Below are 115,343 nucleotides of genomic sequence, written 5' to 3' on the forward strand. Positions count from 1 at the left end.
CATCGTGTTGATTTTGGAACTTATGTTTTTTATGGGAGTATCAATACACAATTGGCCGAAAAAACCGGTTTCACCAATGGAGATGCAGAAAAAATTAAACAAGCCCTTGTAACGTTGTTCGAAAATGATGGCTCATCTGCCCGACCAGATGGAAGTATGGAAGTGCACAATGTGTACTGGTGGGAACATCGATCAAAGCTCGGACAGTATTCTTCAGCTAAAGTTCATCGCTCATTGGATATTAAACCAAAAGTGGAAGATCCAAAAAGCTTTGAAGATTATTCAGTAGAACTACACGAACTCGACAATTTAAAAGTCGAGGTTCTCGATGGACAATGAAATAGACTATCTGATGTTGTCAGGTATTCAGCATTTTCAATTTTGTAAACGCCAATGGGCACTTATCCACATTGAACAACAATGGGAAGAAAATGTAAAAACGATTGAAGGGCAACACCTTCATCAAAAAGCAGATGAACCATTTATACGTGAAAAAAGAGGAAACAAACTCATCGTACGTGCGATGCCAGTGAAATCAGAAGATCTTAAGATTAACGGAGTATGTGATGTCGTTGAATTTGTTCAAGATCCTAGTGGTGTGGAAATTGCCGGGGAACAGGGTATGTACAAGTCTTACCCTGTTGAATATAAAAGAGGCAAACCAAAAAAAGATTACGAGGATATATTGCAGTTAGCTGCTCAGGCCATGTGTCTGGAAGAAATGCTACTCTGTGATATTCACCAAGGGTATCTTTTTTACAATGAAATCAAGCATAGAGTAGAGGTTCCTTTAACATCAGAAATTAAAGACGAGGTACGGTCAATCGTTGAAGAAATGCACCATTATTATAGGAAAAAGCATACCCCGAAAGTGAAGACAGGCTCGTTCTGCAAGAGTTGTTCGCTTCAAAATGTTTGCTTACCAAGGTTAATGAATAAACGTTCTGTGAAAAGTTACATCGAAGGGAAAATAAAAGAATGAAAAAATTACTAAATACATTATTTGTGACACAACCAGACGTTTATTTATCATTGGATGGAGATAATATAGTATTACTTAAAGAGCAAGAAAAATTAGGAAGAATACCTCTTCATAATTTGGAGTCTGTCGTTAGTTTTGGTTATACTGGTGCAAGTCCGGCGTTAATGGGATATTGTGCTGATCGAAATATATCAATAGTGTTTTTGACCATGACCGGTAGGTTTCTGGCAAGGGTAGTAGGAAAGAGCAGAGGGAATGTGATTCTGCGGAAGAGGCAATATCAGATAGCTGAAGATGAACATTCAGCAGCTAAAATCGCAAGAAATTTTATCACTGGCAAGGTCTATAACAATAAGTGGACCATTGAAAGAATGACAAGAGATTACTCTCTTAGGTTGGATGTTAATAAGTTTAAAGAAGTCTCTAATCAACTCTCTACTGTCATTGATGAAGCAAGGGCATGTGAGGACTTAGATAGTTTGAGAGGTTGGGAAGGTCAGGCAGCGGTTAATTATAACAAAGTATTTAATCAAATGATTTTACAGCAAAAAGACGATTTTTACTTTCATTCCCGATCGCGCCGACCGCCGCTCGATAATGTGAATGCTATGCTTTCTCTTGCCTACACATTATTAGCTAATGATGTTGCGTCTGCATTAGAGTCTGTTGGGCTTGATGCTTATGTTGGATTCTTGCATCGAGAAAGACCCGGAAGGGCATCGTTGGCTTTGGATGTCATGGAAGAATTACGTGGTGTATATGCGGACAAATTTGTCTTAACAATGATCAACCGAAAAATTGTCAACAAAGACGATTTTTTAAGAAAAGAGAACGGAGCAGTCATCATGACAGACGAAGCCAGAAAAAAGTTTTTATCAGCTTGGCAAGATAGAAAGCAAGATAAAATTACACATCCATATCTAGGGGAAAAAATCTCGTGGGGCTTAGTACCATATGCTCAGGCATTATTACTGGCACGTTTTTTACGGAATGATTTAGACGAATATCCCCCGTTTTTATGGAAGTAGGTGAATTATCGCATGCTCGTTTTAATTACCTATGATGTCAGCACATCAAGTATCGGAGGAACAAAAAGGCTACGAAAAGTTTCAAAAGCATGCCAAAACTATGGACAACGAGTACAAAATTCCGTTTTTGAATGTGTTGTAGACTCCACTCAATTTGCGGCTTTAAAAATAGAATTGACAAAAATCATTGATGAAGAAGTGGACAGCCTTCGTTTTTATCAACTGGGAAACAATTATAGAAATAAAGTTGACCATATTGGTGTGAAAGAAGCGATGAATATGGAGGACCCCTTAATTTTCTAGTGCGAATGTGAAGTGCACATAAAATTACGGGAGGGTTCGCACCTATTATTTACTATCTACGAAGGTTATTTTTGATAATTATGCAAATGTAGGTTCGATTATTAAACAAAACAAAGCGATTTTCATAATAAATACTTATTAATTTAACAGATTTTAGTTGAAAATTGCCGTCGCACCCTTCATGGGTGCGTGGATTGAAATCGTCCCCGGAATCGAGAACGTGATATGATTAATCGTCGCACCCTTCATGGGTGCGTGGATTGAAATACATGTCTGACTTCAGATTCAAAATGTCCGTAAAGTCGCACCCTTCATGGGTGCGTGGATTGAAATTTTGAGTCCCATCCACAACATCTCCTTTCATGCGGTCGCACCCTTCATGGGTGCGTGGATTGAAATTTCATCTTCCAGATTGGTGTCCGTCCGGAAGGCGTCGCACCCTTCATGGGTGCGTGGATTGAAATAGAGGGTGTAATTACGGCTGTTTCCTCCGGATCAACGTCGCACCCTTCATGGGTGCGTGGATTGAAATATGACCATGTGCAAAGGCTCCAATTTGTTTTGGTCGCACCCTTCATGGGTGCGTGGATTGAAATCTCTGGTTCATATTGAGCATTTGCTTCAAAACCCGTCGCACCCTTCATGGGTGCGTGGATTGAAATAGCGATAGAATTGCCCTTGACCCTGATAGTTATAGTCGCACCCTTCATGGGTGCGTGGATTGAAATCCAAATGTGGGAGGGCATCAAAAACATCTTTTTGTCGCACCCTTCATGGGTGCGTGGATTGAAATGTTTCCGGGGAAATGACAGCGAAGGCCAGATTAAGTCGCACCCTTCATGGGTGCGTGGATTGAAATAACAAGGTTCATACCATCAACGGTGAGTTTCGAGTCGCACCCTTCATGGGTGCGTGGATTGAAATATGAGTTGGAAGAATCAAAGCGCAACACATTGGAGTCGCACCCTTCATGGGTGCGTGGATTGAAATATCAGTATGATCAACTGAAGGAAGTCTTCCGAAAGTCGCACCCTTCATGGGTGCGTGGATTGAAATAGGTAACGGGAATGTCTACGGTATCCATATTGAAGTCGCACCCTTCATGGGTGCGTGGATTGAAATTCTATGCTCATTGGCACACTCCCCCAGCTCCACCTGTCGCACCCTTCATGGGTGCGTGGATTGAAATCACCATACGAAGAACTTGAAGCAGAGAATGTCAAGTCGCACCCTTCATGGGTAGCTCTGAGGAGTAAATTTGATCATATGCCTTTCATCGGAGAAAGATACCTGATATATTCACAGAAATTCGCAAATGAATGATTAATCCCCTGATCATAGGGCATACAGCTGAAATGAATGTTCATCTAATAAATGAAAAAAGAATCCGTTTCTGTTAGAGTTAAATCAAGGAAAAAATAACCACAGAAAGGATTCTTCTGATGACTACTTTAACGCAAATAACCCTGGATTTCAATCGCAAAATGAAGCTGTCGAATGATGGAGGTGCTCTTTCCTCTGATACAGGTGAGATCTTATTTCGAGAGTTCGAGGAAAAACTTGGTTTCTTTCGCACCTTGGATAAACATCTGGATCTGAAAGACGAAAGACTGTATCATTTTCATTCGAATGAGCAAATGCTTCGACAAAAAATTTATCAGATGATTGCCGGCTATGCTGAAGATGATGCGGCGGATAAATTAACAAATGATCCTGTGTTTAAGCACATCATTGAAACGGATGCGTTAGCCTCTCAACCCACTTTATCTCGCTTTTTCCCGCGATTTAATGAGGAATCGACCGACCAACTCAATCAGGCCAATCAGGAGCTTTTAGATAAAGTCCACCAAGTGAGGGGCTCAAAGAGTCTTATCTTTGATTTGGACTCCACACATGCCGATACATACGGCGAGCAAGAATCTACAGCTTTCAATGCCCATTACGGAACCGTCGGCTTTCACCCGATGGTCGCTTTCGATGGCCTGACCGGTGATTTTATGAAGGCTCAACTCCGACCGGGCAACGTCTATACCTCTAATGGGGTTGTGGATTTTGTGAAGCCCCTGATCACCCATTACAATGAAACGTTTCCGGAAACGATCCCGTTTCTGCGCGGGGACAGTGGCTTTGCGGTTCCAGAGCTGTACAAGTTATGTGAAGACGAATCCGTCTATTACGTGATTCGTTTGAAGTCCAACCCAAACCTGCAACGACTGGCAGAGGAACTTCGTCCTTCAACGATGCCATCTGACGTTACACAATCCGAATACTATTATGAGGAAACCGAGTACCAAGCGAAATCATGGGCCAAGCCCCGAAAAGTCATCATTCAATCGGTTCGTCCGGCTGGCGAATTGTTTTTCACACATGCATTCTTTGCCACAAACCTATTCGATGCCTTCTCTCCCAAGGAGGTCGTCCGCTCTTACCAAAAACGTGGAACGATGGAGAATTATATTAAGGAAGCCAAAAATGGTTTTGACTTGGATCGAATGAGTAGCCATTCGTTTCAAGCCAACGAAGCAAGGATGATGTTCAGCTTGTTAGCGTACAATTTAACCAACTGGCTGCGCACGCTCTGTTTTCCGGAAGAACAAAAAAGCATGCAAATCCAAACCATACGATCGAAGGTCATTAAAGTGGCAAGCAAATTGGTGAAATCAGGGCGTTCGCTTTATTTCAAATTATCTTCAAGCTTTGTCTACGAAACCTTTTTCTGGAATGTGCTCAATCGTATTCAAAGGCTAAAATTAGAGTGACATGCAATTTTTTTAAAAGCCATTTCAAGACCAAGGGAGACGTATGTCCAAAAAAGGGCATTTTTCAGCGGTTGTCATTGTACCTCTTTACAATTTCAATTATTACGCCTCATTTTTGTGAACAAAACCGAATAATGGTGGGATTTGATGTTTCATTCCGCTTTCACTTGGAAGTATGAATAATTCAGGAGATAGTTTATTTTTAAGTAAAAATTTTCCATGTAGTTTCCCGGGTATTTCGACAAAAAAGACAAGCCGAATTTTCGGATGGGATTTTTTAAAAATTTTCGTTCAGTCTTTTATTGGCATCACATCCTTGCTATACTAAACCCATCAGGTAAGCCTTACCTGTATAGGTTTTTTAAGGTGCGAGATATCCTCATCTGTTAGCAACCGTGTGCGAATGGCTTCTAACAAGTTTGAGGATATTTCTTTTTTGCTTTTTCTGATCCTTTTAAGCACGTCCAACCCTTTTTCATACAGTTGCATGAGGATATCCGTGATTTGCGTAAGCAAGTAATGGTTCTTCATCGCTTGATAATCATGACTATTTGCATGTCCAATATGATAGCGATGATTTTTTTGATCCCACATTTCGCGCCCATTTGAGCACGTTTTTTAATTTTTGGCAGGAATTTGCCCTGCATATATCAAAGATTAGGGAAACACCAACTTTGAGGTGATTCCTTTGACTCTATCACCAAAAGATCTTCCTGACATTCAACCCGTTCGTATCGGATCAACGCCAGTGATCCGCCAGCTGATTGATAAAATGGGACTGATTGAGGCCATCGACAAGCTTTCTTCTGTCAAAGAGAAAGACTGTAACGTCTCCGTAGGGACACGAGTGGCTGCTATGATCATCAATCAATTATCCCACCGTAAAGCCCTTTATCGCGTCCAAGAATTTTATCAAGAGCAAGATGTCGAGTTGCTCTTTGGCGCCGGAACGAAAGCGAGCGATTTCAATGACGATGCGCTCGGCCGGGCGTTGGACGCCCTTCATGACGCGGGGATCGAAAACGTTTGCAAGGCCGCCGTTCAGGCCGTCCAAGCCCCGATCGACCTCACGTGGAAAGGGCTTCATTTTGATACCACGTCTTTTGTGTACACGGGACAGCCCAAGGACGAAGAAGACGTGTTGAAAATCGTGCGCGGCTATTCCAAAGATCACCGGCCTGACCTACCTCAATTCAAACTTGGCATGGGAACGACGCCGGAAGGCATTCCGGTGTATGCCGATATTTTAAACGGCAATCAAGACGATAAAACGTGGAACAAGCATGTCTTGAATGCGTTAACCGATTGGTATGACCCAGAGAAGCTGGAACAAGCCATTTTTATTTCCGATAGTGCCCTGGTGACCCAAGCCAATTTAGAGGCCACCAAAGGCCAAGAGAATCAGCCTGATTTTCAGTTTTTGTCCCGCCTGCCGGAAAATTTTAAGCTCGCTAAAACCTTGAAGGCAGAGGCTTTAGAGCAGGATCAGGATCAGTGGGAGGAGATTGGTGCCCTCGTGAAGCGTAAAGGCGCTGCTTCTTACCGCATCTACCCTGCCAAAGCTAAACTTAACGGGAAAACCTACCGGTTTCTAGTGGTCCAATCCGACCATATGGAGGCTCAAAAAGAAAAAACCATCCAAAACAACCTGGAAAAGGAACAGCGAAGCTGGCACAAGGATCAAGCCGAGCTGGAAAGCCAAGACTTCGCCTGCGAAGCCGACGCGGAAGAAGCGCTTACCACGTTTCTCAAAAATCACCGCAAAGGCTACCATACGTTTGAAGGAACGGTGGTTCGTGACGAGATCCCGGGCAAACGACAAAAGCGAGGACGGCCCAAGAAAGGGGAGGCACCACCGCCGCCCGTAACCGTTTACCGCGTCCGATTAACGCTTCATCCGCCATCGGATAAACAGCTCGAGGCGCTCCGGCAACAAGGCGCCATCTTTATTCTCGTGACCAATGTGGCCAAAGATGATCAGCCGAATGTGGAACTGTTAAAAGCTTATAAAGGGCAACAGACGGTGGAAAATCGCTTTCGATTTCTCAAAAACCCCTTTTTTGTCGGCCGAGTTTTCCTGTCCAAGCCCCGACGCGTCGAAGCTTTTGCTTCTGTGATGATGATCAGCACGATGGTCTACAGCCTCTTCGAATACCTGATTCGCAAAAATATGGAAGGGGCCTCCGAACCCCTGAATCAGCTCGGCGGTGGGGGTCGCAGAAGTTTTCACCCCACGGGTGAGTCTGTTTTGGAACTTTTGGATACCGTCGACATCCTTCATATGGAGATCGACGGCCAACGTCGGCGGTTCTTCCCCAAGCATTATGAGCCGCAATTGCCCCGTATCCTCGATTTGTTAGAAATGGATGCGAGCATTTTTACGGAACCAAGAAGCTCAAAGGGTGTCGAAAACCGTCACCAGTAACCTTGATCCGCCCCTTCGTTTGCCTTGATCATGTCGAATGATTGGGGATAGGCTCATATTTTATTACATGGGTTGAGAATCAATGGCTATAGGACAGGGATCACGCTTTAGGTATCAAAAATGATTGCCGTGCCTGATCAGTGGCGCGAAATCTGGGTTTGATGATTGAATCCTTGGTTTTCAATGTGCCATCGATTGCGTCCCGCACTGACCAGCGCCTTGGCATTACGATCGTTCACCCTGATGTTGGTCAGAAATAAAAACTGTTTTTGCTTTTCCTGTTCCTCGACCGTTCCCTCTAACATGTTCACCGTTCGGGCTTGGTAGGCTAAATCATTTGCCCAAAAGACATTTTTCATCGTGGATTGTTCCAGCTTTTTTTGGGCTTGAAATTCGTCTCCTAAACTTTGGATTCGGCCTTCTTTAAAACGGAGAATATATTTCCAACGATACTGTTCACATAGATGGAAAACGCCTTCGCAGGCATAAAGGCTATCGCCGAGAATACAAATCGGTAACCGTTTGAATGTCTCTTTAAGCTTTTCTGCTAATCGATAAAAAGCCTTGAGTTCGCAATCTTGTTTGGATACATCCTTCGATTCATTTTCAATGAACTCGGAGCCGATGCTCAATACCATATCGCCGACCACCAATTTGGCTTCGAGCACATGGTGCATGTACACGGTTTGTTTATCTCCGGCTTCTTCGTCGGTATAAACCCGCCTCAAACAGTGGTCACAATGCTCTTCATTAAAACTGAAAAGGCCTGTCCCATCAACGATCACACCCCAATAACCGCCTTTGATTCGGTATCTCTCCAAACTTCTCTTCTTTAATAATTCTTGGATGATGTAGGTTCGGATGTGTTCCAGTTCTTCGGGCGATACTTTCATTAAAAAGTCATTGATCGTGTCGTAGTTCGGGAGTTCGTCCAGGCTTTCCAGACGCAATACCTTTTTGATGTTTTCGATACATTCGTCTCGGTTTAATCGATGGCTCATCTCTCTCATGCTTTTACAATTCGATGCATTTTTGACAATGATCATTAGAAGAAGGAGATCGGTCCCATACGTCACATAGCTTTGATGTCTGGGATCTTTCACACGTTTTAACTTTCGATCGAGATTCTTACAGAAATGTTCCTTGATTTTTACGAACTCGAAAAAATAGTTCGTGTCCTTTTCAAACTCCCTTTTTTCCTTCCTTGTCACCATTTCACATTCCCCCTAGAATACGCCTTATAGAAGTGTTTGGTATACTTCATTATACCATTTTTGGCATATTCTAGAGGTCTATTTGATAGAATTTAGCACGAAAAATATTTAATCCTCAGAGCTGCTTCATGGGTGCGTGGATTGAAATCATTTCCATCAACCTGATATTTCACCGAGCGAAGGTCGCACCCTTCATGGGTGCGTGGATTGAAATTTTCAGATGGCGCAAGCGTAGCTATTGACGGTCTGTCGCACCCTTCATGGGTGCGTGGATTGAAATACACGTAAGAATCACCCACGGGCATGACAATAACGGTCGCACCCTTCATGGGTGCGTGGATTGAAATTAAGATGCCATCGTCGTTTTCTTGATAATCAACAGTCGCACCCTTCATGGGTGCGTGGATTGAAATAGTGGTCAGGATTAAGGTCATCCGGAGAGAATGAGTCGCACCCTTCATGGGTGCGTGGATTGAAATTCGAATACGAAACTTGCGAAGAATGGGGCGATGTAGTCGCACCCTTCATGGGTGCGTGGATTGAAATAACGACCCTACCAGCATTGACGATTTTCAAGGGTCGCACCCTTCATGGGTGCGTGGATTGAAATACAAAGCGGTTAGAAAGTCAGACAGCATTACCCGTCGTATTATGAGACGATGACGAAAAGATTCATCGCGAAACTAAGGTTTTAGCACTCTGCAGTTTTAGGTAGAGATTAAATTAACATAAACTGTGCATAAGGGGCTTCCTTGCCCCTTTCCGCTACATCATGCCTTCGATAATATTCTCTAGATGCGGCACATGCCCTTTCAATACCCGTACTTCATAGATATCATTTTCCTCATAATAAACAAACCTGCCGTTATTAAAATCCGTTTGAATATGTTTATAAAACACGCCTTCGTGGGTGGCGGTGGTGTCGTTATGGAAGGCGAGGTTGTATGTCCCGTCTTCATTTTCATGCAAATAGGCGTTTACTCCATGTTCGTAGTCCTTTTCCCCACCTTCATGATGATGGGGGTGCGGCACAACTCTCACATCTGCATAAGGGAGATCCTTTAACAAACCATCAAGTGTTGTGTTTCCCAGGAAGCGCCGCCAAAGACTTTCGACCATTTGACCAATGATGATCTGGGTAGCGCCAATGGTTTTCGCTTTGTCTGCGATCACTTTGTTGACTTTAAAAGAGTCGCTGTTTTCCATAATTAAATTTGCTCCGTAATGGTTGGAAATTTTTTTGAATAACGGCATGCCGACAATTTTGTCATGCTCATCGTCTTCAGGTAAGGAGCCAAAAACTAAAATGGTCAGGGGAGATTCTAGCTTCAAAGCGAGTTTAAGGCCGCGGCGGATAAGTCGGATTCCCGACTCGCCGTGATTCACGCAAACCAAAATATGTTCATCGTGATGACTGTAATCCATGAAATTTCACTTCCTTCGCGCATCGTTAGAATTTGTATTCTATTATGCCCAACCATGGTTTGAGGTATACTGAAGGAAGCCATTCATCGTGTTATTTATAATTCTATTTATTCAGATATTTACTTTTGCTAAAGAGGCCGAACACTAACACAGCTCGACCTCCATCTTGTGCAAAAAGCCCTCCGTTCATCATCAACAATTTCAGAAACGATATCTTCTTTTACCCGGACCTTATAGACCCTATTTTCGAAGCTTAGGGCGAAGATCCGTTGTTGAAATCTGTGTTTAAATGTTTGAAAAAAATGTTTCATAATCCGCGTTCTTTTTGTTGTCGAAAATTAATTTGTGCGTGCCGCCGGATTGTTGCTTCAGATAACCTGATATGTCTCGTTCGGTGTTCCGGTTCTCTGATTGATCGGCGCGTGATTTCGGCACAACGTGCAGGTCGGCATCAGGGACATCTGCCAGGAGGACATCGACAATGGATCCGTCGATCAAGGTCGTCCAGAGGCTTTGTGTTTGTCCGATGATGATTTGAGTGGCACCAACATCTTTTGCTGTTTTTGTAATCACTTTGGTGATGTTATGCGGATGGCTTTTTTCTCTCATGAACTTTGCGTCATTACCCTGAGCAAGTTCTTGGAAAATGGACATGTCCACTTTTACGATATCTCCAAGTGAGAAACATGTTTTTTTAGGAAGCGGACTGCGCGCTTTTAGGATGGTCTGGAACTTTATGAAACCGCTTCTGAGCGGCATGTCTGGCTCTTCTATACGCTCTCCAACCTTCTACGACAGCCAAAAAAGCTGCAAAGGCAACGGGTGTCTCAATTAATGCGACCAGAAAGGCATTGAATGTCCTCGCTTCAAGAACACAGCTTTACGCAGATCAGTAGAAAATTTGTAATGTAAAATATTGGAATTATGACCTGCTGCGCGTTTTACGAGATTAGGCGTATCATGGATCATCCGAAACCCATCAGGTTTCGGATGATCCTAAAAATATTTTCTTGGCATCTTCCCTCAATTTGTACTTTTGGATTTTGCCCGACGCGGTCATCGGATAGCTATCGACGAAAGTGATGTGTCTTGGAATTTTATGATGGGAAATGGAACCGTGGCAAAAGTCTTTAATATCTTCAACGGTTGCTTGTTGGTCTTCTTTTAATCGTACATAAGCTCCGATTTCTTCGCCGTATTTTTCATCGGCGACGCCTACGATTTGCACGTCTAAGACCGCGGGGTGGCGATATAAAAACTCTTCGATTTCGCGCGGATAAATATTTTCCCCTCCGCGGATGATCATATCTTTCATTCGGCCGGTAACCGTGCAATAGCCGTGTTCATCCATCACAGCTAGATCGCCGGTATGAAGCCATCCATCGGCGGTTAACACTTCAGCGGTCGCTTCCGGATCATTATAATAGCCTTTCATGACGTGGTATCCGCGTGTACAGAGCTCGCCTTGTGTCCCGGCGGGCACTTCTTTGTCCGTCCCGGGAGCGACGATTTTGACTTCCACATTCGGGAGCGCCCGGCCGACGGTTTCTGTTTTTCGTTCCAGTGAATCGTCGGTTCGCGTTTGCGTAATGACGGGTGACGATTCCGTTTGTCCGTAAGCAATGGTTACTTCCTGGGCACCCATTTGGTCCATCACGGCTTTCATGACCTCAACCGGGCAGTTTGATCCTGCCATAATCCCGGTGCGCAGCGCGGAAAAATCGTATTGATCAAACTCGGGATGATTGAGCTCGGCGATGAACATTGTCGGCACCCCGTGAAGGCCGGTACATTTTTCTTGATGCACCGCTTCCATGACCAGTTTAGGATCAAATTCCTCGACGATAACCATCGTTGTTCCTTTGTTTACGCAAGCGAGTATTCCGAGGACGCAACCAAAACAATGAAAAAATGGGACGGGAATACAGAGGCGGTCCTCATTGGTGAGTTTCATGCATTCGGCAATGTTCAAACCGTTGTTTACAATATTGGAATGGGTTAACATGACGCCTTTCGGAAATCCGGTCGTTCCGGACGTGTACTGCATATTGATGACGTCATCCTTATCGAGAATCGCCATGCGTTTATCCAGCGCGTATTCGGGCACGGTATCCCCTGCTTCCAGAAGAGAATCCCATGAATAGATCCCGGGGTAGTCTTCTTCGACCCCATCCACGATGATTACGCGTTTCAAACGCGGGAAGCGTTCCGACTGTAATTTTCCCGGTTCTGATGTTTTTAGCTCGGGAACGAGCCTGTACAAAATGTCAATGTAAGACGTCGTCTTGAATTGCGGTTGTAAAATTAAAGTCGACGATTCCGATTGCGAGAGCAGGTAGGCGAGCTCTTCTTCTTGATAACTGGTGTTAACGGTAACGAGCACTGCCCCTGCTTTCCCGGTTGCGAATTGTGACACGAGCCACTCCGGTTTATTCGCCGTCCACACCGCGACATGATCCCCTTTTTCGATGCCGAGCGCCATCATTCCCCGCGCGGTTTGTCGGCATAAATCGTTAAACGTTCGATAGGAGAGTCGCAAGTCGCGATCAGGATAAACAACCGCTTCTCGCTCCCCCTCGCGTTCGGCGATATTTTCCAACAGTCGTCCGGTTGTTACTTCTAGCAAATTCGCCATCATTTATCCCTCCTTAGTACATGAACACCTACCTTTTTCATTCGTGATGAAACGTCAAATTTCCTGCTAGCGAAAAGCCGCTTTTAAATAAAAATGACGCGTGATTAAATAATAGAGATATTGCAAAATGGCGTAGATAGAGATGACCATAATAGCGCTCCAGAATAGATTGACACCCAGGATGCTTGCGAGCATGGCATAGGCAAAACTGGCGTGCAGTGCACCGACAGCCAAAGGGACAAAGAAAAGGAATTTAATTTTATGCCCGAGAATTTTTCCTGCTTCTTTACGGGTGATGCCAATACGGTTTAACGATAGCAGCTGTTTTTTCGTATCTTCCAGTTCCGTGAACAATTTCAAATACAACATGCTTCCTTGTACAATGAAAAAGAGGACACTGACGAACAGTCCGATAAATAATGTTAAGGAAAATGCTTGTTGTAGTGCTTGAAATGGCGGGGCCATCGTTTGGAATAGGGAGGGATCCCCGACTTCTTCATCCAACGCATTTGAGACTTCTATTTCATTTTCCCAATCGACGAAGTGATAACCTAATGAGCGAATTTTTTCCTCATCGCTGTATTGAGAGGCGTAGTGGAGAAAACGCACATCATTCATGACCACTTGAATTTGTCCTTGATTGGTTGCCCCGACGATTGCATCTTCCGCTGTGCCGGCGATGTCCATGGTGGTTTGTTCCCCGTTCATATCCATGTCTAACTGTTCCATTTCTTCAAGCTCTTCCCATGGACCAAACCCGAGCATGGGGGACGTGACAAAAATTTCGTCTTCTTCCATTTCCAATGGATCCAAGCCCCGATATGTGGCAATTTCGTTGTACTCGGTTTCCGGAAAGACAGCAACAACGCCTTCTTCACCGGCAATGGAGACATCCGCGGGGAGCATTTCTATGTTGAATGTGTATTCAACATCCGTATCATATTCTGCAATAATTTCTTCCGCCCGTTCCGGCTCAAGAATGGCATTTTCAGCTGCGCTTTCTTCCGTCCAAGTGACGGAAGCCGGTGTTTGCTCCATGACCATGTCTACCATATATTCATTCGCAAGATATACCGTGCCGGCAGCGGTGAGCACGACGGCGGTGATCGTCGATGTGAGGAAAAGCATGCGCGCGTAATCTTTTAAACGAAAAAGAATATTCGTGCGCGTCACTAATTGCGGTCCTCTTAGCAATGATTTTCTTTTATATAAACGCTTGTAGGCGGCTACGGTACCTTGCGTGAATAAAAAGTAAGACCCGATCAGAACGAAGAAGAGAATCGGAAAAATTAACAAAAATGATAGTTCAATGCTCGCCGTGGCGGCGATAAAGTAACCAAAACCGAGAAATAAAAGCGCGATCACCGTTACCGTCATCGAAGAACGCGGCATTACTTTCGGCTTGCGTGCATCTTGTAAAAAATCTTGAACGGTCTGCCCACGCATTTTCCAAAAAGACAGCAGCGTTAACGCTTGAAACAGAACGATGAAACCGATCGCCGTGATAACGTAAGCCATTGGCACAAATTCGAAAGCGATGGGGGCTTCCGTGTTAAGCATCGCGCTCATGAGCATGAGAAACAATTTCGAAAACAGTGTTCCGATGCCAAGGCCAAACACAATCGCGAGTAAAGATGTAATTGTTTGCTCGAGATAAATCAGTTTTCGTAATTGCCGCTTGCTCATCCCAAACAGGGTTAATAAACCAAATTCTTGTGAGCGGGTTTGCAGGAAAGTGTTGTTCGAATACGCAATGAAAAAGACCGAGAAAATCACAATAATCACTTGTGCCGAAATCATACCGCTGCGAACGGCATCGCCACCTTGGATCTCACCGCTCATAACCTCCGGATGCAAAATGAATTGCGTATAAATGAAGAAAATACTTACCGCAAACACGCAACTGAGAAAATAAGCGGCATACTGCTGGGCATTCCCGGTTAAATTCCTACGCGCGAGGCGACGAATGTTCATGGAAGTCACCTCCGAGGACAGAGAGCGTATCAAGAATGTTTTGGTAGAATGCCTGTTGGCGATCCCCTTTGCGAATTTCCGAGAAAAAACGACCGTCTTTGATAAACACGATGCGATCGCAATAGCTCGCGACCGTCGGGTCATGGGTGACGGTAAGAATGGTTGCGCCTTGGTCGTCGTTTATCGTCGTGAGGGTATCCATCACTTGCCGGGCTGATTTGGAATCAAGGTTCCCCGTCGGCTCATCGGCAAGAATCATCGTCGGATCGTGAATAATGGCGCGGGCACAAGCGGTACGTTGTTGCTGCCCACCGGAAATTTCGGTGATGCGTTTTTCAAGGATATCCGTAATGCCCAGTTGGTCAGCAATTTCGTCCAGACGTGTGTTCATTTTCTTGTGTGAATACTTATCGAGCGCGAGTGGCAACAAGATATTCTCCCGAACGGTTAACGTATCGAGCAAATTGAAATCTTGAAAGACAAAACCGAGTTGCCGCCGTCTGAAAATCGCCAGTTGATTGTTATTTAATGTCGTGGGGTCGGTGCCGTTGATGACCATTTTTCCCGATGTTGGCGCGTCGATCGTCGCGAGCATATTGAGTAACGTCGTCTTCCCGCTTCCCGACGGTCCCATCACCCCGATGAATTCCCCTTTGTCTACTTGCAGATGAAAGTTTGTCAACGCTTTGTACGAGAGCCCTTCTTTTTTCGGATAGTACGTTTTGCCGAGGGCATCGACTTCGAGTATCGCCATGTCGATCACTCCTTTTCCTGATATCTGTCCTTATTTTAAAAAAAGAAGGCCTCCGGCTCCCATCGATTTAACTTTCAAATCACCGGCGGAATCTTACAATCTTGTCATCTGTCATGTAAGGTTCGTGAAGAAAAGCGCACGGTCATTGTCGTGCCTTCGCCGACCCGTGAATGGGCATACAGGGAGTGCCCGAGGTGGTCAGCGATCATGCGGCTTAAATACAGTCCCATTCCGGTTGATTCCGTTTTTTCCCGGCCATTATCTCCGGTGAAAAACGGGGAGAAAATGTTCGGCAAGTCATGCGCGGGAATGCCGATGCCACGGTCCTGAATCTCTACAAGGGTGGCGTCCCCCTCTTTAAAGATGGCAATGGTGACGCGATCGCCCTTTCCTTGCCGGGAATAACGAAGCGCATTCAGCAAAAGTTGGTGGAAAACGACGCGCAACCATTTTTGATCACTGTATACGAGCAGGTTTTCGTTGTCGACCAAGATTTCCGGAAAGAGGTTTCGCCGAATAAACTGACGTTTTTCTTCGTTAACGAGTTCACGCAGTAACGCGACGACATCGACTTCATCGGCAACAAAATCAACGGCGAAATGGTCGAGCCGCGCCAAATGAAGCATGAGTTCAAGGCCGTGGCGAAAACGGTCGTTTTCGTCGTTGATTTCATCGAGAAACGTTTTCGATCTCCGGTCTTCAAGCTGTTGTTTTCCCTGCTGCGTTAATAGCGAGATGACCGATACCGGTGTTTTCATGTGGTGCACCCACTGAGTGACGAAAACTTGATGTTGCTCTTGCATCGACTTGTAATGATCCAATTCTTCGCGGTAGCGCTCCTGATAGCGGCGAAGCATACCGATGAACAAGGATGCTTCGCGTGATGGTACTCTCATCGCTTCCAATTCATGGGCGGTTTCGAGTGGCAATGGGTTTCTTTTTGCCATGTCGGTTATTTTCTTCAACAACGGACGTTTTCTTGCGTAATCAATGGCCAGTCCAACGAGCAAAAAAAACAGGCTAAGGAGTCCCATATAAGCGAATGCGTTCCATGGCTGTTCCAAACCGGCGAACAGGAGAGACAGATAGGCGACGAGCGCGATTGCAACGGTGTTGACCCCGTAAAAAAGAATAAAAAGCGCACGGTCTGCTAGGTAGTGTCGAATCATCGTCCATCCCCCAGAGGTATTTGATGCATGATAAACATATCATATTGCGGTATGGAAATCATTGATAGCGAGCAGAATGCAGATGGCACCGAACGGCGAAGAGGCGACGTCGCTCGTTGAGAAGGGGTTAGCGAGGGGGGAGGGGAATCTGGCGATTTTCGTGTTTGATCTGGCATTTTCCATTATCCGTCTCCCCAATTAACATCTAATCGGTATCCTTGCCCGCGAACCGTTTGAATCGCATCGTGGATGCCTAATTCTTGGAGCCGTCTCCGCAATCGGTTCACGTTCACGGACAACGTGTTATCGTCCACGAAATCAACTTCATCCCAAAGCGCTTCGAGAAGATCATCCCGGCTGACGATACGGTCATGGGCTTCGCTTAATTTCCGAAACAAAGTGAACTCTTTTTTTGAAAGTTCGATGCGCGCGGAACTGTACGCCAATTCATTTTTTTCCGGATGAATAAATAGACCGGCCAATTCCGCTGTTTGGCTATGGGCATTGTTCAGGGCATACGCCCCGTATGCTCTGCGTAAAACGCTTTTGATTTTCGCTGTGACGAGATCGAGATGAAACGGCTTGGTAATGTAATCATCACCGCCGTTTTCAATCGCCATCACCTGATTCATGTCATCGGTTCGTGCCGATATAAAAATAACCGGTACATTGGAGATACTCCTAATTTGCCGGCACCAATAAAAGCCATCGAAGTAAGGCAGATTGATGTCGAGCAAGACAAGGTCAGGATCTATTTTTACAAATTGTGCTTTAATGGCATGTAACTGCTCCGCTGTGCTTACGGAATACCCATAGCGCTGCAAGTGATCACTGAGAATCCCGGCAATTTTATCATCGTCTTCCACGATAAGGATGGAATACATTTTTTACACCTCGATTATCGCTAACATATCTTTTTTATATAATAAGCACCGTATCACTCAGAAAGCATTCCCTAACGCGTTCCCGAGTTATGTCGCCAAACCCGATGTTGGCGACATAATGACTGCCGCGCTCCCGAGTTAGGTGGTCAAAACCCGATGTTGGTGACCTAATTGACTTTCGCAGTCTCGCGTTAGGTCGTCAAAAACCAAAAAAACCATGGAAAGATGAAAAGGACATTGAGCATATCGTGTTAGGTTGCATTTGCGGACTCATTTAGCGCTAGGCAAACATTATGAGTCCGCTAAACCAATTCTGGGGACTCATATGGGTCCCGTGTAACGTTTTGAGTCCGCAAAACCAGATCCTGAGGACTCGTATGGGTCACAAGCAGCGCTTTGAGTCCGCAAAACCCGGTTAGAGGGCTAATCAGATACTGAGTGTTGGTATTTGGTGGGAGTTTATTTTCGACTTGCTCTTCTCCTTTGCAAGGCAAGGCTTATTTCCCTCGCTTCCAATAATAAATCGCGAGCTGGGTCCGATCCCGCAATTCAAGTTTATCCAGCACGACCGAGAGGGTGTTGCGTACGGTGCCGACGCTTAAAAACAGCTGTTCAGAGATTTCTTTATTGGATAAACCCTGGGCGATGGCCGCGGCTATGTCGTTTTCACGTTCGGTGAGCTCGCTGATACTATCGTGAACTTCCGGTTCCATGATTTGTTTTAAAACATCCGCATCGAGGACGGAGCCGCCTGCCATTAAGGCGCGTATTTGTTGCGCCATGTTTTCAACCGCGGTTGATTTCAGCAAATACCCTTCCGCGCCTGCTTGAAGGGCGAGGCGGATGTTCTGTTCATCTTTAAACGTTGTCAGCATCATGATGTGAAGTTCCGGCCATTTCGCCTTCAACTGCTTTGTGCTATCAATTCCGTCCACGTTCGGCATGCGGATGTCCATAAGCACGACGTCCGGCAGTCTTGTTTCACATTGATCAATGGCTTCCTGGCCGTCTGCGGCAAGGCCGCTAACCTCAATGTCTGACTCTTTTTCAAGCAATAGTTTGAGGCTTTGGCGTACGAGCGGATCATCATCGACAATCAGGATCTTCATCGGTTTTCCTCCTCTTTTCCGAGCGGCAAAACACAGACAACGAGATGGCCGGAAGCTGCATCGACGGAAAGGCTGCCTCCGACGGCTCGGGCGCGAAGCTTCAGATTTCTAAGTCCCGTGCCTTCGTTTAAGCCGGAAGCATTCATGCCATTATCCTGGACGCTCAGGCGAATGATCGTAGCGGTGACGTCAAGCTGAATTTCAACATTTGTCGCGTCACTGTGGCGTGCCACGTTCGTCAGAGCTTCTTTCAAACAAGGCTCTAGCAAGCTCCAGTAATGCGCGGGAACTTGGCTCATATCCCCCGACTTTTGGAAGTTGGTAGCAGTATGTTGAAATTCATCAGCGATATGTTCAAGCACATCCGCGTCCATTCTCGCCACCGGGGTCATATCATGAACGGTATCGCGAAGTCTCGCTGCGCTTCTTGCGATCCTAAGCTTGATTTCTTGAATCATATTCTCGGCGTCTTTTCCTTCAAGGTGTTCAAACGTATCCATCGCCAGGCTTGCTCCGGTCAGATCATGGCCAACATGATCATGGAGATCACGGGCAATACGGTTTCGTTCCGATAGTTCGGCAAGCTGTGCGGTCTGACGATTGGCTTTGAGCAGTTCATTTTTCATATTTTCCAATTCATGGCGGCTATGCCGCTCAAGGTCAGCCTCCGAAATGTACAAATCGCGCTGTTTTTTCCATTGACGGACGAGCACGCCTACAAACCCCGCTTGAAAAAGAAACCAAAAAAGGAGAACGGAGTACATCTCCCCGATCGGAATCAAGATGACAATCGGTAGGATGTATGCATAGTTTCCCCTTGTAATACTTTCAAATAACGGAAGTGCGAAACCAAAGACACTGGCGCTCCAGACGGGGATAAACAGCGCGCATATAACGATGTCAATAAGGACTGTCCAGGCGGGCAGGTGAAAACGCCACCGTAGGCAAACGAGGATGGCGAGTGAGACGATGAGTAAAAAGCTGATAATGCTTTCGGATTGTATGGTCCATAAACTGAGAAGAAAAAGGATATTCATGAAACGCCATATGGTTACGAAGCTTTCCCTCATCTCTCGTTCCCTCCTGCTGTTTCTTTTTACTATAAACCGACAAAGCCTCCGGCTCAAGTGCCGGAGGAAATGGTTTAGTCGATTCTTCTGATACTGCCGATGATGAGGAACAGCAATGTATAGAGCAATAAAACACCATTGATGAGCAAGAAATCTGCTATATCCTCTCCCATTACAATCCAATCCAGGCCTTCGGCAAGCCAATAAGTTGGAAAAATGACGGCGATCTGTTCGAGGATATCCGGCAGCATTTCGATGGGCATCATGATGCCTCCGAGCATTGCCATGATAATGATGACGCACATGAATACGAGAAAGGATGTCTCTTTGTTGCGATACAGTGAGTTCCAGGCAAGGCTGATAGCGATGGCTGTGAAACTGAATACGATAAATAACATCAGAAGCAGCCAAGATTCATATAGTTCATGTCCGTAAATGACGCCCCCTGCGATCATGAACATACATTGGGCGGTGAGGATCACAGCAAAGGCTAGAAGATTTTGCCATAGATATTGAAAGTGGGTGACCGGTGCTGCTGCCAAACGTTTCACAACACCTTTTTGGCGGTCTTCGACCAAAATTCCGGTGAGTCTAATGCCGACAAAAAGAATCAAGACACCGAAATAATGATAGCCGTATGGCAACAATGGCCAATCGTCCGGTTCAGGCAGGAAAATGGCTGCCACGGGAAACATCGTGAGAAAGATGAGATTCGTTTTGTCTTTAAAAATACGTTTAAGGGCAAATGTAAAAATTGTCATGGCATCCGTCTCCGTCCAATGAGTAGCATGGTGATAAAAGTAATAACGATCAACCCGCCGAGAAGTCCCGCGTTCATCCAAGCGTCTCCGAGATTTGTATTTCTGTAGGCATCAATCGCGTCATAAGACAGTGTTATCGGGTTGAGATAATCATTCACCCAGTTAATCACAGCGTGATCAGGCATTGGGAAAATTAAACCGGCGAGTAAAATGGCGCCAATCCCGTAAACTTCACTCAGTCGTTCCGCAATATTAAATTTTTTCACGGAAAAAGTGAATATCAGGCAGACAATGCTTGACAGTGTCGCCATGAGGGCGATGATAAAAATTGACCAAGCGATATTTCCCCAATCGACGTCCCACAGGAGCGCCGTGTAACTAGCCAAAATGGCACCTAAAATAATCGAATACAGGGTGCCGACAAGCATGATGGTGAAACCGTAAACGCTCGTATTTAGCGGCAGCAATTGAATACGGTAGCGGCGTTTGGTGAAGAAGTCATCGTTAATGTAATTCATAACGACCGAGCCGCCAAACAATTGAAATGCGAGAACCATCATCACATTGATTTCATCTCTAAGCATCGTTCCGGCTTCTTCGACATCCCCCAGTATGATGGAGAAGATCGTGACAAGCACGAGCGGCACGCCAAACAGGATAAGCAATACAATCCAAGCGCGCATGAGCCGCAGGGCGGTAAAGCGCATTGTGTAAAGTTCTTTCATTCCTCCCCCTCCCCGTCACGAAGTTGTTTTCCAGTGAGGGTGAGGAAGACATCTTCCAGATTCGGTTTTTCTGCTTGAATACCGACGACTCCGCTCGTTTCTTTGATGAGCGAAAGCAAACGGTCGAGATTTCCCGAGCCGACGGTAGATATGATTTGCACGGTGCTGCCGTCAACGTGAACATTTTTCACACCTTCCAAACCTTTGAGACGCTCTACCGGAACATCACCGGGTGCACTCACGTCAATGTTTACTTTTTCTTCATGTTGGATATTCGCGATCAGTTCGTTTACCGTGCCTTCCGTGATGATTTGGCCTTGATCGACGATGACGACCCGGGAAGCAATTGTTTGCACTTCTTCCATATAATGTGTCGTATAAAGAATCGTCGTGCCCTGCTCCCGTAGCTTTTTGACAGTTTCCATAATATGGTTTCTCGATTGCGGATCGATGCCAACGGTCGGCTCATCCATGATGAGTAGCTTCGGGTGATGCGTGAGTGCACAAGCAATGTTAAGTCGCCGTTTCATTCCTCCGGAGAATGTTGCCGGCGTTTTACCGGACTTTGAAGATAAACCGACAAATGCCAACGCTTCTTCGACTCTCTTTTTCCGCTCTTCCCCTTTGAGACCGTAGACCCCCGCGAAGAATTCCAGGTTTTCTTTAGCCGTTAAATCTTCAAATACCGTCAACTCTTGCGTCACTAAGCCCAGTTTTTGCTTGTTTTCATGACTGAACACGTTATCTGTTCGGCCGAATAACTGGATGTTGCCTTTATCGAACGGAATCATGCCCAGAAGCGTGTGAATCAGCGTCGTTTTCCCGGCGCCGTTTGGTCCGAGCAAGCCGACAATCTCCCCTTCTTGGATGGAGAGGTCAACGTAATCTAACGCAAGTTCATTGCCGTATCGTTTTACAATTCCTTGCATTGCTGCAATCGTCATAGGTCAGAACCTCTTTTCGTTAAGTGATTACTTGTAGTATGACGTGACACGAAATTCTTTTGTAGTGACATTTGTCATTGGCTTGATGTTATGGTTCATTGACTGGAAAATGATTGTAGTATAAAATTAGCATACTAATTAATTGAAAAGGTAAGTGATGGGATGATTGATGGTGATATTCGCGATCTCTTAAGCAAGATTTGTGGACAAACACGCAGAAATTACTCGGCATCTTTGCGTGAGCACGGTATTCATGTTGGCCAGGATCAAGCGTTGTGCCAGCTTTGGATGGAAGACGGAATTACCCAGTTGGAATTGAGTGAACGCCTGGGCTGTGAACCCCCGACGGTCACAAATATGATTAAAAAGCTTGAGCAATATGAGCTCGTTTATCGCAAAAGGGGCGAAGATGATCGGAGAACAAGCAGAGTTTATTTGAGTGAAAAAGGGAAAGCGATGCAACAGCCGGTCGAGCAAATATGGCGTGAACAACAGGCAAAACTTCTTGACGGGATCTCCCCGGAAGAGCGTATGCTTATGCGTAGGTTAATGAAACAAATGCTCGAAAATATTACGTGATTTTATTAGTATGCTAAGGAAAGGTGTGCTTTAAATGGACAATCATAAGTTAAAATTATCGATTCTGGATTTGGCAACGATATACAATCATGAGTCTGCATCCGAGACGTTACATAACTCTGTGAAGCTCGCCCAGCACGCCGATCGTCTGGGTTACACACGTTATTGGTTCGCGGAACATCATAATGCGGAATTTCAAATGAGCACTTCTCCGGATGTGCTCGGTGCCCATGTGGCAGCCGTCACAGAGAACATTCGCATCGGTTCCGGTGGCATTATGCTGCCGAATCATAGTCCGCTAAAAGTGGCAGAGAATTTCTCACTACTGGAAGCGCTTAACCCGAAGCGCATAGATTTAGGCATCGGGCGCGCGCCGGGAACGGATGGATTGACGGCCTTGGCGCTTCGCCGTTCGCGTGAGTCGGTCACCGGTTATGATTTTCCGGAGCAACTTGATGAACTGCTTTCTTATTTTAGCGGCAATTTTTCACCTGAACACCCTTTTAAAAACATACGTGCTTCTGCCGAGCAGTTGATTCCGGATATTTATATGCTAGGATCCAGTGACGGAGGCATGCGTTTTGCTTCGGAAAATGGGCTCGGGTTCGTATTTGCCGCCCACATTGCACCCCACTTGGCGATGCAAATGTTGAAGGCTTATCGGGACAATTTTAAACCGTCGTATTTTTTACAAAAGCCCAAGAGTGCGCTTGCCATTATCGTCATTGCAGCCGAAACCGATGAAGAAGCAGCGTATCTTGCCGCTCCGGCAGAATTGCAGTGGGTGAGATGGGGTACCGGACAATTTACGCTTGCGCCCCCAACCCTTGAAGAAGCAGATAATTACGTATATACGCCTCAGGAAGAACAAGTCCGCCAGGAAAACCGCGGTCGCTTCGTTATCGGCAGCGTAGAGAACGTCGAAAAGAAATTGAGGGCACTCGCAGAACAGGCGAAAGTGGATGAAATCATGATCCTGAACATGTTAACGGAAGAAAAGACAAGGCATCGGTCCTTTGAATTATTGGCAGATGCGTTTGAATTAAAAACATAACGACGATCGATGGCGTTTAAATTGGGAGGGGACCCTTTTTCTTTTTACGCAATTATATGGACTATACCGATCTGAGGACTGATCGGGGAGAGAAATTGCGATTTGAGTCCACAGTTGCCTGATCTGAGGACTGATCGGGGAAAAAAATAGCGATTTGAGTCCACAGTTGTCTGATCTGAGGACTGATCGGGGAAAAAATTGCGATTTGAGTCCACAGTTGCCCGATCTGAGGACTGACCGGGGCTAAAAATTGCAGATTGAGTCCTCAGTTACCCGCTCTGAGGACTGATCGGGGTCAAAAATTGCAGATTGAGTCCACAGTTGCCTGATCTGAGGACTGATCGGGGTGAAAAATTGCGATTTGAGTCCACAGTTGCCCGATCTGAGGACTGACCGGGGAAAAAAATAGGTATAGTCCATATAATTGTGTAAAAAGAAAAAGGGTCAAGTCGACTCCCGTGTTACAATGTTTTCAGCGAAAAAAACAAACAGGAGGAATCGACAATGACCCAGTTCCATCTTACCCTAAACGCGGATCAATTAAAAGAAGAGCTCATGAATTCAGACATGAGTGCCGTCGCGAAATCCTCGATGGTCCTCGTCCTGAATCAAATCATGGAGCAGGAGCGCGATGATTACTTACAAGCAGCAGCCTATGAACGCAATGGCGCGCGTGTGGACTATCGAAACGGCTATTACGAACGTGATTACACGATGTCTTTTGGGAAAGTCACACTGACCGTTCCACGCACGCGCAACGGCGAATTCTCTCCCTCTGTGTTTGAGAAATATGCACGTTCCGAACAAGCCTTTCTCTTAGCGATGTTGGAGATGGTCGTTAACGGCGTATCCACGCGGAAAGTCACGAAGGCTGTGGAAGAGCTTTGCGGCGAGCGTGTGTCCAAATCTTTCGTGTCCTCGCTCACCGAAAAATTAGACCCGGTCGTCAACGAATGGGCCCAGCGCCCTTTGAACGTGAATGCCTACAGGTATGTCTACGCCGATGCCATGTATATTAAAGTCCGTGAGGATCAAAAGGTCGTCTCCAAAGCCGTTTATATCGCGCTCGGGGTCAATGACCAAAACAAACGGGAAATCATTGGTCTTCAAGTGAATCATGCCGAATCCAAAGAGGGATGGTTTCAATTCTTTCAATCGCTTCAAGCCAGGGGTCTGGCATCGCCACAATTGGTGATTTCCGATGCGCACGAAGGCCTGAAACAGGCCATTCAACAAGCGTTTGTTGGAACCTCGTGGCAACGGTGCACGGTTCATTTTAAGCGAAACTTGTTTGAACACATCCCCAAAAAAGGTTCAGAAGGCTTTCGTTCGCTCGTTAAGGAGCTCTTAAACGGGAGTTCTCCTGCAAGAGCCCGCCAGTTACGCACCGAGATCTTTGATCAATACGAGGGCGTCAAAGGTTATGAAAAAGCGTTAGAGAAACTCGATGAAGGATTTGAAGATGCGATTCAATTTATGAATGAACCCATCGCTTATCATGACCAATTGCGCACGACAAACAATCTCGAAGGGATAAATTCCGAGGTTCGCCGCCGCGAGCAAGTCATTCGGATTTTTCCAAATACCCAATCCGCCTTTCGATTAATTGGAGCGTTGCTCAAGGAACATGAAGAAAGCCTTGATCGTGGTAACCGAACGTTTTTAAAAGGAAAACCAACCGATTTGTAAGCAAATGAAAAGGCAAGAAAGCAAGGGTGATTCAGCAAAATTTTCCTTCTAGGGCGCCCGCGGGCGCCCTAGAAGGAAACACCCCAAGTTCAAAACCTATCTCCCACTCGCTGATTCATTGTGATACTTTTACACATAATTAAGGACTTGACTAAAAAATAGCGATTTGAGTCCACAGTTGCCTGATCCGAGGACTGATCGGGGCCAAAAATTGCAGATTGAGTCCTCAGTTGTCTGATCTGAGGACTGATCGGGGCTAAACACTGCATTACGAGTCCTCAGTTACCGTGGTTGATCATCGCTTGGCTGGATTTTTGTGTAGGAAAGCTTTTTTTAAACGTTGCACTAGCTCGTATTATCACCATAACTATTCACTGATATCAACGATAGATTTTAGTGAAGAGCCGCAAAAGAAACTCGGGAAATTTTACGGTGATGATATTAAAAATAATGATGATTACGGACGTATTATTAATGAAAAACATTTTGACCGTTTGAAAGGGATTCTCGATGCGGATTATGACGCGTTGGTGTACGGCGGGGACACACGACTGAGCGGATCGTTTTATCGATCCTACGATTCTCGAGATTTTTCAAGCGAGGCGGCTTCGATGCAAGAAAAGGTGTTCGGGCCGAATGCGGGTAGTAAAGACATGAAAAATAATGGCGTCGTATTAGTCTGCAGGGATCTCTGGGATATTTTCCAATATGTCGTTTATACAAAAGGAAACACACTGGAGTCGTTCTGATTGAATGTTATCGTCCTCGGTGTACACATTAGGGAGAGGATAATGATCGTTTTCAAGAATGTATTGTTCAAGCGCCTCATTTGCGGGGTCGACGATCCAGAATTCAGGAACCTTGTAAGTGACATAGGAACGCATTTTGCTTTCCCGGTCTCTTTTGACGGAATAAGGAGACAAAATTTCCACAACGAGATCCGGGGTTCCGACAAGGCCTCTCTTTTTCACAATTTCAGAAAAACGGTCTCGGTGAACAAGGACTAGATCCGGTTGACGCACAACTTTTTCCGCAAAAATCACATCAATGGGAGCAACAAAAGTGATATAATCCTGCTCACAATCATCCTTAATGCGCTGTTGAATTTCGCTACTAATCATTTGATGTGTTGGACTGGGTGCCGGGCTCATCAATTCCAATACGCCGTCTACTAATTCGTAACGGTTTCCATCATCAGGCATATTTGCGTAATCTTCGTATGTCATCGGTCGTTCACGGACGAGGTCATCTTTCTTTTTATCGTTCACTGCATCTCCCTCCAATACCACCATTATACCATAAGTATATATGTAGCCGTAGCTGTTACGATGAGTGGAAATGGCCAGAAAACGACGTTCAGTTCAGTAATCTGTCATGTGATTCCCCCCCTTTTTAACTATTTCACCATATAGGCGGATTCATTTATCAGCCGAACCCCGACGTTTATCAGCCAAACACAGCAATATATCAGCCAAAAAACCGATTTTATCAGCCGTAATGAGGCATATATCAGCCAAATCACCATTCAGCCCGCTTCCGTTTCAATTTCCTCCCATTTTTTCTTAGCTTTCACAATGCCGAATACAATCAAAGCGAGCGGAGCGAAAATCGTCGTGAATAAAACCCAAATTAGCACCCACTCCGTGCTGTTAATAAAACGCATGCCCGCGATGCTGGCCGCCATCACCATCAGCCCGATGGCAATATAACGATTCGCCACTTTTTTGACTTCTGCGGGCTGCTCCTCTTCCCATAGATTCACGGGCGGATTGAAGATAACGAGCACTCGGGCCATGTAGAGTAATATCAGAACGACGAATCCAATCGTAAGCAGTGAAAATATCGGATAGGGCAAAATATCAAGATTAAAAAGTATGATCCCTACGTGAAGTGTGGCCACGGCAACAATGATCGCCGATTTGATCCGAATAAGGATTGCTTTGCTAGTGTTCGCCGCTTCGATTTGTTGCACTGATGGCGCTCCATCATCAAAGAGGGGGCGGATCGGCGGCATAAATTTGCTCGCGTTGCAAATGAGCAGGAGAATCGCCATCAGTCCCATCGATCCCCAAATGCCAAAACTTTTGTGCACGATCGAGCTCGCCTCGGATGTCGCCGGATTGAATTGAATCGCAACCGAATCCGGCAATAACGGATAGACGAACGCTGTGCCGACAACCATTAAGAGAAGAAAAGGAATGAGAAAACGGTCACTGCGATCAAAAAAGGTGATCATTGGCATCTTACTGCCCTCCTTGTTTTTTCAAATAGTTCCAATGTTGCCCGCCCCGGCGCACGCCATAGAACAACCCCGCGATCGGAAAGAACCCCGCCCGGTTTTTCAGAATCATACAGGGTATTAAGCGCCGAGTAGGTAGCTGCCAGTTTCATCGCGTTCATAAAGAGTAGTCCGGCCGGAATAAGGAATAATAAAGCCCAGGCGCCGAAGCTTTTGGACACTTCATTCCCAAGTTCACCCGTTATACTCAAATGGATGGCAAACACTTCGGGCAAATAAGGATATATGTACGCGGTTGCGATAATAGAAAGCATCCATGCAATCGCCAACCAAAGATCGCTTTTACTTAGAAAACTTGGCTTTTCGCCAAGCTTTTATGTCGAAAGCCTTAGTTGCATTTATGTGGGTAAGAAAGTTGATTTATACTTTCTTACCTACCAAAAAAAGAACCGTCGCCCACGCTTCACCATTCCTTTCATTGCTCCGCCCCGTGTTTTTGATACGCACATGGAAACATGATACATTGGATATCCGTAATAATAACATAAGATGGAACGCTTTCAGGATGAAAGGAGAACCTCCGGTGAGCCAGGAACATATCGATTGGGAAACAGAGAACGAGCGGTTGCAAGCCGTCATTTCCCGTGTGAAAAAGAAAAAAGAAGCGCTTAAAGGGGAAAGCGATGAACTCAAAGATGATGTCATCGAGCTTCGGCGTACGTTTTGGGATGATGTGACTGTCAACCTTGATGAGCCGGATGATGTCATTGAAACGCAGGCCAGCCTGAAGCAACGCGCCGAGTTGTTGAGTGAACGTGAGCGCAGTCACGGGCTACTTCATCAACAAAAAAAGACATTGAATAAATTAGAAGACAATCCGTATTTTGGGCGCATCGATTTCACGGAAGACGGGGAGAACGAAACGGAACCGATTTATATCGGCATCGCTTCGTTAATGGATAAAAACGATGAAGAGTTTCTCGTGTACGATTGGCGCGCGCCCATCTCCGGTATGTATTACGACTTTGCGCCCGGGCGTGCCCATTACCCGACGTTAGACGGCGATGTAGAGGGTGACATTACGCTGAAGCGGCAATACATTGTAAGGGGCGGACGCCTTGAAGGAATGTTTGATACAGGGCTTACGATCGGCGATGAACTTTTACAGTCATTGCTCGGCCAGCAATCGTCCCCGCAAATGAAAAGCATCGTCGCCTCGATCCAACGGGAACAAAACCAGGTCATCCGCAATGAACGCAGCAAAATGCTCATCGTGCGTGGGGCTGCGGGTAGCGGGAAAACATCAGCGGCGTTGCAGCGCGTGGCTTATCTTCTTTATAAGCACCGGGAAAAGTTGGATGCCGGGAACATGTTGTTATTTTCGCCAAATCCGCTGTTTACGCGCTATGTATCCAACGTCCTCCCGGAATTGGGAGAAGATAACTTGCAGCAGTCCACGCTCTTCCAACATTTTGAAAAACGGTTGCCGAGTGGCTGGGAATTGGAAAGTCCCCACGCCCATATTGAATATTTTTTATCCGAACAGGTTGAAGCGACGCGCTCACAAGGCTTGTCGGTGAAAACGGGCCCTCGTTTCATTGATCAGCTTCACGATTACGTAGCTTCGCTCTCCCGCTCTGGTCTTATTTTTAAAGATCTTTATTTTCGCGGGGAGGTGTGGGTGACAAAGACGCAACTTCAGGACTATTTTTATCAAATGGATTCGTCCTTGTCGATGTCTGACCGTCTGGAAATGGTGGCCGAATGGTTGCTCAAAATGTTGCAGATTACCGAAAGGGAAGAAAGGCCGAAAGCATGGGTCGATGAGAAAATGGATTTGTTGGATCAAGCGACGTACAACCGGGTGTTTGAGAAGGTAGAGGAGGACGAGGAAGCATTCAACGATGCCGTATTGGCAGAGGATTTGCTGCGAAAACTCGTCGTCCGTCGCACGATAAAGCCGCTGAGAAAACAAATTCAAGCGTTCGACGTTCTGGACGTGGAAGCGATGTATATCCAGTTTTTCCGATGGGCAAGGCATAAAGTGATTGCCGAGGAGGTGGCGTATCATTTCCATAAAAAAGAGATGCATTGGGAGGATGCGGCGCCTTTTTTCCATTTTGAAGATCAGTTAAAAGGAAGGCCTGTCTACGCGGACATCCGCCATATTTTCATCGATGAAGCCCAGGATTACACGACGATGCAAATCCGTTATTTGCAACATTTGTTTCCATCAAGCCGCATGACGTTGCTCGGCGATGCCAATCAAGCGGTGCACGCCCATACGAGTGCGGGAAATGCGCCGCTCGTGGAAGATCCGGCTGCAAAAGAACAAGAAACAATCACGTTGCACCGGAGTTATCGCTCGACGCAACCGATCGTTGAATTTACGAAGCAGATGGTTCCGAATAGCGAGCAGATAGAAGCTTTTGAGCGTCCGGGACCAAAGCCGGAGATGAAGCAACTGGAAAATGAAGCCCAGCATGATCGCTATGTGGGCGAGTTGGCTAAACGCCTGGAAAAAAGCGAATTGGGCATGGTCGCGATCGTGACGAAGACGTTCGCGGAAAGTGAAGAGATTTGGGAGCAGCTGACGAGGGCAGGACGGGACGTGCAACTGATCCATGAGCAGACGTCCGAATTTAAAGCGGCTTTGCTCGTATTACCGGTCTATCTCGCGAAAGGAATTGAATTCGACGCGGTGGTCGTCACCGATGCCTCTCGGGCGAACTATTACCGTGAACGGGACCGTTACTTACTTTATACAGCCTGCACGCGCGCGATGCATGAATTGTATCTGTGTGCGAATGGTGAGTTTTCTCCTTTTATTACGGATAACGTTTACGAGCATTATATGCAGGGATAGTAGTGAAGGATGCGAGCAGCCGGGTGGCTGCTCGCTATTTAATTTGGGAAGGGGTGTGACGCCAAACATCCCACACCCCCGAGTAGGCGGCTCATATCTTTGTTCTGCGATTCCCTCCAAGTTCCAGTATTAAAACGAACTCACGATCGCTATAATATATAGAAACATAAGTTCTTAAGAGGTGATATTAGCTATGGCTGTGCAGTCATCAAGAACTGTATTTCTCGTTGATATGCAGTCGTTTTTTGTGAGCATTGAAAAGGTGCAGGATCCGACATTGGAAGATCACCCCGTAGTTGTTGCCGGCGACCCGGAGATTCGAAGCGGCGTGATCCTGGCCGCATGCCCGCTCGCGAAAAAGTGGGGCGTGAAGACGGCGGAAGCTTTGTGGGAAGCAGAGAATAAATGTCCGTATCTCGTCGTGGTTCGGCCGCGCATGCAACTGTATCTTGATATTTCCGTGAGCATCGCGGCCTCTCTTGAGGCGTTCACGGATGAAGTGGAGCCGTACAGCGTCGATGAAATTTTCGTGGAAATGACAAACGTTCTCCCCGGGCTGAACATGACTGCCGAAGAAGCGGCTAATATGCTAACCACCAAAATATATCGGGAAACGGGGATGCTCGCGCGTGTAGGGATCGGTCCGAACAAAGTGATGGCGAAGATGGCATGCGATCATTTTGCCAAAAAACAATCCGACGGTATTTTTCATCTGCATGAAAAAAATTTACGGGAAAAGCTCTGGTCGCTCCCGGTTGGGGACATGTTCGGGGTCGGTTCGCGCATGGCACGGCATTTTCATGATATGGGCATTCGTACGATTGGGCAGCTGGCGCGGGCTAGCCTGTCCGATTTGCGCAAGCGCTGGGGCATTAACGGTGAATTATTATTTTGGACAGCACACGGCTACGATGAATCGCCGGTCACGATTGACACGCACATTCGCCGCAAAGCGATCGGCCACCACATGACGTTGCCGCGTGATTACCAGATGTGGGAGGAGATCAAGGTGGTGCTGCTGGAATTGAGCGAGGAAGTTGCCCGGCGCGTGCGGGCAAATTGCTATCTCGGCATGACGGTGACCGTGAGCGTACGTGGGCATCATTTTTTCGATCAACCGTCCGGTTTTCACCGTCAGATCAAACTCCATGACCCGACGAATGACGGCAAAGTGATTTATGACGTGGCAAAACGGTTGTTTTTAACCCATTGGAATCAGGATCCGATACGAAGCCTCGGCGTCAGTCTCGACGGCTTAACGACCGACGAAGCCCGTCAACTGAGTTTATTTTACCCGGATCGTGACCGGGAAGTACTTAACCATACCGTGGATGAATTGAAAAATAAATACGGGGATGCGGCCGTGCTGCGGGCATCGTCGTTAACGGCGGGCGGGCAGGCGCTGCTTCGGGCCCAGAAACTCGGCGGCCATTATAAATAAGGGATGAGGTAAAGTGAACAAGTTAACACCGGGAAGCAACTTGCGTTGGGAATCGAGCCGTATGATTTTGCCGGAGCATCGGGAGCAGTGGCTCAAACATCAGCAAGAAACGAGAAAAGCGAAGAAGCCAATGCTTGACGAGCAGCGTTGGCTAGAATTTGAGTTCGTCATTTCTGAAGCGATGGCGTCTAACGAACCCGTTAAATTCATTTACTGGGAAAATGGAGAGTTCTTTGATCTGATCGGTCACTGCCATTACATCAATACAGATCAACAACAGTTTCATATCGTTTGTACTCAATCGGATATTCATTATTTGAAGTTTGAGAAGGTCGTCAGTATGGAACTGACTTCATAAAAAATCCAGTAGACCAATTAAAAGCGACTTATTGTTTCATGGCGTCATTACTAGCCGATGACGCCAAGCTTCATTTATTTGACAACTGTCCGACCGTGGAAAAAGTGTTAAAAGCCCATTTCCATTAACCACTTGGAAAGCTTTTCTTCCCTGGTCTTCATTTCGTTGTTATGCTGATTATATTTGCCTAGCAACTTTTCGCCGACAATGTTTCCGTCGACCATATAAAGGATGCGTTCTGTTTTTGCAGCCACTTTGACATCATGGGTGACTAATAGAATCGTCGTCCCTGTTTGGTTGATATCCGCTAATATATCCATAATTTCGGCAGCGGATTTAGAATTGAGTGCACCTGTGGGTTCATCAGCAAAGATCATTTTAGGATGATTGATTAGGGCCCTGCAAATGCCCACTCTTTGCAGCTGTCCCCCTGAAGCCTGCATAATGTCATGATGGGCAAGGTCTGCAATGCCTGTTTGCTGCATTAATTCCAGCGCTCGTTCGTTTATTTGATGACGACTGCTTTTCTTGGCCAAGTATGCTGATAGGATGATATTGTCAAAAATACTCAAGTTTTTTAAAAGATGAATGCCTTGAAAAATAAACCCCATATGATGTAAGCGCAATTTGGACAACTCTGTTTCGGAAAGTGTTGAGATCTCCTGTCCGTCGAATATCACACGTCCGGCAGTCATGCGGTCCATACCACTTATGTTGTACAGCAAAGTCGATTTACCGGAGCCGGACGGACCCATCACCGTTACAAATTCTTCTTTTTTTATTTGGACATCCACATTTTTAAGAACGTGTTGATGATCCTTACCGACCCTATATCCTTTACTTAATTGTTTTGACTCTAATACGATTTCCATATCAGCACTCCTTATTCTGCATCCAGCTCAGCGATACTTGATTTCTTGATAGATACGGTGCCCATGAGTGTGGCTATTGTCACCACCATCATTAATATCAATGGGCAAAGAATGTACGCTTGGACAGGGTCGATCACAAAACTGATTTCTGGGGCACCCATAAGGGATAACAGAAAGCTAACGACACTCTGGCCAATCGTATTGGCCACGATCATCCCGACAGTAATCCCGATCCCCAGCACAAGCAATGTTTTGGTAACATATTGGGCTCGAATATCTTTGAAAGAAAAACCGATGCTTTTCATAATTGCGATTTGAGTGTCATCTTTGGCCATTACCATTTTTAGAAACAGCGATGTTATGAGTAAAGCGACGCCTACGGCAATGGCAATGGTTAATAGCGTCAGAAGTCTGAGTTGTTCAATCGTATTTCCGAATGTTTCAGCTAAGTAACTTTGCAAATCCGTGACCTTTGCCGGGTGAAAAAGTTGTGCATATTCATCCAGTTTCTCCCCGGTACGGATAGGGGATTTTACATCTACACTCACCTCATACCAAAGCACGGTATCCGGATTGAAAGGTATCAACGCTTTTGCTGTTCTGCCGCCATTCGTCACGTCCTGGTAAATACCGCTGACGATCATCTCCTGCTCTCGCCCATTGATGATTAAATGAAGACGATCCCCTGCGCTTTTTTCCAGCTCTTGTCCGTTCAAATAGGAGAGCGCGATCTCCTGCTCACGTAATGGTGGACCCCCTTCTAAATAGTCCAATGGAAAAATAGAAAAATCTCCACTTTCAACGGTGATGTTTTCTTCAGCCCCATCACTATTGATGACTTTAAATTGACTGGTGATCAGCGGTGAAAATTGCTCGATATCTTCGTCGTTTTGAATATGGGCAAGCATATGGTTAAATTGTTCCATGGTGTTGTCTGATTGTTGTAAATCGATCCGTATATCACTTTGCTCGATCCCCATATACTTGATAAAATCAGGTGATTGGACGGTATTCAGAAAATTGACCGGGACGATGATCATAAAAGAACATACGAAGAAGACAAAGAATAATAAGCTGTACATTTTGAACCGTCCGAAGACATCCTGCCACCCCAAGAATACAGGAGCACTAAAGTATTTACTTTTACTCAGTGATAGAGATTTTCGACTTACGTTAGCTTCCTCTCCCATATATCCCGAGTGCAATGCTTCTACTGCTGTCAATTTGTTGAACCTTCTGAGTATGAACATGCAATAAAGTAAAACCGTTAAAAAGGTGACAAGCACAGCAATAAACGGAACCATATAGTGTAGTACGCTCTTTTCGGCAGTGCCCAAATAGAGCTGAATATTGGCCGTAAATAGATCGTTCAGAAATAAAGAGATCAAAAAACCAGTCCCGGAAGCCAAAGCCGCCAACACGATATATTTGGCGAGATACATTTTTTTAATATCCTTCTGTCCAATACCGATCGCTTTCATAATCCCAATCTCTCTATAATCTTCTTCAAGCGTTGTAAGCATGATAAATCTTATACAAAGCATCGCTATCAGTGTAAGCAGGACACTGACGAATAGAATGACAGCTGCCACAACACCGTCTGTTAGCGCGTGCAGCGTTTTAAATAGCGGATAGTCAATGTTCGGACCTTGTTGGGGCAAGTCTGCTGCTTGATAGGCATTTCTAAATTCGCTCAGTTTACTTACATCAGTAAGTTGAAACTCCACCATGTATTCCGTTTCGCCGACGTTCTTGTTGAGCATATCTAAATCATCGTCATTGACGACAAATCGCTTTGAATGAATGATGGAAGGATTCATCTGCACATCGCGAACAAAATCGACGATAGTGAAATCCATATCGAATGGTGAATCATCAATTCTGATTTTATCTCCAATGTTCAGATTGTATTGCTGCATGAAGTAAACAGGTACAGCAATTTCCCCACGCGAAACTTGAATGATTTCATTTTTTAAATTAAGCAAGTAATCAAAATTATGATTTTGCTTAACGAAGTAATGGTCCATGATACCGCTTGTTTCCGGTGTCGGATTGTCACCTAATGTTAGATTTAATCCGTCAATATTGACCATCTGAACAAGCTGATGATCTTTCACTTGGGCTTTTCTTGATGCGAAATTGTCAATAGCATTCTCATCCAGTTCACCAGTATGCATCTGCACAAAATGCGGGGCATTGGATTTCGTAAATAAGCTGTTCATAGAATGGGTTAATTCCATCATCATATGCGTACCATTGGCAACGAGTAAAGATGACAGTGTAATAAATATAAATAGCGTCGCGGTTATTGTCTTTTTTTGAGCAATATCTTTCTTTAACATTTTGAACAGCATCTTCCCTTACTCCTTCTTTGAATATTGTGCAGCATATAAGGCTACTGCTGAAAAATGTCCTTGCTCCCTTTAGCACGGTTAAGTGTTGAAAAATCAATTTGTGAAAAGGCAAGCGTTGAAAGGAATAGAAATAATATTCCGAATGAAAAGATAATAAACAGACTTATGTGCGGCATAATCACAAGATCTCCCATCTTAAAGGCAAGCTGTTCCGCGATTAACTCATCTGCTGATAATGACATTTTTTCCAAGCTAAGCGTTCTGAAAAAGGCCGCTGCATAGGTCATTGGATTAAATAATGCGATCACCTGTAAACCATTGGGAAGGAGGTTGAGTGGGACGTAAACGCCGCACAAAAAGGTTATCGGTATTGTCATGGTTGCCGACATGACTTGGAATGTTTGTGCGTTCTTGATCGATGTGGCTAAAAATAACCCAAAAGCCGAAAAAACAAGCCCTACAAAGATCATGAAACCAATTACGGCAACCGGTGTGATTATGGAAGTGTACGTCATGCCGATAACATAACCGACACACAAAATCATAATGCCTTGGAAAGTGGCAATGGTTGTGGAAGAGAGTATCTGACCGACTGCGATTTGTATTCGTTTTACAGGGCTGACAAGCACTTCTTTCATATACCCTGACACGATATCTTCGATCGTCGAGGTCGCGATATTCAAGGAGGTTTGAAAAACGACAATAATGACAATCCCCGCTAAAACATAATGGACTGGATTGCTTATGGAAGCACTTTGAAAGATGGTGCTTAACAAATATAAATAAAAAAACGGCATAATTAAAATTAAAATCAATTGGGTACGGTTTCTGGCAAATAGCTTCACATTTCTCAACCACAATGCCGCAATGACACGCATTTCCAACTACCCCCTTATGTCTTTCCCTGTCAGTGCGAGAAACACGTCATTCAATGTTCCTTTTTTAATTTCCATATCTTTAATCGCTGACCGGTGTTCGCTGATGGTTTCCATTAAAGGGGATAAGTCGCGCAGTTGTACAATATAATGACCATTTTTATTTTGAAAATTAAGATTATATTTTTTTAATAAGACTTCCAAGGCTTGCTTATCATTGCTTGCGATGTAAGCTTTGTCCTTTGTATATCGTTTTTTTAATGCGTACGGCTCATCAAAGGCAATGATTTTACCGTGATCCATGACAGCCACTTTATGGCAAATTTCAGCCTCATCCATATAATGCGTTGTTAAAAATATCGTTATCTTTTTTTCCTTTTGCAGTTTGGTGATATACTCCCAAATGTTCGCTCTCGTCTGAGGGTCAAGGCCTGTCGTCGGTTCATCCAAAAACAAAACTTTAGGAAAATGCATTAAGCTTCTGGCGATTTCTATTCTCCTTTTCATGCCTCCTGATAAGCTGCTGATCATTGCTTTTTTCCATGCCGCCAAATCAACGATGTCTAACACAAATTGAATGCGCTCATTTATAATCGTTCTAGGCAATTTATAAAAATAGGCATGCATTTTCAAGTTTTCTTCCACCGTCATTTTATTGTCGAGCGTAGAATCCTGAAAAACAACGCCGATGACACTTCTGACAGCATCTTTATCTGTGCTCACATCTTTGCCGTCTATGCGCAAGGTTCCTGACGTTTTGTCCAAAATGGTACATAAGGTGTTGATGGTTGTGCTTTTGCCCGCGCCGTTAGGGCCCAAAAAAGCAAAGATACTCCCGCTTTCAACTTCAAAAGAAACATCGTTCACCGCTGTGAAATGCCCATAGTTCTTCACAAAATCTTTGACAACGATCATATTGTTCATAACATCACCAAGTTTATTTGTTTTTGAAAACGTGCAGAACTTTATAAACCTTATCAAACGCACTTCGAACATCTTTTGATTGTGATAATTCAGTACTTAAGACGTCTTCAAAAGCATCCAATACTTTTTGGCAATCTTCAACATTGACACCTGATTCCTCCGCAACTTTTGTGACTACTTCTGTATTATTCACTGGATTCTTCTCCTTTTTCATTTGGATTTTTAGAGGCTTGCATGAGTCTTTCATGTAAATAAGCAAAGCTGCCAGTTTTGGCCCCTAACGACGTTTCGATCATGTGCGTAAAGGCAGTTGCCTTTTGCATGAGTTCCTGGGGCTGCCACTCGAAAATGCCATCATCAAACACAAGTTGGGCGACAAGCAAAAATTCCACCATTTCCTTTGGATAAGGGGTTGTGAATGAACCTTCCGCTATCCCTTGTTCGACGACATCTGTCAAAACAGGGGTCAGCCGCCGGATGGTTTCGACCAGGCTTTTTTGGTGCATTTCAGCATTGTGAACATCGTGTAACTCTTCAAGCATGCGTTTTTCTCGGCTGGCGTTGGGATTTTGAGCCATAATGATCTGAAATATTTTTTCAGGTGCCTCGAGGTTGGCGTTTGCGGCAATCATCTTGGCAGCTTCGGTCCCGCTGTCTATAAACCGTATGACCACGGCATCCATGACATCTTCTTTGGACCGAAAATAATAATAGAACGTTCCTTTGGCGATCCCAACCATTTGTAATATGTCGTTTATTGTCGTGTTAGCATACCCCTTTGTTGTAAAAAGCGTCTCGGCAACGTCCAAGATTTCGTTTCGTCGTTCTTCGGGGTTTTTTGAGATTCTCATTTTTATACCTTCCTATTTTATTGACCGACCGTCAGTCTATAAAAATGATATCATTACGCGCGTATAAAGTCAAGAGTGATCGGTGACACCGCCAATCCAGCAAATTTCCGTAGTTAAGTTGTTCTGGCCAAAAAACCAATCATTATTCTAGGAAACCCGTACTTGTTGAAGGGCGACTGCATGTTGAGTTAGAGATCTTAACGCTAATTGGGAACCGTTTGACGCTCCCGCTCCTCGATGAGCGGCATTGGATTGAGATAGGGTGGACGCTCTTAGTAGCGATGGTGGAAGGTGCTCTGCTTATGTTTACGCACTTGATATTATTTTCCATTTTCCATATGGGTGTGGATATTGAAGAGGGTTAAAGGTGCCATGGCGCCTGAGCGCATTTAACAAGGGTTACTGCAGGCGCCATGAAGCGGTTATGGTGACCGAAAGCGGCCAAAAAATCGTAGTTTGGACGTCATGAAGCGGTCATGGCGACCGGTTGCGTCCAAAGAGTCAAATTTTGGTCGCCATGGAGCATCCATGGTGCCCGAACTTGCCCAAAAAGTAGTCATTCGGTCGCCATAGCTTCGTGACCCTGCCTGGATCGATGAGTGTTTGCCATCGCCTGCAATCATTTATAATATCGGTGACAGCAACCGGGCAATCGATTCTTTGAAACGTACCCACATTCCCCGTTCTTGGTAACGTTGCGGGGTCATTTCCGAAGAAAGAGCTTGATCGGCTTCGAAAATTGATGCCATTTTTTCGCCGAGGTCATCATTATACATAAAGGCGTTCACTTCGAAATTCAGACGGAAGCTGCGCACGTCGATGTTCGCGGTCCCGATGGTGCCGACGCTGCGGTCCACGACGAGCATTTTCGAATGGATAAAGCCGGCATCGTAAATGAAAAACCGGGCGCCTGAATTGAGTAATTCTCCCATGTGGGAATACGTCGCCCAATAGACAAAGGGATGATCCGGTTTATTCGGGATCATGATGCGTACATCCTTGCCGGCAAGGGCAGCGATGCGCAAAGCATCAAGCAAACTCGCATCCGGAATAAAATACGGGGTTTGAATGAATACGGAGTCGCGTGCCGACGTGATCATTTTGATATACCCGTTTTTGATTTCTTCCCATTTGGTATCCGGACCGCTGGAAACGATTTGTGTGCTAAACTCCCCTTGAGGGGGCATGTCGGGAAAATAATGGGGTTCATAATGAATGGTTTTGTCTTGAGAAGCTTGATTCCAATCAAGAATGAAACGGGTTTGCAGTGCTTTCACCGAAGAGCCGCGCATCCGTAAGTGGCTATCGCGCCAATACCCCATTCGTCTATTATGCCCCAAGTATTCATCGCCGACGTTAAAACCGCCAACATACGCGGTCTTCCCATCGATCACCACGATTTTACGGTGATTGCGGTAATTCAGTCGTGAGTTCACATAAGGGATACGGGATGGAAAAAAAACGCCTACTTCGCCCCCGGCTTCCGTTAGAGTTTGAAAATGTCTCGGATGAAGCTTGCGGGACCCCATATCGTCATAGAGCACACGCACTTGCACTCCTTCGCGTGCTTTTTCAGTCAACAAGTTTATGACGCGTTTGCCGAGGGTATCATTACGAAATATGTAATATTGCAGATGAATATGGTCTTTCGCCTCCGCGATGTCCGCCAACAATTGCGAAAATTTATCGACGCCGTCCGTGAACACGTCTATATGATTGTCTTGGGTTAACACGGCATCGTTACTGCGAAGCAGCATGGAAATCAGGTGGCGATGGTTGCTCGATGTTTCATTTTGAAAATCAAAGCGGTCATGTTTCATGTCACTTAATTGCTCATTGATTAAGTCTTTCAAACCTATTTTTTCAATGCCGTCCCAATGAAATAAACGTTTCCGGGTTAAGTTTTGTCCAAGGACCATGTAAAGGATGAATCCGAGGTAAGGGATAAATACTAGGATGAGCAACCAAGCCCATGTTGCGTGCACATCACGCCGTTCCATGAAAACAATGATGCCGGCAAAAATCGCGTTAAGAAAAAATAACAAGCCAACGGCGATTGATAAAATGTCCATCGTTTCCCTCCTCTCTTTTTGCTATTTTTCTCCATTACTCGAGTTTCGCACCCCAAATAACAAGGGATTCAGCGTGTATATTGCTGCCTAAGGCCCTTGTATGACAGTGTTTTCATCGAAATTCCATTTTCGCTCTTTAAGCGACATTATCGTCGTCAAATAGCTGATGGCCCAAAAATGAGTCTTCAAAAAGGGTTTTGATGTATTGGTATTCCTCAGACGTCTTAAAGGCATGAATATCGACCGCTCCTGATTCTGAGATGGCTGCGATAATCACGTCCAGGAGCTCATCAAACATTTCCCATAACCGTTGTGCCATATTTTTCTCCACCATGTCGTCTTTCATCTCTTCAAATAACCCTCCCAAGGTTTCGTAATCGTTGATTCGTCGGAAATAAGACAAAAAGGCATACAGGATGTAGGTGGTTGTTACATGGGCGATTTGCGCGTCGAAATCTTGGGATTGGCATTTCCCCAGACGAAGGTGCTGTTTCGTCTCTCTGAAAAAAACTTCGATCGTCCAACGAACCGAATAAATGTCCATGGTTTCAATGAATGATAAGCTGATATCTGTAGAGAGATACAGTCGCCACTCTTTTTGGTACGGAAAGCGGCAAAAAAACAATTTGACGGTTTCATCGATCCCGGGATAGTAGACGGTGACTTCATAATAACGCGTATTGCGTTTGCGGCAACGTTTTTCTTTTCCTTCGCTTTTCAGGGTTTTCAGCAGTTCCTTCGCATGCATGTCTTTCCCTTGGTAACGGTACTTTCTCCAGTCCTTGCGGACAGCACAAATGACGTGCATCGCTCCATCTTTGACCCCTCTGCACGTGCGGATAAAGTCCTTGCTGGCAAACCAACTGTCTACGAGAACATACTTGGCTTTGAAACCGTGCTTCACCGCTCTTTTGAGCATACGTATCGCATTCGTGATTTTGTCGACATCGCATTCCTTCTTGCGCTTGGCACCGTTTGAGCGAGGATCACGCTTCTTTTGATATTGCTCTTTCCGCTGTTTCTTGTATAGCTTCTTTTCAGAATGAAGACTGAAATCAAGCGGGTTAAAGCTTTTCCCATCAAAGAGTCCCATGGTGAGATTTTTGAACCCGAGCGTTGCTTTGGATTTCTTGCGTCCGGCCACATGGTCGTGGACGTAAGAAACCTCTTCAATCCGGCGGCCAACACGCTCGTCCATCGTATCATCAAAGATAAAAGCCGACTTATCGTCCACGTCCTGATCAGGGTTAACCAAAGATTGAAACTGCTTAGACACATGAAGAAGCAGGTTGCGCCAAGGCATCCGGGCGTGGTTTTTCAAGCGATAAATCGTATCCTTTTGCATTTTGGTGACCTGTTTGTATCCACTTTTGTAGAAGGCATTGACGCTGTTCAAAAACATCAGTGGAAACACCAATAGTAAGGTGATGATATCTGCAACCGGATATCCTTGCTCTTTCTTCAATCCGACCTTGTGACAAAGGGAACGAAAGTTGAACGTTTTCATAACATCCCTTATAATTGAATCAATTGAAAAACTATGAGTTTGAATCACTTTTTCAATCTCTTTGGTTTTTCCCCGCATGGTAACACGTCCTTTTGGCATGATTTGGATTGGTACCTTAATTATACCAAAAGCCCTGTGTTCATGCGGGTTTTTTACGTTTTTTCATCCATTTTCATGGTGTTTTTTTATTGATTTATCAGGGTGCGAAACTCGAGTCCATTATATCATGTTTTCAGGAGAAAGTGGATTTCTTGAGTGTGAGAAAAAATATGAAGATCCCGCATAATTATGATAGAATAAAGGAAAAGAAAAAACCACTAGGGGTGCGTACAGCGCTGAGAGAAGTGATTGCTTCAACCCTTCGAACCTGATCCGGGGAGTACCGGCGGAGGAAAGTGGCTTCGGGACGTAAGCGAAGAGAGCACTTGATTCTTGTCCTATGCGCCGCCACCTTCCGTCCGAAGGTGTTTTTTTACACTCTCAGAAAGTATAAATTGTTCGGATGATAGTATTAAGAAAAACTTTGCCCCTCGCCATCTTTAGCGATAAGTCAAGTTTTTCTAAATTGAAGGGCAACGCTGGTTTCGTGCCGAGAGCCGAAGGAGGGCGCGGACATGACAGAAATAGCAAAAGCATTAACGGTGGCAGGGACGGATCCGAGCGGAGGAGCCGGTATTCACGCGGATTTGAAAACGTTCCAGGAGATCGGCGTATACGGGATGAGTGTGATCACATCAGTCGTCAGCCAGAATACGCTCGGAGTAAAGTCATTTGTGGATCTAGAACTTGATTTTGTGGAAAGCCAATTTGACGCGGTATTTGAAGATATATCTCCGGATGCGGTGAAATCGGGGATGCTTTCCAATCCGGAAGTAATGACGTTGACAGCCAAAAAAATAAGGGAAGCAAATGTCGCCAATTATGTCCTTGACCCCGTAATGATTGCGTCCAGTGGACACGCGCTCATTTCGGAATCGGCCAGGGAGACGATTGCGAAAGAGCTTCTTCCTTTGGCAACGGTCGTGACGCCGAATTTGCCGGAAGCGGAGGCGTTGACAAATCGAACGATCAAGACGGTCGACGATATGAAAGAAGCCGGGCGGATACTCGTAGAGGAATATGGGACGAGCGCTGCATTGATCAAAGGCGGGCATTATGAAGGCGAGGCCGATGATTATCTGTATGATGGCCAAACGTTTGAAAAATTCTCGGCGAAACGCTTTGATACGAAACACACGCACGGAAGCGGTTGTACGTATGCAGCGGTTATTACAGCCGGCCTGGCGAACGGAAAGTCCCTCTATGAAGCGGTGAAAATTGGCAAAGCATATATCACTGCCGCGATCTCAAATCCGCTCAATATCGGAAAAGGGCAAGGACCGACGAATCATTGGGGGCATCGCTGGTCTGACGTTCAACCCCCGATCAAAGTGTAAGGAGCGCGAAACATGGCCATTCAAGTCAGCAAAAAGGCAGCACGGCGGTTCCTTCTCGCGAAATCAGGTCTGAATAATTATGGTGCACTCGACTCGAATGTGGCGACAGCACTTCGCCAATTGGAATGCGTGCAATTGGATCCGGTGGCGATCATTGAGCGTAATCACCACCTTGTATTTTTCAATCGTTTGGAAAAATACAATCGGCAAGAACTCGAACGCCAATTGTGGGAAGGGCATGCTTTTGAATATTTTGCCAATGCAGCTTGTTTACTCCCAATGGAGGACTATCCGATTTTTAAAGGGAAAATAAAAACGAGTGAGCGGGAATGGGCATCGAAAAGGCATCTGTATCAAGATGTGGAACGTATGATCCGCCAAGCGTTAGCAGATCAAGGCCCGTTGCCATCCAAGGCCTTTGCTTCAGATAAAAAGGTTGTCGGTGCCTGGGACCAACCAACGCACGCGACAACGAAAGAAACGAGTCATGTGCTTCGAGTCCTGTTTGAAACCGGTGCCATTCAAGTATGTGGCAGACAAGGGTCTGAGCGCTATTTTGCTTTGAGCGAAGATGTTATTCCCGCGGCCTGGCAACAAGAAGCAGAAGCGATCAGCGAAAAAGAAGCGGACCGAAGACTTGTGCACAAATACTTGCGCGCATACCGCCTGATCGATGACAGCGATCCGCGATTTGGTTGGCAGCGTATGACAGCTAAGGAGCGTAAGGACTGGGTGGACGGCTTTATCTCTGATGGCACGCTCACCCCGGTGGATATCGAGGGCGCGACCGGGCGATACACAGTGTTGCAAGAAGAAGCTGAACAGCTACTTGCATACGAAGCACACAATGAGCGCGTCAACAATGCCGTCTCTTTTTTGCCACCCCTCGATAATTTGTTGTGGCGCAGAACGCGCTTGGAAGATTTATTCGATTTCACGTATCGTTGGGAAATTTATATACCGCAACACAAGCGGCGCTATGGTCCATACGCACTTCCAATCCTGCTGGATGATCAGCTGATCGGACGGGCAGATCCGTTTTTTGACCGTGACCATGGGAGGTTTTCTATTCATGTCCATGAAGAACCTTCCCGGAAATGGTCAAAAACGCGTGCGGAACTAGTGGAGCGCGGGGCCAGACGCATGGGGGAACGTCTCGGTGCAGAGGACGTCCGAGTCACGGGGGTGAAGAAGTAAACGTGACGATCGGTCGGGAAACAAGGCATTACCCTTTTTCTGCCAAGTTCCCCGCGCTTTCCAAGGTCACAATGTTTTCTTTACTCTCGCCATCGACATCCGCAACAATCGCCCGACCTTCATAAGTGCCTCCTTCAGCTTCAAACTCAAAATACATCGGTGTTTTTGAACTTACGGCATCAAAGATTAAATTTTGCTCTTCAACGCCTTGAAATGTGCCGGTCCAATCATCGTTATCTTTTACTTCAATATTACCAACACGGAAATTGAACACCTTTCCATCTGTTGTTCGTAAAGCGTCTACTTTCATGACCGAATCCTCCTATTTCATCGTATGTAATTATCTTTCCCGGCAAAGCATGAAAACAAACGATGGATTTTTTGTGCGTAAGTTGTGTAAAAGGTCGAACTCCGTATCAATCGACTATATGCAGACGTCTATCGATCTGTTTTCAGCGGTTGCCAGGATTTCAGAACGTAAGGATACGGGAATAGGAGAAATGTAGGGCGCTTTGTCCTGAAAATCGGTGAATACAGGACAAAATCTCGGGTGACCCTAAAATTTTGTCTTTAAAAGGGTTTGAATCAAGATAAAACCGCATCAATAGGTCCGATTTTTGATCTCAAAATTAGGGGCAAAGCGTCGTTGAACAGCATAATAAAGCCGTCAGGGCAGCCAAGAAATTTTCCGATGCCTGCCTTCGGGAGCACGTGCGATTACCACCGGGATAAAGAGATGGAGGGATAGAAAAAATGCCTCGTCAATCAAACGTTATTTTGCATGGAATGAAACTTATAATGAAAAATGACGTATGGATAAATGGATATATTTTTTTGCGAAATGAAACGATCATTGCTGTCGGGAAAGATTTAAAAGACGACGATTTTCCCGGAATCCCGAGGCGGATGTACAGAGAGAACATGCTTGCGTTTCCCGGGTTTATTGACATTCACACCCATGGCGGATACGGGGTCGATGTGATGGACGGCAGCCAAGAAGTGTTTGAAACGTTAGGGGCTTCTTTGCCGTCTGAAGGTACGACCGCGTATTTGGCGACGACGATTACGCAAGAGAAAGAAAACATCACGCGGGCGTTGCAGACAGGAGCTGTTTATTACCACCGGCAAAGGGAAGCAGGCGTTGCTGAATTGTTGGGCTTTCATTTGGAAGGACCTTTTATCAACGTCAAGAGAAAAGGTGCGCAGCCGGAGGAACATATTATAAGTAATGACCTTGATCTTTACAAAGCTTTTCAACGGGAAGCCGACGGCACTATCCGAATAGTCACCTACGCACCGGAAATGTTGGGTGGGCTGGATTTAACGGCCTATATAAGTGAAACAGGCGTGATCCCTTCCATTGGCCACTCGGATGCAACCTACGGGGAAATGAAGACAGCGGTGGCAGCCGGCGCAAAGCACATCACCCATCTTTACAACGGGATGCGCGGCTTTCACCATCGCGAACCAGGTGTTGTCGGCGCGGCTTATACGATTGATGAACTCCAGAGTGAAATCATCGCGGATGGGTTGCATAGCTCACCGCCTGCTGTGGCAACGGCTTATCGGACAGGCGGATTCCGTAATCTTTTTCTTATTACCGATAGTATGAGAGCGAAGGGGCTTCAAGACGGCACGTATGATCTGGGCGGCCAAGGTGTAACTGTTCGGGATGAGAAGGCTACCCTCGCGGACGGCACCCTTGCCGGCAGCATTATAACGATGGATGGGTGCGTGCGTAATATGCGTGCATATACGGATGCCGCTTTGCCCGAGCTTGCGGCCATGGTCGCCGGCAATCAGGCAAAGGCGCTGGGGATTGATGATCGCAAAGGTTCGATTGCCCCGGAAAAAGACGCAGATCTTGTCTTGCTTAATGAACATCTGGACGTTGAGGAAACGTGGTGTCGCGGTCAGTTAGCGTATCAAAGCGAGGAGCGATAAGGATGGACATACAAATCTGTAAAAATTACGAGAATCTAAGCACAAAAGCTTGTGCGCATGTGTCCGGACAGATTGCAAAAAAAGAAAACAGTGTATTGGGATTGGCAACGGGTGGTACGCCCGAAGGGATGTACAAAAAGTTGGTCGAGCAACATCGAAAGGGTGTACTTTCTTTTCAACAGGTAACCACGTTCAATCTGGATGAATACATCGGTTTGCCCGCGAACCATCCTTTAAGCTATCGCGTATATATGAAGGATCGTTTCTTTTCAAAGGTTGACCTTTCAGTGGTGAATACACACTTGCCCGATGGCCAAGCGGCTGATCTAACGGCGGAATGTGCACGTTATGAAGCATTGCTTCGCGAGGCAGGCGGTGTAGACATACAAGTGTTGGGGCTGGGGCATAACGGTCACATCGGCTTCAACGAACCGGGCACGCCCTTTGCTTCTACCACTCACATTGTCGAACTTGATGGAAAAACGAGAGAGGCGAATGCCCGTTACTTTGACAAAAAAAGCGATGTTCCCAAAAAAGCAATAACCATGGGAATCGAAACGATTTTAGCTGCCGGCGAAATCCTGGTTCTCATCTCGGGTGCCGATAAGGCCGAAGCACTCAGAGACATGCTGTATCGGGAGATGACGACTGAATTTCCGGCCACCGCTTTGCAACAGCATCCGAATGTTACCATCCTTGCCGATGAACAAGCGGCAAAAAGCTTGCACGAATAGGCCGAGGTGTTTTTTCATAAGCATGTGGGACAGCTAGGCAAAACCGGCACGCCCTTTGAGAACCGTATATTTATCAGCCGAAAACATTAGAATATCAGCCAAAATAAACGATTTATCAGCCATTCCGGTTCCCGGAAAAAAATTTGTGTCTTCACGGTACACGATTTATGATATGATATGAAATGATTATCTTGTAAAGTTTATGAGAATGGGGCGTATAACGTGTTTACAGATATAAATGGGGGGCAACAAGTCCATTACCATTGCTCGGGAGAGGGGAAAGATGTGATTCTCCTGCATGGATGGGGCGCGAACATTGACGCTTTTTCCCCGGTGCATCGTAACCTCGAACAGCATTTCAAGGTATGGTCGCTTGATTTCCCCGGTTTTGGGAAAAGCCCGGAACCACCGGAGCCGTGGAGCGTCGATGATTATACAAATATGTTGGAACAATTTATGAAAACACATGATATTCAGCGCCCGATTCTGATTGGACATTCATTCGGAGGCAGGGTGTCGATTCGTTATGCCTCTGACCGAGATGTACATAAGGTTATTTTAGTGGATAGCGCGGGCATTAAACCGAAACGCAAGTTAAAAAATCAAGTGAAAGTATATTCGTATAAAACGAGTAAAGCATTATTAAATCTACCTGGCTTAAAATCACGCAAGGAAGACATCCTCGCGAATATGAAAAAGAAATTGGGATCCACTGACTATCAAAACGTATCCGGTGTGATGCAGCAAACGCTCGTGAAAGTCGTGAATGAAGATTTGCGCCATTATTTGCCGCGCATTGCGGTGCCCACATTATTGGTCTGGGGCGAGCATGACGACGCGACGCCTGTATCCGATGCTAAAATAATGGAAGAAATGATTCCCGATGCCGGCCTTGTCGTCCTTAAAGGCGCAGGCCACTATGCTTATCTCGATAACCTACAGGAATTTTTAGTCATCCTCAATCATTTTCTTGATAAAGACAAGGGGGCCCGTACGTCGCATGAGTAACCTATTGATTCTTTTACTTATTGCCGCTTGGGCTTGGTATACGATTATCCGTGTGAAAAAGAACGTGCATATGCTCCAACTCAATGCATATCGAACGGAGCGGTATTTCCGCTGGATGAAAGAGCACCCGGAAAAAGCAATGTATCCGCGTGACGTGTGGCCGGCGCTTGCGCTTGTTTTCTTGTTGCCGTTCTGGGGGTTCTCAGCTACTTGGGCCTTAACGCTTGCGGCATTATGGGCGATCGCGGCCTATGGTTTGCTCATCGTCACGCGGCCGAAAGCCGCGGAGAAAAAGAAGCTTGTTTATACACCGCGCGTGAAAAGGCTGTTGGTCGCAACGGGCATCCTTTATGTGCTTATCCTCGCGATTGCATGGCTAATTGGCGTTAATGCCTTCGTCGCCCTTTTGCTTTTGTTGGTTGCGGCTAATATTCTTGCTTTTTTTATCGTTATGATTGCAAATGTCATCAATTTGCCGGTCGAGTCGCAGATTAATCAACGTTATTTTAATGATGCCGAAAGCATCGTGGAATCGATGCCCGATCTTGAAGTAATCGGCATCACGGGAAGCTTTGGAAAAACGAGCACGAAGCATATTTTAAAGGCTGTATTGGCAGCTGAGTACAACGTTCTCATGACTCCGGAAAGCTACAATACGAAAATGGGGGTTACAAGAACGATTCGGGAACATTTGAAGCCGTATCACGATCTGTTTATTGCCGAGATGGGCGCGAAACAAGAGAATGATATTGCAGAGATTTGTGAACTTGTTCATCAAAAATACGGCGTGCTTACCGCGATCGGGGAACAGCATTTAGAAACGTTTAAAACCCTTGAAAACATAAAAAAGACGAAATTTGAACTCGTGGAAACACTGCCGGAAGATGGAACGGCTTTTCTCAATAAAGATGATGAAAACATCCGCGCGTATCCGCAAATGAATAATTGCCGCACGATGTATTACGGGATCGATGCCGATGATCTTCATTACCGTGCGACAGAAATCGCGTATTCGGCAAAAGGCACCACATTTAAGGTGCTAAAGTATGACGGATCGAGCGTGATGATTGAAACGAAATTATTGGGCAGGCATAACATCTATAATATTCTCGCGGCTGTGGCGATTGGATCGGAAAAGAACATTCCGCTGGAAAAAATTGCCCGGGCCATTAAAGGGGTTCCGCCGGTTCCGCATCGTCTCGAACTGAAAAAATCGAGCGAAAAACTCACTATCATTGATGATAGTTTTAATTCCAATCCGACCGGTTCGAAGATGGCCGTCGAGGTGCTGGGATCGATGCCGGAGAAAAAAGTGCTCGTCACGCCCGGGATGATTGAGTTGGGCGAGAAAGAATATGAGCTTAATAAAACACTTGCGCACCATGCGGCCGGGGTTTGTGATTTTATTATTCTCGTTGGCAAAAAACAAACCGAACCGCTTCAAGACGGGTTAACGGAAGCTGAATATCCGCAGGCGCGCTATTATGTGGCTGCAGATTTGCAAGATGCGTTGCAAAAAATGCGCGAGGTGACGGCAACGGAACCTTCCGTTGTGCTGCTGGAAAACGATTTGCCGGATACGTTCAATGAATAGTAGGGGGAACAATGAACATGAAAACAAAAGTAGGTGTTTTTTTCGGAGGAATATCTGTTGAGCATGAAGTTTCCGTGATTTCAGGCTTGCAGGCGATTGACGCCATGGATGACCGCCGTTATGAGCCGGTCCCCATTTATATGGCGAAAGACCGCACCTGGTACACCGGGGAAAAATTGTTGGACATTGAAGCCTACAAGGACTTGGATGGTTTGTTAAAAGAAGTACAATCCGTAACCCCTGTTGCGGCTGAAAACGGTGGCGTTATTTTACAAAAAAATCCGGTGCCCAAGTTTGGAAAAAGAGAAGTCGCCCATATCGATGTTGCTTTCCCCGTGTTGCACGGAACGTTTGGCGAAGATGGGGCGTTGCAAGGGTTCTTTGAGTTGTTAAATATTCCATATGCCGGTTGCGATGTCGCTTCCTCCGCGGCCGGGATGGATAAAATCATGATGAAGCAAATGCTTCGGGACCAGGACGTGCCGGTGCTGTCGGATGTTTGGTTTTATCAGCATCAGTGGGCAGGAGACCAAGCGGCGCTACAGAAAAAAATCGAGGACAAACTTGGGTACCCGGTCATTGTCAAGCCGTCAAACCTTGGGTCAAGTGTAGGCATTGACATTGCCCATGATTCGGCTTCACTTGAAACGGTGGTGGAGGAGGCATTTTCCTTCGCCTCTAAACTCGTTGTTGAACCCTTGATCTCTGACTTAACCGAAGTCAATTGCTCGGTGCTCGGCGATTCTGAAGAGACAAAGACCTCCGAGCTGGAAGAAGTATTGAAAAGCGAAGAGATTTTAAGTTATGCCGATAAGTATCAAGGCGGTGCCGGCGGAAAAGGAGATACGTCGGGGGCGAAAGGCCCCGGGGGAATGGAGAATACGGATCGTGTCATCCCCGCCCCGATCGACGGGGAATTCTCTACGGAGATTCATCGCTTGGCAAAGGAAACCTTCCGTGCTCTCGGCTGTAGCGGCGTTTCCCGCATTGACTTCATGATCGACAAAAACGAAAATCAAGTGTATGTCAATGAGATTAACACGATCCCGGGATCGCTTTCCTTTTATTTATGGGAGCCGGCCGGCAAAGATTTCACCACCCTTATCCACGAGATGATTCAATTGGCGTTGAAGCGGGAACGAAACCGCGAGCGCTTAACATTCTCCATCGACACCAACCTTTTCGCCATGCAAGGTGGCGGAAAAGGCGGAAAACAGGGGAGTAAAAGATAAAAATGGGAGACTGTCTTCCAGTGTGAAAGACAGTCTCCGTTACTTTTCCGACTTAAAACAGACTGATGATAAAACCGATCACCACAATTAAGCCGATAATCATTAAAATGGTTCGTATCATGATTGTCATCGTTCCTTTCCAAGGGATTTGCTTAGTTATATCCTTCAAACCTATTCACAAAACATTATGCGACAAAAATGAAACGAAGGTGGGGGCATTTCAGGAAGGTTAAATCTTCCATTTTATCTCCTGGCATGAGAAGATAAAGCCAATGGTTCAAAGGGATGCTCTGGAGACAACTGAGTCTTCAGGAAGGTGAACTGTGGACTCAAAAAGATGATATGGAGCTAACTGAGTCTTCAGGCAGGTGAACTGCGGACTCGAAAGGATGCACTGGAACTAACTGAGTCCTCAGGCAGGTGAACTGCGGACTCAAAAGGAAGCACTGAAGGCAAGTGAGTCCTCAGGCAGGTATTCTGCGGACTCGAAAGGAAGCACTGGAACTAACTGAGTCCTCAGGAATGCGATCTGCGGACTCAAAAGGGTGATCTGGAGGCAACAGAGTCCTCAGGCAGGTGAACTGCGGACTCGAAAGGATACACTGGAGGCAACTGAGTCTTCAGGGAGGTGATCTGTGGACTCAAAGGGATGCTCTGGAGCTAACTGAGTCCTCAAGCTCGTGTTTTGTGGGCTAATTTGCCGAACGCCAAATTAATCTGCAAATGTAAAAAACACGGTATGTTTGACATCCTTTCATCTCCAATGGGGTGTCGCGAAGCGTCATGTTTGTTTTGGGAGCGTAAGAATCGTGGTTTTATCGCCCGGAATTTTTGAAATCCTGTACCCGGTGCGAAGTTATTCCAAACGCATTGTAGAGTCTACAGATTAAAGTGTGGATATGCCCATTAAAATTAATATTAAGAATATTGCGCTTATCTATCGATATGAGTAGCAAAATGTCGTCCCGCCTTAAGTGGAGCCGTTCCAAGTCGGAACGAAGGCGGCAGTGTTATATAGGGTCATTCCCTCGGCAAGAATACATTCCTTAGGAGGTGAGAAAAGTGGTCGGCCATTCATTAGAAATTGATAAGACAATCCTCTATATTCAACAAAATCTCCACGAGCCCCTCACCCTTTCCGAATTGGCTGGGCACGTTGCTTACAGTCCTTACCATTTCACACGTATGTTTAAAGAGCGAATGGGCATTTCCCCTCTCTACTACGTGTCGTCACTACGTTTGCAAAAGGCTAAGGATTTATTGTTACATACAGATTTGGGCATCAGGGATATAGGGCTTGAGATCGGTCAACAAAGCTTTGGAACGTTCACGACTCGATTTACCGAACGCGTAGGAGTGAGTCCATCCCGTTTTCGCACTACAGCGCAACAAGCCGATGTCCACTTAGGTGCTTTGCAAAAACTAGATAAATGGACGCCATTACAATCTGGAATGGACGATCATAATAAAATAGCAGGGGCGGTCCAAGCGGAATTTCCATTCGAAGGAATCATATTGATTGGTTTGTTTGCCAAACCCATTCCTGAAGGATTCCCCCTGTACGGAACATTACTTTCCTCATTGGGGGAGTTTTGTTTTACAGATGTTCAGCCGGGCATTTATTACCTTATGGCTACAGCAGTTTCCTGGGACATGCAGGGGATGGATTTCTTGATGCCACATACAACATTACGCGGCCGGGCAAAGGAGGCGATCATGGTAAGCCCATCTTCTCCCGTTCCGTACCAGAAGCTGTTGCTCCATCCGCCAAGACTTGACGATCCCCCTATTCTCATTTCCCTGCCGCTGCTCATGCAAAATTTTCTCAATCGTATACATCAACATAGCAATCGATAAGAAACTTTTTCATTGATAACGTGTTAAGATCATCCCAAGGAGGGGATATGTTTATGGAAAACAAAAAATTATTTCAAAAGATGAATAACGCATTTGCAACCGGTGATGTCGGTTTAATTATTGAGAATGTAGCAGAAAACATTCAATGGAACATGGTAGGCAACTCACAAGTGGAAGGAAAGCGTGCGGTCATGGAAATGATGGAGCCGATGAGAGGAGTGGTTGCAGAAGAATATGTAACGAAAAATATCATTACAGGTGGAAACGCTGGCGTTATCGAAGGAACGATGCTCATGCCAATGGAAAACGGAGAAAAGAAAACGTATGCTTTTTGCGACATTTATAAGCTCGATCAAGATGGAAAGATCGAAGAATTGACTGCTTATTTAATTGAAATGACATAGGTGGCAAAAAAGGGGATTTGACTATGGGAAAAGTTGTCGTTTATATGTCCATGTCACTGGACGGTTTTATTGCCGGGCCTAACGATAGTATTGCTCAGCCTCTGGGGGAAGGAGGATCGGTCCTTCATGAGTGGTTGTTTGATGGCAATATTGCTAGCAAGCATAATGATTTTTTTCAACTTTTAAGCAGAAAAAGTAGGGGCGTTTTTGATGAATCGTTCGAGACAGCGGGAGCGATTGTTGTGGGTAGACGCACGTATGATGTTGTAGGCGGGTGGGGCGGCAACCATCCTATTCATGGCGTCCCGGTATTTGTATTAACCCATCATATTCCATCCCCAACCCCCAATGGTTCAACGTCTTTCACTTTTGTAACGGACGGTATCGAAAGCGCCATTGAACAGGCAAATGCAGCAGCAGATGATAAAAATGTCAGTGTGGGAGGCGCCCATATAGTTCAGCAATGCATCAATGCCGGTCTTCTGGACGAAATCCATGTTCACCTGGTGCCAGTGCTGCTCGGCAGCGGTATCCGTTTGTTCGATCTATCAGGGGATGATTCTGTTCGCCTGGAAAAGACAAGGGTGATTGAGTCTCCTGATGTTACACACCTTACCTTCCGTATCATTAAGTAACTTTAGTATGTCTGTATGCCACATCTTAAAAAAATCACCATTTCCTACTTGCATTTTTACCGCAAGGATCATATAATATAACTTGTCAGCTTAAGTGGCCCGTTGGTCAAGGGGTTAAGACACCGCCCTTTCACGGCGGTAACGCGGGTTCGAATCCCGCACGGGTCACCATTCTGGAAATTAGAAGTATCTCTATCATCCAACATCTAACATCCAAACTGGAGGAGTAGCGAAGTTGGCCAAACGCGGCGGACTGTAAATCCGCTCTCTTTCGAGTTCGGCGGTTCGAATCCGTCCTCCTCCACCATTTTTCATACGCGGGAGTAGTTCAGTGGTAGAACACCACCTTGCCAAGGTGGGGGTCGCGGGTTCGAATCCCGTCTCCCGCTCCAAATGAGTCATATACATATTTTTGCGGGTGTAGTTTAATGGTAAAACCTCAGCCTTCCAAGCTGATGACGTGGGTTCGATTCCCATCACCCGCTCCATACCATAATCAATGGCAAAACGTGTGGTTTTGCTTTTTTTAATGCTTTTTTTTCATTGACCGTAACAATTCTCGTTAAATACCGATATATATAATGGACGGATATTGGACCAGAGATAATGGCATAATGGAAAAATGAAGCAGTTTTTTGATCACCATACCAAATTCACCCTGAATGCCTTCAGCTATGTTATAATAAAAAAGCTAACCTCTCGAGGTTTCTCGGTTTTAATTCCTATTGGGAGGACACATAATGTTTGGCGAGGAGTTCATCACGTGGCTAACAAGAATTGTGGATATTTTGTTAGTGGCGTTTGTCGTATATAAATTGATAACGATTGTGCGCGGGACGAGGGCCGTGCAATTGATTAAAGGGATTACAGTTATTTTGGCTGCCTGGTTTTTTAGCAGCTTATTTGCCTTGCAGACGATGCAGTTTCTTATGAACCTCGTCGTTACATATGGCGTTTTAGCTATTATCATTATTTTTCAACCGGAGATGAGGCGCGCGCTTGAGCAGTTGGGGCGAGGCCGACTGTTCGGCAGAGGGCCGACACCTGAGGAAAAAAACTCCGTAAACACGATTGAAGCGTTGTCGAAATCGCTTCAGTATATGGCCAAAAGAAGAATCGGCGCGCTAATTACCATAGAAAATGAAACGGGGATGGATGATTATATCGAAACGGGAACACCGATAAAAGCGCAAATTTCTACCGAATTGCTCATTAATATTTTCATTCCAAATGCGCCGCTTCATGACGGGGCCGTTATTATCCAAAACAATGAGCTAAGTGCTGCCGCTTGTTATTTGCCGCTTTCGGAAAATCCGTTTATCTCCAAAGAATTGGGCACACGCCATCGTGCAGCCATCGGAGTAAGCGAAGTGACAGATGCGCTTACCATTATCGTATCCGAAGAGACAGGAGATATATCGGTGACGAAAAATAGTGAAATCCATCGTGGGATTGATGATGAGCGGCTTCGCAAGATGCTGGAAAACCAGTTATTAAAGAATGTGAAAACACAATCCCGTTGGCAGTGGGGAGGGCGTAAAAATGGATAAGCTCTTCAATAACCGGTGGTTTTTACGTTTCTTCTCCTTAGTGATCGCGACGATGCTTTTTTTGATGGTTAATATGGATGATATGGGAAATCAACCGGGTGTTTTCCCGGTAACGAATTCCGAACAGTTAACCTTGGAAGATGTGGAATTGGAAGTCTATTATGATGATGAGCAATACGCGATTGTTGAGATGGAAGATACAATAGATATCCAACTGTCAGGGACCCAAAGCGCGTTAAACCTTTTTCAAGTAACGAGTCCAAATTATGAAGTGTATGTGGACCTTGAAGATTTGGGACCCGGCGTACACAATGTCAATGTTGAACAACGTGACTTTCCTGCCGGGATTAATGTGACGACGGAACCGGAATCGGTACAGGTGACGTTGGAAGAGCGGGAAATGACGACGTTGCCGGTAGACATTGAATTCATGAATGAAAATGAACTGCCGGAAGGTTACACGCTCGGAGAACCTGAAGTAACCCCTGAAGAAGTAGAGGTACAAGGGGCTGCCTCCCAATTGCAAGACATCGATTCATTGCAAGCGTATATTGATGTCGGAGGCGCAGAAGAAACGATCTATGAAACGGTGGAGGTAACGGTCTACGGTCCCTATGGTGAGGTGTTGGATTTTGCCGTCGATCCAACTACGGTGGATGTTGTCGTTCCGATTACTCCCCCTTCGGCAGAAGTTCCACTGGAAGTAGAGACCGAAGGAACCCTTGATGAAGATATGGAACTCGTTGATTTTTCCGTGGAGCCGGAGAGTGCCACCATCTACGGAGATTTGGATGTCATTAATGATTTCTCTGCCGTCGAAGTAGGCCCGGTCGATTTAAGCGGGATGACGGAAAGCGAGACGATGGAGTTGGATATTGACGTGCCGGACGGGGTAAGACACGTCCAACCCGAGACAGTTACCGTACAGGTGATCGTCGATGACGATGACGAAGAAGAAACGGAAGAACAAGACAGTGAAGAACAAGATACGGAAGAACAAGACACCCAGACGATGGATCTGCCATTGCAGATGGACAATGTGCCTGAAGAGGTTGAAGTAACGGTTACAGATGAAGAATCCCTCAATGTTACAGTTGAGGGTGACGAAGACGAACTTGATGATTTAATCGAAGACGATGTACGCCTCTATATAGATTATGACGAACTTGATGATGAGAATATGGATGAAGGCGACGAAGCGTCGCACGACATGCAGGTAGAAGTGGAAGGACCAAACGGCTTTATGTACGAGCCGGATCCGGAAAGTGTGGAAGTGGAAATAACAAATCCCGAAGATAGTGAATAGCCTAAATCAGAGTAATGGCAGTCCGTGACTTTCCGTCTTTTAACAGGATTTTTGAACAACCTCTATTAAAGAGGTAGCCATAAGGAGCGATACGATATGGGTAAGTACTTTGGCACTGATGGGGTAAGAGGTGTAGCGAATACCGAACTTACGCCCGAGCTTGCATTTAAGCTCGGGCGCGCGGGTGGCTATGTATTGGCGAACGACCATGGATCCCCAAAAGTTGTGATCGGCCGTGATACACGGATTTCCGGAGAAATGTTGGAAGGCGCCCTCATTGCGGGTCTTCTCTCCATCGGAGCAGAAGTCATGCGTTTAGGCGTCATTACCACCCCCGGTGTTTCTTATCTTACAAAAGCAATCGGTGCTGACACTGGTGTCATGATTTCAGCTTCGCATAACCCCATGGAGGATAATGGAATCAAGTTTTTCGGAGGTGACGGATTTAAACTGTCCGGTACCCAAGAAGCAGAGATCGAGGCGTTGATTGACCAGGAAACGGATATCCCGCGTCCGACAGGTGCTGAACTGGGAAGTGTCAGTGACTACTATGAAGGGGTACAGAAATATATTCAGTTTTTAAAGCAAACGGTTGACGAAGATTTTATGGATTTGCACGTTGCCCTTGATTGTGCACATGGGGCAGCCTCTTCGGTAGCGCCGAGATTGTTTGCGGATCTGGATGCCGAAATCTCTACGATGGGAAACAACCCGGACGGCACGAACATTAATGTGGACGTTGGCTCCACGAAGCCGGAGCAACTCGTCAACCTCGTAAAAGAGAAAAAAGCAGATATTGGCTTGGCTTTCGATGGCGATGCGGACCGGCTCATTGCTGTTGATGAAAAAGGAAATATCGTTGATGGAGATAAAATTCTTTACATTTGCGGTCGCTTTATGAAAGAAGAAGGACTGTTGGCCCATCATACGGTTGTAACTACAATCATGAGCAACCTGGGGTTATACAAAGCCTTTAAAGACATGGACATTGTTGCAAAAAAGACCGCGGTGGGCGACAAATACGTAATGGAGGAAATGCGCCGGGGCGGTTACAGTCTAGGCGGAGAGCAATCGGGCCATATTATATTTCTCGATTATGTCAAAACAGGCGACGGTCTGTTAACAGCTTTGCAACTCGTGAATATTATGAAAGTGAAAGGTAAAGCCTTATCGGAACTCGCTGCAAATGTTGAAAAATATCCGCAACGTTTGGAAAATGTTCGAGTGGTGGATAAACATGCAGTCGAGGAAAATGAAACCGTGCAAGCGGCCATTTCCGATGTGGAAAAACGGATGGCGGGCAATGGACGGGTGCTCGTACGCCCCTCCGGCACCGAATCCCTTGTGCGTGTCATGGTTGAGGCAGAGACAGAAACGCTTTGCCAAGATTATGTGGAAGAGATCACGTCTGTCATTTGGGAGCAGCTGGGCAATCACAATGTGTAAGGGCTGCCAATGCACGGCTTTCTTTTGACGGATGTTTGCACATGTAGTAAGCTGGCGTTGGTTTTATTATTGAAAAAGAAAGGAGGGTCGGGGAAGCAAAAATATTGAATGGATTCATCCATTCAAACAAGCGCCCGGACTGTTTTTGGACGGAAATAAAAACAGTTGACGAGGAGGAGGTTCATCGAATCATCGGCGGATACCTCCCGGTTTCTCGCGGCACAACCGTAAGCTTGAGCCCAAAACGAGGGGGCGACTCTTCGCACAAAGGCGAAAGCAGTGACCGCACCAACATGAAGAGCGGGGCAAGGAATGGCCTGCCCCGGCATGGCATGTCTTGCCTCGCGCAAACGGAGGCATAAGTTAATGTGTGGAATTGTAGGATATATCGGGGCAGAAAGCGTAACGGATATTTTATTGAAAGGCCTGCAAAAACTTGAATATCGCGGATATGATTCGGCAGGCCTTGCCATTGTGGATGAGCAACAAGAAGATGTGCAGCTCGTGAAGGAAAAAGGGCGGATCGCGACATTACGGGAAGAAGTGGAGAAAGCCAATCCCGAAGGAACATGTGGCATCGGGCATACACGTTGGGCGACGCACGGCGCACCGAGTGCCCGGAACGCCCATCCCCATCAGAGTGCAAGTAGACGTTTTACGCTCGTTCACAATGGGGTAATTGAAAACTATGAAAGCCTCAGAGATGAATATCTCTTCGATGTTGATCTGAGAAGTGACACGGATACGGAAGTCATTATACAGATCATTGAGCGTTTTGTATCTGATGGTTTAGCGGTAAATGATGCTTTTCGGAAAACATTGTCGCTTTTAAAAGGTTCCTATGCTCTTGCCCTTATTGACGGGGAAGCTGATGACCGCATTTATGTAGGGAAAAATAAAAGCCCGCTCCTTGTCGGAACGGCTGACGATGCCAATGTTGTCGCATCTGACTCCATGGCGATGCTTCATATTACGAAAACATTTGTCGAACTCATGGATGAGGAAATCGTCACCGTCACTCGCCAAGGGATTCGGATTCAAGACTTGGACGGCAATGATGTGAAACGGGAAGCGTTTATTGCCGAGCTTGATGAAAGCGATACGGAAAAGGGAACGTATGCCCACTATATGCTCAAGGAAATTGATGAACAGCCGCTCGTCATCCGCAATATTTTACAAAAATATCAAGATGAGGCCAATGAGATCAAACTGCCAGATGACATTCGGGATGCGTTTTATGCGTCCGACCGTGTGTATATTATCGCGGCAGGAACGAGTTACCACGCCGGGCTCGTAGGGAAGGAAATGATGGAAAAAGTCATTGGAAAACCGGTGGAAGTGCATATTGCGAGTGAATTTCTGTATAACCAACCTTTACTGTCCCAAAACCCGCTCTTTATTTTCATATCGCAAAGCGGCGAAACAGCGGATTGCCGTGGCGTCCTCGTGAACGTAAAAGCAGCGGGGCACCCATCGCTCACGATTACAAACGTGCCGGGATCCACGCTCTCACGTGAAGCCGACTACACGTTACACACGTATGCAGGCCCGGAGATCGCGGTTGCTTCTACGAAAGCATACACGGCACAGATGGCGATTTTGGCAATTCTCGCCATGGACGGCGCGCATGCCGCCGGAGGCGATACCGGCTTCGACGCGCTTCATGAACTCAGCATTGCCGCCAATGTGATGGAAACGCTTTGCGATTCGAAAGATGATATGGAGCAAATCGCCCGCGACTATTTGTTTGACACGCACAACGCCTTTTTCATCGGCCGTTCTTTCGATTATCATGTCGTTAGGGAAGGCGCGTTGAAATTGAAGGAGATTTCCTATATTCAAGCGGAAGGCTTCGCCGGCGGAGAATTAAAGCATGGAACGATTGCCTTGATCGAAGAAGGAACTCCGGTCATCGCGCTCTCAACCCAAGAAAATGTCGATTTGAACATCCGCGGCAACTTGCAAGAAGTCGTCGCCCGCGGCGCCAACGCCTGCGTGATCAGCATGGAAGGCTGCCACCGGGCAGATGATCAAGTCGTGATCCCACGCGTTCACCCGTATTTGACGGCACTCGTCGCTGTCGTGCCGCTACAGCTGATCTCCTACTACGCAGCCTTGCACCGCGGATGTGACGTTGATAAGCCGAGGAATTTGGCGAAGAGTGTAACGGTGGAATAGGGAATGTAAGAGATCGGGGAAGAATGTGGTTTTAAAATAAAGTTGCGACGTTTGTAAAAAAGATGCGACGCTTATACAAATGTTGCGAAGGTTTACCCCTTTGGATATGATGATTCCAAAGGGGATATTTATGGAATGATGATTTAATTAAAAGGAAAGATCAGCGAAATAAGTACCGGATGAGGGATGACAAAATGAATATTAAACCTTTATATGATGTTGCAAGAAAAGACTACATAGATTTCTTATTAATGGCGGATGAAAGTAAACAAGTCGTGAGTGAATATATTTATGAGGGAGATATGTATTCAATTGAGGACAACGGAGATGTAGTAGGAGTTGCTTTATTTACATTCCCTTCTTCAGGGACTGTTGAATTAAAAAATGTTGCTTTGTCTCCGAATTGTAGAGGGAAGGGTATTGGTAGAGAAGCACTAAATCAGTTTTTTTCATTATATCAAGAAAAACAATATGAGTGGATGATCGTTGGCACAGCAAATTCAAGTATCGGAAACTTTGCTTTTTATCAAAAAGCTGGCTTTCGTTTTTCAACAATTAAAAGAGGCTTCTTTAATAAATATGATGAAATGATATATGAAAATGGAATCCAAGCCGTAGACATGATTATGTTTGAAATGAAACTTGCTTAACGCTTTCGTTTATTCCTTTTATAGAGGAGTTGCGCTCGTTATTGATAGTGAAAACCCAAATGTTTTTTGTGTTTTTGTATCAACTATTTACGAAAAGCCGCATTTCTCAACGGAAGAATGCGGCTTCACGCCATCAATCATTTAACATTAACAGGCGTTCACATTATATATTTGGGCTCCTGTTAACTTCTATCATTCGAATCCAGCTTAAATCAGCCTCCAAGTGCATAATTGTTCCAGAAATTAATGTATAGCGAAGATGCTCACCATCTGCCAGTAAATCGGTTTTGAGTTTGGTAAGTTCCATGATTTCTTTCATAATCGTTTTCTTTTGATTATCAAGCATCTTTTCTTCTTTTTCATACTTGATTTTACGGGCACAACTCCACTTGAAGGAGAAATCATCCTTGGCTTGATATGACACTGGGGTAAGAAACCACTTTTCTAAAGCAGCTTGACCTTTTGGTTCTAGTTGAAAATATTTTCGTTCGCTTTCATCGCTGTCTGCTGCGGAAACGAGTTCATCGCGTACTAAACGGTCCAGTGTTGTATAAATTTGACCGGCGTTAATCTTACCCTTAATACTTAATAAATTTTCCATTTCCACTTTTAAATCGTAGCCGTGGCGTTGATGCTCATGCAATAATGCTAAAATGCCATATTTTATAGACATAATCCATTAACCTTTATTTAAGGAGTTGGTGATTCTCTGCTTAACTGCCTGATTACTTGCAAACCATGATGCAATCATGCTGAGTAACAATCCGGTTGTTACTGTTATTATACTGTTTCTTACTGGTATATGAAAAGAGATGAAATCTCCAAGCGCTTCGGAATAACTTGTGACACCTAGAAAAAGGGTGCCGAGTAAGATGCCACCAATCGCACCGGTGAAACCAATGATTAATCCTTCGGTAATAATCATCGTGCGAACTTGTTTGGAGGTAAAACCAACGGCTCTCATGGTCAAGACGAGCAAAGTAATCCCTCAGACGGCGGTCGCGCGGCTCCGAGAGGGACAAGACGAGCAAAGTAATCCCTCAGACGGCGGTCGCGCTGCTCTGAGAGGGACAAGACAAGCAAAGTAATCCCTCAAACGGGGGTCGCACGGCTCCGAGAGGGACAAGACAAGCAAAGACGGCGGTCGCGCTGCTCTGAGAGGGACAAGCAAGAGTATTAGAGGGATATAAGACCACTAGCGTAGAAAAAACACGGAGACTCCTGTGGGAAAGCGAAGTGGGAAGACCCCGTAGAAAAAAGCGAATTTCTTTCTTACCTGCATAAGTGCAACTAAGATTTTTGTCATAAAATCTTGGCGAAAAGCCAAGTTTTCTAACGAGGAGGCTGAGCGCAAGTCAACGGAAAACGTCGTGTTTTTCCGTAACGGTTACCATAGCTCATACTTACACCTATTTGTCAGCTATAGGTTTTAGTGTTGACCCAAAATGAAAGCAGAATTTATAATAGGTCAGGTATCTGAAGGGAATGCTAGGATTGTTATCTGATTCAAATACGGAACTGCCCAAACTTACAGCATATGGGGGTGTTATCAATAGAACTGATGATAGGAATTTCACTAGTATTGTTGAGTGGCATGATTGCGCAATGGCTTTCATGGAGGTGGGGGATCCCTGCCATTGTTGGCATGACCATTATTGGATTAATGATTGGACCGGGGATGAACTGGATCCAGCCGGATCAATTATTTGGAAATTTGCTTGATCCAATTATTTCTCTGGCCGTTGCCGTTATTCTGTTTGAAGGAAGTCTCAGTCTGGATAGGAAGGAAATTTTTCACTTCAAAGAACCGGTTAGGCGGATGTATACGTTAGTCCCGTTAATATCCTGGGTGTTAACGGCGGTCATTGCCAACATGGTGGTCGGATTGTCCTGGGTGACTGCTTTTGTCATCGGGGGATTGTTTATCGTTACAGGTCCTACCGTTATTACCCCGTTATTAAAGCAGGCAAAATTAAAAGCAAGACCTGACAAGATACTCCGCTGGGAAGGTATTATTGTTGATCCCATGGGCGCTCTGGCAGCTTTGTTGGCCCTTCAAATTGGTCTGGCGGCGAGCGGCGTCACAGATTCTGCCGAACTTGGCTTCTTTTTTTTGGGAGCACTCGCGGCTCTTGTCTTAGGAATTGGAACTGGAGTTGGGATTAGCCATGCATTTCAACGAAACATAATTCCCGGTGATATGCAGGCGCCTATGCTGTTCGCGTTGGTTATTTTTATTTTTGCCATATCGGACTTCATTATGGATGAAAGCGGACTGTTAGCGGTGACGGCAATGGGTGTCACCTTAACGAATATGGGGCTGAATGCTGACATTTTACATAATATACGTCATTTTAAAGAGAATATATCAACGTTGTTTATCAGTGCTGTATTTGTTCTGCTGACAGCTTCCCTTACGCGTGCGGAATTAATTGAACTATGGGACATCCGGATTATCGGGTTCGTCCTTTTGATGATGTTGATTGTTCGACCATTGTCCGTTTGGATAGGGTTAGCGAAAACGGAGGTTACTCTAAGTGAAAAAACCTTGATTGGCTGGATTGCCCCACGCGGTATTGTCGCTATGACCGTTAGCGGCTATTTCCAAACAATATTGGTGGAAGCAGGATTTACGGATGCAGAGCGGTTGCTCCCGATGACGCTGGCACTTGTGTTTATTACGGTAGCGATCCATGGCTACACGCTGACGCCCTTAGCAAAAAGGTTAAAATTAACCCAGTGATAATAAAGCAAATAAAAAAATAGCAATGGGGACACTAACGTGGATTTGTCGCTGTGGATGGATCCAAGCAAGAACTGCATAAATGAAAGGTTCAGAAGAATAATTTTTAAAATGGGTTGCAATTTTGAGGTATATCAATTATACTTAATAAAACGATCGGTCAGTTTACTAATTGAATACAATCAATGGGGTAATCATTATGGCAAGACCTGTTGGTCAAGGCGAAAAAACGAAAAAGCACATTGCTGAAAAAGCCAGAGTTCTTTTTGAACAAAAGGGTTATGCTGCCACTTCCATGGAAGAAATCCGTGAATTCACGGAAATTAGCAAAGGCAGTATTTATTATCACTTTAAAAGCAAAGAAGAATTATTTTTGTACACGGTTGAAACAGTCTCTGAGTCTTGGAGGCAAGAATGGGAAGCTCAGGCCAAACAAGTGACAACGGCTACCGAGAAATTATACATGCTTGCCCAATATTATGCTTCAGATATGCAACATCCACTTTCTAAAATTGTTCCAGAATATATGGGCACGGAGAACATTGAAGACATGGTAAAAGAAAAGATTATCCATCTTTTTCAGCCTGAATATGACATATTTTATCATATTATCGAGGAAGGCATACGTAATAAAGAGTTTGTAAGTAATAAAACGATTGATGATTTAGCGTATATTCTTTATAGTACACTTACTGGGATGAGTGTTACACAATTCCTCGGTTACGATGAGGATAAGTTTTATCTTCTTTATGACAATGCGATTGACGTTTTTTTGAATGGAATAGCCCCTTAAGTGGGGCTTTAAAAAAACATATTAATAAACCGATCAGTCAGTTTATTAATATGATGATAAACAAAAAAAGGAGAAAGAAGTATGTCGCCAGTTCTTTTGTATATCATTGTGTTGCTTGTTGCGGCTATCCCTTTTCTTGAGTCTACTTTGATTATTCCAATAGGAATATTAGCAGGCCTTAATGCATGGAGCGTAACAATTCTTAGTCTTATCGCGAATATCATTACTTTTTTGTTGGCAGTAATTCTGGCTGAACGACTCAAAATATGGTTGGGAAAACGGCGCAGAACCAAACAGAAAAGAAAAGAAGATAAGCATGAAAAAGCCTCTAAACTTTGGAATAAATATGGATTGCCCGGTTTGGCCATTATTCACCCAGTAACAGTTGGAAGCAGCCATGCTACAGCCTTAATAGCGCTTTCGTTAGGTGCTTCAAAAAAATCAACAACATTGTGGGTAGGCGGAAGCATCATCGTTTGGGCGATTGCTTTTGCAGTACTTTCATTCTTGGGTGCCGATTTTATATACGCCCAAATAGATGCAGATGGATTTCTTAACCAGTGGTTCAATTTAAATTAAAATATTAATAAACCGTACGGTCAGTTAAATACTAAGGAGGAAGTTTAAATGAAAAGCTATGAAATTAAAGTAAGGCCAATGAGAAGGTTTAAAAGAGATGTATCTCGTGAGGCAGCAGCTGTTTTCGTTGATGGTTATGAGAAAGACTTAGCCTTTCTCTCAAAAAATCGAGAAAAGTTAATTGAAGCGTTTCAGAAAATGATCTGCCCAGATGTTTTTTACTTTGCTACTTTAGATGATGAAATTGTTGGAATTCTGGCTTGTTCCAATAACCAGAGTCGAGCATTAACTATTGATAAAACAATTTTGAGACATTCATTTGGTTACGTGAAAGGGAGTATAGCTTATCATTTTATGAAAGGTGAGTTTAATAAAAAATTGTCTTACCAAGATGACACAGGTTATATTGAATGTGTTGCCACCGCAGTTAAAGCGAGAGGTAAAGGTATTTCAACTGCTCTGATGCGTTACGTATTAGAGAATGAGGATTATCATCATTATATTCTGGAAGTTGTGGATACAAATGAGGTTGCTTATCGGTTATATAAAAAATTGGGTTTTAAAGCGTTCAAGCGTAAAAAGGAACGTTTTTCAAAGATGAAAGGCTTCAAGTATAGAATTTATATGGAGCTGTTTGTAGCCTAAGAAGTAGGGGTTAAAATAAACCGTTTATCAAAAAAAGTTGCTCCGCTTGATCCCTTTGGATATGATGACTCCAAATACTATACCGCAATCAGTCCAGATTGCGGTGTAATTCTTCTTGATGCCATCAAATCGTTTAGCGCGACTGATGGCATAGCTCTTATAAATAAAGATCTCTTATGATTCGGGATTTTTCCCGATCAAGATAATGATCGATTTGCTGATTTCGATATGCTTTATTGATGTCATATTGTGAAATGATGCGACACTTCACAATAATGGTGAACCAAAACAAATGAATGCGCATAACCGCCCGGATCCCTTTCTTTGCACCGATACTCGATTAATGATCAAACTTTATGTCAAAGCTCCCCCTTGATTATTTTTAATATTTATCGAATGGCTCCGAGATGATATGCTGAATGAACCAAAGATGATAACACTTCATTGACAAGTTGTTCATTCCATTCAATTGCGTCAATCGATTCCAAAAATGTTGAGTATTCATTTCTTAATCCTTCCTGCATTTGGTTCCATTGCTGTTCATTTATAGAATGAATATCCCAACTTTTTCCCCAATCCATTTCCGGTTGTTTCCCTTTTTTTAAGATTTCATTGGTTCCCCACATGTGATAGCAGACGTGATCAGTATGTGCAGCCAATGTTGTTCCATAAACGGACATTGTGGCTTGGTCGCAAGACAGTCCTTCTATGACACCGAAAATTCCGGAATTCGGTTCAGGATCTGTGAACCAACTTCCTTTTACTGGGACTGGAGGTCCTTCGAATGTTTCCTTAACCATCGTTTTAACCGAGTTTCTTAATGCTTCACTCATTTTTATCCCTCCAATAAATGTTTGTTAGGCATACACCCAACTGCCAACCGGATTCAGGTTACTTTGAAAAACTCTCTTCAATAATTTAGGTGATTTCATATCTCATGATGGGCCGTTTCGGATGGCGGCGATGAACTTCAATAAAATTAAATGTTTGATATAAATCGGTTGAACCCATGTAAATGGCTGCATCAGAAGTTCTGCCAGCAAAGTCTTTAGGAAAAGCTTCCAATGTTTTGGCTCCCTGTGTCTTTACTAACTCAATGGCATCCCCCAGCAATTGTCTGCAATCCCTTTATTTCGGAAATCTTTGTGTACGTAAAAACAAAGAATGGACCACACCGGTTTATGATCGATCGGTTTAAAAACATGAGAATGATTGATTCTTTCACTGAATTCCTTACGTGGTGCAATTGAACACCAACCAACTGGCTGATCCTCTGCATATGCCAATAATCCGGGTTCCCGTCCTTCTTTAACAATGTCCTTAAAATCAGCGCGATTTACGGCGTTGCTTCTTTTTTTAAAATCTTTATTTCTTACTCGCAAGTACATGCACCAACACCCTTCACAGGCTCCATGTTTACCAAACAATCGCTCCACACCATGCCATCGCTCCGGTGTTAGTGGATGGATGTCAACTTTCATTTTCAGACGCCCCTTTTAATCAAAAAATCATGATTGAATTGCCTTAAGGGGACACATCCTTTCCGGAACCGATTTCAAAGATACCTTTGAAATCAGGACATTTTCCCAGCATGTATATAACCTCCTATAATTTTTTTGATGGTTATATTGTAAAGTGGTTGATTCTAACTGTCAATAACTTTTATAATGGTTATAAGAAAAAAGTCAACGTTATATTGTCTGGACTGTTAAAATACGTACGGTAAGACAAGGAGAAGTTACATGTCTGATATAAATAAAGATGTACACAAGCATGATTTACTTGGCGGACGTTTGTGTTTGGATTTTGCTAATACAGTCAGTTGGCATGATAGCCGTGAGAAATCACAGGAGTTGCTGACGAGTTACGAAAGATTAGTTAACTGGAGTTTGCATGCCAATATTCTTGAAAAAAACCAATCGCTTTCACTACTAAAAAAAGCAGAAAATCGACCTTCGGAGGCAAAAGCAGTTCTGCAACAAGCGATTGAGCTGCGAGAATCGATCTTCCATATTTTTAGTCGAGTATTAAGCAATGAAACACCAGACTCTAAAGATCTTTCTATTTTGAATGAAGCTTTAGGCAATGCTTACACGATGATGTGCGTAGTGCCGGTGAAAAAATTTTTCATTGGAGTTTTTGAATGGTGAAGAAACATTAGACGGAATGCTTCCCCCGATTGTTCAATCCGCTATAGATATTCTTATTTCTGAAAAAGAACTAAGCAGAGTGAAAAAGTGTGAAGGTGATCCGTGTGGTTGGTTGTTTCTGGATACAAGCCGCAATCGCAGCAGACGTTGGTGTTCGATGGCAGACTGTGGGAATCGTGCAAAAGCAAATCGATTTTATCATAATAAAAACAGCTCCTAACACGGAGCTATCTTGCTTATAATGGACACAATGCCAATATCCTTTTCAAACATGAGCGCCGTAAAAAAATACTTGTGGACCTACGAATAATCCAGGCCGTTTAATTGATAATCGTTATCAATTATTGTATATTAGATAGTAACGATACAAACAATTGGGTAAGGAGAATATAAAATGCAAATATACTGGACTAAAATAAATGAGATTATTGAAGAAACGCCTGAGATTAAAACATACATGCTTGACTGTCCGGAAGGCTTTACATGGGAAGAAGGTTCCCACACACACTTCGCATTGGAAGGTTTTAATGCTGGAGATAAACCAAACCGCAGCCTGATTCGCCACATGTCAATCTCCACTTTGCCGCATGAAAGTTCAATCGGTATCACAACACGCATCAGGGAGCAGTGCTCTGAGTTTAAATCGATTTTAAGAAATCTTGAAGTCGGCCAAGAAGTTGCCATATTTAAAACGCATTCGAATGTACCGCTTAAAAGAGAAGACAAAAATGTTTATCTGCTCTCATCAGGTGTCGGACTGGCAACTTTCAGACCGCTTGTACTTGATTATTTCGAACGTGTGGACAACGTTAATCAAATTCATTCCCTGAACATCGATTCATCAAAAGATTTCTTGTTCACTAATATTTTTGAATCCGCCCCTGACAGGGCGTTCACATCACAGTTCGTCGATAACCGTAAAGATTACTATGAAGAAGTGAAAAAACTTGCTGCAGACAAGGAAGGACTTTTCTATGTTGTCGGCAGTGACGAATTCCTCGTCCAGAACATTGAAGTGCTGCATGAGCAGGGCATTGATCCTGAACAGATTATGCTCGACAAGCATGAACAGGAACTGCCCGAGTTTCTAAATACGAAATAGATGTTCCATTGACGGGCAGAAAGTGATCAAACATTATTATAAAATTGTAACGTGCCATGAGCTATGCTAAAGGTAACTTTTGGCACGTTTTTCTATGCCATTTTCGGAAGTGTAAAATGTCTTTTCCCCGATCGTATTTTTTATTACCGTTCGGTTTATGCATATTTGCTATTCCGGACGTATGCTTATTCATGATAAAGTTCATCCATTCAGTTCAAAATCCCCTCCTTTTACACATTATTCCCCTCCATTCGTGTTGATTTCAATGATATTCATGATGATTTTCTTTATAATAAGGGTGATGTCAAAAAAAGGGAGATGCATTCATGACGTTAACTTTTAATCAGTTCAATAAGATTTCAGGAAACAAAACGTTATTGCCAACCATTGAATTGACCATTGAAGATAAAGAGATTATAGCCATCCAATCTGAAACAGAATATATGAGAACATTTTTCGAACTTTTGGAAGATCAAAGCATGTACACGTCCAAAAGGGTACATATGGACAAACAGGCACTTACAGGACCTGATCAAGTGTTTATTTATCGTCATGAGATGGGATTGTATAAACGACTGAATCCCGAACAGATGCTTAATTTTTGGTCTAAATTGCATCAATCGAAAATCGATTCGGACAGATTATTGGACATCAGTGAATTAAGCTACGCTCGATCAACTGTTAATAAACGATTGACGTTTTCTGAAATGAGGCGATTACATTTTGCCCGAAGTTTAATTCAAAAAACGTCCGTTCATGTGTTTGAGGATCCAACCGACAAAATCGATCTTCAATCCAAGCAAGTGTTTAATCTTATTTTGGAGGAAATTATTGAAAGCGGCGGGATCGTGATTATTCTAACATCTTCGCTGGAAGAAGGCATTCGAATGGGAACAAGCGTATATCGAATCACTGACCGGGGTATTCAAGAGGTAGAGACAGACGATGAAGACGCGGGAAATGATGAACCGAAAGATGAAAATACAAAAGAAACGACCCATCAAATAAAGTTTGAGAAAATATCAGCGAAATATGAAGACAAGTACATTCTTTTTGATCCTTTGGAAATTGATTATGTGGAAACTCGGGAACGGCATACAATCTTGCACGTTAACGAAGAGGAGTTTATTTCCACTATGTCCTTGAAAGAACTTGAGGATAAACTTTTGCCTTATGGTTTTTATCGTTGTCACCGCTCTTATCTGATTAACTTGCAAAGAGTCAGAGAAGTGATTGTGTGGAGTAAGAATAGTTATAGCTTGATTTTGGATAATCATTCAAAGAAAACCGTTCCATTGTCAAAGAGTAAATATGCGGGGCTCAGAGATTTATTAAATTGGTAAATGAAAGAGGAGAGGCGGCTTACATGGATCGAAGCCAATCACTACGTACAATTATATATAAAGACATGTTGGATTTACGGTGGAATGGTCAAGTGATTGTATTATTGTTCTGTCAAGTTTTGATACACTTCGGCCTTTATAATTTAGATGTGCAAAACGTGCTCCCCTCTTTTTTTGCCGGTTTTATTGCAACGTTACTTACGATGTATGTACAGGGCAATTTGATTGTCGAAGAATCTGAACAGGGAACATTAAAATTGCTCTATCAAATGAAGGTTCATCCCATTGACATTTTTATTGCTAAATCCGTCTTAACGTTTACGTTATCAACCATTGTGTTTGTCGTTAGTGCTATTGTATATGGCTACACGCCGATCAGCATATTTGCAGGCCTTCTTTTTATTTCTCCATTACTTCTGATGTTCCTGTGTCTGGGTACAATCCTTGGCACCATGTCCAAAAATACCATAGACGTAAGTTTGTATGGATGGCCGGTGATTTTAATATACTTTTTGCTTGAAGGAATCGTGAGTTATAACACCGACAGTAACCCAGGAATTTTATTGGCATTGCCCAATTATCATATGTTTCATGGGTTGCAATTGATTGAACAGCAGGAGGTTGCATCCGCATTTGCACAACATATGTATGTACCCATCGGTTGGGCGTTATTAATCGTTATGCTTACCGTTAGAATGATCCGGAGATTATTCAAACATTAAACGTACCCATTTACCATGAATCCACCTCCTTTCGTGCATGATTGAAGGCATTGTTCCTTACTCCTCGGTAAAGTAGAGGAGAATCATCAAAACGATAGGAGGTTTATTAATGTCAGCGATTTTGGAAGTAGAAGCGTTGAACAAACAATACTCAGGCTCTTCATTTGCTTTAAAGGATGTTTCCTTTGCCATTCCTTATGGTTCCATTGTCGGGTTCATCGGGGAAAATGGGGCAGGGAAATCAACGACGATGGGGTCCATTTTAGGAACCCTTCAAAAGGACAGTGGTTCGATTCAAATTTTTGATGAAGAAATGGACCCGGATAAGACAAACATTAAAGAAAGTATCGGTGTTGTCTTCGATGATATACACCTGCCCGGAGGTATAACCGTCGATAAGTTGGGCCAAGTGTTTAACAACATTTATCAACAATGGAATCAAAAGACGTTTGATTATTACATTGACTTTTTTTCCTTGCCGAAAAAAAAGAAAATAAGTGGTTTCTCTCGTGGGATGTCAATGAAACTTTCAGTTGCTGTTGCCCTATCCCATGACGCGAAATTGTTAATTTTGGATGAAGCGACCGCGGGTTTGGATCCAACGGGAAGAGATGAATTGTTGGACGTCTTAAAGACGTTTGTTATAGGCGAAGAGCGCAGCATTTTATTATCGTCGCATATTACGAGTGACATTGAAAAAATAGCGGATAGCCTGATTTTTATTAAAAATGGAGAGCTTCTGTTAAAGGTCGAAAAGGAAACATTGTTGAACCAATACGCCATTTTGCAATGCAAGCAATACGAATTTGAGCATATCGAGAAAAATTTGATCATCACGTACAAAAGAAGCGGAGATGAGATGGAAGTCCTCGTATCCGATCGTGAACAAGTACCCGCCTCGATCAAGACAAAAGCCTTTTCCATCGATGATATTACGCTCTTGTTAATGCGAGGTGAAGAAGTTTGAAAGGTCTACTCTTAAATCAATACTATTCGGTTTCCACAAGCTTTCGAAATTACGTGTTGTTAGGTGTCGCCATTGCGGCGATTCTTATCTTTTCTCAAAATGAATTTATGCAGAGCTTCGCGGAGGTATTGATCACTATATTTATCGTTACGCCTGCCCTTGAAGTTTTAAAGCATGAGTCAAAGTCCGGATGGAATAAATTTGTGCTTACGTTACCGATAAAAAGGGCCCATGTTGTACAAAGCCACTTTCTCTTTTTTTTCATGGCAATGCTCAGTGGCTTATTGGTTACAACCACTATGTTTGTTTTAGCTGACCTCGTGTTGGGAGACGTCTTTACCCCTCTAACGATGTTATCGATCCTGAACGGCGGTGGTATTGCCCTTCTTTTGGGGATCGTGGCGTACCCGCTGACATACCGTTGGGGAGCAGAAAAAGCGGATACAGTGCTCATGTTGGGCGTCTTTGTGGCCGTTGGGCTGTTTTTGCTAAGCAATTGGTTGTATATAGAGTTTATAGAAGAAGCTTTTCAAGGGATCAATCATACGTTGGTGTTTACAGCCGGTTTTTTTGTGATCACCCTCGTGCTTTATATTGTTTCTTATGGGATCGCACTCCAAGTGTATAAAAGGAAAGAATTTTAATTGATGTATGAAGGGGATCAAAATGAGATATTTTTTCGCGATAATGATGATTGTTTTATCGATCATTCCGGCTCTTTTTATTTATAATGGCATGCAAGAAAACTTCGACACTTGGCCTGAGCTCAATTTACCTGATTTCTTTGCGTATGCAAGTTTCATTTGTATCGGGTTAATCATCTTGATTGCAATGTTCATGAAAAAACGTGAGTAATTTTTAGGAAAATGGAAGCTTTTATACAATGGAAGCAAGGATGTAAACGAAAATAAATTTTTGATACCTGTTTTGATCGATTTTTGTTGGCATAAGGTGGATACCTGAAGAAGGCTGACCTCATTAATGTCAGCCTTCTTGCTTGTTTTTCGCTAATTTATCTCGGTCTTTAGTTCCTGGCGGTTGTTCGAGCCATTGATGTTTAATCATGATATCAGCGCCACTCTTGGCAAACTTGGCATTTTCTAACGATAGTCGTTCATAATCCGTTACGAGATCGCTTCTTTGACTTGCCGCTGCAGCTGTCGCGTAATTTCCTACACCTGAAGAAATGAGCAGCGACATCAGGAACATCATTAATTTGTCGGAAAACGTTGGAGTGGTTGAATCACTGACACCTACATCCGGTAGATGTGAAGCTTCGATTTCATCCTCTAACAGTTTATCGGTAAAAATTTTCATGTGTTTTTTTGAGATGTCTTTGCCCCTTAGCATAAAATCTTGAACTTCTTTGTGCGTGGAGCTTTGAGCAAAGGCAATGCACAATTTCATCCCTATAGAATTCGTGAGAACATTCATGTACAAGTGGGAAATTTCAATGGCGTTTAAAGGGCGCTCATCGTTAAAAGGGTTTAAACCACTCAAGTATCCTTTGCTATCGACGTAATCAATGCTTTTGGGAACCTCAATATAAGGGTGTTTGCCGGCTATTCCTTTTGCAAGCTCAATGTCGCTTGCTTGATTATAAAGGTTATTTGTTTCCGATAAAGCTTGTGAAAAATAGGTTCGTATGTCTTCCCGATCACTTACCGAAACAAAGCCACTGTAAGAGAGCATTCCTACTTTTCCCATATGTCTCATACAGGATATGCAAAACGTATCTGTAAACAACCATGGCGCGTCCATATCGACGTCTTGTTCACCAAAACCATTCGGGACTGCAAATGATTCATTTTCAAAAATGGAGCGCAACTGCGTTAAATGCTCGGATGCAATATCATAGGCGTACTGAATAACGGGCTTAATGTCTGAGTCTGAGATGTGTTTGAGCATAAAGCGTAAGATACATGCGGCCATACTATCATTCATATAGGCTGTCCACAGGGAAGCAATTTCTGCAGATGTTAAATGAGCATTATTTTTCATTGGCGCACCTCCTCGTAGTATAAGTGTCACTCATATCAATTAAATTATGTCTGCCATGTATTTACTTTATCTTGTAAATGGGATTGAATTTGAAAAAAAGGCTAAAATAAATATATACGGAAAAGCATTTGCGCAATTATTAAAAGGAAGGATTTTTATGGAATTCAAACATGTAACGGTTGCCGGAAGGACGTTAGGTAGTCAAATTGCTGGTATCGAATCCGCTGAGGGATTCTACAAATATCTAAATCCATCTTACGAAAATGAAGACTTTTTGGAATAGGCATGTAAAGAGTAGGCTCATTAAAAAATTGTGACAAAAAGAAAACAGGCGCTTACCTTATATAAGGACCAGCGCTTGTTTCTTTTTTTAAATGTCAATGAAGCGTATAGTCCATCGACATCCAAGTAAAACTAAGGATGATAAATGATCATAGGGTCATAGGAGGAAATTATGGAGACAGCATGGCAATCGATCGTAATGGTCATTTCAGGGATATTGCTACTCCGAATCGCGGGACGCAAATCAATTTCTCAAATGACAATGGCACAAACGGTGGTGATGATCTCCATCGGTTCAATCATTATCGAGCCCATTGTAGAAACGAGTGTTTGGGAGGCGATGATAGGAGCCGGCATTTTCGTCATAGCACTAATTATTATGGAATATGTTCAGATCAAATTTAATTTTCTTGAAAAAATAATTACTGGAAAATCAAAGGTTGTTATTGAAAATGGGGCTCCACATACCGAAAACTTAAAGAAACTTCGTTACACCGTTGACCAACTTGAGATTCAGTTGCGACAACAAGGCATTACATCTTTATCGGATGTGAAAACGGCCACTTTAGAACCGAATGGACAATTAGGTTATGAACTTGTTCCGGATGCAAGACCTTTGACAATAAAAGATTTCAAGCAGCTCTTGCAAATCGAGCAGAATACGGATCCAAATCAACAGGAGGCTCACAATATTTTTGATGAATTATCGGAAAAAGATAAGAAAAATCCGGGTTCTGTAACATTAAAATAGGGAAACAATTTCGTTGGTACAGACGAGTGTAAAATTAAGAATATAGCCGGAATAACTTTTTAGAATATCGACACTTTTCGACCGTAATAGATATATAATCTATTACGGGAGGAGAGGAAATGAATGACGAAACAAGAGAAGAGGTATTCTGGATGATTCAGGATTTACACAAGAAAGGATGGAGTATCACGGCGATTGCGGAAGAAATGCAAGTCAGTTGGCCTACAGCGAAGAAATACACTGAAGAAATACCTAAAAAACAAACGCGGCCAACAAGAAAAAGCAAGCTCGATCCGCATAAGGACTACTTGGAACAAAGGATTAAAGAAGGCACAACAAACTGCGAGGTTCTTTTTGATGAACTAAGAGAGAGGGGATATACCGGGAAAAAGACGATTCTTAAAGATTATATAAAACCATTTCGGAAGGAGCCAGGCAAACAGGGGATTCCCAGATATGAAACGGAACCAGGAGAACAGGCCCAAGTAGATTGGATGGATTGTGGTATCCGGGAAATGGACGGGGTTCGAAAACGTACATATGGTTTTGTCATAACCATGAGTTATTCCCGAAAACGATACCTTTGTTTTACAACGGATATGAAAATGGATACTTTCTTACGATGCATGATGCAAGCCTTTGACTATTACGGTGGTATCCCGCAGAAAATCCTGTTCGACAACATGAAAACTGTCGTTCAACAGCGTCTTAAAAAGGAAATTATCCTCACGTCGGAATTTAATGATTTCGCCTTCTACTATGGGTTCAGAGTGGATCTATGTCAGCCTGGAAAGCCTCGGACTAAAGGGAAAGTTGAAAATTCGGTAAAATATGTCCGGAACAATTTCCTGCAGCGAAGACATGAACCTTCTCTGGAAATTTGGAACTACGATGCCCTGCAATGGCTAAGTACGGTGGCGAATGCAAATCCTAATCAGACGACTGGAGTAGCACCTGATGAGCGTTTTCAAGAGGAGAGGGGCAAGCTACAACCCATTACAGGAATAAAACCTTATATCGTCACAAAATGGGAAAAACGCATCGTGCACGACGGTTATATATCCGTTAAATCCAAAAGGTACTCGGTTCCCAGCCGGCCTTTATTGAAGGAAGTTCGCATCCGATGGATGGACAGGGAAACCTTTGAAATTTGGGATAATGAACAAAAAATAACGACGTATACCGTCGACACCAATCCGCAAAAAACAGTTGTTTACCGGTCTGAACATCTACCAAAAATAAAAGGAACTCCTGACGAGGGGGATATGGGTTTGGCGACCGCCCCACACGTTCAGAAAGCTCCCAATGTGGAAGTTCGATCCCTCGATTATTACGAGAATTTAAAAGAGGAGGAATCTACTTTATGCAAGCCATAGATGACCTGCATGAACGTTGTCTACAGCTTGGATGGAAGTCAGTGGCCCAAGACCTTGACGCCATCTTGGAACAAGCTTCTAGTGAAAGTATAACATATGCCGAATTTTTAAGCACAATCCTTAACCATGAAGAAGCTTTCAAACAAGAAGCATCTTGGAATCGAAGAATCCAAAAAGCCAAGTTTCCATTTGTGAAATCCTTGACGGAATTTGATTTTACGATTCAAACCAGTGTAAGCGAAAAACGTATTCGCGACCTTGTCATGCGTTCCTTTTACCGGGATGGGCACAATCTTTTACTCTTGGGCCCTCCCGGGGTGGGAAAAACCCATCTGGCCATTGCGATTGCCCTAGAAGCCATTGATCAGGGGGAGACAGCTTTATTTATACGCTCTGATGACTTTATAGAGGCCGCAAAGGAAGCTACGGATCGCTATCAAATGAAAAAGTTTCTGCGGCAATATGCTAAGCCCACCGTTCTGGTTATGGATGAACTTGGGTACGCCCCATTTGACGCCGCGACTGCACAAATTCTGTTTCAGGTGGTTTCAAAACGCTATGAGGAAGGCTCAATCATAATCACGTCCAATAAGTCGTATAGCGAATGGGGAGATATGCTTGGCAGCTCTGTATTGGCAACAGCCATTTTGGATAGGCTCTTGCACCATAGTTCCGTGTTCAATATTCGGGGTGATTCCTATCGCCTTAAAGAGAAAATTCAAGCAGGCGTTGTACCAACACAAACGGAAACGGAGGGGCTATGATGACCAAGTACAGTATGCATTATGATCAGCATCAAGATCAGTGGTCTGTTGAGTTACAGGGAAGGAAATATTCGCTCCATTGCGGAGAAAGCTTTGAACTATACATTGGTCGAAAATCGATTCCTTGCCGGCTAGAATTAGCCAACAAATGGTATGTCATTATGGGGGATGTCAATCTAGACTTACGTGAGAGTGATCAGTACATGATTAAGTTGTAGAGAGGGCACCCACAACCACCCCGCCAACTAGCGAGAAATTTTGGTAAAGGAGGTGGGCTAGCCCACCTCCTTTACCAAAATTCTGGCTATACTCTAAAAAAGTAAACCGGCTATTTTATAAAATTTTAAATTGGCCTTGACATCGTTAACTGAGAAAGAAAATATTGAGCCAGAGATCAAGGGATTTGTAATTGTAAAAAGGGATTTTCAGATAAAGAGATCACTGAGTTGACGGGCATCACTGAAAAAGAGTTGGTTGTATTAAAGGATCGGATATAAATTAGATTAATTCGCTGGCGGTAACATGCCAGCTCTTTTTTGATTTCTTTTGGCTACATAGGGGCAGTCAAAGCAAACCCATCCCATTTGAGGGATAAGGTCAGGTTTGGCGTACCTCTAACTGCAGTTTTCTTCTCATGCACAAAAAACCACCCAAACGATGAACTACCACGGCAACTGAGGACACAACATGCTGTTTTTAACCCCGATCAGTCCTCAGGTGCGATAGATGAGGACTCAAAAGATGAATTTTTGGCCTTAGCAGTCCTCAGCTCTGGCATCTGAGGACTCACTATGCAATTTTGGACCCCGATCCAGTCCTCAGGTATGATAGTTGAGGACTCAAAAGATAAATTTTTGGCCTTAGTAGTCCTCATCTCTGACATCTGAGGACTCACTATGCAATTTTGGGCCCCGGTCAGTCCTCAGGCATGATAGATGAGGACTCAAAAGATGAATTTTTGGCCTTAGTAGTCCTCAGCTCTGACATCTGAGGACTCATTATGCAATTTTGGACCCCGATCAGTCCTCAGGCATGATAGTTGAGGACTCAAAAGATAAATTTTTGGCCTTAACAGTCCTCAGATTTGTCATTTGAGGACACAACATGCTGTTTTTGACCCCGACCAGTCTTCAAAGGATCGGGAGATATGTGAATAGGAGTTTCGGAAAGAATTTCTGGTACGTCCACTAGTCCTTTTCAATTATGTAATTATTTATTGTTGATTCAACAAGCTCACCTTTGTCACAAAAAGGCGAGCTTGTAACCATGAAGGCTGTATCCCAAAAGGGTGCAGCTTCTATATTCTTTTAACTAATTCTTTTTTTTAACAGGGACCCAAATTTCTGTTGAATCGTTGATTCCTCTAACCATTTCAGGAGCTTCAGCTAATTCATAACCAGATGTAGGGAACCACTCGGTATAAATCCGCTCCCATGTTGTTAGTAATGCCTCCGGCATTTCACCCGTGGCTGTAAATACCGCCCATGTATGGGAAGAAATCTTCAATTGTTCGAATTCCTCGGGACATGGCTTGGTAGTCGCTGTAGCTATATAGTAATCAACGTCTCCATTCTCTTTGGTCAATGAAACATGTAATATGCCCGAGAACGAGGTATTGTTGTATGGTTCGAGACTTTCCTCGATCTCTTCGAGGTGCCCCCACAATTTCGGATTAAATTCAGTATCCGTGGCCGCCACTGTTTCTTTTTTTCCTACGACGGCAAAGGCTTCTTTCTCTATAAATCTGTAGTTCATTTCTACATCTCCCTTAATCGCGATTTGGAAGGTCATCCGCGGGTAAGCTTTTAATGGAACATCAGAATTTTTGGCTGAACTAGGCGTTACTTCGTGGAGCGCTTGGAATGCCCTTGAAAATGAATCGGGTGAACTGTAACCATACTTAATAGCCACATCGATCACTCTTATTTCACTTTCTTTTAAATCAAAAGCAGCTAAGGTCAAACGTCTTCTCCGAACATATTCCGCCAAGGATATCCCAGCTATAAACGAAAACATTCGTTTGAAATGATGCTCGGAAAAACAAGCAATCTTTGCAACCTCTTTATAATTGATCTCTTCATTTAAATTGTCTTCGATATAGCTTACCGCTGCGTTCATATTTTCAAGCAAATCCATTGGAACAACCTCCCTTCACTTTTAAGGATAACAAGATGTTCATGTAATGGTCCGATAAAATCCGTTCAGCTTTGCAGGGTATGGGTTGAGAAGTTTACGCGAGTATAAACATGTGGTGATCAAGGATTCTAATGGCGTGTTCTTCGTCAGGGAACGGGTCCTCACGCCTTCATGGTCTTCAGTTCCACATGCAACGAGAACAAAAAATCCTAAAGTGTATAGGCAATTATTTTTCTAGCTGTATATGATCATTTCACATCTTTATATTACTGGTGTATAAGCATCTTATTCATCATCGATTTCAAAATCAATCGTCTCTGCATCCATATCCCCGCCCATGAGTTCAACACCGTCTGCCATTTCAATCGTCCATTGATTAGCTTCAGCATCATGCTCCAATGTTTTTATAACGGGAACGTCAAGTTCGTCCACCGGCAAAATTTCACGCAACACTTCAGCGTCCGTAAGATCAGCATCTTCCGGGCGTTCTTCTTCTATTACTTCGATATAGGCTACATCCGATGTTTCACCTGGGTAAGGTTCCATGGCATCCCCATACTCGGCATTTACCTTTTCTCCCAGTTCGACATCCTCGGAAAAATCGGATAACCAGACCGCATCGTAGTGCTCACCATCATTTGCGGTTGAACTTGCCTCGGTATCCACTACAAGAACTTCCTCGTCATTTTCATCCACCACATACCCTGAAATCTCAGATGCAGCATTTGATTCACCTTGCTCTTGTTCAGAATTTGATTCTTGAAGTCCGCATCCGGAAAGCATTCCTAAACTTAGGAAGAGCAACGGTACGCATTTCATGATATATACACTCCTTTAAGTGTGTCATTTACGAAAAGTCATCCTTTTGAGCCACTTTTTTGTATCCAGTACCCAACAAAATTAAAGCTAAAACAAAAAAAGCCATACCAATGAAAAAACCTTGACCTGAATCGAGAAATACCAAGTCAATGAACATACTAATTCCAGCTAGAAAAAAGCTCATTTTCATTGAAATATTTAAAATGTTATAGAATATAAAGAGGATCACTTCCTAAAAATCTTTTTAAATAGACGAGAAGATTTATGAAAAAGTTGATAGTAAAATTCGCTGAAATATTTATCAACGATTACTCTTAGTAAAGCGAACAACGATGCGATGATCAAAATAAAGAAAAGGATAAATATTGCTCTCTCAACTGCGGCCATGTATATCACCATACTTCAGAAATTTCACGGAGGCATATGCTAGACGTACCTAGACAGTAGTAACAATAAAATAAAAATAGTCGAAATGGCCACGCTATTTTCCAATACTATTCGCACGTTGCTCTTTTTGCTTTTTTTGGTCCGCAATCCGATATAAATGCCGATTTAAATCAACAAGCGAAGGCAATTGATTATTAAGTACGAGACCAACAAGAAAAGTGATCGGGGCATTCTTTGCATGAAGCTGATAGCCACTAATCTTCTCTGAATAATTCCGAAAGGACCTTTTCTCTGTTTTCCAAAAAGGCTTTCGTTATTTGATAATGCTCCGTTCCTTCAAATTCAATCTTGGAAATTTGTCCGTAGTCGAATGAAAAGATGTCCGCATAGGGATAGCCTAATAAAATTGGAGAATGGGTGGAAATGATAAATTGTGCGTCTCCTCCAGAATGTAGGTCATGAATGATTTTCAAGAATGCCAACTGCTTCGTAGGTGACAAAGCGGCCTCCGGTTCATCCAAAAGATAGATGGCTTTTCCTTGAAAACGATGCAAAAATAATGATAAAAAAGATTCACCATGGGATTGTTGGTGTAAGGATCGTCCACCGTAATCTTTAAATCCCACAGTGTCCACATTATCAATATGAGAGGCAAAATTAAAAAAGGATTCTGCCCGCATAAAGAATCCATTTGTTACTTTTGGCAACCAAGAAAGCCTGATGTATTCACCTAATGCAGCTTCTGATGCGTAAACTTCATACATGTTATGTCTCCCGCCGCCAGCAGTATGAAAATCACACCTGTCAGCAATGGCTTCTAACAACGTAGATTTGCCTGATCCATTTTCCCCAACAAAAAAAGTCACGTTGCTTTCTATATTTAATTCATGTAAGTGTTTGATAATCGGAATTGAAAAAGGATATTCATGAAATGAAAGGACTTTATCGCGTAAAAGCGATATTCTTTTTAAAAACATTTGTTACCACCTAAGCAAAGCATATCATTCCCGGAATTAATTGTTAAAGCATAAATGTGACACGGCACGATTCGGGGACGATGTGAAGATTGTAGACACGAAAATGGTAATGTTAAAATAGATAGAATATACTAAATTATCGGCAATGTTTGTGGCGGTGTCTAATGAACAGAAGATTAAAGAAGATTCTTAAGGATCGAATTTTACCTATGGTTTTTATTGTTCTTACAGCCATTGTTGGTAGTGTTGTGAGTACTGTGGAACAAGCAGACGATATGGATTTGGAGACATTGGATTCGTTAATACCAGTCATTGTAAGAATATCAATCGCATCCGTTTTCTTAATAAAGGTTGTGAAAAGTGTTAAACTGAGAAACAACGTGAGAGTATTTATTTACTCAGCGCTGTTTTTGGCTTTAGTAGTTTGGTTTTTATCTATGCGTATTCTTTTTTAACGATCGGGTATCGGAGAAAGGATCCGACTTTTAATGGTTGTGTGAATAACGACTGAGTTTATCAATCATCATAAATAAAACTAAATGATTCGTACCCGGAAAGCTTTGGCATCCGGGAAACCGGGAAAGGTGACTAACCATCAGATAGCTAATCTCAGGGGTAGTCACTTTTTTTCGTGTTTATCATGTTTCATCATCAAAACAACTAATGTGGCCACGGCCATACAAAGCATGGCTGTTTCGTGAGTAATGAACATAATCGTTTACCTTCCTTCTATCCGTTAGCGACGGATGGAAGTTACAAATGGCAAACTCCTACCCTTGGGAAACGACGTTCTATTGTTCCGTCTAGTATATCACATGTGACACCATATGTTAGCTTTTAGAATATAACTTTTAAAAGGGGGGGGGGACGGTGTCTATTCAAAAATGTCGCTTGCTTGCTGCTTTTCTTTTTTTATTTTTCTATCGATGAATATAGTGGCACCACTGAACATAATGAGAATAAAGAGCATGAGCGTTGCAAAAGGTTCAGGTATAGCAGGTATGCCAATTAAATATCTCCCCACAATGATGATCCCCAATAGAATCGTTATACCTCTTAACCAATTTCTTAAAGTTTCCATACGCTACTCCCCTCGCCAAACCAATTTATTACAGTTTCATCCTCAATCTCAATATCCTCAACATCGTCGAGATAATTATCCTCAATGAATTCTTCCATCTCGGTAAGTTCATCTATATCGATAACATCGGTTTCTTCTGCAATTTGAACCATTTGAATGTAAGCGGTAGCCAGTAGGTGATTTCCTTCAACGATTCCGTCATAAAAAGCTTCTTCCAATTCAAGATCATGCTGTTCTTCGTGGATGTCATCAAATTGGTCGTCCAATGCTTCTACAGCGTCGTGATGAATTTGCATGCCTTCCAAGTATGCCGTACGTATAAACTCGACTTCATCTGTTGTGAATTCGGCCCGTTCCATGTTGCGGATACGCTCGGGTACAACGTCCATGAAACGATTGAAATGAATGTCGACGGTTACATTTTGCTCCACGGCATTAGCTACACTTCTTAAATAAGATGTATACTCACTGGAATGTTGCGGGAACTCTTCATCAATTTGCGCCTCAAAGAAAACGACTAAATCTTCTTCCAAATCGCTTTCCGAAGATTCAACGTCGACGCCAACATCCGGCCAAGCGCCTTCATACTCAAAAGGTTCGAATGAATTACCGTCATTATTTTCAGTTTCACCTTCTTCTTCTGCAGAATCTTCCGAGGATCCGTTTTCGTCTTCATTTTCTTCCTCTTCGTCTACATCTTCAACTTCCTCAACTTCATTTGTGTCACCATCACTGTCCGGAGCATCATCCTCACCCGTAGTTTCTTCACCATCTCCGCAAGCGGCTAACAATGCTACACTGAGAAAAACTGAAGGTGTTGTTCTTGTAAATGTTTTCATTAAGTATTCCTCCAACAATTCAATATTTCGCGAAAAACAATTGTGCCAAAATCTTCTGCTTATTATTTTGATTTTATGGCCTACCCTCCAAAAAGACCTTCACTCGCAACCATAAGATAGAGGAAAACTCCCACAACGACAAAATAATCATGGTTACATACATCACCAATTTGTTTTTTGTATACTTGCTCGATTTTATCTGTGCCAATAATTCAAAACCCATGATCCAAATGATAAGAACAAAAAAGATTGCCCACATCAACCAAATCGGCACGGAATATGGAGAAAGTAATCCATTGGAGAGGACAGCTGCGTATGCGAGCATTGCAACTCTGAGCCATTTTAAAGTCGTTTTGTAGTATTTTTTTTCTAACACTTTAAGAATGTTTAATTTTGCCAAAAGATTTAAGTATAAGATAAACTAAGGCTTCCACTATAAAGACTTGGTGGAAGCCAAGTTTTTCTAAAAATGGCTTGCCGTCTCCTCGCTCTTTGATAGTACCCCCACCAGTTAATTTTTGGCGGAAATGATGAAAACTAAGCAATTCATCATTCTTTTTCCCGGGAAGTCTGCCAATTGATTCACTTCAATGGTGGATCATCTGTCACAGAAAAATTTGTACAAATATTTTCACCTCTATCTTACTTAGAGTTTTCAGGATTATCAAGTATATAATGAAAATGTATAAATAGCCGTTCCCTTCTTTATTCTGCTAAATAGTGATAAATAAAGTAACAGAGAGAAGTGTTGTAGCCACAATTACGAAAAATACGGTATATAAATACGCTCCTTCTTTTATTGCCACAATCACATTGGCAACACATGCCACAAGAAACAATAGGAAACCAAAATACATTGTATACTCTGAATACAGGAGAGATCCAACTATTATTATCGCTATTGCTAAAAATGGTAGGATACGGTGAAGAAACTCAAGCATAAATAATCACCCTTCTCTATAATCGATGGCTGCGTACTCATCTAAACCACTCCCGGTTTGCAAATCATGACAGTTGATTAAGAAAAATACCAATTACACTTGAGGAAAACCAATGCTTAGAATAAAAATACCAATAAAAGAACCGATCGCAGGTGGAAGCATTTCTGTCCAATGTTGCCATTCCCCATCTCGAAAAAATTGAAATAGGTAACTTGAAATCCCGACACCTTCTCTTTTTTGCATTACGCGACTAAAAGCTTTTTCTTTAACCTTCGAATGTGAAACACACGCCATAATACACACCATAGGACAAGAAACACTTGAAAACCCATCCATGCCCAATTAAACGTATCGTCGACAATATTGACAATAAGCGCAAATAGCAAAAGGAGAACAGAGATACCAACGATAGCGTTTAATAATATATGCTCGGCTCGAATGTTAGGTTTTTGCTTTTGATTATTAATTCTTTTATATTGTTTCCATTTCTTTCCTGACCATTGTGTCAACGGAGATAGGATAGCGACAATAACAAGCAAAAACAATGAGCAGTTGCCAAAAAGGTATCTGATCTCCTAAATAAAAAGCCAGAAAAGCTCCGGTAAAAGTAATTTCCAAGCCAATAAAGCGATCGATTGTAGGCGTGAATATAGGTGAGGCAGAATAATTTTTGATTGTTTGCCAAAAGGTTTTCATATGCATCGACCCTTTTTATTCCTTTTCTTTTTTCTTCCACATATAATAGTTATATACTCGAGTTTCGCACCCTGATAAATCAATAAAAAAACACCATGAAAATGGATGAAAAAACGTAAAAAACCCGCATGAACACAGGGCTTTTGGTATAATTAAGGTACCAATCCAAATCATGCCAAAAGGACGTGTTATCATGCGGGGAAAAACCAAAGAGATTGAAAAAGTGATTCAAACTCATAGTTTTTCAATTGATTCAATTATAAGGGATGTTATGAAAACGTTCAACTTTCGTTCCCTTTGTCACAAGGTCGGATTCAAGAAAGAGCAAGGATATCCGGTTGCAGATATCATCACCTTACTATTGGTGTTTCCACTGATGCTTTTGAACAGCGTCAATGCCTTCTACAAAAGTGGATACAAACAGGTCACCAAAATGCAAAAGGATACGATTTATCGCTTGAAAAACCACGCCCGGATGCCTTGGCGCAACCTGCTTCTTCATGTGTCTAAGCAGTTTCAATCTTTGGTTAACCCTGATCAGGACGTGGACGATAAGTCGGCTTTTATCTTTGATGATACGATGGACGAGCGTGTTGGCCGCCGGATTGAAGAGGTTTCTTACGTCCACGACCATGTGGCCGGACGCAAGAAATCCAAAGCAACGCTCGGGTTCAAAAATCTCACCATGGGACTCTTTGATGGGAAAAGCTTTAACCCGCTTGATTTCAGTCTTCATTCTGAAAAGAAGCTATACAAGAAACAGCGGAAAGAGCAATATCAAAAGAAGCGTGATCCTCGCTCAAACGGTGCCAAGCGCAAGAAGGAATGCGATGTCGACAAAATCACGAATGCGATACGTATGCTCAAAAGAGCGGTGAAGCACGGTTTCAAAGCCAAGTATGTTCTCGTAGACAGTTGGTTTGCCAGCAAGGACTTTATCCGCACGTGCAGAGGGGTCAAAGATGGAGCGATGCACGTCATTTGTGCTGTCCGCAAGGACTGGAGAAAGTACCGTTACCAAGGGAAAGACATGCATGCGAAGGAACTGCTGAAAACCCTGAAAAGCGAAGGAAAAGAAAAACGTTGCCGCAAACGCAATACGCGTTATTATGAAGTCACCGTCTACTATCCCGGGATCGATGAAACCGTCAAATTGTTTTTTTGCCGCTTTCCGTACCAAAAAGAGTGGCGACTGTATCTCTCTACAGATATCAGCTTATCATTCATTGAAACCATGGACATTTATTCGGTTCGTTGGACGATCGAAGTTTTTTTCAGAGAGACGAAACAGCACCTTCGTCTGGGGAAATGCCAATCCCAAGATTTCGACGCGCAAATCGCCCATGTAACAACCACCTACATCCTGTATGCCATTTTGTCTTATTTCCGACGAGTCAACGATTACGAAACCTTGGGAGGGTTATTTGAAGAGATGAAAGACGACATGGTGGAGAAAAATATGGCACAACGGTTATGGGAAATGTTTGATGAGCTCCTGGACGTGATTATCGCAGCCATCTCAAAATCAGGAGCGGTCGATATTCATGCCTTTAAGACGTCTGAGGAATACCAATACATCAAAACCCTTTTTGAAGACTCATTTTTGGGCCATCAGCTATTTGACGACGATAATGTCGCTTAAAGAGCGAAAATGGAATTTCGATGAAAACACTGTCATACAAGGGCCTTAGGCAGCAATATACACGCTGAACCCCTTGTTATTTGGGGTGCGAAACTCGAGTTATATATTATTTGTATGACAAAAATGATGAAAACGAATAGCCCAAACAATATAGTTGCCGTCATACTCCAGTTGGAATAGCGATAAATGATAAACATCCCTAGAATTAAAATGGGCAGGGATGTGAAATTTCTAATCAGCTTCCTTCGATACGACAACTTATAGACATTCAACTTAAATCCTTTATCGACTTTGTCCGTATCTCTATACATGAAAGCAAATAATAAGTTGAAAAATAACACAAAAGTAATTATTAACCAAAAGGTTAGCGTGTCCATGAATGTATCCCTCACATCGGTGGAAAAATGTGACCGTGCCTACTCATTATTAGAATGATCGTCCGTTCGTTTTCTTGCTTCTTTCATTTCTATTTTTAAAATTCTTCGAGGTTTTCGCCAATCCTTTTCAAATTATAAGAGATGAGAATTAGAGCACCGAAAATTAATAGTAGTATTAGGCTCATTTTGAAACCTCCTGGTTTTAAAGTTGCTAACATTTATATTCAATCCCGGTGAGACTTTTCTTTATCCCGCATCTCCACGTGTAATTGATCGTCGGAAATCTTCATCCGTTTTACCTTGCGTTGGATAATGCTTTATTATTGCATACAAGCCAATTCCAAGAGAACATAATACAAAAATAGAAATCGTAATGATAAATATGCTAAAGGGATCAATGTCGATGGAGGTTTCTCGGCTGTTTATTACCTAAGTAGGACCGTTACTCTTCTCAATTGCTTGTTGGATATTATGCAACTGAATCAAAATTAAACCCAACATGATGAATGTAACAACTTCGCCGGTGAATATTGCGAACAAGGCAAGCACAATAACACTTATTACTTCAAATAGTTTGCTGCTTGAGAACATATTGCCCCTCCTTTCATAAAAATCAATTCATTAGGAACTCCTGTATGGAAACAAAAAAGGCGAATAAAGAAACGATGATAAGAAATCCACCCAACCATCTATATTTTCCTTTGATTATTGAAATCCCCGTAACTAAAACCAATGAACCTAAGAAAAGCATGGTGTATGGCTACGCTGAATGGTCTCCCGTGATCAAACTATAAATGGCTAAAGCCATTACAATGATTGCCAAAATGATTCTGGTGATAGTTAACAATATATATCAACCTTTTCCGCGTTATTTCCCTTATAAAGGCTATTACCTTCCAGTAAACTGAATAAACTTGGCTTTAATCAAAGGGAAAAAAATCGGGTTTACCCATTAAAGATATAGTATTAAAAATGAAAGGGGTTAGATTAATGAAAATCATATTGCTCGTCCTATCAATGGCGTTTTTGGTTAGTTGCTATGTGGAAGATACAAATGGGGAATATGACAGCAGCACTGGTATTGGCACCGGCAATGGCAACGACAACGAAGCCTCGGATTATGAAGGTATTGTCATTGATAAGGACGAAGAGGAGCAACGCTTTCTCGTTTTTGAAGGCGTTGACGAGGCAGATGTTGAAGATGTAATGGGAGATGCTGATCGTGCCACTCAAGAAATTGATTACGATAGTGCGGTCTGGCTGAGTCATGCCGACGATATTACGTTTGAGGCACTACAAGAAGGACAATCCGTTGAAGTGTGGGTTGATGGTGGCATTCAAGAATCTGACCCTGCTCAAGCTGAAGTCGGTGAAATGGTCGCGGAAGATGAATTAAATGAAGACGTGGAGATTGATGATGAATAAAATTTTCAAAGACAAGGCCGGGTAGGGCTAATTGATTTCGGGGAAATAACAAAATAGGGTTTGAGATATGATCGGAGTGATTCGGTGGGGCGTGAGGAAACAGAATACAATCGAGTCAAAAAGAAGTTGTTGCTCCAAAATGTTCTCTTAATGCCGTTGTTTGTATCCATCGGTCTTTATGTGTATCGATCTATAAGAGAAGGTTTCTTAATGAATCCGCTTGAGTTTCTTGGACCGTTTATAATTGTTGCTTTTGTTGGTATATTGCTTTGGAGCGTATTTAGGGAGCGCATGATTAAACAAGAACAAGAAAGAATAGCAAACAAAGGAACGGGAAAAAACGTTAGAAACAACATCATGTTTTTCGCTGCCGTTATAGTAATCCTGATTATTATTGTTAGTTTGACTATTATTAATTAATACCGCCCGACATGAGTTCTTCGATTTAAGGTGGTTAAGCCCCCGTATCTGTCATACAGGGGGCCTTCTTAGTTATTTTTCATCGTTACATTCATTTGCAATAAGCGTTTTGTGATCAATAGAGCCAATCCGCCAATAACAATCGCTCCCAGCCAATAAAACGGAATGGTTGCTCCGGCAGGATCTCCGAATACGCTGAAAATCATGCCTCCTAACATCGCGAAGCAACCGACGATGCCGACAAGGAAAACCGGTTTTAAAGGGGTGAATAACAGAAATTCACCGTTGCGTTCGCTTTTTCCTTTTTCATACAGTTTTATGCCAATCACTAAGCTGATCACTATAATAGGCAAAGAGACGGCCAACTGCATCCCCGTTGGAATCTCAGGAAAAGAACCAAAGTCCACCATCACATGAAATGGCAATACGAATATCGTAATCCATTCATCAAAGTGCGTCGTTAACGTTCCTAAATTCCCAAAATGTCCGGTTAAAAAGGCAGTCAATAATGTGGCAAAGCCAAAGGGGAATATCAAAAATATAAAACTCAAAACAACCTGGGAAATCATCTCCCCTGATATCGTTCCCATCAATAGCGTAAAAGCAAAGATCGCCAAATAAGCCAGCAAGGGAACTAGAAACATTTCCATAAAGCTAAAATTCACAAGCGCATCGCGATATTCCGAGAAACCTATAATCACATAGGCAACCAAGCAGTTAACACCCATGATGACCGTAATGGCACCAAGGCCGATACTGGCTTTCGTAACGAAAAGTTTCTGCCTGGAAAATGGCAATGAAAGACTAAAGTTGTGTCGGCGTGTATTTCGCTCTAAGCCAATAAACATCCCGCCCATGACAACAATTACTATGACCGACAACAATGAAAGTGCATTTCCTGCGAAGATATCCTGAACAAAGCTGTCTAATCGACTGGAAAATACGTGTGACACATCGGACTCTAACAACCTTAAATGTTCCAACTCCAGTATGGTTCTCAACGGGTATTGAATCACAAATAGGACCGTTAAAATAAGAAGGATCATCGTAGACGGTTTTAAGTCTTTTTTAAGTAAAGCTTTATTCAGCAATATGCTCGCCCCCTAGCTTGGCCACGAATAGATCTTCCAGAGTTAATGGCAGTTCTTCGTATAATAAGGGCTCGGTTTTCTGCAACTCGACTTCCAACTCTTGAAGATTTCCTTCCGCCAGACACGTGTACGCCCGTCCCGATTGCTGTAAAATATAAAAGTGATCCGAAAGCGAGTCCGGCATTTTTTCACGGTAGACGACCTGCCATTTTTTATAAATGTCACGTACCTCATCTAGCTGGAACGCTTCTGTAATCTCCCCTTCAGTGAGAATTAAAATTTGATCGGCCAAACTGTCCAACTCATCCAGGCGATGGGTGGCGATAATGATAGAAACCTCTTCTTTTGCCACTTCATCGAGCATAAAACGCATGATCTCTTTTTTCATAATGACATCAAGCCCGTCGGTCGGCTCATCGCGGAGGACGTATTCAGGCTTAGCAGCAAACGCAAGAATGAGCGAAAACAACGCTTTTCGACCTTTCGAATAATGTTTCACCTTTTTCGTTTTTGGCATTTGGAACCGATCCATTAATTCCTGAAAATAATCACGATCAAAGTTCTGATAAATATCTGCATATAATGACACGACATTGGAAACGGAATAATTTTTCAAAGCCTCGACACTATCGTCTACGTACAGAATGGACGCTTTTGCTTCAGGCTTTGCAAATACATCCTCACCGTTCACCGAAATCGTTCCCCGGTCGGGATCCACAACGGTAACCATCGTCCGTAACAATGTCGTTTTCCCGGCACCGTTTCGACCGACAATTCCGGTAATCGTTCCTTTCCCGACGGTAAATGTTATGTCTGTTAATACTTGTTGGTTTCCCATCGTTTTGGAAACGTTTTGTACCTGTATCATGACTTTCCCCCAAATTGTTTGTAGTACCAAGCGACCCAGTCTTGCATCACTTCTTTTTCTATCCCGGCGTAGTATCCTTCGAGGACCACCTGCTTAAGCTTTGTCCGCACCGATTCGATATCTTTCGTTAGAATTTCCCCAGGCACTTGCTCTGTGATAAACGTCCCTCTCCCGCGCATCGTTACGATGATGCCCTCCCGCTCCAGTTCTTGATAGGCCTTGCTGACTGTATTCGGATTGACGACGATTTGTGTGGATAATTCCCGTACGGACGGGATTTTGTCATCTACCTTTAACACCCCGCGAGCCACTTGTTCCTTAATTTGATTGATAATCTGGCGGTAAATCGGATCTCTACTCCGTGGATCAATGGATAGCATAAGTTAGTTCCCTCCCTGGGGTGAACTAATTGTATTAGTTAAAATAATACAATTAGTATAAGGTGAGAGAAAATGACTGTCAATAAAAAATACGTACTGTTTTATTGTCGAATAATTCTTTTACCGTTCGCACACGTTAAACCTATAGCTATTTCCAAAAGGTGACGTGTATGTTTAAGCGATTTCAAAAAGAAAAAATAAACCATCGAAGGAAAAAGACGTTTCAATACATCTTGACTAAGTTTCAAAAATCTGCAGATTTTGTTTCCTTTCGTGTGTCTGATGAAAGTCCGTTTTGTTTTCATTACTTGGATTCTGTCGTGGATGATCGTACGATCCATGATGAAGCACTGGCTTACACAAAGCGTAAAGATATGCATACACTCATGGGTCTTCAACAAGCGATCCCCCTTGAAGAAGCCAAAATTGTTTGTGAGGGCGATTTGATTGAAGCGCATTTTTTGCGAGGGCACATTATTATTCAAAAGAAAGACGAATACGATGAGGTGCTTAGCCTTCCGGCAGAATTAATTGAAAAGAGGACCGTTGAAACGCCGGAAAATGAATTCACCGTTGTTGGTCCCAACGAAGCTTTTATCGAATCCATCGATGTTAATTTGAATCTGATACGTAAACGAATGCGTACATCAGACCTCGTAGTTGAAGAAATCACACTTGGACGCCTTAGCCAAAGCCGGGTGGCGATTTTGTACATAGAAGGCTTGACGAACCGGCAGCTTGTACAAACCTTAAGGCAACGGATCCAAGATGTCGATTATGATGAACTCGTTGATATTTCTCAAATTAACCAATTTATTACGGACTACCCGAATTCCCATATCCCGCAACTGTTGGAAACAGAACGGCCGGAACGTGTCACATCGGGATTAGTAGAAGGGAAAGTCGCGTTTATGATGGATGGATCTCCACACGCGACGCTCGGCCCAACCAATTTCATGGAATTTTTTGCGTCCCCGGATGATCATTATATGCTCTGGCCTATAGGCTCGGCGCTTCGTTTGATTCGGATCGTAGCCCTTTTATTTTCGGTGCATGCCACGTCCTTTTATATTGCCGTAACTTCTTTTCACCATGAAGTGGTCCCCGATGAATTATTGGATACGCTCATCGCATCAAGAATCGAGGTTCCTTATCCTCCGATTGTGGAGGTCATCGTTCTTGAGGTGACGGTTGAGTTGCTCCGGGAAGCAGGGGCAAGGCTCCCGAGCCGTATCGGGCAAACAATAGGGATTGTCGGCGGGATTGTCATCGGGACAGCTGTCGTTGAGGCATCGCTGGCAAGCAGTGTGCTTTTGATCATGATCGGGATTACGGCGTTGGCCTCCTTTACGGCACCGATCTATACCATGGGCAATACGATTCGGTTGATCCGCTTCCCTTTTATTATTTTCGCGCAGTTCTTCGGTATATTTGGCATGGCCTTCTGCTCGGGACTGTACCTCTATCATTTATTCAAGTTGACATCATTGGGATATCCGTATTTGGCTCCCCTTTATCCTTTGCGTGTGAAGGATCTTCGAGATGTGGTTATCAAGATGCCGATTCAAAAGCAGCAGAAAAGACCGGCGGTCCTACGGCCGCAAAAACGGAAACGGTTTAATGTGAAGCATCGAAAAACGATCCCTAAAGATATCGAGGAGTAGGTATATGCACGAACAAACGATGAAAACGAGGCAAATATCCCCGTTTTTAACATTTTTTATTGTGACTGTGATGCAAGTCGGCGTAGGTGTCTTTACGTTTCAACGCCTTCTCGTCGATATTGCCGGTCATGATGGTTGGATCGCGATCATTTTTTCTGCAGTAATGGTCCATATCGTCATCGGGCTAGCCTATCACATGCTGAGGGAAGACGAGACAATCATCGATGTTCAAAAAAGAATTTTCGGGAGAATCTTCGGAAGCTTTCTAGGTTTGTATTGGATCTTTTATTATAGTTTGTTTGTGCTTGTTATTTTGGTGAGCTACGTGGAAATTCTTCGTGTTTGGCTATTTCCCGAAGTTTATAGCGGGGTCCTTTTCTTCATTACGTTGTTTCTCGTTTATTTATTTGTAGGGGGCGGACTGCGAATGATAACGGGCATGAGTGTGCTGTCCGTTGTGTTGGCGATTCCTTTTCTTTTTTTTAGTCGCTTTCCCTACGGCCAACTGCAATTGGGGAGTCTATTTCCCATATGGGATCATTCCATCATGGATATAGCCATGGCGGGGCAAACGATGACGTTTCAATTTTTAGGCTTTGAAATTCTTTTTATGGCCTACCCTTTTATTAAAGAGGCACCGCGATCGCAAAAATGGGCGCATTTCAGTGTCATTATCAGTACTATGGTTTATCTGTTTATTTTCATTCTCCCTGTGCTTTATTTCCATGAACATCATATCTCGACGATTTTATGGCCAACGCTTTCCTTGTGGCGAATGGAGTATATCGGGGTGTCTATATGGTTTATGATACTCGTACCGAATTTGGCGTTAGGGTTATGGGCGGCTAGCCGTGCTGTGAAACAAACGATTAAAATCTCCCAACGACGTTCACTGCAAGGACTTACGCTCTTTGTTTTTGCTGCTGCTTTCTTTTTCGTTACACGGTGGGAAGTTGAGGCGCTGTCATCGTTTACAGGTAACTTGGGTTTTTATTCCGTATTTGTTTATCTGCCATTGTTATATGTGATCGAAATGATCGTAACGAAATGGAGGGAGCGCCGGTGATCAAACGTATGTGTATTTTTTCCCTTGCGTTGGTGTTTTTTGTAGGCGGTTGTAGCCCTCAGGTTAATTATGTGGAAGAGATCCAATACATTCAGGCAATGGGCCATGATTTTGAAGAAGGAGAACACCTGGTCACCGGTTTAACGACCATTTTTACAGCTGCGGAAGATACATTGCCGGAAAACCATGCGATAAACGTCTCCGGCGAATCGCTTGAAACCCTTTATGATTCCCTTCAAGCGGACTCGCCTCGCTATGTGGATACGGGCCGAACGCGTGTGCATTTGTTTCATGAAGATTTTGCCGCTCAAGAAGGGGTCTTTCGAGTGCTTGATACGGTCCAAAGAAATCCTATGATCAATCAGGACATGAAGGTGGCAATTACACGTGAACCTGCACGGGAGATGTTGGAGAGTGAGTACGCTTTTCAATTGCCGATCTTTCGTTATATACAAAATGTGATTGAATGGAATCAGAAGGAACAGATGCCGCACACGAGTTTGCATGATTTTATGTATAATTACTATGCGGAAGGGGCTGATCCTTATCTCCCGTTGCTGGAAAAACAAGAGGACAATGTGAGGGTTGCCGGGTTGGCTTTATTTCAGGGAGATATGTTCGTTGATGAGATCACCCTCGAAGAGATGCAAACCTTTCGATCTCTCATTGAATCTACGGATGGGGGTACTTTTCATGTGAAGCTTAATGAAAATGATGGGGTGACGTTTCATCATATCTCGTCCAACCCGAATTGGACGATCAACCAGGAGCCGGATGGTACGCACGTACAGGTGGATGTGGAAATGGAAGGGGGAATTCGACAAGCGTACGGCATTGAAGGGTATGAACAGGAAAATATGGAGAAATTGAAGCAACTCGCCACGGAAGAATTTGAACGCCGGATGAATGAGGTTATTCAAAGCTTTCAAGGACGAAACATTGATCCGATCGGTATTGGGGAGCGTGTGGGACAAAATGTCCGGGGGCTTGATATTCAGCAGTGGGAAGAAGAAGCTTACCCGGACGTAGACGTCGATGTTAACGTCGATTTCACCATTGATAATACAGGTGCGGTGGAATGAACACTCGGTCAGAGAAATATCCCCAGCAAAATCAATGCGCCGACGATGAGTATGACGATCGAGATTGTTCGAAGTAAACAGCCGATGCCCCGCATGATGACCGGAAAGAAAAAGATGACCATTATGATAATAATGATGAGCGTGAGCGGATCCATTTTACGTCCTCCTTGACGTTTTATTATGGTATAATGCGCTAACAATATTTTAAAGGAAACTTCATTAAAAATCATGGTGCAAAAGGGTCAAAAGTTAACATAGGAAGGTCAAGGACACAATGAGACAGCGCTGATCGGAGGTTTTTGTTAATGGAAGGGACAAAATGCAGATTATGAAGGATATTATGATGTGAAGGTTCCCCACGAAGAAAAGAAATTGTTGCAGGCGCTGGAAGGTGATAATCCTATATTGTCTGAAGATGAAATTAATAAAATATTAAGGCGTTAGTGGTATTTTCAGAAATTCTGATAGCTCAAATCGCCGGTTTGCAGTGCAGCAAGCGCCGTAACATCGGACACTTGGGAGAGTAATCCCTCAGGAGGAAGCCGAGCTGGTCTGAGAGGAACAAGAGAAGCAAAGTAATCCCTCAGGAGGAAGTCGAGCTGGTCTGAGAGGAACAAGAGAAGCAAAGTAATCCCTCAGCCGGAGGTCGAGCTGGTCTGAGAGGAACAAGAGAAGCAAAGTAATCCCTCAGGAGGAAGTCGAGCTGGTCTGAGAGGAACAAGAGAAGCAAAGTAATCCCTCAGGAGGAAGTCGAGCTGGTCTGAGAGGAACAAGAGAAGCAAAGTAATCCCTCAGGAGGAAGTCGAGCTGGTCTGAGAGGAACAAGAGAAGCAAAGTAATCCCTCAGGAGGAAGTCGGGCTGGTCTGAGAGGAACAAGAGAAGCAAAGTAATCCCTCAGGAGGAAGTCGGGCTACTCTGAGAGGAACAAAAAACCATGGGATCTACAAGATTTTCATTATTTTCCTGTTCATCAAGTCCTTATTCGTCATATGCCAGTTGATCTGAGAATGGTATTAATATCTGTCGGAAAATCAGATCCATACAAAGTTTTTTATCGACTCGTGGGTAACAGCATAGAAATCTTTTTGGTAAGGCATCCCCGACAAAAGCAACTGATAAATCGACGATTTTTCCTTCCTCATTGATATCGTTTTTTTCAGGAGACCGGGCATTGTCATGATCAAACGACAATAAATCTGGCGTCTGCTGATAAGTTTACACCTCTTATTGTAATGTCAAAATCAGTCGGGCGGCCTGTTTTCGTTTTGTCATCTATGATAGAAAGTATGAGAAAATTTGGGAGAAATAAAGTTGAGCATGGAGTTGATGATGATGGATACGGCTGAACGACAAACATGGTTGATGGTTGCTTCTGATACAGCTGCTACCTTCCGCTGGGAGCATATATTAACGAGTCAGGCGCCTGTTTTTTGGGGAATGAGAAGATTGCCACGTAACTTTAGAATGGCTTGGGATGGGGATTTGATTTTATGTTACCGAAGCGGCAGTGAAAAGAGGGGATTGGTCGGCGTGGCAGAGGTGGAGGAAGGTTTCAATGATGATGGTATCACCGTTAGGGGAATTGCTGAATTCCAACAGATCATTCATTACGATGAATTTAAAAATGATCCCATTTACCGAGGCACTGAGGCAGGACGTTTGCGAAATCGGGGAACACTTTTTCATGTTCATGACGCGTTTGTGCAGTGGGTAAAAAACAGACTGGAAGAAGAGGGAGATACTGTATCGGCAGCGTATTTATCATGACCTCCAGCCTCCATGAAGCGTACATGAAGACCGAAATTCAGTTGCCCGCATTGATTCGGTCATCATAAAGCTTTCATGAGGCCCTAACCGGGGAAATCGCCCTCATTCTCGTCGCCATAAGACACTCTATGGAAATATTCCCCTCTTCCTTCCCTCTTCTTATTCAACCCCCCTCTTCATGGATAGTTGCTAACCGTTGATCAGACGGCAGAAATATGGTGAGAACTCCAAGTAATGGGAGGGCGCCGATGAAGATCATCGTATTGGTTACGCCGACCATATCCATTAATGCTCCGAGTCCGATGGAACCGACAGCCCCCATCCCGAATGCCAACCCTACGATCAGCCCCGATGCCATGCCGATGCTTCCCGGAAATAAATCTTGGGCGTATATGACAGAAACGGCGAAACTGGAAATGATAATAAAACCGATGAGTGGCGAGTAACGGATAAAGCAAAAAAGACGGGACGTGCGGCAGAACCATCGTGAGCGGCGCTGCTCCCAGAAAAGACATCATGATTACATTGCGTTTGCCCAACCGATCGGCAAGCGGTCCACCGCAAAACGTGCCGACTGCACCTGCAGCCAAAAAAATAAACAGGTAAATTTGCGCCTCCTGAATCGTCAATCCATAGTTTTCAATCAAATGAAAAGCGTAAAAATTTGTCATTCCAGCTTGAAACCATGAACGGGCAAAAACAAGAAATACGAGCAACACAATGGAAAACATCAACAATTTGCGGGCCGGATGCTTCGTTTTTGCTTGCTCTCCGGTCATTTTTTTCGTTTTCTTCTTGGTTACCGGGTTTTGTTTGGCATACCAGCGGGCAATGTATACTAATAATCCAATTGCAATAGCAGCAACGATTGTGAACCAAAGCGCGCCAATTTGGCCGAGGGGAACGAGCAGGAGCGCGGTAATCACTGGTGCCAAGGCTTGCCCGCCATTGCCGCCAACTTGATAAATCGATTGGGCAAGCCCGCGGCGTCCGCCTGCTGCCATGTTCGCCACGCGCGACCCTTCGGGGTGAAACGTTGCTGAACCGATGCCGATGAAAATAACGGAGGCGACGATAAACCAAAAAGAGGGCGCGATCGCGAGCCCGAGGACGCCGACAAATGTAAAACATAATCCGATCGGCAATGCATAGGGCGATGGTCTTTGATCGGTGTACCAACCGACAAGCGGTTGCGCAAGTGAAGCTGTTGCGTTCAAGGCAAAGGCAACAATCCCCAGTTGCGTAAAGGTCAACCCCATGGAACCTTCCAATATGGGAAACATCGCGGGAACAACCGCTTGAATCGAATCATTTAATAAATGCACAAATCCAATCACAATGAGAATGCGATACATCGTTGGTTCAGGGAGCGCCGACGGTCGGGTCGTACCCATGTTCATTGCCATATTGATCACCATTTCACTAAAAAAGAAATATTCATTTAATCATGGCATAGGAATGGGGGGAATACAAATATTGTGAATCGAAAAAATAAAGTAGATGTACTATAACAAAAGTCTATATTTTAGAAGGGAAAAGGTAAATGAATTGACTTCATAAGTAAAATGTGTGATTTTATTATTAACAAGCAGTATATTTTGGTTACAGTAAGGAATGAGGGGGATAGTGATGGAGAATCAAACAGCTGTCGAAAGTAAGCCGAAAAGCGGCATGGCGACTGCTGCCTTCATATTGGGACTTGTAAACTTAATTTTTTGGTTAATCCCGATCTTGGGCTTCCCGATCGGCATTGTGGCGATCATTTTGGGTGCGCTCAGTTTAAAAGCCGCGAATCGATGGGCAGCAATTACTGGGATCGTGGTTGGGGCAATTACATTTATCCTAACGTTGATTAACGCAGTCCTTGGAGCTTTAATGTTTATGTAAACTATCAAGACCTTTCCCATCATTATTGGTGGGAATTTTCTTCGATGAAAAATTGGAAGCGAGAGGAGGTGGTGGGATTGGAACGAGAGAAACAAATCGAAATTCGAAAATTAACGATTCCAAGTGTTTTGAAGGCAACGAGCTATTTCTTGGTGATCCCGATTGCTTTGTCCGGAATTTTTGTGATTTTTTGGTCGTTATTTATAACGGTCCTGGAAGGTCCAATGGGGCTTATCGGCTTGCCGCTTTTCCTAATCGGAGTCATTTTTTATGTCGGTCTATATTTTGGAATTACGGCGCTCGTCACACTCATCTATAATTTGTTCGCGGGGAAGTTTGGCGGTTTGGTTATGACGGTTCGTGACGTCGATACACAAGGGTCGAATTATGAAAATCATATGGATGATGTATCACAAGTGTAGTTTGTCTAATAAAAAACCGATCTTCATAGTAACAAAGTGAAAATCGGTTTTTTCTTCGATGTAAAATTTATTTTTTTCAAATGATAATGTGTTATGATAAAAGTGGAACGAGCTTGAAAGAAAAGGAGTGCATGCTGATGTTAGCTTCTCTCACCCCTTTGGACTGGAAGCGAAGGGCGATCAAGTATTATCCGGAAAAAATAGCCGTCATTGATGAAGAAAAGCAGTTTACCTATAAGGAATTCGGGGAGCGTACTGACCGGCTTTCCGTAGCTTTGAATGAAGCAGGTATCCAACAAGGCGATCACGTTGCCGTTATGATTCCGAATACCCACTATATGCTCGAGAGTTTTTATGGTATTTGCCAGTTGGGTGCGGCAATGGTGCCGCTTAATTACCGATTATCCGCGGAAGATCTGGAATATATCATTAATCATAGCGATGCGAAAATGCTGATCGTCGATGAAGCGTTCACGGAGCCAATTGAGGAAATCAGGGAAAAGCTATCATTGGAAAAAATCATTATTATCTCTGTAGAAGGGCATTCTAATTACTTAGATGGGATCGTATATGAGGAATTTATCCGGTCCGTTCCATCAGATGCCGCGCCTCCCGAAGTGGCCATCGATGAAAACCAACTCCTAACCTTGAATTATACGAGTGGGACGACGTCCAAACCGAAAGGCGTCATGCTTACTCATCGCGCGAATTACATGAATGCCGCCAATTTTATGTATCATTTAAACGTTCGGCACGATGATATCTATTTGCACACGTTGCCGATGTTTCACGCTAATGGTTGGGGCGGTGTTTGGGCGATAACAGCAGCGGGGGCTACCCATGTATGTCTTCGGAAAGTCGATCCTCCGCACATTCTCGATTTGTTTGAAAATAAAAATATATCTCTTTTATGCGGTGCTCCAACGGTCATTAATATGCTCGTCAATGATCCAAAAGCAAAAGAAATCGACATCGCAACGAAGCCGCGGATGGCAACAGCAGGTGCGCCTCCGGCCGCAGCTCTTATCCAGAAAGCCCAAGACATTTTAGGATTGGACATGATACATGTTTACGGTTTAACGGAAACGTCTCCTTTCATTCTTTATTGTGAATGGAAAAAAGAATTCGACGATAAACCGGCTGAGGAACAAGCGGCCATAAAAGCGAGACAGGGCATTGAACTTGCGTTTAACGGGGAGACGAAAGTGGTTCGTGAGGACGGAGAAGAAGTAAATTGGGACGGAAATGAATTAGGCGAAATTGTCACCCGCGGGAACGTTGTCATGGAAGGATACTACAAGGCTCCGGAAAAAACAGAGGAAGCGATACGTGATGGTTGGTACCATACCGGTGATTTGGCGGTTACCCATCCGGATGGATTTATTGAAATCCGTGACCGGGCAAAGGACTTAATCATTTCCGGCGGTGAAAATATTTCTTCCACAGAGGTAGAAGGCGTGCTGTTTAAACACCCGGATATTATGGATGTAGCCGTTATAGCTGTTCCCGATGAAAAATGGGGCGAAATTCCGAAAGCCGTCGTTGTCCGGCAACCGGATACCCGTGTGACCGAAGAAAACGTGATTGCTTTTTGCCGCGAGAACCTCGCTCACTTTAAAGCGCCGAAAGCTGTCGAATTCGTGGAAAGCTTGCCGAAAACGGCAACCGGGAAGTTGCAAAAATTTCGTTTAAGAGAAGAGCATTGGCAAGGAGCGAAAAAAGTTAATTAGGGTCTATGAGGAGCCTTTTTCCCAAAAGGGGAGAAGGCTCATTTTCGTGCGTGAGCATTAGGAATATTTTAGTGAAAAAATTGATCGGCTTCGAAGTAGACTGGTCTGAGAGGAACAAGGGAAGCAAAGTAATCCCTCAGCCGGACATCGAGCTGATCCGAGAGGAACAAGGGAAGCAAAGTAATCCCTCAGCCGGACATCGAGCTGATCCGAGAGGAACAAGGGAAGCAAAGTAATCCCTCGCACGGACATCGAGCTGATCCGAAAGGAACAAGGAGAGCAAAGTAATCCTCCAGGCGGAGATCGAGTTGCTCCGAGAGGAACAAGGAGAGCAAAGTAATCCCTCAGGCGGAGGTCGAGTTGCTCCGAGAGGAACAAGGGAAGCAAAGCAATCCCTGAGCCGGACAACGAGTTGCTCCGAGAGGAACAAGGAAAAGCAGAGTGATGTCCCGCCCCTCTCAAAATGGGTATGATAACTTAAAGGAGGAAATCTAAAATCAGATGGAGTAGTTTTAGCGATAAAGAACAGAACAGCAACCGCGTGACTCAGAGCAGGTTCACTGTTCCTTTGACCGAAAACTACCATGCATTTGACTTCTTGTCCAACTAAAAGATTAACGCTTCAATTCGATCCCATACCCGGTCGCTTGTAGAATTGCGTCTTCTACCCTTTGTGCTTCATCCGGATCGGTTGCTTCGCCTACTTTTAAACCAAGGATGCTCTGTTCACGATGAATCGAGGGGTTTTTCTTTAACGCCCACGACGCGGGTATGCGGGCAACGGCTTCTTTTATAATTTCATTTTGTTTCGGGTTTTCGGCATACGTGACCGGAAAACCAGTTCGATAGGAAAGTTCCTCCAGATCAACCTCATGCCGCTTGGCCACTTCCGGTGAAATAAAGTGCACTTCCAACACGCTGTCGTCGCCCTGGCCTTTGAAACTGATTTTGTAGAGCGTGATGTCTCGATCCTCCGCCCAGCGCTTCGTTTCCTCCCTTGCTTCATTATTTTCCATCCGCACGCTTCGATCCGTGACCTTAAAGAGATCGTTCGATTGCGTCGGACCAGCTGCTTCAGAACCTTTTTCCTGAAAATAAAAACCGGTACGCTGCTTGAATCGTTCGGCGATTTCCATGACATCGCTAGTTTCCGGGAGGGTTGCGCGAACGGTTTTTTCTTGTAAGTGGAGGGAGAAACTTTCGGGTTCGCCGTTCTCGGTAAGGTCTGAGAGTACCTGAAACAGCAAATCTTGCCTTGTTGAAGGGGAAATGACAACCTCCCAACCTGTTTGATCGGCGATGGATGAGGTCATTCGTTCTTTTTGTTTATCCGTGTAAGCATCCGGAAAAGCGAAGTAGAGCGTCAGTGTTTCCCCTAACTGATCGGCCCCACAACGTGTGAAATCAGGCTCATCCGCTAGGGCTCCCCGCGCAATATCCATTGCCTTCGCCGCGTTCATTTTCCTACCCTGCATAGGTAGCGTTCCATGTTGCGCCTGAGCCATAAAATCATCATCAAGTTTGTATTCTATTTGTCCCGATTGCCCGTCTCTTTTATGTTCAGTAGGTAGCGCCTGTAAAGCGAGGGCTAATACGAGCCGTTCTTCGAGTGAATCATGTACGGCGACATGACGTAACAAACCTTGAAATGTGTAGATTCCTTCAGGCGCGTGGCTCCATTGTAAAGCTTTCATTTCTTGGCGATTAAAATCAAGCAGCGGCTGCAGCGACTCCCGGACGTCGTCAATTGTGCGCGTTGTTTGCCCTAAGGCTTGTATGAGTTGGTGAGGTTGAATTTTTACAGGCTTTCCTTTGAGCGTTTGCGAAAACAAAACGTTCGTTTTCGGATGAACGCCAGTGCACAGGGCTACTTTGAGCGGGTCATCGTCTTCGGGTTCATAAAGGATAAATTGCCCATTTAAGGATCGCAACGCCTCATGTTCCTTGTTTGGTTTATAACGTTTGCCTTTGATGCCTTTTTTCGAATCACGGAGTTCAAACGGATAGTTGTCTCCGTTTTCAACGAGGGTAGGGCTGTACCGTTCGTCTAGCAAGTCGGACAAAGCTGTTCGCGCGTCGTCATCACCGTGAACGAGAAGGGTATGCGTCGGTGCCAACTGCTGAATGAACAATTGCATTTCCGAAGCATCGGCGTGAGCAGACAGGCCGTACTTGCTAATGCGGGCTTTTGCTTCATAAGGCGTTCCGTTAATCGAAAGTTCCTCCGTTTTTCCTTCCGCAACATCCAGCAACGCTTTCCCTGGACTTTCTTCATCCTGATAGCCAGTGAGAAGCACAGCGTTTTTATCGTTTCCGATGAGTTGCTCCGCGTACCAACTGCTCGCGCCTCCGGTCAGCATGCCGGAAGACGCCACGATGCAGGCAGGCTTGCCTTGCAAGATCGCCTCGCGCTCCTTCGGATGAACCGCTTGACAACGTCCTTCTTTTAAGAAAACATCCCCTTCCCGATAAACACGATGGGCAAGGTTTCCTTTTAAAAATTGCGGGTATTGGCGGTATACGCGACTCACTGGTGTCACGAGACCGTCGACGTAGATCGGAAACTCGGGAATTAATCCTTTATCCATGTAATCTTGCAGCACGAGTAATACTTCTTGGGCGCGACCGAGCGCAAACGCAGGTACAAGCGCAAAACCACCGCCGGCGATAACTTCTGCCACGTGTTCGGCAAGCCGTTTTTCTTCGGTGTGGCGGTCCGTGTGGGCCCGGTTCCCATAGGTAGACTCCATGATGACGACATCAGGCTTTAAATGGCGCGGCACATTGGCGCCGGAAATCGTCCTCCCGGCTTTAAAGCTAAGATCGCCGGAGACGAGCAGTTCCGCGCCCCCACCCATTAGCGAGAACATCACCGCGCCCAGAATATGGCCTGCTTGATGGCTTTCAATGCGCAATTCTCCGATGCGAAGCGTGTTATTCGCGGGAATCTCTAGCATGGCAGCGAGCAGCGCTTCGACCTGGTCTTCAGAGTATGGCGGTATCGTTTCTTCCCGTCGGCTGCGTTCCTCGATAATTTTTAACGAGTCCTTCATCATGATACGCATAAGCGCGATCGTAGGAGCTGTTGCGTATATCGGTGCTTCCGGAAAAAGCTTATGTATAAGGGGTAGCGCCCCGATATGATCGGCGTGCGCGTGGGTAACGAGAATCGCTTGCGGTCGCGGCAAATCTTCAAGCATCCCGAGCGCCGGCAATAATTGTTCGCCCTGCATGCGCATCCCCGCGTCAATTAAGATTGACGTTTCCGCCATCTCAATATGCAAGCAGGAAGCGCCGACCTCGTTACCTCCCCCAAGGACGGTTACGTTCATTTGATCACCTCTCTACCAGTCTATCATATTCACCGGATCGCTTCGGCTTAAGAATTCGATTGATTCGATGAAGTTGTCGTTACCGCTATGGCCGCGATGACGCTTACTTCAATAGCCTGAATCGTTTCTTTCACCGCCTTGGAAACCGGGAGATTTTTATTGACGTGTTTGAGCTGTTTCTGGGCAGCTTGTGCTTCTTTGCCGGTCGGATAAACAATGGAAAGCAATTTGCTTGCCTCGATGAGTGACAAAAGCACAATATAGCGCTCGTCTCCTTGATTGAACGGGGTGCCCGCTTCCCCTTTATGGAGGATTTCCGTAAACGAATCTCGTAAATGTCCAAGGTGATTGGGATCGTTTATTTGATAGTTTTGGCTAGTGAATAGCCCCAAGATCTTTTTTTCTTCGATCGTGATTTGACCATCGTTTTCCAAATGTTGCGCGACAATTTTTTGTATCTGTTTGAATTCTGACTTGAGTTTTGACACCCAGTGCTTGGGCGTCATCGGTCTTTTCTGTTTCTGAATCATCACGATTGTTTCCTGAAGCAATGGATGGTCAGCTTGATCATTAATGACGACGATTTTCTTTTTCCGTAACTCGACATTGGCACGCAGCATCAATTCAGCAAGAAACGCACCGCTAAGGCTGTAGGGCAAGGCGTTGCTGCTTCGTGCATAAGGCCTTCCATTTTTAGGGTTAATGGCGGTGAGCAGCAGTTGTTCGGCTAACGTTGGCATAAATGTCGCTCCTTTCGATTTAATTGGTGATAAATCGGGTACAATTACCAAAAGGGGGAGTGAGAATGTATAAAAAAATTCTAGTAGCCGTTGATGGATCTGTCCAGTCTGAACAGGCCCTGGAAAAAGCGATTGCAATGGCTAAGCTTCACGATGCTTATCTTTTCATTGCCCATGTGATTGATCTTCGTAATTTTTCGTCGCATGCCTATAACCAGCAAGGCGTCTTTACTGATTCCGAGACGAAAGAAATGTTGGAAAAATACAAAAATAAGGCTGTTCAAGCGGGAATGAAAAATGTCCAAACCATTCTCAGTTCCGGCAACCCACGTGTCAAACTATCCAGGAATTTATTATCTGAGTATAACATTGATTTGTTGATCACCGGCTCTACCGGACGCAACGCCTTCGAACGCATGCTCATCGGAAGTGTGGCAGAAGCATGCGTCAGGCACGCGCCGTGTGATGTGTTTACGGTTAAGAGTGGGGTAGGGGAGTGAAAATGCCAGATTTCAGTTATCGAAGCTAAAGAATGAGGGTGAAAACATTGTAAGAAATAAACGCTTTATATCGAAAACGAAGAACCAATATTATCACAGAAACATGTGTGTTAGGAAAAAAGATGCTTACCAATTGAATGCAAGCCTTAAATACAACAAAGCGTTAAAGGGACCTCACTACACTCAAGCAAAATATCAGATAATAGACTTAATGTTTTTCTTGCAACATCCGAGAAGTTGTATGCAAAGGGAAATAACGAAGCTATGGATTGCGCGATGGTGTGTAACATAATATTGCATCAGTCGATACAGTAGAAAGAAAAAGCAGCTACCCCTGAGATCTGGATTCTCTAGGTAACCACTTCACTTCAAAAGTGAACGCATATCTCTGCAGGATGGCGTTCTATTGGGAGACCGTTGGTGGGACAGCACCTTCGGTCTTTTTAGTGTATTGCCATGGAACCGCATTGAGTGTGAATTAATCCTGTAGTTCCTCTTCCAATACGAAAAGAATCATGTCATAGTCATGTCCATAGCTTGATTTGGCATCTTCCAGAATCTCCTCGCCTTGATTGTCAAGTTCAAGCTCCTGGATTTCTTCGTAAGCCTCCATTTGCACACGATGATAAAATTTAATCCCATTAAAATCATAACCATATTGGTCAAAGGCTTCTTTTAAAACAGCTTCCTGTGCTTCATTATCAATTTCGAGGGACGCTAATTCCTCATAAGTCTCTGTTTCAGCTTCAATGGTGAACGCTTCCAATTCATCTTCATCATCATCCTCGGCAATAGATTCGGCATATGCTTTTATACCGTCCTCTACTTCAGATTCATCAAGTTTTGCAATGACGTTCGTGAATGATGATGAATCATCGTCATTGGCATCATTATCAGATTCCTCAGCAACATCTTCAGACTCATTGTTATTCTGGTTCTCTTCCTCAGTCTGCTCCTCTTGCTCCACAGGCGAACAAGCCATTAAACCCAACGAAGAAACGAAAGCAATAGCTATTGCTAATGAAAACTTCTTCAACAGAAATCACCCCCTCTATTTTTTGTCCGTGAATTGCAATATTATTTAGTATTCTACCTGAAAACACTATTATGCTAAAATAAGGGAGATCTGTAACTATCGATTACAGTGGCTATAGTACTTAGAATTATTGATGTTAGATTTAAGAAAAGTTGTTACAATGATTGTTAAACATGATCGGAGGAGCAAATGAAAAAGAATATTCACGTTGTTGGCGCAGTGATTGAGCAGGATGGCAAGATTTTATGTGCGCAAAGAGGTGACACAAAAACACTTCCTTTAAAATGGGAATTTCCCGGAGGCAAGATCGAGAAAGGCGAGACACCACAGCAAGCGTTGCACCGGGAAATTACTGAAGAAATGAACTGTAAGATTAACATTGGTGCCCACATTGATACGACGGTTTACGAATATGATTTTGGCGTTGTGCACTTAAGCACTTTTTATTGTAGTCTCGTCGCAGGGACGCCTATATTAACTGAACATGTTGCGATGGAATGGCTGCATCGATCAGAACTTTCGTCTTTAGATTGGGCGCCAGCAGACATCCCCGCCATTGATAAAATAAAAAATCAGTAATAGTAGTGTGATGCTAATTATGGAACATTTTATTGAAAACTTGGAGAGATCATTACATAGAGGATTCATAGATCAACAGTATTACAAGTCAGGAAGCTATCAACCTCAGCTACTTGTGAATAATACAAAGACAAACGAAAATGTTGTAACATCGCTAACTGCAGAACTCAATAGTAGTTATTCATTCCTATTTTCGGTCGCTTTTATAACGGAAAGTGGCCTTGCTTTACTTAAATCACAGTTGTTTGATTTGCAGCTCAAAGGAATAAAGGGCCGGATGTTAACTTCCACGTATCTAAGCTTTAACAAACCCAAGGTTTTTAAGGAATTATTGAAGCTAAAGAATGTAGAAGTGAGATTGACTGATGTTGAAGGATTCCATGCTAAGGGCTATATTTTCGAACGTAAAGATCATTATTCTCTAATTGTTGGGAGTTCCAATTTAACTGCAACAGCATTAAAGGTAAATCATGAGTGGAACATCAAATTGACATCTCACGGAAATGGTGAGATTATTTACCACTTCATGAATCAATTTGAGGAGGTTTGGGAGGAAGCTCATCCGTTAACTGAGATTTGGATTGATACATATGAGCAAGCATATGAGCCGCCCAATTTTCAAAACGAAGTTAATAAAGTACAGGAGTTGCCTGGGTTATATCAAACAAACTCGGTAAGAAAATCTCTTGAAATAGAACCAAATGAAATGCAAACTGCTGCGCTAGATGGAATTCAGCAAGTTCGTAATGCGGGGCATGATAAAGCGTTAATCATTTCAGCCACGGGCACGGGAAAAACTTATCTTGCCGGTTTTGATGTAAGGTCTTTCAACCCAAGAAGAATGCTGTTTATTGTCCATCGGGAACAGATATTATTAAAAGCGAAAGATGATTTTCAAAGGATATTAGGAGGTTGTGATAAAGATTTTGGAGTTATGACAGGTTCTTCTAAACAAGTTGACGGGAAATATATTTTTGCAACTGTGCAGACGCTTGTAAAAAACAGTATTTTACAAGCGTTTGACCCAGAAGCTTTTGATTACATTTTAATTGATGAAGTACATAAAGCCGGTGCCAAATCGTATCAGGATGTTATCAATTATTTCAACCCGAAATTCCTCCTTGGTATGACGGCAACGCCAGAGCGAACAGATGACTATAATCTGTATGCTCTATTTGATTATAATGTCGCTTACGAGATTCGCCTTCAAGAAGCTCTTGAAGAAGATATGCTTTGTCCTTTTCATTATTTTGGTGTTACCGATTTGGAACATAATGGAGCTACTATTGATGACGTGACACTTACTTCGAAACTTGTCTCAGATGAAAGGGTTCACCATCTTATAGACAAAGTCCAATACTATGGGTTTTCTGGAGATAAAGTAAGAGGTTTGATTTTTTGCAGTAAAAGAGGTGAGGCGAAGGAGCTGTCTGCTCAACTGAATGAACATGGCTATAAAACACAAGCTTTGACAGGGGAGGCTGCTCAAAAATCACGGGAGCATTACGTCAGGTCGTTAGAAAATGGGGAACTTGATTACTTAATCACTGTTGATATTTTCAATGAAGGTGTGGATATCCCAGCTGTAAATCAAGTCGTTATGTTACGCGAAACTCAGTCCAGTATTATTTTTATTCAACAGTTAGGAAGAGGTCTTCGAAAGCATGAATCCAAGGACTTTGTCACGATCATTGATTTCATTGGTAATTACGAGAACAATTATTTAATTCCTGTCGCGTTATCGGGGGACCAATCACAGAATAAAGATAATATTCGACGTCGAACGAAGGACACAAGCTATATCAAAGGTGTTTCATCTATCAATTTTGAAGAGATTGCAAAAGAGAGGATCTACAAGTCGATAAATAAAGCGACACTTACAGCGCAAAAAATTTTTAATGAAGCTTTCGTTGAACTAAAGAAACGAATTGGAAGAACACCGCTCTTGCATGATTTTATGTTGAATCATTCAATTGACCCAGTTGTGATCGTTAACAAACATAAAAACTATCATCAATTTTTATTAAAAATGAAAGAAGAGACAGCTGGATTAACCACGTATGAAGAACAAGTATTAACGATGTTTTCCTTAGAGATTTTAGACGGAAAGCGATTGCACGAGGTTATTTTATTAGAGCGCATGCTCCAGTACGGTTCTGTTCACATTGATGATTTTCGTCAAAGGATTATTCAATTGGGAGGGGAGTCCGATGATGACACGATTGCATCTATGCAACGAATATTTGATTTGTCTTTCTTCTCTGCGAAAGATGAAAAAAATATGGTGGAATCCCGCTGATTAACGTATCAACAGAGAACCGGTACGTATGGAATGATGCAATTCATACAAGCTTGAATGAAAATGAGTATTTTCGCCAATTGTTCGTCGATATCATTGAAAGCGCAAAGCGAAAAAACGAAAGCTATGACAATGCTCAACGATTAACGTTGTATGAAAAATATTCACGAAAGGACGCCTGTAAGTTATTGAATTGGAAAAATGACGAAAGCTCAACTTTATACGGTTACAAAACGAAACACCATACTTGTCCGATTTTCGTGACATATCATAAACATGACGATGTTGAAGCAAGCATTAGTTATCAAGAGGCGTTCCTTAATCGAAATGTTCTCCGATGGAGTACAAGAAGCCAACGAACATTAGCATCAAAGGAAGTTCAGGAGATTATTCACGCTGTTGAAAACAATATTAGCCTACACTTATTCGTTAAAAAAGATGATGATGAGGGTAGAGACTTTTATTATTTAGGAGAAGCAGCGTGTGAGAAAAAGAGTGTGGAAGAAGGGTCTATGCTAGATAAAAATGCTAAAAAACTTCCAGTCGTTCACATGAACTTATTGTTGGAAAATCCAGTGGAACGTCATTTGTATGATTATCTCGTTAGCGGGGAGGGTGACGAATAATAGGTCCCTGGGTTTTCCCAGGGATTTTGACTGTCTCGGGTCGCCCCATGTCACCCCAAGTAGATGATTGAATTCAATCAAATAATTTTACAATGAACATGGGAAAAGATTAATTACTACACGACGGGCAGCACATATGAAAAACTATTGCCGTTTGTAGGGGTTGTGGTTTGATTGCCACGACCATGGCCTATACAGATGAAGGTGTTGATACACCTACAGAAAGAACTGGGGAAGAAGGGACAAGTGAAGGAGAGATCGTAAATGACGCACCGAAAATTTATACCGTGAACACGGATTTTGCCGTAGGCCTTTCGGACAACGTTGAAGATTTTGTCTTGCAACCGAACGGGCTTTTCATGTTGGAAAATACCACGTTATCAGATGATGCGGAAGGAGCAGGTTATTAAAGGATGGACCGTGAAACAAACATGACAGCTGTAAATCCTTGAGTGGCTTATCAGCTGTCATGTTATGGTATGGAGATAAGGGATGTGATAATGGAGCAGCCATTCACAATCACTCAAAAAATCTTGCAAATTTCAAAAAATATTATCTACAACATATAACGATTCAATAAATTCATGTTATTCATTAATGCTTTACAATATTTGTTAATCGTAACCTCATCAGCTTTAATGGACATTATGCCGATAACTGTATTCATGAGGTGAGTATGATCTAAATGATTGAAAAGATGCTGCCATGTTTCATCGCGTATGAGGAAATATTCATTCGCATTGATGAGCATGCGTATCTTTGCATCATCTGCATGGTCATGAAAACGATCATATTTCATCTTGTTATTTTCCAAGTCTTCTGTGACAAAGTCTTTTAATCGTTTTAACCCTTCTTCAATAGCAGGGTGAACGCTATCCCCTTCGCGCCATTGGAGAAGATCTTCAAGGTTTTCAATCGTGTAGCGCGTTTTATCATCATGAACCGTGCCGCTGCCCTTACGGAAACGCGATAAAAGTTCATCCAATTCATCGTCATTTTCATTTTGCTCTATCCGAGACTCTTTCAAAACAGGCGCTATATCAATACGATCGCCCAACTTTTTTTGTAAAATAGCGCTGACGTCTTCATATGAAAGGTTTGATTTCATACGTTCCTGGAACCCTGCTGCCCGCAAAAATGTTTTTCCAAATTGGGCATCGACCGTCTCAGGTTCTTCATCATCGGGATCATTGAACGTCAAAGGGATTTCGTTGCTACTTTCATCGGCGCCCCATTCCATAGTCAAAATCGCTTCAGCAAAAACCTTCGGATCATACCGGCAACCATCGTCATCCAGCACACAGATGTCACAAGCGTCTTCGATGCTGAAACCGAGATTCAAAAAACGGCTAAGTTCCATCTTGAAACCAATCTGTTCGATATTGTAATGTTTGAATCCTTTTAAAAAATAAAATCTTATTGTTTCCGGTTGAAAATGTTTCCTGATAACATCTCCGAGATGCACGTCTTCGCCGTGCATCGTCATGGACATGAATGTTTCCAACGCGGCCTCGTTATCATCTGGTAAAATTGCTTTGATGCGAAGCAATAATTTTTCATTATTGGCTCTTTCTGTTAGTTGAATGGGTTTGTTAAGAATGGAGTTCGCCCAGTCAATGGCTTTTTGCATTTGCGCGATGGATATGTCGCCTTTAACCATCGCATGTTTAGGGAAGCGGCTTTCTATTAGACAAGCGATTGCCAGCAAATAGATATGGAAGGGAAACCCTTGCGTCTTGTTACCAAAGACCGTTACGTTGTTGACAGGAATTTCTGTTCCTTCTTGTTCGATTGATTTGACCAAAATATCATTGTGGCCGTCATTACCCCGTGCTTTTTTTCGATAACAGGCAAGATTCCTGAATAGACTAAACGATTCTGCCGACTGCATGGAGGGATAATCTCCGAAGACGTGCCACCCGAGTTGCCGGCGATAATCGTGATCAAAATCCATTTCCAGTTCTTTGGCGCGATGCCCGTATCTCCAAATGACGCCGTGAGTCTCCGTGTCCACTGTGTTATCCAAAAAAGGATAAGCATCAATGAGTTGCAACGATTCTTCATACACGTCTTCCCATTCGTCAGGATCAATCTCATTTGGCAAAATATCCATAAAAATATAGACGCCCATCTTGTTTCCCGCCTTTCTTCGATTTGTTTTTCAGGCTTGGGGAGTTGCACAACAATTCCATCGAATAAATATAAAAAATATTAAGAAATAAAAGGGTCTTTAACCTATGGGGATTAGACATATGGTCTTTTAGTCATTATACCATAAAATAATTATTTGGCGTATGATATTTTCGAAAATGTGAACATTTTGTGCTATAGGCATAAAAATGGGGCTAGGTTCACGCCTTGTTTTGTACTACCTTCAACATTCATTTCCACGGATCAATATCGCTTCTATTCGTCGATTATTCGTTTTTATGTTCCCCAAAATAATTATGAACTGTTGCGAAACCCATGGAAAAATAAAAAGGATGTTGAGCACATCGTGTTTTGTTGCACTTGCGGACTCAGTTGGCGCTCGGCAACCATGATGAGTTCGCAAACCTCGATCCTGAGGACTCATTTGGATCCTGTACAACACAAGGAGTCTTCAAAGCCCAATATTAAGACCTAATCTGATGCTGAGCATTGGGGTCCATTTTATATGCTGGAGGTCTTTTTGGGGGAATTTCTTTTCGCGTTTCAGTCATCCCTTGTATGCCAAGATCTTTGAGACAGCGCAATTAGCTCGAAAATGTGAGATGCACGAAAAACTCCCCGGGCATTCACCCGGGGAGTCAACCTCACACCATCACCTTGCACATATCATTCGTAAATTCCACCGGGTCTTCCACCGGCAGGCCTTCAATCAGTAGGGCTTGGTTGTATAACAAATTGGTATAAAGCGCCAATTTGTCTTTGTCATTGTCGTAAGCGTCTTGCAGGGATTTGAATACGTCATGGTTGACGTTGATCTCCAGGACTTTTTCGGCGCTGATGCCCTGGTTATTGGGCATGCTTTGCAGGACTTTTTCCATTTCAATGGATATTTCGCCGTCTGACGCCAGGACGACGGGGTGGGATTTTAGTCTTTTTGATGCCCGTACGTCGCTCACTTTGTCAGAGATCGCCTCCTTCATGGCAGCGAAGACTTCTTTGTTTTCTTTTTCCTCTTCTTCCGTATTGTCGTCTTCGTTTTCAATGTCGAGGTCGCTGCTTGAGACGGATTTGAATTCTTTTTCCTTGTAATTCATGAGCATTTTGATCGCGAACTCGTCCACTTCTTCGGTGAAGTAGAGGATCTCATACCCTTTGTCAGCAACTAATTCGGTTTGCGGCAACTTGTCGATTTTTTCATAGCTGTCGCCGCTCGCGTAGTAGATGTACGTTTGATCTTCGGGCATGCGGGAAACATATTCGTCCAGCGTGACTAGTTTTTTCTCGGTAGATGAATAGAACATCAACAAATCTTGCAGATCTTCTTTGTTCATGCCGAAATCATTGTAAACGCCAAACTTCAATTGCCGTCCGAAGGCATTGTAAAACTTCTCATAGTTTTCCCGTTCATTTTTGAGCATCGTTTGCAGGTTGCTTTTAATTTTGTTCTTAATGTTTTTCGCGATCGTTTTTAATTGGCGATCGTGTTGCAACATTTCCCTGGAAATATTAAGCGACAGATCTTCGGAGTCGACCATGCCTTTAACGAACCCGAAATAATCCGGAAGCAAGTCCGCGCTTTTGTTCATAATGAGGACGCCGCTGGAGTACAATTCCAAGCCTTTCTCAAAGTCGGCTGTGTAATAATCGGGCGGTGCGCTTTCCGGGATGAAAAGAATGGCGTCGTAACGGATCGATCCATCCACGTTAATATGGATGTGCTTGAGCGGTTTGTCGAAGCCGTATCGTTTTTCGGCATAAAAATTCTCGTAGTCTTCATCCGTTAATTCACTTTTGTTCTTTTTCCAGATCGGTACCATGTTATTGACCGTCTGTTCTTCCTGATACTCTTCGTATTCATCCTCGTCGTCTTCTTTCGGTTGCTGCACGGTGACGTCCATCTTGATTGGATAGCGAATGAAATCGGAGTATTTTTTTATCACTGTTTTTAAGCCTTGTTCTTCAAGAAAATCATCATAATTTTCTTCTTCGCCATTGTCCTTGATTTTCAAAATAATGTCGGTGCCGACGGTTTCTTTTTCATAAGGCTCGATCGAGTAACCGTCCGTGCCTTTGGATTCCCATTTGTACGCTTCATCGCTATCCAAGGATTTGCTGATGACGGTGACTTGGTCAGCGACCATAAACGAAGAATAGAAGCCGACGCCAAACTGGCCGATGATGTCATGCCCGTCTTGCAATTCGGTTTCATTTTTGAACGCCAACGAACCGCTTTTGGCAATAACACCGAGATTGTCTTCCATTTCATCCTTTGTCATGCCAATGCCGGTATCGGAAATGTGCAGCGTTCGGTTCTCTTTGTCAGGCGTCACCTTTATGTAGTATTGATCTTTGTCAAAGGTCAAGGAATCATCGGTTAACGCACGGTAATAAATCTTGTCAATGGCATCGCTGGCGTTTGACATTAATTCCCGTAAAAAAATCTCTTTATGCGAATAAATGGAGTTGATCATCAGTTCCAACAATCGTTTCGATTCTGCTTTGAATTCTGTTTTTGCCATGAAAATGCTCCTTTCAAAAAGTTAGCATTCAGTGGTCTTGAGTGCTAACTTTATTATTTAGCATTTGGGCGTTGCTTGTCAATAGAGCTTGCTGGAAATTGTTAAGGGATGGCCCCTGCTTTATCATAGACAGGCTTAAGTGGTAGAATGGGAATAAAAGAGCGGTTAGTGGAGGAGATGGAAACCCTAGATGTTTAAAATAAACCAAGATAGTTTGCATCCGGATTATATTTTTCAAGCCGTGGACAACCCGCGGACATATACGCGCGGCGAAAATTATTATTACAATGATCGCGTGGGACCTGTGTCTTTTTTTCAGCATGAGAAAACGACAAAAGCTGCGGTCCATGGGTCAAGAAGCTATCAATGCCAAGCGATATTTCAACGCAATGGGGATTTGGACCGATTAAGCTGTTCTTGCCCTGCATTTGATTCCTATGCGGGGATATGTAAACATCTTGTCGCGTTTTTGTTGGAACTTGACGAATTGATGTCTACGGAGGAATATGGACATAAATATGGTGCTAGCCAAGGACATCAAATGATCGATGTTTTTAAAGAGGCGTTTAAGCCTGAAAAGCCAGCTGCTATCATGGAAAAAGATACACTCGATGTTCGTTATGAGCTGGATT

At 43.8% G+C, this 115,343-nt stretch carries 106 protein-coding genes, 4 tRNA genes, 2 pseudogenes, 2 CRISPR repeat arrays and 1 riboswitch (2 of these 115 running past the window's edge); of the genes and pseudogenes, 64 read left to right on the top strand and 48 right to left on the bottom strand.

The window, feature by feature from the left end:
• The 5 genes from cas7c to HUG15_RS03890 all read left to right on the top strand — a co-directional run.
• Positions 1-339, top strand: partial view of a type I-C CRISPR-associated protein Cas7/Csd2 gene (gene cas7c / locus HUG15_RS03870; RefSeq protein ID WP_200127183.1) — the end only. Its footprint begins 513 nt before the window's first position; only the last 339 of its 852 coding nucleotides appear in the window; its start codon lies beyond the left edge, outside the window; it ends in the stop codon at positions 337-339.
• Entirely contained in the window at positions 329-982 is a 654-nt protein-coding gene (gene cas4 / locus HUG15_RS03875; protein WP_246516478.1) for a CRISPR-associated protein Cas4, read from the top strand. Before cas7c ends, cas4 begins: the two co-directional genes overlap by 11 nt.
• Complete coding sequence (gene cas1c, locus HUG15_RS03880) at positions 979-2,010, top strand: type I-C CRISPR-associated endonuclease Cas1c (RefSeq protein WP_200127185.1); 1,032 nt, start codon at positions 979-981, stop codon at positions 2,008-2,010. Before cas4 ends, cas1c begins: the two co-directional genes overlap by 4 nt.
• A 12-nt stretch (positions 2,011-2,022) precedes the next feature.
• Positions 2,023-2,313, top strand: coding sequence for a CRISPR-associated endonuclease Cas2 (gene cas2, locus HUG15_RS03885; RefSeq protein ID WP_200127187.1), 291 nt, complete (start codon positions 2,023-2,025; stop codon positions 2,311-2,313).
• A 169-nt stretch (positions 2,314-2,482) separates the two neighbouring features.
• Positions 2,483-3,502: direct repeats of the CRISPR family, unit length 32 nt; unit sequence GTCGCACCCTTCATGGGTGCGTGGATTGAAAT.
• A 253-nt stretch (positions 3,503-3,755) separates the two neighbouring features.
• Positions 3,756-5,072, top strand: a complete 1,317-nt coding sequence (locus tag HUG15_RS03890) for an IS1380 family transposase (RefSeq protein WP_200127189.1) — start codon at positions 3,756-3,758, stop codon at positions 5,070-5,072.
• Positions 5,073-5,405: 333 nt separating this feature from the next.
• Here HUG15_RS03890 and HUG15_RS03895 read toward each other — a convergent pair whose 3' ends face one another.
• The gene (locus HUG15_RS03895) at positions 5,406-5,666 is read right to left on the bottom strand and encodes a transposase (protein ID WP_246516479.1); all 261 of its coding nucleotides are present in this window, start codon (positions 5,664-5,666) and stop codon (positions 5,406-5,408) included.
• Between the two features lie 94 nt (positions 5,667-5,760).
• On the opposite strand from HUG15_RS03895, the gene HUG15_RS03900 reads away from it, so the two are divergent.
• Complete coding sequence (locus HUG15_RS03900; protein ID WP_200127126.1) at positions 5,761-7,497, top strand: IS1634 family transposase; 1,737 nt, start codon at positions 5,761-5,763, stop codon at positions 7,495-7,497.
• Between the two features lie 137 nt (positions 7,498-7,634).
• Here HUG15_RS03900 and HUG15_RS03905 read toward each other — a convergent pair whose 3' ends face one another.
• From HUG15_RS03905 to HUG15_RS03965, 13 genes are all read right to left on the bottom strand, one after another.
• Positions 7,635-8,711 (bottom strand): transposase family protein, encoded by a 1,077-nt coding sequence (locus tag HUG15_RS03905; RefSeq protein WP_200127191.1) that lies wholly within the window; start codon positions 8,709-8,711, stop codon positions 7,635-7,637.
• Positions 8,712-8,893: 182 nt separating this feature from the next.
• A CRISPR array of direct repeats spans positions 8,894-9,321; the repeat unit is 32 nt; unit sequence GTCGCACCCTTCATGGGTGCGTGGATTGAAAT.
• A 155-nt stretch (positions 9,322-9,476) separates the two neighbouring features.
• Positions 9,477-10,136, bottom strand: a complete 660-nt coding sequence (locus HUG15_RS03910) for an adenine nucleotide alpha hydrolase family protein (RefSeq protein WP_200127193.1) — start codon at positions 10,134-10,136, stop codon at positions 9,477-9,479.
• Positions 10,137-10,421: 285 nt separating this feature from the next.
• Positions 10,422-10,796: an adenine nucleotide alpha hydrolase family protein gene (locus HUG15_RS03915; RefSeq protein ID WP_211202340.1), complete on the bottom strand. Its 375-nt coding sequence runs from the start codon at positions 10,794-10,796 to the stop codon at positions 10,422-10,424.
• Positions 10,797-11,115: 319 nt separating this feature from the next.
• Complete coding sequence (locus HUG15_RS03920) at positions 11,116-12,771, bottom strand: AMP-binding protein (protein ID WP_200127197.1); 1,656 nt, start codon at positions 12,769-12,771, stop codon at positions 11,116-11,118.
• Positions 12,772-12,837: 66 nt separating this feature from the next.
• The gene (locus HUG15_RS03925; protein WP_200127199.1) at positions 12,838-14,745 is read right to left on the bottom strand and encodes an FtsX-like permease family protein; all 1,908 of its coding nucleotides are present in this window, start codon (positions 14,743-14,745) and stop codon (positions 12,838-12,840) included.
• Positions 14,720-15,499 (bottom strand): ABC transporter ATP-binding protein, encoded by a 780-nt coding sequence (locus HUG15_RS03930; protein WP_200127201.1) that lies wholly within the window; start codon positions 15,497-15,499, stop codon positions 14,720-14,722. Before HUG15_RS03930 ends, HUG15_RS03925 begins: the two co-directional genes overlap by 26 nt.
• A 104-nt stretch (positions 15,500-15,603) precedes the next feature.
• A complete protein-coding gene (locus tag HUG15_RS03935) occupies positions 15,604-16,668 on the bottom strand; it encodes a sensor histidine kinase (protein ID WP_200127203.1) in 1,065 nt (354 codons plus the stop codon).
• 182 nt (positions 16,669-16,850) lie between these two features.
• Positions 16,851-17,552 (bottom strand): response regulator transcription factor, encoded by a 702-nt coding sequence (locus HUG15_RS03940; protein ID WP_200127204.1) that lies wholly within the window; start codon positions 17,550-17,552, stop codon positions 16,851-16,853.
• A gap of 497 nt (positions 17,553-18,049) precedes the next feature.
• Positions 18,050-18,661, bottom strand: a complete 612-nt coding sequence (locus tag HUG15_RS03945; RefSeq protein ID WP_200127206.1) for a response regulator transcription factor — start codon at positions 18,659-18,661, stop codon at positions 18,050-18,052.
• The gene (locus tag HUG15_RS03950) at positions 18,658-19,731 is read right to left on the bottom strand and encodes a sensor histidine kinase (RefSeq protein WP_200127208.1); all 1,074 of its coding nucleotides are present in this window, start codon (positions 19,729-19,731) and stop codon (positions 18,658-18,660) included. The genes HUG15_RS03945 and HUG15_RS03950 overlap by 4 nt, the downstream gene beginning before the upstream one ends.
• Before the next feature lie 74 nt (positions 19,732-19,805).
• Positions 19,806-20,492 (bottom strand): ABC transporter permease, encoded by a 687-nt coding sequence (locus tag HUG15_RS03955; RefSeq protein ID WP_200127210.1) that lies wholly within the window; start codon positions 20,490-20,492, stop codon positions 19,806-19,808.
• Positions 20,489-21,217: an ABC transporter permease gene (locus HUG15_RS03960; protein ID WP_200127212.1), complete on the bottom strand. Its 729-nt coding sequence runs from the start codon at positions 21,215-21,217 to the stop codon at positions 20,489-20,491. Before HUG15_RS03960 ends, HUG15_RS03955 begins: the two co-directional genes overlap by 4 nt.
• Positions 21,214-22,161, bottom strand: a complete 948-nt coding sequence (locus HUG15_RS03965) for an ABC transporter ATP-binding protein (RefSeq protein ID WP_200127214.1) — start codon at positions 22,159-22,161, stop codon at positions 21,214-21,216. Before HUG15_RS03965 ends, HUG15_RS03960 begins: the two co-directional genes overlap by 4 nt.
• Positions 22,162-22,323: 162 nt before the next feature.
• On the opposite strand from HUG15_RS03965, the gene HUG15_RS03970 reads away from it, so the two are divergent.
• From HUG15_RS03970 to HUG15_RS03980, 3 genes are all read left to right on the top strand, one after another.
• Positions 22,324-22,740, top strand: a complete 417-nt coding sequence (locus HUG15_RS03970; RefSeq protein WP_200127216.1) for a MarR family winged helix-turn-helix transcriptional regulator — start codon at positions 22,324-22,326, stop codon at positions 22,738-22,740.
• Positions 22,741-22,774: 34 nt separating this feature from the next.
• Positions 22,775-23,794 carry an LLM class flavin-dependent oxidoreductase gene (locus HUG15_RS03975; RefSeq protein WP_200127218.1) on the top strand — a complete coding sequence of 340 codons (1,020 nt, stop codon included), beginning with the start codon at positions 22,775-22,777 and terminating at the stop codon, positions 23,792-23,794.
• Between the two features lie 504 nt (positions 23,795-24,298).
• Positions 24,299-25,483 (top strand): IS256 family transposase, encoded by a 1,185-nt coding sequence (locus HUG15_RS03980; protein WP_200123767.1) that lies wholly within the window; start codon positions 24,299-24,301, stop codon positions 25,481-25,483.
• 674 nt (positions 25,484-26,157) lie between these two features.
• Here HUG15_RS03980 and HUG15_RS03990 read toward each other — a convergent pair.
• From HUG15_RS03990 to HUG15_RS04000, 3 genes are all read right to left on the bottom strand, one after another.
• Positions 26,158-26,751 carry a Uma2 family endonuclease gene (locus HUG15_RS03990; RefSeq protein WP_246516480.1) on the bottom strand — a complete coding sequence of 198 codons (594 nt, stop codon included), beginning with the start codon at positions 26,749-26,751 and terminating at the stop codon, positions 26,158-26,160.
• A gap of 257 nt (positions 26,752-27,008) precedes the next feature.
• Entirely contained in the window at positions 27,009-27,725 is a 717-nt protein-coding gene (locus tag HUG15_RS03995; protein WP_200127224.1) for an SdpI family protein, read from the bottom strand.
• Positions 27,716-28,036, bottom strand: coding sequence for an SdpI family protein (locus HUG15_RS04000; protein ID WP_211202341.1), 321 nt, complete (start codon positions 28,034-28,036; stop codon positions 27,716-27,718). Before HUG15_RS04000 ends, HUG15_RS03995 begins: the two co-directional genes overlap by 10 nt.
• Before the next feature lie 269 nt (positions 28,037-28,305).
• On the opposite strand from HUG15_RS04000, the gene helD reads away from it, so the two are divergent.
• The 3 genes from helD (at position 28,306) to HUG15_RS04015 (ending at position 32,387) form a co-directional block, all read left to right on the top strand.
• Positions 28,306-30,588 carry an RNA polymerase recycling motor HelD gene (gene helD, locus HUG15_RS04005; protein WP_200127228.1) on the top strand — a complete coding sequence of 761 codons (2,283 nt, stop codon included), beginning with the start codon at positions 28,306-28,308 and terminating at the stop codon, positions 30,586-30,588.
• Positions 30,589-30,781: 193 nt separating this feature from the next.
• Entirely contained in the window at positions 30,782-32,029 is a 1,248-nt protein-coding gene (locus HUG15_RS04010) for a DNA polymerase IV (protein ID WP_200127230.1), read from the top strand.
• A gap of 13 nt (positions 32,030-32,042) precedes the next feature.
• Positions 32,043-32,387, top strand: coding sequence for a YolD-like family protein (locus tag HUG15_RS04015; protein ID WP_200127232.1), 345 nt, complete (start codon positions 32,043-32,045; stop codon positions 32,385-32,387).
• 107 nt (positions 32,388-32,494) lie between these two features.
• Here HUG15_RS04015 and HUG15_RS04020 read toward each other — a convergent pair whose 3' ends face one another.
• The 8 genes from HUG15_RS04020 to HUG15_RS04055 all read right to left on the bottom strand — a co-directional run bounded on the left by HUG15_RS04020 (position 32,495) and on the right by HUG15_RS04055 (position 41,920).
• Positions 32,495-33,259, bottom strand: a complete 765-nt coding sequence (locus tag HUG15_RS04020) for an ABC transporter ATP-binding protein (protein ID WP_200127234.1) — start codon at positions 33,257-33,259, stop codon at positions 32,495-32,497.
• Between the two features lie 11 nt (positions 33,260-33,270).
• Positions 33,271-35,613 carry an ABC transporter permease gene (locus tag HUG15_RS04025; RefSeq protein WP_200127236.1) on the bottom strand — a complete coding sequence of 781 codons (2,343 nt, stop codon included), beginning with the start codon at positions 35,611-35,613 and terminating at the stop codon, positions 33,271-33,273.
• Between the two features lie 41 nt (positions 35,614-35,654).
• Positions 35,655-36,491 (bottom strand): ABC transporter permease, encoded by an 837-nt coding sequence (locus HUG15_RS04030; RefSeq protein ID WP_200127238.1) that lies wholly within the window; start codon positions 36,489-36,491, stop codon positions 35,655-35,657.
• A 6-nt stretch (positions 36,492-36,497) separates the two neighbouring features.
• Complete coding sequence (locus HUG15_RS04035) at positions 36,498-37,412, bottom strand: ABC transporter ATP-binding protein (RefSeq protein WP_200127241.1); 915 nt, start codon at positions 37,410-37,412, stop codon at positions 36,498-36,500.
• A 13-nt stretch (positions 37,413-37,425) separates the two neighbouring features.
• The gene (locus tag HUG15_RS04040; protein ID WP_200127243.1) at positions 37,426-37,605 is read right to left on the bottom strand and encodes an HU family DNA-binding protein; all 180 of its coding nucleotides are present in this window, start codon (positions 37,603-37,605) and stop codon (positions 37,426-37,428) included.
• Positions 37,598-38,263: a TetR/AcrR family transcriptional regulator gene (locus HUG15_RS04045; RefSeq protein WP_200127245.1), complete on the bottom strand. Its 666-nt coding sequence runs from the start codon at positions 38,261-38,263 to the stop codon at positions 37,598-37,600. The genes HUG15_RS04040 and HUG15_RS04045 overlap by 8 nt, the downstream gene beginning before the upstream one ends.
• Positions 38,264-38,886: 623 nt before the next feature.
• Entirely contained in the window at positions 38,887-40,335 is a 1,449-nt protein-coding gene (cls, locus tag HUG15_RS04050; RefSeq protein ID WP_200127247.1) for a cardiolipin synthase, read from the bottom strand.
• Between the two features lie 136 nt (positions 40,336-40,471).
• Positions 40,472-41,920, bottom strand: a complete 1,449-nt coding sequence (locus HUG15_RS04055) for an IS4 family transposase (protein ID WP_200127249.1) — start codon at positions 41,918-41,920, stop codon at positions 40,472-40,474.
• A 231-nt stretch (positions 41,921-42,151) separates the two neighbouring features.
• Positions 42,152-42,253: riboswitch (TPP riboswitch) on the top strand.
• Between the two features lie 203 nt (positions 42,254-42,456).
• On the opposite strand from HUG15_RS04055, the gene thiD reads away from it, so the two are divergent.
• A complete protein-coding gene (thiD, locus tag HUG15_RS04060) occupies positions 42,457-43,278 on the top strand; it encodes a bifunctional hydroxymethylpyrimidine kinase/phosphomethylpyrimidine kinase (RefSeq protein WP_200127250.1) in 822 nt (273 codons plus the stop codon).
• Positions 43,279-43,290: 12 nt separating this feature from the next.
• Positions 43,291-44,475 carry a winged helix-turn-helix domain-containing protein gene (locus tag HUG15_RS04065; RefSeq protein ID WP_200127251.1) on the top strand — a complete coding sequence of 395 codons (1,185 nt, stop codon included), beginning with the start codon at positions 43,291-43,293 and terminating at the stop codon, positions 44,473-44,475.
• Between the two features lie 28 nt (positions 44,476-44,503).
• On the opposite strand, the gene HUG15_RS04070 is transcribed toward HUG15_RS04065, so the two are convergent.
• Complete coding sequence (locus HUG15_RS04070) at positions 44,504-44,785, bottom strand: hypothetical protein (RefSeq protein WP_200127252.1); 282 nt, start codon at positions 44,783-44,785, stop codon at positions 44,504-44,506.
• Positions 44,786-45,228: 443 nt separating this feature from the next.
• Here HUG15_RS04070 and nagA point away from each other — a divergent pair, with 443 nt between their 5' ends.
• From nagA to HUG15_RS04160, 18 genes are all read left to right on the top strand, one after another.
• On the top strand, positions 45,229-46,419 hold the full coding sequence (gene nagA, locus HUG15_RS04075) for an N-acetylglucosamine-6-phosphate deacetylase (RefSeq protein WP_246516481.1): 1,191 nt from the start codon (positions 45,229-45,231) through the stop codon (positions 46,417-46,419).
• Positions 46,420-46,421: 2 nt separating this feature from the next.
• The gene (nagB, locus tag HUG15_RS04080) at positions 46,422-47,153 is read left to right on the top strand and encodes a glucosamine-6-phosphate deaminase (RefSeq protein ID WP_200127253.1); all 732 of its coding nucleotides are present in this window, start codon (positions 46,422-46,424) and stop codon (positions 47,151-47,153) included.
• Between the two features lie 222 nt (positions 47,154-47,375).
• The gene (locus HUG15_RS04085; protein ID WP_200127254.1) at positions 47,376-48,161 is read left to right on the top strand and encodes an alpha/beta fold hydrolase; all 786 of its coding nucleotides are present in this window, start codon (positions 47,376-47,378) and stop codon (positions 48,159-48,161) included.
• A complete protein-coding gene (locus tag HUG15_RS04090; RefSeq protein WP_200127256.1) occupies positions 48,154-49,755 on the top strand; it encodes a UDP-N-acetylmuramoyl-tripeptide--D-alanyl-D-alanine ligase in 1,602 nt (533 codons plus the stop codon). The genes HUG15_RS04085 and HUG15_RS04090 overlap by 8 nt, the downstream gene beginning before the upstream one ends.
• A 17-nt stretch (positions 49,756-49,772) precedes the next feature.
• Complete coding sequence (locus HUG15_RS04095; protein WP_200127258.1) at positions 49,773-50,987, top strand: D-alanine--D-alanine ligase family protein; 1,215 nt, start codon at positions 49,773-49,775, stop codon at positions 50,985-50,987.
• A gap of 1,062 nt (positions 50,988-52,049) precedes the next feature.
• Positions 52,050-52,844: a helix-turn-helix domain-containing protein gene (locus HUG15_RS04100; RefSeq protein WP_200127260.1), complete on the top strand. Its 795-nt coding sequence runs from the start codon at positions 52,050-52,052 to the stop codon at positions 52,842-52,844.
• Positions 52,845-52,897: 53 nt separating this feature from the next.
• Entirely contained in the window at positions 52,898-53,248 is a 351-nt protein-coding gene (locus HUG15_RS04105; RefSeq protein WP_200127262.1) for a nuclear transport factor 2 family protein, read from the top strand.
• A gap of 23 nt (positions 53,249-53,271) precedes the next feature.
• Positions 53,272-53,883 (top strand): dihydrofolate reductase family protein, encoded by a 612-nt coding sequence (locus HUG15_RS04110; protein WP_200127264.1) that lies wholly within the window; start codon positions 53,272-53,274, stop codon positions 53,881-53,883.
• A gap of 96 nt (positions 53,884-53,979) precedes the next feature.
• Positions 53,980-54,054, top strand: a tRNA-Glu gene (locus HUG15_RS04115).
• Between the two features lie 49 nt (positions 54,055-54,103).
• Positions 54,104-54,190, top strand: a tRNA-Tyr gene (locus HUG15_RS04120).
• A gap of 10 nt (positions 54,191-54,200) precedes the next feature.
• Positions 54,201-54,275, top strand: a tRNA-Gly gene (locus HUG15_RS04125).
• 22 nt (positions 54,276-54,297) lie between these two features.
• Positions 54,298-54,371, top strand: a tRNA-Gly gene (locus tag HUG15_RS04130).
• 252 nt (positions 54,372-54,623) lie between these two features.
• Complete coding sequence (gene cdaA, locus HUG15_RS04135) at positions 54,624-55,433, top strand: diadenylate cyclase CdaA (RefSeq protein WP_200127266.1); 810 nt, start codon at positions 54,624-54,626, stop codon at positions 55,431-55,433.
• Positions 55,426-56,739, top strand: a complete 1,314-nt coding sequence (locus tag HUG15_RS04140) for a CdaR family protein (protein WP_200127268.1) — start codon at positions 55,426-55,428, stop codon at positions 56,737-56,739. Before cdaA ends, HUG15_RS04140 begins: the two co-directional genes overlap by 8 nt.
• 96 nt (positions 56,740-56,835) lie before the next feature.
• Positions 56,836-58,185 carry a phosphoglucosamine mutase gene (gene glmM, locus HUG15_RS04145; protein ID WP_200127270.1) on the top strand — a complete coding sequence of 450 codons (1,350 nt, stop codon included), beginning with the start codon at positions 56,836-56,838 and terminating at the stop codon, positions 58,183-58,185.
• A 104-nt stretch (positions 58,186-58,289) separates the two neighbouring features.
• Positions 58,290-58,547: a hypothetical protein gene (locus tag HUG15_RS04150; RefSeq protein WP_200127272.1), complete on the top strand. Its 258-nt coding sequence runs from the start codon at positions 58,290-58,292 to the stop codon at positions 58,545-58,547.
• A gap of 4 nt (positions 58,548-58,551) precedes the next feature.
• Positions 58,552-60,363 carry a glutamine--fructose-6-phosphate transaminase (isomerizing) gene (gene glmS / locus HUG15_RS04155; RefSeq protein ID WP_200127274.1) on the top strand — a complete coding sequence of 604 codons (1,812 nt, stop codon included), beginning with the start codon at positions 58,552-58,554 and terminating at the stop codon, positions 60,361-60,363.
• Positions 60,364-60,557: 194 nt separating this feature from the next.
• Positions 60,558-61,013 (top strand): GNAT family N-acetyltransferase, encoded by a 456-nt coding sequence (locus HUG15_RS04160; protein WP_200127277.1) that lies wholly within the window; start codon positions 60,558-60,560, stop codon positions 61,011-61,013.
• Between the two features lie 163 nt (positions 61,014-61,176).
• On the opposite strand, the gene HUG15_RS04165 is transcribed toward HUG15_RS04160, so the two are convergent.
• Both HUG15_RS04165 and HUG15_RS04170 read right to left on the bottom strand, forming a co-directional pair.
• Positions 61,177-61,686, bottom strand: coding sequence for a PadR family transcriptional regulator (locus tag HUG15_RS04165; RefSeq protein ID WP_200127279.1), 510 nt, complete (start codon positions 61,684-61,686; stop codon positions 61,177-61,179).
• Between the two features lie 6 nt (positions 61,687-61,692).
• The gene (locus HUG15_RS04170; protein ID WP_211202342.1) at positions 61,693-61,992 is read right to left on the bottom strand and encodes an FtsX-like permease family protein; all 300 of its coding nucleotides are present in this window, start codon (positions 61,990-61,992) and stop codon (positions 61,693-61,695) included.
• Positions 61,993-62,574: 582 nt separating this feature from the next.
• On the opposite strand from HUG15_RS04170, the gene HUG15_RS04175 reads away from it, so the two are divergent.
• From HUG15_RS04175 to HUG15_RS04190, 4 genes are all read left to right on the top strand, one after another.
• Positions 62,575-63,756 carry a cation:proton antiporter gene (locus HUG15_RS04175; protein ID WP_246516482.1) on the top strand — a complete coding sequence of 394 codons (1,182 nt, stop codon included), beginning with the start codon at positions 62,575-62,577 and terminating at the stop codon, positions 63,754-63,756.
• 199 nt (positions 63,757-63,955) lie between these two features.
• Complete coding sequence (locus HUG15_RS04180) at positions 63,956-64,549, top strand: TetR/AcrR family transcriptional regulator (RefSeq protein ID WP_211202343.1); 594 nt, start codon at positions 63,956-63,958, stop codon at positions 64,547-64,549.
• An 81-nt stretch (positions 64,550-64,630) separates the two neighbouring features.
• Positions 64,631-65,128: a small multi-drug export protein gene (locus HUG15_RS04185; protein ID WP_200127285.1), complete on the top strand. Its 498-nt coding sequence runs from the start codon at positions 64,631-64,633 to the stop codon at positions 65,126-65,128.
• A gap of 48 nt (positions 65,129-65,176) precedes the next feature.
• Positions 65,177-65,773, top strand: a complete 597-nt coding sequence (locus HUG15_RS04190; RefSeq protein WP_200127287.1) for a GNAT family N-acetyltransferase — start codon at positions 65,177-65,179, stop codon at positions 65,771-65,773.
• A gap of 389 nt (positions 65,774-66,162) precedes the next feature.
• Here HUG15_RS04190 and HUG15_RS04195 read toward each other — a convergent pair whose 3' ends face one another.
• The 3 genes from HUG15_RS04195 to HUG15_RS04200 form a co-directional block, all read right to left on the bottom strand.
• A complete protein-coding gene (locus HUG15_RS04195; protein WP_200127289.1) occupies positions 66,163-66,606 on the bottom strand; it encodes a hypothetical protein in 444 nt (147 codons plus the stop codon).
• Positions 66,607-66,691: 85 nt separating this feature from the next.
• Positions 66,692-66,838: a hypothetical protein gene (locus tag HUG15_RS22825; protein ID WP_246516483.1), complete on the bottom strand. Its 147-nt coding sequence runs from the start codon at positions 66,836-66,838 to the stop codon at positions 66,692-66,694.
• Between the two features lie 23 nt (positions 66,839-66,861).
• On the bottom strand, positions 66,862-67,254 hold the full coding sequence (locus HUG15_RS04200; protein WP_246516484.1) for a GNAT family N-acetyltransferase: 393 nt from the start codon (positions 67,252-67,254) through the stop codon (positions 66,862-66,864).
• A 261-nt stretch (positions 67,255-67,515) separates the two neighbouring features.
• On the opposite strand from HUG15_RS04200, the gene HUG15_RS22830 reads away from it, so the two are divergent.
• The 8 genes from HUG15_RS22830 (at position 67,516) to HUG15_RS04235 (ending at position 72,912) form a co-directional block, all read left to right on the top strand.
• The gene (locus tag HUG15_RS22830; RefSeq protein WP_246516485.1) at positions 67,516-67,923 is read left to right on the top strand and encodes an ABATE domain-containing protein; all 408 of its coding nucleotides are present in this window, start codon (positions 67,516-67,518) and stop codon (positions 67,921-67,923) included.
• Between the two features lie 16 nt (positions 67,924-67,939).
• Entirely contained in the window at positions 67,940-68,143 is a 204-nt protein-coding gene (locus HUG15_RS22835) for a CGNR zinc finger domain-containing protein (RefSeq protein ID WP_246516616.1), read from the top strand.
• A gap of 174 nt (positions 68,144-68,317) precedes the next feature.
• Positions 68,318-69,025 (top strand): dihydropteridine reductase, encoded by a 708-nt coding sequence (locus tag HUG15_RS04210; RefSeq protein ID WP_200127290.1) that lies wholly within the window; start codon positions 68,318-68,320, stop codon positions 69,023-69,025.
• A gap of 326 nt (positions 69,026-69,351) precedes the next feature.
• Positions 69,352-70,368 (top strand): response regulator transcription factor, encoded by a 1,017-nt coding sequence (locus tag HUG15_RS04215; protein WP_200127291.1) that lies wholly within the window; start codon positions 69,352-69,354, stop codon positions 70,366-70,368.
• 23 nt (positions 70,369-70,391) lie between these two features.
• Positions 70,392-71,090, top strand: a complete 699-nt coding sequence (locus tag HUG15_RS04220; protein WP_200127292.1) for an ABC transporter permease — start codon at positions 70,392-70,394, stop codon at positions 71,088-71,090.
• Positions 71,091-71,199: 109 nt separating this feature from the next.
• A complete protein-coding gene (locus HUG15_RS04225; protein WP_200127293.1) occupies positions 71,200-72,057 on the top strand; it encodes an ABC transporter ATP-binding protein in 858 nt (285 codons plus the stop codon).
• The gene (locus tag HUG15_RS04230; RefSeq protein ID WP_200127294.1) at positions 72,054-72,701 is read left to right on the top strand and encodes an ABC-2 transporter permease; all 648 of its coding nucleotides are present in this window, start codon (positions 72,054-72,056) and stop codon (positions 72,699-72,701) included. Before HUG15_RS04225 ends, HUG15_RS04230 begins: the two co-directional genes overlap by 4 nt.
• A gap of 22 nt (positions 72,702-72,723) precedes the next feature.
• A complete protein-coding gene (locus tag HUG15_RS04235) occupies positions 72,724-72,912 on the top strand; it encodes a hypothetical protein (protein ID WP_211202344.1) in 189 nt (62 codons plus the stop codon).
• A 129-nt stretch (positions 72,913-73,041) separates the two neighbouring features.
• Here the strand turns inward: HUG15_RS04235 and HUG15_RS04240 are convergent, their stop codons facing one another.
• Positions 73,042-74,058, bottom strand: coding sequence for a DUF3231 family protein (locus HUG15_RS04240; protein WP_200127296.1), 1,017 nt, complete (start codon positions 74,056-74,058; stop codon positions 73,042-73,044).
• A 454-nt stretch (positions 74,059-74,512) separates the two neighbouring features.
• On the opposite strand from HUG15_RS04240, the gene HUG15_RS04250 reads away from it, so the two are divergent.
• The 4 genes from HUG15_RS04250 to HUG15_RS04265 all read left to right on the top strand — a co-directional run bounded on the left by HUG15_RS04250 (position 74,513) and on the right by HUG15_RS04265 (position 77,449).
• Complete coding sequence (locus tag HUG15_RS04250) at positions 74,513-75,091, top strand: DUF421 domain-containing protein (protein ID WP_200127300.1); 579 nt, start codon at positions 74,513-74,515, stop codon at positions 75,089-75,091.
• Positions 75,092-75,210: 119 nt separating this feature from the next.
• The gene (istA, locus tag HUG15_RS04255; protein WP_200127302.1) at positions 75,211-76,467 is read left to right on the top strand and encodes an IS21 family transposase; all 1,257 of its coding nucleotides are present in this window, start codon (positions 75,211-75,213) and stop codon (positions 76,465-76,467) included.
• Positions 76,455-77,231, top strand: coding sequence for an IS21-like element helper ATPase IstB (istB, locus tag HUG15_RS04260; RefSeq protein WP_200127305.1), 777 nt, complete (start codon positions 76,455-76,457; stop codon positions 77,229-77,231). The genes istA and istB overlap by 13 nt, the downstream gene beginning before the upstream one ends.
• The gene (locus tag HUG15_RS04265) at positions 77,231-77,449 is read left to right on the top strand and encodes a DUF5348 domain-containing protein (RefSeq protein ID WP_246516486.1); all 219 of its coding nucleotides are present in this window, start codon (positions 77,231-77,233) and stop codon (positions 77,447-77,449) included. Before istB ends, HUG15_RS04265 begins: the two co-directional genes overlap by 1 nt.
• A 1,093-nt stretch (positions 77,450-78,542) precedes the next feature.
• Here the strand turns inward: HUG15_RS04265 and HUG15_RS04270 are convergent.
• The 3 genes from HUG15_RS04270 to HUG15_RS04280 all read right to left on the bottom strand — a co-directional run bounded on the left by HUG15_RS04270 (position 78,543) and on the right by HUG15_RS04280 (position 81,550).
• On the bottom strand, positions 78,543-79,367 hold the full coding sequence (locus tag HUG15_RS04270; protein ID WP_200127309.1) for an AraC family transcriptional regulator: 825 nt from the start codon (positions 79,365-79,367) through the stop codon (positions 78,543-78,545).
• A gap of 285 nt (positions 79,368-79,652) precedes the next feature.
• Positions 79,653-80,186, bottom strand: coding sequence for a DUF3221 domain-containing protein (locus HUG15_RS04275; RefSeq protein WP_200127311.1), 534 nt, complete (start codon positions 80,184-80,186; stop codon positions 79,653-79,655).
• Between the two features lie 641 nt (positions 80,187-80,827).
• Positions 80,828-81,550: an AAA family ATPase gene (locus HUG15_RS04280; RefSeq protein WP_200127313.1), complete on the bottom strand. Its 723-nt coding sequence runs from the start codon at positions 81,548-81,550 to the stop codon at positions 80,828-80,830.
• A gap of 164 nt (positions 81,551-81,714) precedes the next feature.
• Between HUG15_RS04280 and HUG15_RS04285 the strand changes: the two genes are divergently transcribed.
• Positions 81,715-82,005, top strand: coding sequence for a hypothetical protein (locus HUG15_RS04285; RefSeq protein ID WP_200127315.1), 291 nt, complete (start codon positions 81,715-81,717; stop codon positions 82,003-82,005).
• A gap of 419 nt (positions 82,006-82,424) precedes the next feature.
• Here HUG15_RS04285 and HUG15_RS04290 read toward each other — a convergent pair whose 3' ends face one another.
• From HUG15_RS04290 to HUG15_RS04300, 3 genes are all read right to left on the bottom strand, one after another.
• Positions 82,425-82,631, bottom strand: a complete 207-nt coding sequence (locus HUG15_RS04290; protein ID WP_200127317.1) for a hypothetical protein — start codon at positions 82,629-82,631, stop codon at positions 82,425-82,427.
• Positions 82,619-83,470: a hypothetical protein gene (locus tag HUG15_RS04295; RefSeq protein WP_200127319.1), complete on the bottom strand. Its 852-nt coding sequence runs from the start codon at positions 83,468-83,470 to the stop codon at positions 82,619-82,621. The genes HUG15_RS04290 and HUG15_RS04295 overlap by 13 nt, the downstream gene beginning before the upstream one ends.
• A gap of 1,412 nt (positions 83,471-84,882) precedes the next feature.
• The gene (locus tag HUG15_RS04300; RefSeq protein ID WP_200127321.1) at positions 84,883-85,107 is read right to left on the bottom strand and encodes a hypothetical protein; all 225 of its coding nucleotides are present in this window, start codon (positions 85,105-85,107) and stop codon (positions 84,883-84,885) included.
• Between the two features lie 193 nt (positions 85,108-85,300).
• On the opposite strand from HUG15_RS04300, the gene HUG15_RS04305 reads away from it, so the two are divergent.
• The 3 genes from HUG15_RS04305 (at position 85,301) to HUG15_RS04320 (ending at position 88,971) form a co-directional block, all read left to right on the top strand.
• Entirely contained in the window at positions 85,301-86,749 is a 1,449-nt protein-coding gene (locus HUG15_RS04305) for an IS4 family transposase (protein WP_200127323.1), read from the top strand.
• Between the two features lie 1,367 nt (positions 86,750-88,116).
• On the top strand, positions 88,117-88,551 hold the full coding sequence (locus tag HUG15_RS04315; protein WP_200127325.1) for a DUF3221 domain-containing protein: 435 nt from the start codon (positions 88,117-88,119) through the stop codon (positions 88,549-88,551).
• 84 nt (positions 88,552-88,635) lie between these two features.
• On the top strand, positions 88,636-88,971 hold the full coding sequence (locus HUG15_RS04320; RefSeq protein WP_200127327.1) for a hypothetical protein: 336 nt from the start codon (positions 88,636-88,638) through the stop codon (positions 88,969-88,971).
• A gap of 68 nt (positions 88,972-89,039) precedes the next feature.
• Here HUG15_RS04320 and HUG15_RS04325 read toward each other — a convergent pair whose 3' ends face one another.
• The 3 genes from HUG15_RS04325 to HUG15_RS04335 are packed head-to-tail and all read right to left on the bottom strand — an operon-like array spanning position 89,040 to position 91,310.
• Complete coding sequence (locus HUG15_RS04325; RefSeq protein ID WP_200127328.1) at positions 89,040-90,062, bottom strand: ABC transporter permease subunit; 1,023 nt, start codon at positions 90,060-90,062, stop codon at positions 89,040-89,042.
• Complete coding sequence (locus HUG15_RS04330; protein WP_200127330.1) at positions 90,052-90,930, bottom strand: ABC transporter ATP-binding protein; 879 nt, start codon at positions 90,928-90,930, stop codon at positions 90,052-90,054. Before HUG15_RS04330 ends, HUG15_RS04325 begins: the two co-directional genes overlap by 11 nt.
• Positions 90,927-91,310, bottom strand: coding sequence for a GntR family transcriptional regulator (locus tag HUG15_RS04335; RefSeq protein ID WP_200127332.1), 384 nt, complete (start codon positions 91,308-91,310; stop codon positions 90,927-90,929). Before HUG15_RS04335 ends, HUG15_RS04330 begins: the two co-directional genes overlap by 4 nt.
• 170 nt (positions 91,311-91,480) lie before the next feature.
• Between HUG15_RS04335 and HUG15_RS04340 the strand changes: the two genes are divergently transcribed.
• From HUG15_RS04340 to HUG15_RS04350, 3 genes are read left to right on the top strand one after another with little or no spacing between them, the layout of a single operon-like run.
• Entirely contained in the window at positions 91,481-92,974 is a 1,494-nt protein-coding gene (locus HUG15_RS04340) for a spore germination protein (protein WP_200127334.1), read from the top strand.
• Between the two features lie 4 nt (positions 92,975-92,978).
• Entirely contained in the window at positions 92,979-94,040 is a 1,062-nt protein-coding gene (locus tag HUG15_RS04345) for a GerAB/ArcD/ProY family transporter (RefSeq protein WP_200127336.1), read from the top strand.
• Positions 94,037-95,122 (top strand): Ger(x)C family spore germination protein, encoded by a 1,086-nt coding sequence (locus HUG15_RS04350; RefSeq protein ID WP_200127338.1) that lies wholly within the window; start codon positions 94,037-94,039, stop codon positions 95,120-95,122. The genes HUG15_RS04345 and HUG15_RS04350 overlap by 4 nt, the downstream gene beginning before the upstream one ends.
• Before the next feature lie 8 nt (positions 95,123-95,130).
• Here HUG15_RS04350 and HUG15_RS04355 read toward each other — a convergent pair whose 3' ends face one another.
• Positions 95,131-95,277, bottom strand: coding sequence for a hypothetical protein (locus HUG15_RS04355; RefSeq protein WP_200127339.1), 147 nt, complete (start codon positions 95,275-95,277; stop codon positions 95,131-95,133).
• Between the two features lie 1,163 nt (positions 95,278-96,440).
• Here HUG15_RS04355 and HUG15_RS04360 point away from each other — a divergent pair.
• Positions 96,441-96,890 carry an EVE domain-containing protein gene (locus HUG15_RS04360; RefSeq protein WP_246516617.1) on the top strand — a complete coding sequence of 150 codons (450 nt, stop codon included), beginning with the start codon at positions 96,441-96,443 and terminating at the stop codon, positions 96,888-96,890.
• A 163-nt stretch (positions 96,891-97,053) separates the two neighbouring features.
• On the opposite strand, the pseudogene HUG15_RS04365 reads toward HUG15_RS04360, so the two are convergent.
• Positions 97,054-98,284: pseudogene (locus HUG15_RS04365) on the bottom strand (MFS transporter).
• Positions 98,285-98,519: 235 nt separating this feature from the next.
• Here HUG15_RS04365 and HUG15_RS04370 point away from each other — a divergent pair.
• The 3 genes from HUG15_RS04370 (at position 98,520) to HUG15_RS04380 (ending at position 100,929) form a co-directional block, all read left to right on the top strand.
• Entirely contained in the window at positions 98,520-98,777 is a 258-nt protein-coding gene (locus tag HUG15_RS04370) for a phage holin family protein (RefSeq protein WP_200127343.1), read from the top strand.
• A 77-nt stretch (positions 98,778-98,854) separates the two neighbouring features.
• Positions 98,855-99,199: a hypothetical protein gene (locus HUG15_RS04375; RefSeq protein ID WP_200127345.1), complete on the top strand. Its 345-nt coding sequence runs from the start codon at positions 98,855-98,857 to the stop codon at positions 99,197-99,199.
• A gap of 137 nt (positions 99,200-99,336) precedes the next feature.
• On the top strand, positions 99,337-100,929 hold the full coding sequence (locus HUG15_RS04380; RefSeq protein WP_200127347.1) for a long-chain-fatty-acid--CoA ligase: 1,593 nt from the start codon (positions 99,337-99,339) through the stop codon (positions 100,927-100,929).
• 614 nt (positions 100,930-101,543) lie between these two features.
• Here HUG15_RS04380 and HUG15_RS04385 read toward each other — a convergent pair.
• Together HUG15_RS04385 and HUG15_RS04390 are read right to left on the bottom strand one after the other, a co-directional pair.
• Positions 101,544-104,261, bottom strand: coding sequence for an MBL fold metallo-hydrolase (locus HUG15_RS04385; protein WP_200127349.1), 2,718 nt, complete (start codon positions 104,259-104,261; stop codon positions 101,544-101,546).
• 47 nt (positions 104,262-104,308) lie between these two features.
• Complete coding sequence (locus HUG15_RS04390) at positions 104,309-105,001, bottom strand: GOLPH3/VPS74 family protein (RefSeq protein ID WP_200127351.1); 693 nt, start codon at positions 104,999-105,001, stop codon at positions 104,309-104,311.
• Between the two features lie 65 nt (positions 105,002-105,066).
• Between HUG15_RS04390 and HUG15_RS04395 the strand changes: the two genes are divergently transcribed.
• Positions 105,067-105,501 (top strand): universal stress protein, encoded by a 435-nt coding sequence (locus HUG15_RS04395; RefSeq protein WP_200127352.1) that lies wholly within the window; start codon positions 105,067-105,069, stop codon positions 105,499-105,501.
• Positions 105,502-105,979: 478 nt separating this feature from the next.
• Here the strand turns inward: HUG15_RS04395 and HUG15_RS04400 are convergent, their stop codons facing one another.
• Positions 105,980-106,537, bottom strand: coding sequence for a hypothetical protein (locus HUG15_RS04400; protein WP_200127354.1), 558 nt, complete (start codon positions 106,535-106,537; stop codon positions 105,980-105,982).
• Between the two features lie 189 nt (positions 106,538-106,726).
• Here HUG15_RS04400 and HUG15_RS04405 point away from each other — a divergent pair, with 189 nt between their 5' ends.
• From HUG15_RS04405 to HUG15_RS04415, 3 genes and pseudogenes are all read left to right on the top strand, one after another.
• Positions 106,727-107,116, top strand: coding sequence for a (deoxy)nucleoside triphosphate pyrophosphohydrolase (locus HUG15_RS04405; protein WP_200127356.1), 390 nt, complete (start codon positions 106,727-106,729; stop codon positions 107,114-107,116).
• Positions 107,117-107,135: 19 nt separating this feature from the next.
• A pseudogene (locus HUG15_RS04410) lies at positions 107,136-110,041 on the top strand (DEAD/DEAH box helicase).
• Between the two features lie 170 nt (positions 110,042-110,211).
• Positions 110,212-110,451 carry a hypothetical protein gene (locus tag HUG15_RS04415; protein ID WP_200127358.1) on the top strand — a complete coding sequence of 80 codons (240 nt, stop codon included), beginning with the start codon at positions 110,212-110,214 and terminating at the stop codon, positions 110,449-110,451.
• Between the two features lie 146 nt (positions 110,452-110,597).
• Here HUG15_RS04415 and HUG15_RS04420 read toward each other — a convergent pair whose 3' ends face one another.
• Both HUG15_RS04420 and htpG read right to left on the bottom strand, forming a co-directional pair.
• Positions 110,598-112,172 (bottom strand): hypothetical protein, encoded by a 1,575-nt coding sequence (locus tag HUG15_RS04420; protein ID WP_200127360.1) that lies wholly within the window; start codon positions 112,170-112,172, stop codon positions 110,598-110,600.
• Between the two features lie 664 nt (positions 112,173-112,836).
• Positions 112,837-114,711 (bottom strand): molecular chaperone HtpG, encoded by a 1,875-nt coding sequence (gene htpG / locus HUG15_RS04425; RefSeq protein ID WP_200127363.1) that lies wholly within the window; start codon positions 114,709-114,711, stop codon positions 112,837-112,839.
• Between the two features lie 190 nt (positions 114,712-114,901).
• On the opposite strand from htpG, the gene HUG15_RS04430 reads away from it, so the two are divergent.
• A protein-coding gene (locus HUG15_RS04430; protein ID WP_200127365.1) for a DEAD/DEAH box helicase crosses the window boundary here: on the top strand, positions 114,902-115,343 show its 5' end (the start). The gene runs 2,756 nt beyond the window's last position; 442 of the gene's 3,198 nt are visible here — the first part of the coding sequence; its start codon is at positions 114,902-114,904; its stop codon lies off the right edge, out of view.

It is taken from the genome of Salicibibacter cibarius (assembly GCF_016495725.1).
Lineage (GTDB): Bacteria > Bacillota > Bacilli > Bacillales > Marinococcaceae > Salicibibacter > Salicibibacter cibarius.

Coding starts and splice junctions, on each gene's coding strand:
- HUG15_RS04275 (WP_200127311.1), bottom strand. CDS start 80,186: ATGAAATGCGTACCGTTGCTCTTCCTAAGTTTAGGAATGCTTTCCGGA.
- HUG15_RS22835 (WP_246516616.1), top strand. CDS start 67,940: ATGCTTCCCCCGATTGTTCAATCCGCTATAGATATTCTTATTTCTGAA.
- HUG15_RS03905 (WP_200127191.1), bottom strand. CDS start 8,711: ATGGTGACAAGGAAGGAAAAAAGGGAGTTTGAAAAGGACACGAACTAT.
- HUG15_RS04190 (WP_200127287.1), top strand. CDS start 65,177: ATGAAAAGCTATGAAATTAAAGTAAGGCCAATGAGAAGGTTTAAAAGA.
- HUG15_RS03895 (WP_246516479.1), bottom strand. CDS start 5,666: ATGTGGGATCAAAAAAATCATCGCTATCATATTGGACATGCAAATAGT.
- HUG15_RS04200 (WP_246516484.1), bottom strand. CDS start 67,254: ATGAAAGTTGACATCCATCCACTAACACCGGAGCGATGGCATGGTGTG.
- HUG15_RS04290 (WP_200127317.1), bottom strand. CDS start 82,631: ATGGAAACTTTAAGAAATTGGTTAAGAGGTATAACGATTCTATTGGGG.
- HUG15_RS04280 (WP_200127313.1), bottom strand. CDS start 81,550: ATGTTTTTAAAAAGAATATCGCTTTTACGCGATAAAGTCCTTTCATTT.
- HUG15_RS22830 (WP_246516485.1), top strand. CDS start 67,516: ATGTCTGATATAAATAAAGATGTACACAAGCATGATTTACTTGGCGGA.
- HUG15_RS03955 (WP_200127210.1), bottom strand. CDS start 20,492: ATGACAATTTTTACATTTGCCCTTAAACGTATTTTTAAAGACAAAACG.
- HUG15_RS04345 (WP_200127336.1), top strand. CDS start 92,979: ATGCACGAACAAACGATGAAAACGAGGCAAATATCCCCGTTTTTAACA.
- HUG15_RS03890 (WP_200127189.1), top strand. CDS start 3,756: ATGACTACTTTAACGCAAATAACCCTGGATTTCAATCGCAAAATGAAG.
- HUG15_RS03925 (WP_200127199.1), bottom strand. CDS start 14,745: ATGAACATTCGTCGCCTCGCGCGTAGGAATTTAACCGGGAATGCCCAG.
- HUG15_RS04340 (WP_200127334.1), top strand. CDS start 91,481: ATGTTTAAGCGATTTCAAAAAGAAAAAATAAACCATCGAAGGAAAAAG.
- istA (WP_200127302.1), top strand. CDS start 75,211: ATGAATGACGAAACAAGAGAAGAGGTATTCTGGATGATTCAGGATTTA.
- HUG15_RS04250 (WP_200127300.1), top strand. CDS start 74,513: ATGGAGACAGCATGGCAATCGATCGTAATGGTCATTTCAGGGATATTG.
- HUG15_RS03920 (WP_200127197.1), bottom strand. CDS start 12,771: ATGGCGAATTTGCTAGAAGTAACAACCGGACGACTGTTGGAAAATATC.
- HUG15_RS04110 (WP_200127264.1), top strand. CDS start 53,272: ATGGGAAAAGTTGTCGTTTATATGTCCATGTCACTGGACGGTTTTATT.
- HUG15_RS04370 (WP_200127343.1), top strand. CDS start 98,520: ATGGAGAATCAAACAGCTGTCGAAAGTAAGCCGAAAAGCGGCATGGCG.
- HUG15_RS03980 (WP_200123767.1), top strand. CDS start 24,299: ATGACCCAGTTCCATCTTACCCTAAACGCGGATCAATTAAAAGAAGAG.
- HUG15_RS04225 (WP_200127293.1), top strand. CDS start 71,200: ATGTCAGCGATTTTGGAAGTAGAAGCGTTGAACAAACAATACTCAGGC.
- HUG15_RS04160 (WP_200127277.1), top strand. CDS start 60,558: ATGAATATTAAACCTTTATATGATGTTGCAAGAAAAGACTACATAGAT.
- HUG15_RS04000 (WP_211202341.1), bottom strand. CDS start 28,036: ATGCTTTCTATTATCGCAACCGCGTACATATATCCTTATTTGCCCGAA.
- HUG15_RS03975 (WP_200127218.1), top strand. CDS start 22,775: ATGGACAATCATAAGTTAAAATTATCGATTCTGGATTTGGCAACGATA.
- HUG15_RS04030 (WP_200127238.1), bottom strand. CDS start 36,491: ATGCGTGTCATTGCGGCATTGTGGTTGAGAAATGTGAAGCTATTTGCC.
- HUG15_RS04105 (WP_200127262.1), top strand. CDS start 52,898: ATGGAAAACAAAAAATTATTTCAAAAGATGAATAACGCATTTGCAACC.
- HUG15_RS04405 (WP_200127356.1), top strand. CDS start 106,727: ATGAAAAAGAATATTCACGTTGTTGGCGCAGTGATTGAGCAGGATGGC.
- HUG15_RS04285 (WP_200127315.1), top strand. CDS start 81,715: ATGAACAGAAGATTAAAGAAGATTCTTAAGGATCGAATTTTACCTATG.
- HUG15_RS04195 (WP_200127289.1), bottom strand. CDS start 66,606: ATGAGTGAAGCATTAAGAAACTCGGTTAAAACGATGGTTAAGGAAACA.
- HUG15_RS04220 (WP_200127292.1), top strand. CDS start 70,392: ATGGATCGAAGCCAATCACTACGTACAATTATATATAAAGACATGTTG.
- HUG15_RS04390 (WP_200127351.1), bottom strand. CDS start 105,001: ATGCCAACGTTAGCCGAACAACTGCTGCTCACCGCCATTAACCCTAAA.
- glmM (WP_200127270.1), top strand. CDS start 56,836: ATGGGTAAGTACTTTGGCACTGATGGGGTAAGAGGTGTAGCGAATACC.
- HUG15_RS04380 (WP_200127347.1), top strand. CDS start 99,337: ATGTTAGCTTCTCTCACCCCTTTGGACTGGAAGCGAAGGGCGATCAAG.
- HUG15_RS04335 (WP_200127332.1), bottom strand. CDS start 91,310: ATGCTATCCATTGATCCACGGAGTAGAGATCCGATTTACCGCCAGATT.
- HUG15_RS04330 (WP_200127330.1), bottom strand. CDS start 90,930: ATGATACAGGTACAAAACGTTTCCAAAACGATGGGAAACCAACAAGTA.
- HUG15_RS04185 (WP_200127285.1), top strand. CDS start 64,631: ATGTCGCCAGTTCTTTTGTATATCATTGTGTTGCTTGTTGCGGCTATC.
- HUG15_RS04140 (WP_200127268.1), top strand. CDS start 55,426: ATGGATAAGCTCTTCAATAACCGGTGGTTTTTACGTTTCTTCTCCTTA.
- HUG15_RS04180 (WP_211202343.1), top strand. CDS start 63,956: ATGGCAAGACCTGTTGGTCAAGGCGAAAAAACGAAAAAGCACATTGCT.
- cls (WP_200127247.1), bottom strand. CDS start 40,335: ATGGACATTTTATCAATCGCCGTTGGCTTGTTATTTTTTCTTAACGCG.
- HUG15_RS04240 (WP_200127296.1), bottom strand. CDS start 74,058: ATGAAAAATAATGCTCATTTAACATCTGCAGAAATTGCTTCCCTGTGG.
- HUG15_RS04020 (WP_200127234.1), bottom strand. CDS start 33,259: ATGGAAATCGTATTAGAGTCAAAACAATTAAGTAAAGGATATAGGGTC.
- HUG15_RS03910 (WP_200127193.1), bottom strand. CDS start 10,136: ATGGATTACAGTCATCACGATGAACATATTTTGGTTTGCGTGAATCAC.
- HUG15_RS04215 (WP_200127291.1), top strand. CDS start 69,352: ATGACGTTAACTTTTAATCAGTTCAATAAGATTTCAGGAAACAAAACG.
- HUG15_RS04300 (WP_200127321.1), bottom strand. CDS start 85,107: ATGAAAACCTTTTGGCAAACAATCAAAAATTATTCTGCCTCACCTATA.
- istB (WP_200127305.1), top strand. CDS start 76,455: ATGCAAGCCATAGATGACCTGCATGAACGTTGTCTACAGCTTGGATGG.
- HUG15_RS03995 (WP_200127224.1), bottom strand. CDS start 27,725: ATGCCAATGATCACCTTTTTTGATCGCAGTGACCGTTTTCTCATTCCT.
- HUG15_RS03965 (WP_200127214.1), bottom strand. CDS start 22,161: ATGACGATTGCAGCAATGCAAGGAATTGTAAAACGATACGGCAATGAA.
- HUG15_RS04065 (WP_200127251.1), top strand. CDS start 43,291: ATGGCCATTCAAGTCAGCAAAAAGGCAGCACGGCGGTTCCTTCTCGCG.
- HUG15_RS04355 (WP_200127339.1), bottom strand. CDS start 95,277: ATGGATCCGCTCACGCTCATCATTATTATCATAATGGTCATCTTTTTC.
- HUG15_RS04165 (WP_200127279.1), bottom strand. CDS start 61,686: ATGTCTATAAAATATGGCATTTTAGCATTATTGCATGAGCATCAACGC.
- HUG15_RS03960 (WP_200127212.1), bottom strand. CDS start 21,217: ATGAAAGAACTTTACACAATGCGCTTTACCGCCCTGCGGCTCATGCGC.
- cas2 (WP_200127187.1), top strand. CDS start 2,023: ATGCTCGTTTTAATTACCTATGATGTCAGCACATCAAGTATCGGAGGA.
- HUG15_RS04295 (WP_200127319.1), bottom strand. CDS start 83,470: ATGAAAACATTTACAAGAACAACACCTTCAGTTTTTCTCAGTGTAGCA.
- HUG15_RS04305 (WP_200127323.1), top strand. CDS start 85,301: ATGCGGGGAAAAACCAAAGAGATTGAAAAAGTGATTCAAACTCATAGT.
- HUG15_RS03940 (WP_200127204.1), bottom strand. CDS start 17,552: ATGTATTCCATCCTTATCGTGGAAGACGATGATAAAATTGCCGGGATT.
- HUG15_RS04315 (WP_200127325.1), top strand. CDS start 88,117: ATGAAAATCATATTGCTCGTCCTATCAATGGCGTTTTTGGTTAGTTGC.
- HUG15_RS04210 (WP_200127290.1), top strand. CDS start 68,318: ATGCAAATATACTGGACTAAAATAAATGAGATTATTGAAGAAACGCCT.
- HUG15_RS04420 (WP_200127360.1), bottom strand. CDS start 112,172: ATGGGCGTCTATATTTTTATGGATATTTTGCCAAATGAGATTGATCCT.
- thiD (WP_200127250.1), top strand. CDS start 42,457: ATGACAGAAATAGCAAAAGCATTAACGGTGGCAGGGACGGATCCGAGC.
- HUG15_RS03950 (WP_200127208.1), bottom strand. CDS start 19,731: ATGAGGGAAAGCTTCGTAACCATATGGCGTTTCATGAATATCCTTTTT.
- HUG15_RS03930 (WP_200127201.1), bottom strand. CDS start 15,499: ATGGCGATACTCGAAGTCGATGCCCTCGGCAAAACGTACTATCCGAAA.
- nagA (WP_246516481.1), top strand. CDS start 45,229: ATGCCTCGTCAATCAAACGTTATTTTGCATGGAATGAAACTTATAATG.
- HUG15_RS04235 (WP_211202344.1), top strand. CDS start 72,724: ATGAGATATTTTTTCGCGATAATGATGATTGTTTTATCGATCATTCCG.
- HUG15_RS04025 (WP_200127236.1), bottom strand. CDS start 35,613: ATGCTGTTCAAAATGTTAAAGAAAGATATTGCTCAAAAAAAGACAATA.
- HUG15_RS03945 (WP_200127206.1), bottom strand. CDS start 18,661: ATGAAGATCCTGATTGTCGATGATGATCCGCTCGTACGCCAAAGCCTC.
- HUG15_RS04090 (WP_200127256.1), top strand. CDS start 48,154: ATGAGTAACCTATTGATTCTTTTACTTATTGCCGCTTGGGCTTGGTAT.
- HUG15_RS04045 (WP_200127245.1), bottom strand. CDS start 38,263: ATGAGAATCTCAAAAAACCCCGAAGAACGACGAAACGAAATCTTGGAC.
- HUG15_RS04360 (WP_246516617.1), top strand. CDS start 96,441: ATGGAGTTGATGATGATGGATACGGCTGAACGACAAACATGGTTGATG.
- HUG15_RS04265 (WP_246516486.1), top strand. CDS start 77,231: ATGACCAAGTACAGTATGCATTATGATCAGCATCAAGATCAGTGGTCT.
- HUG15_RS04055 (WP_200127249.1), bottom strand. CDS start 41,920: ATGCGGGGAAAAACCAAAGAGATTGAAAAAGTGATTCAAACTCATAGT.
- HUG15_RS03935 (WP_200127203.1), bottom strand. CDS start 16,668: ATGATTCGACACTACCTAGCAGACCGTGCGCTTTTTATTCTTTTTTAC.
- cas4 (WP_246516478.1), top strand. CDS start 329: ATGGACAATGAAATAGACTATCTGATGTTGTCAGGTATTCAGCATTTT.
- HUG15_RS04095 (WP_200127258.1), top strand. CDS start 49,773: ATGAAAACAAAAGTAGGTGTTTTTTTCGGAGGAATATCTGTTGAGCAT.
- HUG15_RS04010 (WP_200127230.1), top strand. CDS start 30,782: ATGGCTGTGCAGTCATCAAGAACTGTATTTCTCGTTGATATGCAGTCG.
- HUG15_RS04385 (WP_200127349.1), bottom strand. CDS start 104,261: ATGAACGTAACCGTCCTTGGGGGAGGTAACGAGGTCGGCGCTTCCTGC.
- HUG15_RS04035 (WP_200127241.1), bottom strand. CDS start 37,412: ATGAACAATATGATCGTTGTCAAAGATTTTGTGAAGAACTATGGGCAT.
- cas1c (WP_200127185.1), top strand. CDS start 979: ATGAAAAAATTACTAAATACATTATTTGTGACACAACCAGACGTTTAT.
- HUG15_RS04395 (WP_200127352.1), top strand. CDS start 105,067: ATGTATAAAAAAATTCTAGTAGCCGTTGATGGATCTGTCCAGTCTGAA.
- cdaA (WP_200127266.1), top strand. CDS start 54,624: ATGTTTGGCGAGGAGTTCATCACGTGGCTAACAAGAATTGTGGATATT.
- HUG15_RS04270 (WP_200127309.1), bottom strand. CDS start 79,367: ATGGATTTGCTTGAAAATATGAACGCAGCGGTAAGCTATATCGAAGAC.
- HUG15_RS04070 (WP_200127252.1), bottom strand. CDS start 44,785: ATGAAAGTAGACGCTTTACGAACAACAGATGGAAAGGTGTTCAATTTC.
- htpG (WP_200127363.1), bottom strand. CDS start 114,711: ATGGCAAAAACAGAATTCAAAGCAGAATCGAAACGATTGTTGGAACTG.
- glmS (WP_200127274.1), top strand. CDS start 58,552: ATGTGTGGAATTGTAGGATATATCGGGGCAGAAAGCGTAACGGATATT.
- HUG15_RS03970 (WP_200127216.1), top strand. CDS start 22,324: ATGATTGATGGTGATATTCGCGATCTCTTAAGCAAGATTTGTGGACAA.
- HUG15_RS04175 (WP_246516482.1), top strand. CDS start 62,575: ATGATAGGAATTTCACTAGTATTGTTGAGTGGCATGATTGCGCAATGG.
- nagB (WP_200127253.1), top strand. CDS start 46,422: ATGGACATACAAATCTGTAAAAATTACGAGAATCTAAGCACAAAAGCT.